91 protein-coding genes (2 of these 91 only partly in view) are annotated in these 115343 nt (G+C 65.4%); 35 read left to right on the top strand and 56 right to left on the bottom strand.

The window, feature by feature from the left end; translation table 11 throughout:
• The 3 genes from J7355_RS00735 to J7355_RS00725 form a co-directional block, all read left to right on the top strand.
• On the top strand, positions 1-1367 hold the 3' portion of the coding sequence (locus tag J7355_RS00735) for a TonB-dependent siderophore receptor (RefSeq protein ID WP_209058945.1). 775 nt of this gene lie to the left of the window's left edge; the window shows 1367 of its 2142 coding nt (coding positions 776-2142); its start codon lies off the left edge, out of view; it ends in the stop codon at positions 1365-1367.
• Positions 1368-1699: 332 nt separating this feature from the next.
• Entirely contained in the window at positions 1700-4237 is a 2538-nt protein-coding gene (locus J7355_RS00730) for a sulfite reductase flavoprotein subunit alpha (RefSeq protein WP_209058944.1), read from the top strand.
• 107 nt (positions 4238-4344) lie between these two features.
• Complete coding sequence (locus J7355_RS00725; RefSeq protein WP_209058943.1) at positions 4345-6555, top strand: TonB-dependent siderophore receptor; 2211 nt, start codon at positions 4345-4347, stop codon at positions 6553-6555.
• A 43-nt stretch (positions 6556-6598) separates the two neighbouring features.
• On the opposite strand, the gene J7355_RS00720 is transcribed toward J7355_RS00725, so the two are convergent.
• Positions 6599-7201: a GNAT family protein gene (locus tag J7355_RS00720; RefSeq protein WP_209058942.1), complete on the bottom strand. Its 603-nt coding sequence runs from the start codon at positions 7199-7201 to the stop codon at positions 6599-6601.
• Between the two features lie 118 nt (positions 7202-7319).
• Between J7355_RS00720 and J7355_RS00715 the strand changes: the two genes are divergently transcribed.
• Entirely contained in the window at positions 7320-8204 is an 885-nt protein-coding gene (locus J7355_RS00715) for a metallophosphoesterase (RefSeq protein ID WP_209058940.1), read from the top strand.
• A gap of 4 nt (positions 8205-8208) precedes the next feature.
• On the opposite strand, the gene J7355_RS00710 is transcribed toward J7355_RS00715, so the two are convergent.
• From J7355_RS00710 to J7355_RS00690, 5 genes are all read right to left on the bottom strand, one after another.
• The gene (locus tag J7355_RS00710; RefSeq protein WP_348522988.1) at positions 8209-9387 is read right to left on the bottom strand and encodes an MFS transporter; all 1179 of its coding nucleotides are present in this window, start codon (positions 9385-9387) and stop codon (positions 8209-8211) included.
• Positions 9388-9455: 68 nt separating this feature from the next.
• Positions 9456-10481, bottom strand: a complete 1026-nt coding sequence (locus J7355_RS00705) for a bile acid:sodium symporter family protein (protein WP_209058936.1) — start codon at positions 10479-10481, stop codon at positions 9456-9458.
• A 146-nt stretch (positions 10482-10627) separates the two neighbouring features.
• Positions 10628-11695 (bottom strand): NADH:flavin oxidoreductase/NADH oxidase, encoded by a 1068-nt coding sequence (locus J7355_RS00700; RefSeq protein ID WP_209058933.1) that lies wholly within the window; start codon positions 11693-11695, stop codon positions 10628-10630.
• A gap of 800 nt (positions 11696-12495) precedes the next feature.
• The gene (locus J7355_RS00695) at positions 12496-15642 is read right to left on the bottom strand and encodes an efflux RND transporter permease subunit (protein ID WP_209058930.1); all 3147 of its coding nucleotides are present in this window, start codon (positions 15640-15642) and stop codon (positions 12496-12498) included.
• A 3-nt stretch (positions 15643-15645) separates the two neighbouring features.
• Positions 15646-16875: an efflux RND transporter periplasmic adaptor subunit gene (locus J7355_RS00690; protein ID WP_209058928.1), complete on the bottom strand. Its 1230-nt coding sequence runs from the start codon at positions 16873-16875 to the stop codon at positions 15646-15648.
• Between the two features lie 190 nt (positions 16876-17065).
• Here J7355_RS00690 and J7355_RS00685 point away from each other — a divergent pair, with 190 nt between their 5' ends.
• Positions 17066-18124, top strand: coding sequence for an alpha/beta hydrolase (locus tag J7355_RS00685; protein WP_209058925.1), 1059 nt, complete (start codon positions 17066-17068; stop codon positions 18122-18124).
• Positions 18125-18463: 339 nt separating this feature from the next.
• Positions 18464-19951 carry an amidase gene (locus tag J7355_RS00680; RefSeq protein WP_209058923.1) on the top strand — a complete coding sequence of 496 codons (1488 nt, stop codon included), beginning with the start codon at positions 18464-18466 and terminating at the stop codon, positions 19949-19951.
• A gap of 21 nt (positions 19952-19972) precedes the next feature.
• On the opposite strand, the gene J7355_RS00675 is transcribed toward J7355_RS00680, so the two are convergent.
• The gene (locus tag J7355_RS00675; RefSeq protein ID WP_247739665.1) at positions 19973-20650 is read right to left on the bottom strand and encodes an arylesterase; all 678 of its coding nucleotides are present in this window, start codon (positions 20648-20650) and stop codon (positions 19973-19975) included.
• Here J7355_RS00675 and J7355_RS00670 point away from each other — a divergent pair.
• From J7355_RS00670 to J7355_RS00660, 3 genes are all read left to right on the top strand, one after another.
• Complete coding sequence (locus J7355_RS00670) at positions 20650-21330, top strand: ATP-binding cassette domain-containing protein (RefSeq protein ID WP_209058921.1); 681 nt, start codon at positions 20650-20652, stop codon at positions 21328-21330. The two genes, J7355_RS00675 and J7355_RS00670, sit on opposite strands and share 1 nt — an antisense overlap.
• Positions 21320-23839 (top strand): FtsX-like permease family protein, encoded by a 2520-nt coding sequence (locus J7355_RS00665; protein WP_209058919.1) that lies wholly within the window; start codon positions 21320-21322, stop codon positions 23837-23839. The genes J7355_RS00670 and J7355_RS00665 overlap by 11 nt, the downstream gene beginning before the upstream one ends.
• 125 nt (positions 23840-23964) lie before the next feature.
• On the top strand, positions 23965-24501 hold the full coding sequence (locus J7355_RS00660; RefSeq protein ID WP_247739664.1) for a 2,4'-dihydroxyacetophenone dioxygenase family protein: 537 nt from the start codon (positions 23965-23967) through the stop codon (positions 24499-24501).
• Between the two features lie 78 nt (positions 24502-24579).
• Here J7355_RS00660 and J7355_RS00655 read toward each other — a convergent pair whose 3' ends face one another.
• Entirely contained in the window at positions 24580-25077 is a 498-nt protein-coding gene (locus tag J7355_RS00655) for an Hsp20/alpha crystallin family protein (protein ID WP_209058917.1), read from the bottom strand.
• A gap of 169 nt (positions 25078-25246) precedes the next feature.
• Here J7355_RS00655 and J7355_RS00650 point away from each other — a divergent pair, with 169 nt between their 5' ends.
• Positions 25247-26539 (top strand): PQQ-dependent sugar dehydrogenase, encoded by a 1293-nt coding sequence (locus J7355_RS00650; protein ID WP_209058915.1) that lies wholly within the window; start codon positions 25247-25249, stop codon positions 26537-26539.
• A gap of 1045 nt (positions 26540-27584) precedes the next feature.
• On the opposite strand, the gene J7355_RS00645 is transcribed toward J7355_RS00650, so the two are convergent.
• A complete protein-coding gene (locus tag J7355_RS00645; RefSeq protein ID WP_209058913.1) occupies positions 27585-29642 on the bottom strand; it encodes a TonB-dependent receptor in 2058 nt (685 codons plus the stop codon).
• 1414 nt (positions 29643-31056) lie between these two features.
• Positions 31057-32610: an NAD(P)/FAD-dependent oxidoreductase gene (locus J7355_RS00640; RefSeq protein WP_209058911.1), complete on the bottom strand. Its 1554-nt coding sequence runs from the start codon at positions 32608-32610 to the stop codon at positions 31057-31059.
• Positions 32611-32770: 160 nt separating this feature from the next.
• On the opposite strand from J7355_RS00640, the gene fhuF reads away from it, so the two are divergent.
• From fhuF to J7355_RS00625, 3 genes are all read left to right on the top strand, one after another.
• Positions 32771-33604 (top strand): siderophore-iron reductase FhuF, encoded by an 834-nt coding sequence (fhuF, locus tag J7355_RS00635; protein WP_209058908.1) that lies wholly within the window; start codon positions 32771-32773, stop codon positions 33602-33604.
• Positions 33604-35268: a multidrug ABC transporter permease/ATP-binding protein gene (locus J7355_RS00630; protein WP_209058905.1), complete on the top strand. Its 1665-nt coding sequence runs from the start codon at positions 33604-33606 to the stop codon at positions 35266-35268. The genes fhuF and J7355_RS00630 overlap by 1 nt, the downstream gene beginning before the upstream one ends.
• 124 nt (positions 35269-35392) lie before the next feature.
• Positions 35393-37474, top strand: coding sequence for a TonB-dependent siderophore receptor (locus J7355_RS00625; RefSeq protein ID WP_209058903.1), 2082 nt, complete (start codon positions 35393-35395; stop codon positions 37472-37474).
• A 181-nt stretch (positions 37475-37655) separates the two neighbouring features.
• Here J7355_RS00625 and fhuB read toward each other — a convergent pair whose 3' ends face one another.
• From fhuB to J7355_RS00610, 3 genes are read right to left on the bottom strand one after another with little or no spacing between them, the layout of a single operon-like run.
• Complete coding sequence (gene fhuB, locus J7355_RS00620; RefSeq protein WP_209058901.1) at positions 37656-39611, bottom strand: Fe(3+)-hydroxamate ABC transporter permease FhuB; 1956 nt, start codon at positions 39609-39611, stop codon at positions 37656-37658.
• Positions 39608-40498, bottom strand: coding sequence for an ABC transporter substrate-binding protein (locus tag J7355_RS00615; RefSeq protein WP_209058899.1), 891 nt, complete (start codon positions 40496-40498; stop codon positions 39608-39610). Before J7355_RS00615 ends, fhuB begins: the two co-directional genes overlap by 4 nt.
• A 50-nt stretch (positions 40499-40548) precedes the next feature.
• Positions 40549-41316 (bottom strand): ATP-binding cassette domain-containing protein, encoded by a 768-nt coding sequence (locus J7355_RS00610; RefSeq protein WP_209058898.1) that lies wholly within the window; start codon positions 41314-41316, stop codon positions 40549-40551.
• Positions 41317-41541: 225 nt separating this feature from the next.
• On the opposite strand from J7355_RS00610, the gene J7355_RS00605 reads away from it, so the two are divergent.
• From J7355_RS00605 to J7355_RS00590, 4 genes are all read left to right on the top strand, one after another.
• Entirely contained in the window at positions 41542-41985 is a 444-nt protein-coding gene (locus tag J7355_RS00605; protein ID WP_209058897.1) for a rhodanese-like domain-containing protein, read from the top strand.
• Positions 41982-43091, top strand: a complete 1110-nt coding sequence (locus J7355_RS00600; protein ID WP_209058896.1) for an FAD-dependent oxidoreductase — start codon at positions 41982-41984, stop codon at positions 43089-43091. Before J7355_RS00605 ends, J7355_RS00600 begins: the two co-directional genes overlap by 4 nt.
• 291 nt (positions 43092-43382) lie before the next feature.
• A complete protein-coding gene (locus tag J7355_RS00595; RefSeq protein ID WP_209058894.1) occupies positions 43383-44414 on the top strand; it encodes a ketoacyl-ACP synthase III in 1032 nt (343 codons plus the stop codon).
• 257 nt (positions 44415-44671) lie between these two features.
• On the top strand, positions 44672-45235 hold the full coding sequence (locus tag J7355_RS00590) for a nuclease-related domain-containing protein (RefSeq protein WP_209058892.1): 564 nt from the start codon (positions 44672-44674) through the stop codon (positions 45233-45235).
• A gap of 90 nt (positions 45236-45325) precedes the next feature.
• Here the strand turns inward: J7355_RS00590 and J7355_RS00585 are convergent, their stop codons facing one another.
• Positions 45326-46714 carry a sigma-54 dependent transcriptional regulator gene (locus J7355_RS00585; protein WP_209058890.1) on the bottom strand — a complete coding sequence of 463 codons (1389 nt, stop codon included), beginning with the start codon at positions 46712-46714 and terminating at the stop codon, positions 45326-45328.
• Positions 46711-48135, bottom strand: coding sequence for an ATP-binding protein (locus J7355_RS00580; RefSeq protein WP_209058886.1), 1425 nt, complete (start codon positions 48133-48135; stop codon positions 46711-46713). The genes J7355_RS00585 and J7355_RS00580 overlap by 4 nt, the downstream gene beginning before the upstream one ends.
• Positions 48136-48383: 248 nt before the next feature.
• Between J7355_RS00580 and pqqA the strand changes: the two genes are divergently transcribed.
• Both pqqA and pqqE read left to right on the top strand, forming a co-directional pair.
• Positions 48384-48461 (top strand): pyrroloquinoline quinone precursor peptide PqqA, encoded by a 78-nt coding sequence (pqqA, locus tag J7355_RS17825; protein WP_209059483.1) that lies wholly within the window; start codon positions 48384-48386, stop codon positions 48459-48461.
• Between the two features lie 76 nt (positions 48462-48537).
• The gene (gene pqqE / locus J7355_RS00570) at positions 48538-49719 is read left to right on the top strand and encodes a pyrroloquinoline quinone biosynthesis protein PqqE (RefSeq protein WP_209058884.1); all 1182 of its coding nucleotides are present in this window, start codon (positions 48538-48540) and stop codon (positions 49717-49719) included.
• A gap of 57 nt (positions 49720-49776) precedes the next feature.
• Here the strand turns inward: pqqE and pqqD are convergent, their stop codons facing one another.
• From pqqD to J7355_RS00550, 4 genes are all read right to left on the bottom strand, one after another.
• The gene (gene pqqD / locus J7355_RS00565; protein WP_209058883.1) at positions 49777-50061 is read right to left on the bottom strand and encodes a pyrroloquinoline quinone biosynthesis peptide chaperone PqqD; all 285 of its coding nucleotides are present in this window, start codon (positions 50059-50061) and stop codon (positions 49777-49779) included.
• On the bottom strand, positions 50058-50804 hold the full coding sequence (pqqC, locus tag J7355_RS00560; protein WP_348522978.1) for a pyrroloquinoline-quinone synthase PqqC: 747 nt from the start codon (positions 50802-50804) through the stop codon (positions 50058-50060). Before pqqC ends, pqqD begins: the two co-directional genes overlap by 4 nt.
• A complete protein-coding gene (gene pqqB, locus J7355_RS00555) occupies positions 50801-51700 on the bottom strand; it encodes a pyrroloquinoline quinone biosynthesis protein PqqB (protein WP_348522977.1) in 900 nt (299 codons plus the stop codon). The genes pqqC and pqqB overlap by 4 nt, the downstream gene beginning before the upstream one ends.
• A gap of 98 nt (positions 51701-51798) precedes the next feature.
• Positions 51799-53766: a sigma-54-dependent Fis family transcriptional regulator gene (locus tag J7355_RS00550; RefSeq protein ID WP_209058881.1), complete on the bottom strand. Its 1968-nt coding sequence runs from the start codon at positions 53764-53766 to the stop codon at positions 51799-51801.
• Between the two features lie 371 nt (positions 53767-54137).
• Here J7355_RS00550 and J7355_RS00545 point away from each other — a divergent pair, with 371 nt between their 5' ends.
• The 5 genes from J7355_RS00545 (at position 54138) to J7355_RS00525 (ending at position 60965) form a co-directional block, all read left to right on the top strand.
• Positions 54138-55649: an aldehyde dehydrogenase family protein gene (locus J7355_RS00545; protein WP_209058880.1), complete on the top strand. Its 1512-nt coding sequence runs from the start codon at positions 54138-54140 to the stop codon at positions 55647-55649.
• A 200-nt stretch (positions 55650-55849) separates the two neighbouring features.
• Positions 55850-56488, top strand: coding sequence for a response regulator transcription factor (locus J7355_RS00540; protein WP_209058879.1), 639 nt, complete (start codon positions 55850-55852; stop codon positions 56486-56488).
• Between the two features lie 10 nt (positions 56489-56498).
• Positions 56499-57812 (top strand): sensor histidine kinase, encoded by a 1314-nt coding sequence (locus tag J7355_RS00535; protein ID WP_209058877.1) that lies wholly within the window; start codon positions 56499-56501, stop codon positions 57810-57812.
• Between the two features lie 116 nt (positions 57813-57928).
• Entirely contained in the window at positions 57929-60274 is a 2346-nt protein-coding gene (locus J7355_RS00530) for a TonB-dependent receptor (protein WP_209058875.1), read from the top strand.
• 136 nt (positions 60275-60410) lie between these two features.
• Complete coding sequence (locus J7355_RS00525; RefSeq protein ID WP_209058872.1) at positions 60411-60965, top strand: PepSY domain-containing protein; 555 nt, start codon at positions 60411-60413, stop codon at positions 60963-60965.
• Between the two features lie 209 nt (positions 60966-61174).
• Here J7355_RS00525 and pedF (J7355_RS00520) read toward each other — a convergent pair whose 3' ends face one another.
• The 7 genes from pedF (J7355_RS00520) to J7355_RS00490 form a co-directional block, all read right to left on the bottom strand.
• Positions 61175-61669, bottom strand: coding sequence for a cytochrome c-550 PedF (gene pedF, locus J7355_RS00520; protein ID WP_247739663.1), 495 nt, complete (start codon positions 61667-61669; stop codon positions 61175-61177).
• Positions 61666-62127, bottom strand: coding sequence for a hypothetical protein (locus J7355_RS00515; RefSeq protein ID WP_209058870.1), 462 nt, complete (start codon positions 62125-62127; stop codon positions 61666-61668). Before J7355_RS00515 ends, pedF (J7355_RS00520) begins: the two co-directional genes overlap by 4 nt.
• 2 nt (positions 62128-62129) lie before the next feature.
• Entirely contained in the window at positions 62130-62732 is a 603-nt protein-coding gene (locus tag J7355_RS00510; protein WP_209058867.1) for a pentapeptide repeat-containing protein, read from the bottom strand.
• Between the two features lie 103 nt (positions 62733-62835).
• A complete protein-coding gene (locus J7355_RS00505) occupies positions 62836-64716 on the bottom strand; it encodes a methanol/ethanol family PQQ-dependent dehydrogenase (RefSeq protein WP_209058865.1) in 1881 nt (626 codons plus the stop codon).
• Positions 64717-64871: 155 nt separating this feature from the next.
• Positions 64872-65540 carry a response regulator transcription factor gene (locus J7355_RS00500; protein WP_209058863.1) on the bottom strand — a complete coding sequence of 223 codons (669 nt, stop codon included), beginning with the start codon at positions 65538-65540 and terminating at the stop codon, positions 64872-64874.
• Positions 65537-67108 carry a HAMP domain-containing sensor histidine kinase gene (locus tag J7355_RS00495; protein WP_209058861.1) on the bottom strand — a complete coding sequence of 524 codons (1572 nt, stop codon included), beginning with the start codon at positions 67106-67108 and terminating at the stop codon, positions 65537-65539. Before J7355_RS00495 ends, J7355_RS00500 begins: the two co-directional genes overlap by 4 nt.
• 223 nt (positions 67109-67331) lie before the next feature.
• Positions 67332-68279 carry a LysR family transcriptional regulator gene (locus J7355_RS00490; protein ID WP_247739662.1) on the bottom strand — a complete coding sequence of 316 codons (948 nt, stop codon included), beginning with the start codon at positions 68277-68279 and terminating at the stop codon, positions 67332-67334.
• Positions 68280-68381: 102 nt separating this feature from the next.
• On the opposite strand from J7355_RS00490, the gene J7355_RS00485 reads away from it, so the two are divergent.
• A complete protein-coding gene (locus J7355_RS00485; RefSeq protein WP_209058859.1) occupies positions 68382-69452 on the top strand; it encodes an SDR family oxidoreductase in 1071 nt (356 codons plus the stop codon).
• Positions 69453-70067: 615 nt separating this feature from the next.
• Positions 70068-70508 (top strand): hypothetical protein, encoded by a 441-nt coding sequence (locus tag J7355_RS00480; RefSeq protein ID WP_209058857.1) that lies wholly within the window; start codon positions 70068-70070, stop codon positions 70506-70508.
• Positions 70509-70576: 68 nt separating this feature from the next.
• On the opposite strand, the gene J7355_RS00475 is transcribed toward J7355_RS00480, so the two are convergent.
• From J7355_RS00475 to J7355_RS00445, 7 genes are read right to left on the bottom strand one after another with little or no spacing between them, the layout of a single operon-like run.
• A complete protein-coding gene (locus J7355_RS00475; protein WP_209058855.1) occupies positions 70577-71383 on the bottom strand; it encodes an ABC transporter permease in 807 nt (268 codons plus the stop codon).
• Positions 71384-71386: 3 nt separating this feature from the next.
• Entirely contained in the window at positions 71387-72634 is a 1248-nt protein-coding gene (locus J7355_RS00470; RefSeq protein WP_247739661.1) for an amino acid ABC transporter substrate-binding protein, read from the bottom strand.
• 2 nt (positions 72635-72636) lie between these two features.
• A complete protein-coding gene (locus tag J7355_RS00465) occupies positions 72637-73635 on the bottom strand; it encodes a PQQ-dependent catabolism-associated beta-propeller protein (RefSeq protein WP_209058853.1) in 999 nt (332 codons plus the stop codon).
• Complete coding sequence (locus J7355_RS00460; RefSeq protein ID WP_209058852.1) at positions 73635-74387, bottom strand: ABC transporter ATP-binding protein; 753 nt, start codon at positions 74385-74387, stop codon at positions 73635-73637. The genes J7355_RS00465 and J7355_RS00460 overlap by 1 nt, the downstream gene beginning before the upstream one ends.
• Positions 74384-75184, bottom strand: coding sequence for an ABC transporter ATP-binding protein (locus tag J7355_RS00455; RefSeq protein WP_209058851.1), 801 nt, complete (start codon positions 75182-75184; stop codon positions 74384-74386). Before J7355_RS00455 ends, J7355_RS00460 begins: the two co-directional genes overlap by 4 nt.
• Complete coding sequence (locus J7355_RS00450) at positions 75181-75969, bottom strand: ABC transporter permease (protein ID WP_247739660.1); 789 nt, start codon at positions 75967-75969, stop codon at positions 75181-75183. Before J7355_RS00450 ends, J7355_RS00455 begins: the two co-directional genes overlap by 4 nt.
• On the bottom strand, positions 75950-76963 hold the full coding sequence (locus tag J7355_RS00445) for an ABC transporter substrate-binding protein (protein ID WP_247739659.1): 1014 nt from the start codon (positions 76961-76963) through the stop codon (positions 75950-75952). The genes J7355_RS00450 and J7355_RS00445 overlap by 20 nt, the downstream gene beginning before the upstream one ends.
• 323 nt (positions 76964-77286) lie before the next feature.
• Between J7355_RS00445 and J7355_RS00440 the strand changes: the two genes are divergently transcribed.
• The 6 genes from J7355_RS00440 (at position 77287) to J7355_RS00415 (ending at position 81659) form a co-directional block, all read left to right on the top strand.
• Entirely contained in the window at positions 77287-77640 is a 354-nt protein-coding gene (locus tag J7355_RS00440; RefSeq protein ID WP_209058850.1) for a c-type cytochrome, read from the top strand.
• On the top strand, positions 77630-78916 hold the full coding sequence (locus J7355_RS00435) for an NAD(P)/FAD-dependent oxidoreductase (RefSeq protein WP_209058849.1): 1287 nt from the start codon (positions 77630-77632) through the stop codon (positions 78914-78916). The genes J7355_RS00440 and J7355_RS00435 overlap by 11 nt, the downstream gene beginning before the upstream one ends.
• A 105-nt stretch (positions 78917-79021) precedes the next feature.
• Positions 79022-79765, top strand: coding sequence for a MotA/TolQ/ExbB proton channel family protein (locus J7355_RS00430; RefSeq protein ID WP_209058848.1), 744 nt, complete (start codon positions 79022-79024; stop codon positions 79763-79765).
• A 19-nt stretch (positions 79766-79784) separates the two neighbouring features.
• A complete protein-coding gene (locus tag J7355_RS00425; protein ID WP_209058847.1) occupies positions 79785-80381 on the top strand; it encodes a hypothetical protein in 597 nt (198 codons plus the stop codon).
• Between the two features lie 37 nt (positions 80382-80418).
• On the top strand, positions 80419-80931 hold the full coding sequence (locus tag J7355_RS00420) for a hypothetical protein (RefSeq protein WP_209058846.1): 513 nt from the start codon (positions 80419-80421) through the stop codon (positions 80929-80931).
• Positions 80932-80933: 2 nt separating this feature from the next.
• Complete coding sequence (locus J7355_RS00415) at positions 80934-81659, top strand: hypothetical protein (RefSeq protein ID WP_209058844.1); 726 nt, start codon at positions 80934-80936, stop codon at positions 81657-81659.
• Between the two features lie 45 nt (positions 81660-81704).
• Here the strand turns inward: J7355_RS00415 and J7355_RS00410 are convergent, their stop codons facing one another.
• The 8 genes from J7355_RS00410 to J7355_RS00375 all read right to left on the bottom strand — a co-directional run bounded on the left by J7355_RS00410 (position 81705) and on the right by J7355_RS00375 (position 91504).
• Positions 81705-82658 (bottom strand): quinoprotein relay system zinc metallohydrolase 1, encoded by a 954-nt coding sequence (locus J7355_RS00410; protein ID WP_209058842.1) that lies wholly within the window; start codon positions 82656-82658, stop codon positions 81705-81707.
• A complete protein-coding gene (locus J7355_RS00405; RefSeq protein ID WP_209058838.1) occupies positions 82655-83434 on the bottom strand; it encodes a quinoprotein dehydrogenase-associated SoxYZ-like carrier in 780 nt (259 codons plus the stop codon). The genes J7355_RS00410 and J7355_RS00405 overlap by 4 nt, the downstream gene beginning before the upstream one ends.
• Positions 83435-83455: 21 nt before the next feature.
• Positions 83456-84853: a cytochrome c-550 PedF gene (gene pedF, locus J7355_RS00400; protein ID WP_209058835.1), complete on the bottom strand. Its 1398-nt coding sequence runs from the start codon at positions 84851-84853 to the stop codon at positions 83456-83458.
• 41 nt (positions 84854-84894) lie between these two features.
• On the bottom strand, positions 84895-85386 hold the full coding sequence (gene pedF, locus J7355_RS00395) for a cytochrome c-550 PedF (RefSeq protein ID WP_209058834.1): 492 nt from the start codon (positions 85384-85386) through the stop codon (positions 84895-84897).
• Positions 85387-85462: 76 nt separating this feature from the next.
• The gene (locus tag J7355_RS00390) at positions 85463-87235 is read right to left on the bottom strand and encodes a PQQ-dependent methanol/ethanol family dehydrogenase (RefSeq protein ID WP_209058831.1); all 1773 of its coding nucleotides are present in this window, start codon (positions 87233-87235) and stop codon (positions 85463-85465) included.
• A gap of 284 nt (positions 87236-87519) precedes the next feature.
• Positions 87520-88512, bottom strand: coding sequence for an SHOCT domain-containing protein (locus J7355_RS00385; protein ID WP_209058829.1), 993 nt, complete (start codon positions 88510-88512; stop codon positions 87520-87522).
• A gap of 166 nt (positions 88513-88678) precedes the next feature.
• Positions 88679-89980, bottom strand: coding sequence for a porin (locus J7355_RS00380; protein ID WP_209058827.1), 1302 nt, complete (start codon positions 89978-89980; stop codon positions 88679-88681).
• Between the two features lie 339 nt (positions 89981-90319).
• Positions 90320-91504 carry a M48 family metallopeptidase gene (locus tag J7355_RS00375; protein ID WP_209058825.1) on the bottom strand — a complete coding sequence of 395 codons (1185 nt, stop codon included), beginning with the start codon at positions 91502-91504 and terminating at the stop codon, positions 90320-90322.
• 186 nt (positions 91505-91690) lie between these two features.
• Here J7355_RS00375 and gfa point away from each other — a divergent pair, with 186 nt between their 5' ends.
• Positions 91691-92257, top strand: a complete 567-nt coding sequence (gfa, locus tag J7355_RS00370) for an S-(hydroxymethyl)glutathione synthase (RefSeq protein ID WP_209058823.1) — start codon at positions 91691-91693, stop codon at positions 92255-92257.
• A gap of 185 nt (positions 92258-92442) precedes the next feature.
• On the top strand, positions 92443-93606 hold the full coding sequence (locus J7355_RS00365) for a zinc-dependent alcohol dehydrogenase (RefSeq protein WP_209058821.1): 1164 nt from the start codon (positions 92443-92445) through the stop codon (positions 93604-93606).
• Between the two features lie 88 nt (positions 93607-93694).
• Here the strand turns inward: J7355_RS00365 and J7355_RS00360 are convergent, their stop codons facing one another.
• The 13 genes from J7355_RS00360 to J7355_RS00300 form a co-directional block, all read right to left on the bottom strand.
• Entirely contained in the window at positions 93695-94552 is an 858-nt protein-coding gene (locus tag J7355_RS00360; protein WP_209058819.1) for a universal stress protein, read from the bottom strand.
• A 33-nt stretch (positions 94553-94585) separates the two neighbouring features.
• Positions 94586-96073: a SulP family inorganic anion transporter gene (locus tag J7355_RS00355; protein ID WP_209058816.1), complete on the bottom strand. Its 1488-nt coding sequence runs from the start codon at positions 96071-96073 to the stop codon at positions 94586-94588.
• A 286-nt stretch (positions 96074-96359) separates the two neighbouring features.
• On the bottom strand, positions 96360-97496 hold the full coding sequence (locus J7355_RS00350; RefSeq protein WP_209058815.1) for an acyl-CoA dehydrogenase family protein: 1137 nt from the start codon (positions 97494-97496) through the stop codon (positions 96360-96362).
• 27 nt (positions 97497-97523) lie between these two features.
• Positions 97524-98735, bottom strand: a complete 1212-nt coding sequence (locus tag J7355_RS00345) for an acyl-CoA dehydrogenase family protein (protein ID WP_209058814.1) — start codon at positions 98733-98735, stop codon at positions 97524-97526.
• Between the two features lie 145 nt (positions 98736-98880).
• Positions 98881-99819, bottom strand: a complete 939-nt coding sequence (locus J7355_RS00340) for an oxygenase MpaB family protein (RefSeq protein ID WP_209058813.1) — start codon at positions 99817-99819, stop codon at positions 98881-98883.
• Positions 99820-99887: 68 nt separating this feature from the next.
• Positions 99888-101036, bottom strand: coding sequence for a C4-dicarboxylate TRAP transporter substrate-binding protein (locus J7355_RS00335; protein ID WP_209058812.1), 1149 nt, complete (start codon positions 101034-101036; stop codon positions 99888-99890).
• A 146-nt stretch (positions 101037-101182) separates the two neighbouring features.
• Positions 101183-102736 (bottom strand): long-chain-fatty-acid--CoA ligase, encoded by a 1554-nt coding sequence (locus J7355_RS00330; RefSeq protein WP_209058811.1) that lies wholly within the window; start codon positions 102734-102736, stop codon positions 101183-101185.
• Between the two features lie 146 nt (positions 102737-102882).
• Positions 102883-104037: an acyl-CoA dehydrogenase family protein gene (locus J7355_RS00325; protein WP_209058810.1), complete on the bottom strand. Its 1155-nt coding sequence runs from the start codon at positions 104035-104037 to the stop codon at positions 102883-102885.
• Positions 104038-104121: 84 nt separating this feature from the next.
• Positions 104122-105429, bottom strand: a complete 1308-nt coding sequence (locus J7355_RS00320; RefSeq protein ID WP_209058809.1) for a TRAP transporter large permease — start codon at positions 105427-105429, stop codon at positions 104122-104124.
• Complete coding sequence (locus J7355_RS00315; protein ID WP_209058807.1) at positions 105426-105986, bottom strand: TRAP transporter small permease; 561 nt, start codon at positions 105984-105986, stop codon at positions 105426-105428. Before J7355_RS00315 ends, J7355_RS00320 begins: the two co-directional genes overlap by 4 nt.
• A gap of 3 nt (positions 105987-105989) precedes the next feature.
• Positions 105990-107654 carry a long-chain-fatty-acid--CoA ligase gene (locus J7355_RS00310; protein WP_209058806.1) on the bottom strand — a complete coding sequence of 555 codons (1665 nt, stop codon included), beginning with the start codon at positions 107652-107654 and terminating at the stop codon, positions 105990-105992.
• Between the two features lie 92 nt (positions 107655-107746).
• The gene (locus tag J7355_RS00305; protein ID WP_209058805.1) at positions 107747-108928 is read right to left on the bottom strand and encodes an acetyl-CoA C-acetyltransferase; all 1182 of its coding nucleotides are present in this window, start codon (positions 108926-108928) and stop codon (positions 107747-107749) included.
• 126 nt (positions 108929-109054) lie between these two features.
• On the bottom strand, positions 109055-109837 hold the full coding sequence (locus J7355_RS00300) for an SDR family NAD(P)-dependent oxidoreductase (RefSeq protein WP_209058804.1): 783 nt from the start codon (positions 109835-109837) through the stop codon (positions 109055-109057).
• 380 nt (positions 109838-110217) lie between these two features.
• Here J7355_RS00300 and J7355_RS00295 point away from each other — a divergent pair, with 380 nt between their 5' ends.
• Positions 110218-112947, top strand: a complete 2730-nt coding sequence (locus J7355_RS00295; protein WP_209058803.1) for a LuxR C-terminal-related transcriptional regulator — start codon at positions 110218-110220, stop codon at positions 112945-112947.
• A gap of 34 nt (positions 112948-112981) precedes the next feature.
• On the opposite strand, the gene dctP is transcribed toward J7355_RS00295, so the two are convergent.
• The gene (dctP, locus tag J7355_RS00290) at positions 112982-114142 is read right to left on the bottom strand and encodes a TRAP transporter substrate-binding protein DctP (RefSeq protein ID WP_247739658.1); all 1161 of its coding nucleotides are present in this window, start codon (positions 114140-114142) and stop codon (positions 112982-112984) included.
• A gap of 118 nt (positions 114143-114260) precedes the next feature.
• Positions 114261-115343 carry the 3' portion of a CaiB/BaiF CoA-transferase family protein gene (locus tag J7355_RS00285; RefSeq protein ID WP_209058801.1) on the bottom strand. It continues 39 nt past the right edge of the window, so the window shows 1083 of its 1122 coding nt (coding positions 40-1122); its start codon lies off the right edge, out of view; the stop codon is at positions 114261-114263.

Here is a 115343-nt window from a genome sequence, read left to right as displayed (position 1 = left end):
ACGGCGCTCTGCCGTATCAGGGCACGGTCGACCCGCTGCCCGACGGCAGCAAACTGCCGCGCGACTTCTACGACGGTGACGAGAACTTCGAAAGCTTCGACCGCAAGACGGTCCAGCTCGGCTACGAGTTCTCGCACTGGTTCAACGACAGCCTGCAATTTCGCCAGAACTTCCGTTTTCGCGACGCCGAGGTCGACTACCGCAGCGTTTATGGCGCTGGGCTGAGCGGCGACTCCACGGCGCTCAATCGTGGCACGGCTGCATCGCAGGAAAACGTCAATGGCATCCTGATCGATAATCAGATGCTGGGCTATGTCGATACCGGGCCCGTCGAGCATACGGTGCTAGCCGGCTTCGATTATCAGAATCTGGATGCCGATCGCTACTATGGTCTGGCCCGGCCAGGCGACGCGGCCGCACCGCCACCGCTGTCAATTGCCAATCCTGACCACAGCCAGTCGATTCCTGCCATTGATCGCGACCGGTTCGAGTTCGACCAGGACCAGATCGGCTTCTATGTCCAGGACCAGGCCCGGTTCGGCCGACTCACCATGCTGGCCGGCGGGCGCTACGACGTGATCGACACCACGGCCGTCGGCCCGGACGACGCGAATCGCGATACGCGCACCGACCGCGCCTTTACCGGCCGGCTCGGCGCACTGTATGCCTTCGACAACGGCATCGCGCCTTTTGTCAGCTACACCGAATCCTTTCAGTCGCCGGCCACCAGCGGTGTGCGCAACGACGTGCTCGACCCGACGGAGGGCGAACAGTACGAAGCCGGCGTGAAATATCAGCCACGCGGCGTGGATGCACTGGTCACCGTATCGGCATTCGAATTGACGCAGAGCAACGTCACCGGCGCGCTGCAGCCGGACGGTACGCGCTCGCAGACCGGCGAGGTTCAGGTTCGCGGCTTCGAGATCGACGGCAAGGCCAGTCTCGTCGGCGGGCTGGATCTGTCGCTTGCCGCCGCGTATCTGGATTCCGAAATACGCAGTGCCGAGGACGGTACCCAGGGCAACGAGTACCAGCGCACGCCCGACTACACGGCCTCGCTCTGGCTCGACTACACCCAGCCCGACGGCGCCTGGAAAGGCGCGGGCGGCGGCATCGGCGTGCGCTATGTCGGCGAACAGCAGGTCACCAACAACAACGACCTGCAGGTCCCCGACTACACGGTCGCCGACGCGGCGCTGCACTACGAGCTCGGCGGGCTGGATCCGGCCTATGCGGGTTGGCGTGTCGGGCTGAACGTACAGAACGTGTTCGACAAGAAATATGTCTCATCCTGTTCCAGCGCCGCGTTCTGCTTCTACGGCTACGGGCGGGAGACGACCGCAACCGTCAGTTATCGCTGGCAATAGTACGGCGCAGCCATGCCTTCAAGCGGCCCTGCTGGGCCGCTTTTTTATGCGCGAAACAAGCGCCATCGCACCGCCGGCACCGGTCGAGAAGCGCCCGCCTGACTGGCGGCCCTTGCAAACCGGCGTTATTTATATAAACTGAGAATCATTCGCATTCGCATCGACTCTCCGACGCGAATGCGAATGGAGGGAAACCTTCACTCTCGGTGGAATTACGCGGCCTGCGGGCCGCGTTTTTTTCCGTGACGGGTGTCGAACAGGCACCGCAGGCGCCAGCCTGCCCAGGGGGACAGAATGCGCAAGTCGTCATTGCACGCCGCACGGTGTGGCTCGTGAACTCGTTCGTGCAACGCCTGCGCGCCTTCAGCCCGATCTTCCAGCTCCACTGGTTGCTCGGCATCACCGCCGGCACCGTACTCGTGGTCATCGGCATCACCGGCGGACTGATGTCGTTCCAGCAGGACATTCTGGAATGGCTCAACGCGGAAACGGTGCAGCATCTCGAATCGGATCGCACCCGGCTGCTGCCGCAGGACATCATCACCCGCTACCGCAGCGCCCACCCGGATCACAGCGTATCCAGCCTGTACTGGCGTCAGGATCGCCCCTACCCATTTCTGCTCGGCTATCGTACACCGGAAACCACGGGTCGGCGGGGTGAACGTGCGCTGCTCGATCCGTTCACGGCCGAGCCGATGGCCATGCCGCGCGGCCAGTGGACCTTCGGGCTGATTCGCCAGATTCATCAGCGCCTGGCCGCCGGCGAAACCGGCAAGTTCATCGTCGGCGTCTCGACGATCACGCTGATCCTGTTGTCCGTGACCGGGCTGTATATCCGCTGGCAACGTCGCCCGCGCCAGGGCTGGCGCTGGCTCTGGCCGCGCGCTCTCGGCGGCAAGCTGGCCGGCGAATGGCATGCGGTTCTCGGCCTCTGGGCTCTCGTCGCCTATCTCCTGGCGTCGCTGACCGGGCTGTGGTGGTCCTTCGACTGGTATCGCGACGGCGCGAAGGCCCTGTTCGCCTCCGGCGCGCACGCCCCCCACCCCACGTTGTCCTCGCCGGTCGACACGCCGGACATGGCCCGCGTCTGGCCGAGCATCGCGCCGCAGATGGCTGATGCGCGCTCGGTGTTCATCCGCCTGCCGGACGAGCCCACGTCGCCGGTCGAAATTCACTATGTGCCGGCCGACGCGATGCACGAATACGCCGACGACGAGCTGTTCGTGCACCCAGGCTCCGGGGCCATCCTCGGCGCCGAGCGCTTCGACGATCACAGCGCCGGCGACAAGCTGCTGGCCAGCGTCTACGCGCTGCATATGGGCGCGTTCTTCGGCACGCCGGGCATCGCCCTCATGATGGTCGCCAGTTTCGCCATGCCGGTGTTCTTCGTCACTGGCTGGCTGCTCTATCTGCGCCGGCGCCGCATGAAGCGTCAGATCGCGCCCGCGCCGCGCCTGCCCGACAGCGCGCCGGCCGGCGACGACGCGCTGCTCGTGGCCTACGCCAGTCAGAGCGGTCTTGCGCAGCGTATCGCCAGCCACACCGCGCTCGCCCTGCAACAGGGTGGCGTGGCCGTGCGCATGACGCCGCTGGGCGAGCTCACGCCCGCCTGTCTCGGCGCCCATCGCCAGGCGCTGTTTGTGGTGAGCACCCACGGTGAAGGCGATGCGCCGGTCGCCGCCCGGCGTTTCGATCGTCATTTCTGCGGCACCGGCGAGCCACGGCTGGAACAGCTCGACTATGCCCTGCTCGCTCTCGGGGATACGGACTACGCCGACAGCTACTGCGCCTTCGGTCGACGCCTGGATCGCGCCCTGCGCGAACGCGGCGCCCGGGCCCTGCTCACGCCGATCGAGGTCGACAAGGCCGACGCTGCCGCGCTCGATCACTGGCACGCCGCGCTGGCCCATCAGTTCGGCGTAGCCTCGGTGAAGGCGGAACCGGCATTCGCCCGCTGGCGGCTCGCCGAACGCCGTATTCTCAACCCCGAAAGTCTGGGCGGCCCGACCGCCTGGCTGCGCCTGCACCCCGACGACAGCTCGCCTGCCGCCTGGCAGGCCGGCGATATCGTCGAGATCCGCCCGCGCCATGCCGCCACGCAGATCGAGGCCTGGCTCGCCGCGCACGAACTCGATCCGACAACGCCTGTGGTCGTCGGCGAAGCCGTCACCCCGCTCGCCGCCGCGCTTGCCGATCGCCAGCTGCCCGCGCAGCCACCCGCGGACCACGACGATCTGCAGACCTGGCTTGATGCACGGCCGACGATCGCCGCACGCGACTATTCCATCGCCAATATCGACACGGGCGACGGCGTCGAGCTGGTGGTACGTCTGGCGCGCCACGCGCACGGCACCGGACTGGCCTCTGGCTGGTTGATCGAACACGCCGCCCTCGAGACGTCGATCGACGTGCGGCTGCGCGCCAACCCCGGTTTCCGCGCCGACGACACGATAGACACCGCGCCGGCCATCTTCATCGGCAACGGCACCGGCATCGCCGGCCTGCGCAGCCATCTACAGGCGCGTATCGATAACGGCCAGCACGCCAACTGGCTGATCTTCGGCGAGCGCGAGCGCGCACGGGATTTCTATTTCGACGACGAGATCGGCGCGTGGCAGGCAAGCGGCGCGCTGGCCCACATCGATCTGGCTTTCTCGCGCGACGCCGACGACGGCCGCTACGTGCAGACCGCACTCGCCGCGCAGGCCGAGCGCCTGCGCGAATGGGTAGCGGCTGGCGCCACGATATTCGTATGCGGTAGCCACGACGGCATGGCGCCCGGCGTAACCGCCGTGCTGGTCGACGTACTCGGCGCCAAGACCGTGGAGACGCTGAACGAGGCTCAGCGCATCCGCATGGACGTCTACTGAAACGATAAAACCACACGGCCACGAAGCGTCGGCTCGAGCCTGTTACCGCTTTTAAACGCGAATGCTTCTTATTAACAAATTGAAACCGCAACCAGGGGGACCAATCCATGCACCAGCCGCGATCCGCGAATCGACGACGTTCGAGCGCCTTTGCCTTGCCGCCCACGCGAACGACGTGGTGGGTGCTGCTAACCAGCGCGCTCTGCGGCCCGGCGTTTGGCCAAGGCAATACGCCGGACACCACCACGCTCGGGCCGATCGATATTCAGGGCGACCAGGTGGAAGCCCGCGCCTGGAGCCCGGTCGAGGGCTATGTCGCCGAACGTAGCGCCACGGCCACCAAGACCGATATCCCGCTGATCGAATCGCCCCAGGCGATCACGGTGATCGGCCGCGACGAACTCGAGGATCGCGACGCCAACACGCTCACCGAGGCGGTGGAATACAGCCCCGGAATCACGGTGCTCAACCGCTTCAACAATAACGTCACCGACTCGATCGGGATCACTATCCGCGGCTTCCAGGCCTCGGACGCCACCTATCGTGACGGCACCCGGATGTTCTCGGGCCTGCCCTACGACGCGCCGATCGAGACCTACGGGCTGGAGCGTATCGAAGTGCTGCGCGGCCCGGCTTCCGTGCTCTACGGCCAGGGGCAGCCGGGCGGCATCATCAACCTGGTCACCAAGCGCCCGACCGATACGCCGCTGCACGAAGTCGGGCTCGAACTGGGCAGCTTCGGCCAGAAACAGCTCAAGGGCGATGTCAGCCAGGCACTGGACGAAAACGGACACTGGCGCTATCGCCTGACCGGGCTGGTGCAGAAGGCCGACGCGCCGATCGAATACATCGACGACGATCGCGTCTACGTGGCGCCGGCGTTGACCTGGTCGCCCAGCGAACGAACCGAGCTCACGCTGCTCGCCCATTATCAGAAGAACGAATCCGACTACCACTGGACCGGGTTCCCGCTGGAGGGCACGAAACGGGACAACGACGGCCGCCGTATCCCGCGCGACCGCTATATCGGCATCCCGGGGCTGGCCGGTTACAGTTCCGAAACCTACTCGGTGGGGTATCTGTTCGAGCAGCTTGTCGGCGACCATCTGACCTTTCGCCAGAACGTGCGCTATCGCGAGGTGGATTACGACGTGGTCGACGTATTCCGCAACTACTTCACCGCCTCGCCTTTCAATGAAGACCTCACCGTACTCGAACGTGATGCGCGTCTGCGCTTCGACGAAGGCGAAACAATCACGGCCGACAACCAGCTGGTCGCCGACGTGCGCCACGGCGCGTTCGAGCACAGCCTGCTGGCCGGCTTCGACTACAAGACGCTGGATTACCGTTCCCGCAATTCCGGTTTCGGCAACCCGACCACCGATATCCCGCCGCTGGATCTATACAACCCGGACTACACGCAGGACTTCAGCCTGCCGAGTACCTTCACCCCGAGCCGCACGCAGGCCGACCAGTACGGCCTCTACGTGCAGGACCACCTGAAATACCGCGACAAATGGGCCTTCACGCTCGGCGCCCGTCAGGACTGGGTGAACGAAGAGTCCCTCGGTGAAGACAAGAACGATCAGGACAATCTGAGCTGGCGCGCGGGCGTGGTCTATCTCGCCGACAACGGTCTGGCACCCTATGCCAGCTACAGCGAATCGTTCACGCCCCAGTACGGGACCAACGAAGTCACGGGCGCCGGCTACGACCCGATCACCGGCGAACAGTACGAGATCGGCCTGCGCTATCGCCCGGTCAGCTGGAACGCATCGTTCGAGGTCGCGGCCTTCGAAATCAGCCGCAACAACGAACTCGTGACCATGCCCAACAGCGCCGTGCCCAGCCAGATCGGCGAGACGCGTTCCCGCGGTGTGGAACTCGGCGCCCGGCTGGATATCACGCGCGGTCTGAGCGCGCTCGCGAGCTATACCTGGAACGAGGTGGATGTGATCGAGGCCGGCGGCAGTCAGGCGACCAACGGCAAGCGCGTGGTCAACCGACCGGATCATCTGGCCAAGCTATGGTTCGACTACGACTTCCAGCAACCGGCGCTGAAAGGCCTCGGCGTAGGGGCCGGCGTGCGCTACACGAGTTCGTCTTTCTCGAACGCGGACAACACCGCCCGCTACCCGTCGAGCACGCTCGTCGATGCGGCCGTACGCTACGAGTTCGACAACGTGCGGTTGCAGCTGTCGGCGAACAATGTGTTCGATGATGTGAAGGTGTACTGCACGGGTGCACAGGCGTCCTCGTTCTGCGAGTACGGCCTGCCGCGCAACGTGCTCGGCAGCATCACCTACCGCTGGGACTGATCACCAAGGCCTGCCGGCCGCCGTCCTTCGGGGCAGCGGTCGGCTATTGATCCGCCGACGCGCGTTCGAGCGCAAAATCCAGGTTTTGGCGTACCGCCGGCCATTCCTGATCGGTGATCGAGAACACCACCGTATCCCGATAGATACCGTCCGCGCTTTTCATGTGATTGCGCAGCACGCCGTCTTGCTTCGCGCCCAGGCGCGCGATCGCCGTCCGCGAGGCGCGGTTGTGCCAATGGGTACGAAACTCGATCGCGATGGCGTCGAGGGTTTCGAATGCGTGGGCCAGCATCAGCCGCTTGCACTCGCTGTTGATCGCAGTGCGCTGAAAACGCTGCGCGTACCAGGTGTAGCCGATCTCGGCGCGGCGGTTGGTTTCGTCCACATGGCAATAGCGCGTGGACCCGATCACCGTATCGCTGGCCCGGTCGCGCACCGCAAACGCCAGCCCGCCCTGTGCGCGTTCGGCGAGCGCGGTATCGATATAGTCCGCGACCGCCTCCGGCGTCGGCACGAAGGTGTACCACAGCCGCCAGAGCTCGCCGTCGGTGGCGGCCTCGGCCAGCGCATCGGCATGCTGTACCTCAAGCGGCTCGAGTACGACATGGTCTCCGGCAAGGGTCGTGGTCGTGATCCAGCGCGGCATGGGGATCCCCTTCTGCTTCGTTTCGTTGGCTTGCCGAGTCTAGCGTGACCCGCCATCCGACTACGGCCCTCGATCTTGTCGAGTTGACGCAACCCCACCCAGGCCGTAAAAAACCGCCATGCGATTCGGCGTCATCGGCGACATACATGGCTTCTGGGACGAACGCGATACCGCGTTTTTCAACCGGGCTGGCTACGACATGCTCCTGTTCGTGGGCGATTTCGCCCGCATCACGAGCGCTGTACCGGTCGCGCGCCGGCTGGCGGGACTGACCACGCCGGCCTGGGCGATCCCGGGCAATCACGACGGCGTGACCATTCCCCAGCTGCTCGCCGAGATCAAGAACCGGCCGCTCATACGCCGCCTGGGTGCGTTCGGCATGACGCGGCGGGTACGAAGCATGAAAAAGGCCATGGCGCCGGTGCGTCTGGGCGGTTATACCGCCGCACCGCTGGACGACGAGCTGGGCATCGTCGTGGCCCGCCCGCATGCCATGGGCCCGGACCGATTCTATTATCAATCCTATCTGCGAAAGACCTTCGGTATCGGCGACTTCGACGCCAGCGCGCGAAAGCTGTGTGAACTGGTCAATCGCTCGCCGCGCGACCTGATCCTGCTCGCCCACAACGGCCCGGCCGGCCTCGGCGATACGCCGACCTCGCCGTTCGGCTGCGATTTCGCCCCCGAACACGGCGACTTCGGCGATCCGGACCTGCGGGTGGCCATCGAGCACGCCCGCGCCACCGGCCACCGCGTACGCGCGGTACTCGCCGGGCATATGCACCACCGCAGCAAGCACAGCGGCGAATGGCGCGACACCGCGGCCGACGACGGCGAAACGCTCTATCTCAACTGCGCACGCGTGCCGCGCATCGAGGCCGATGGCGCCCGGCGCCACCATATCGCGCTCGAAGTCGGCGCAGACGCCGTTCGCGCCGAGACGCTGTTCGTCGACAACGACGGAAAAATCGTGTCCCGCGAGCCGATCAAGGCCCGCGCCTGAGCGCCTAGCTGCGCCGTTCGTCGCGCACCAGCCAGCGCAGTGGCAGCGCCATGCCGAGCACCGCCAGCCCGACCACCGCGTACGTACCGCCGTAGCCGAGCAGATGACCGAGCTCCAGCCCGGCGGCTGGGCCCAGCGCGCCGCCGAGATCGCTCGACCATTGATAGATCGACAGCGCCCGGCCGTGCAGATGGCGCGGCGCGATATCGCCGAGCAGCGTGATCATCGGAATGGTCAGCCCGCCGGCGCCGGCACCGATCACCAGCAGCGCCAATGCCGCGGTGGTCGCCGTGCCCGCTTGTCCGAGGCCGACCAGACCGACAGCCACGAGCGTCATCGAAGGCAGCAACAATTTCGTGCGGCTCGCGCTGCGATCCAGATAACGCCCGCAGGCCAGCGCCGTGGCCGCACGCGCGGCCATCAGCACCGCCATGAGCAGGCCTGCGCTGCCCTGTGCTTTCATGCCAAACACATAGAGCGCACGGGTATCGACCAGCACCGCGACCGTGGCCAGCAGCACGCCGGAGACAGCAAAGAACAGCAGCGCGTTGGCGGCGAAGATGATGCGTAGCGTGGGCATGGCCAGCAGTTCGCGCCAGGCCTGGCTACGAGGCGTGGTCGAATCGGCGCGGGCGGCACGGTCCGCCGGCTTGCCTGCCTGGTCCGGCAATAGAAAGACGGCGGCTATTGCTGCCACAATGCTCAGCGCGGTCGCGGTGAGAAAGGCGGCGTTGTTGGAGACCTGATCGGCCACCAGCCCGCCGAGCACCAGACCGGCCGGCAGGCCGAGACTCACCGCGGTCCGCACGCTAGCGGTCATGCCCGCCCGTCGGCGCGCCGGCGCGATCGCCATCACCGCGGCGAGCGCGCCCACCAGCAGCAGTGACGAGCCCACGCCCCAGATGACGCGCCCGGCCAGAAACCAGGCAGCCGGCTGTTCCGACACCAGGGCGATCGAGAACGCCAGCGTACCCAGCGCTTCGATAACCAGCCCGATCGCCACAGGCCAGCGTGCGCCGAAGCGATCGAGCAGGCTGCCGGTGACCGGATTGAAACCCAGCCGGGTGATGCGATTGGCCGACAGGATCAGCCCGATCATGAAGCCCGAGATGCCCAGATCGATACCGATCACGGGCAGGATCGGAAACACCGCACCGCCACCCACACCGCCCAGAAAGGCGATAGCAGCAATGCCCCAGCTACGCCGGGTCAGGCTCTGATTGTCGAGATTGATTGCGATGAGCGCGCCGTTCAGGAGCGCGACTGCGCGCCGGCCGGCGCCGCATCGGCCGCATCTAAGCGATCCCAGCCGAGGGCATAGCGGCGCGCGATCACGGCACAGACGATCAGCTGGATCTGGTGAAACACCATCAACGGCAGCACCACGCTGCCGAGCGCGCCGCCGGCGAACAGCACCTGCGCGATGGGAATGCCGCTGGCCAGACTTTTCTTGGAGCCACAGAACACCAGCACAATTTCGTCGGCACGCTCGAAGAAACGCCGTCCGAGCGCGAAGGTCACGCCGAGCACCAGCGCGAGCAGCACGCTCGAGACCACCGCGACCAGCAGCAGCGCCGAAGGCGGCGTTTCCTGCCACAGCCCTTCCACCACCGATGCGCTGAACGCGCCATAGACCACCAGCACGATCGAGCCCTGGTCGACGAACTTCACCAGTTTCGGATGGGCCGCGACCCAGGAACCGATCCAACGCCGCGCGATCTGGCCGAGCACGAACGGCAGCAGGATATGCAACAGAATATCGACGACCGCATTCAGCGAACCGCCCCCGGCCGCGGACTGGGTGGTGATCAACAAACCGGCAAGCAGCGGCGTGATGAATACGCCGAGCAGGTTGGACAGGCTCGCGCTGCACACCGCGGCCGGGATGTTGCCGCGCGCCACCGACGTGAAGGCGATCGACGACTGCACGGTCGAGGGCAGCACGCACAGAAACAGCAGACCCGCGAACAGCTCGGGCGTGAGCCAGTCGAGCAGCAGCGGCCGCGAGGCCAGGCCGATCAACGGAAACAGCACGAAAGTGGCCACCAGCACGCACAGGTGGAGCCGCCAGTTGGTCGCGCCCGCATAAATCGCCTCGCGCGAGAGCTTGGCGCCGTGCAGAAAGAACAGCAGCGCGATGGCTGCCGTCGTGACATGGCCATAGACCACCGCCGCGGTACCCGATACGGGCACCAGGCTGGCGAGAATGATGGCGCCGATGAGCGCCACGACGAATCGGTCGGGTAGAAACCGTTTGAGCCAGGCTAATCGCTTCATCGTGCAATTATAGCGGGCCGACGCGAGACCCCGCAGGCCCACGTCGCCCGCTTAGGGCCTGGCACGGTACACGACCCGCGCCGATGCGCACGCGGACCGCATACCCCGCCACGACCCGTGAGGGCCGCAGCAAACGACTCCCGCGTCTACCGGGCCGCGCGCTCGTACTGCACCGGCCAGTCACCCTGCACGCCGTGCAGTTCCCGCGCCGCGCGTAGCGGAAAATAGGGATCGCGCAGCAGTTCACGGGCCAGCAGCACGCAATCGGCCTGGCCGGAATGCACGACATGTTCGGCCTGAACCGGCTCGGTGATCATGCCGACCGCGCCGGTAGCGATGCCCACTTCGCGGCGGATACGAGCGGCGAACCCGGTCTGGTAGCCCGGGCCGACCGGGATCTTCGCGGTCGGCGTGTTGCCGCCGCCCGAGCAGTCGACCACGTCCACGCCTTCGGCCTTGAGCCAGTGCGCGAACTGCACGGACTGGTCGATATCCCAGCCGCCGTCCTCCCAGTCGGTCGACGAGATGCGCACAAACAGCGGCTTGCCCACTGGCCAGACCGCGCGTACCGCACGCACGACCTCGAGCGGGAAACGCGCCCGATTGGCCAGGCTGCCGCCGTATTCGTCGTCGCGCGTGTTCGATAGCGGCGACAGGAACTCGTGCATGAGATAGCCGTGCGCCGCATGCAGTTCGATCATGTCCATGTCGGCTGCCAGCGCGCGCTTCGCGGCGTCGGCGAAGGCGGTTACGAGCTCGGCGATTTCATCCTTGTTCAGCGCATGGGGCGTGGGCGCGTTCTCGGAAAACGGGATCGCGCTGGGCGCGACCGTCTGCCAGGCGCCCTGCTCGGCGGTCAGCGCCTTGCCGCCGCGCCAGGGCGCATCGCAGGAGGCCTTGCGCCCGGCATGGGCCAGCTGCACGCCCACCGCCGCGCCCTGAGCATGGATGAAGTCGGCATTGCGCTTGAACTCGGCGACGTGGTCATCGCTCCAGATACCCAGATCGCCCGGCGTGATACGCCCGGCCGGCGTCACCGCCGAGGCTTCCATCATCACCAGCCCGGCACCGCCGACCGCGCGGCTGCCCAGATGCACGAAGTGCCAGTCGTTGGGGAAGCCATCCTCGGCCGAGTACTGGCACATCGGAGAGACGAAGATGCGGTTGCGGAAGGTGACGTCGCCGATGGTCCAGGGCTGGAATAGATCGCTCACTTGAGGCTCCTTGAATGGTCCGGGTTCGGGGTGTTCGGACTCGGTTGCATGCAATATACATCGGCGTGGTGATGGCTGTTTTCAAGCCACTCGTTTTGCCTTGAGTCTGTCGGTGCTCACCAGTTCGTCTGACCTTTTGTTTCGCACTGCTGTGCGACTTATTTTCGTTTGCTTGTCCAAACAAAAGTAAGCAAAGAAAAAGACACCCGGATTGCGCGCCGGCGCGAAACGCGCCGGTGCACTGCGATGCTCGGTCCGAAGGGATGCGGCCAGAACTCGCGTCGCTTTGGCGACGCTCAAACAGGCTGGCCGCACCGGCGCAGTGCGCCGGACACCCTTCGGCCCTGCGCTTCTCGTCGCGCCACACGGGGCCCGAATACAGGCACGGCGAGCCTAGCCCCCGGCCTCAGATTGGCTTCTGCGTAAGGGGTTGGGATTTCGCTACGTTCCGGTCGGACTTGCCTTCGGCGTTGTCCGACGAAGATCGCTTCGCGATCTTGGCGAAGCGTCAGCGAGCCGGTCTTTGTCTGTATTCGGTCCCCTTGGGCGCAGCGCCGAGCAGTGGAGGCCGAAAGAGAAAAAGACGGCCGGATGTTTGAGTCGCGCGTAGCGCGGCGAGTTTCCGGCTGTCCTCTTTCGGCCGCAGCCGCGCAGGGCATCGGCGCAAAGCGCCGACGCAAGACAGGGTGTCCTTTTCCTTTGCTTACTTTCTTTTGGACAAGCAAAAGAAAGTGAGTCGCACAACAGTGCGAAACCCCAAGTAAAAATTCACCCGCAAAGTCGATCCAAACACTCGCGGCTTACCGCGACGGGGACAAACCCAATCGCCGCTCTCGATACTCCATAACCAACGCCAACATCGCCGGCAAGAAAGTCACCGTCGTAGCCATCGTGAACAACAACCCGAACATCACGATCGCACCGAGCCCGCGATAGAGCTCGGTGCCCGCGCCGGGCAGAAACACCAGCGGCGCGAGACCGAAGGTGGTGGTAATCGTGGTCATCAGGATCGGTCGCAACCGCACCGTGACTGCATCCTGCACCGCATCGATAGCCGCCATGCCGGCGGCCGCGTTCGCGCGCGCCCGCTCCACGATGAGAATCGGGTTGTTGACCACCGTGCCGACCAGGATCAGGAAACCGAGCATGGTGATCAGGTCGAACGGCTGCGACAGCGCGGCCAGCCCAATCGCCGGCAACAGCGCGCCCACGCCGTTGAGTAGGGCCAGGCCCACCATCCCGCCGGCGATGCCCAGCGGCACCGTGGTGAGAATGAGCAGCGGATAGCCCCAGTGCGAAAAGATGGCGACCAGCAGCAGATAACACACGCCCACGGCGACGATATAGTTGCCGGTCAGCGCACGGCGCGTCACCTCCAGCTCGTCGCTCGCGCCGGAGATATCGAGTGCAAGCGAGGCGTCGATAGCGCCCTGCTCGCGCAGATGATCGATCACGTCCCGATTGACGCGCGCCACGCCGGCTTCCAGCGGCACGGCCCGCGGCGGAATGACGCGGATAGTGACCGTACGCCGGCTGTCCAGGCGGCGGATCACGTCGGTGTCGACGGTGGGCACGACATTGGCCAGCGCGACCACCGGGAGCACGCCTTCGGACGTGGCCACCGGCAGGCGTGACACGGCATCCACCGTGTCCGGCTTGCCGGCCGCGTCATAAAGATAGATATCGACCTTGTCGTCGGAAAAGAAGTACTCGTCCACGTACGCGCCGTCGGTGAGCGCGGAGATCGTGTAGCCGATATCCTCGGCGCCCAGGCCCAGTTCGGCGATACGCGGATAATCCGGCTCGATACGCAGCAGCGGCTGCCCGAGCGTGAGCGTGGACGGTTGCGCCAGTATCTGCGGGTCGTCGAAGACTTCGTTCGCGCGATCGTAGATCGCCTCCGCCGCGGCATAGATGGTGGCCAGATCCGCCCCCGAGATATCGATATTGATCGCCCGCGTGCCGCCGTCGTTCGAGGAGATGATCGAGCCCTTGGTCGAGAACGCGCGCATGCCCGGATAGGCTTCGAAGCTGTCGTTGAACGCGGCCATCAGGGCGCCGATCTCGCGGTCGTTGACCGGCTCGGCGATCACGCGCAGTTCATTGGTGGTCACGCTCATGTTGAAGTAGGCGATGGCGGGCATTTCCGGCTGTTCGGCCGCCAGCTCGCCGTTGTCGTCCGGCATGTGGCGCGCGAAACGTTCGCGCAGCTCGCCGGCGATGTCGTTGAGTTCGGTGAGATTGGTGCCCGCCGGCGGCAGCATCGAGGAGAACGTCTTCGCCTCCTCGCCGTCCGGCAGGTATTCGGCCGGCGGCGTGAGCGCCCAGACGCCGATGCCCAGCGTGCCCGCGATCGCGGCCATCACCGCATAACGGCGCGCCCGCACCGCGATGATCCACGCACACAGCGCCAGCACGCCGCGCGAGAACGGCCCGTTGCTCGTCTCGGCGGCGCCGGAATCCTTGGGCAGGATGCGCGCGGCCGCGGTCGGCAGCACCATGATCGCAACCAGCATGGAGGTGAGGATTGCCGCCGAGATCGCGATCGAGATATCGGAAAACAGCTGGCCGGCCTTCTGGGTGATGAACAGCACCGGCGCGAACACCATCACCGTGGTCAAGGTAGACGCCAGCACCGCCGGCCAGACCTCGCGCACGCCGTCCACCGCGGCCTGCCAGCGGCTCGCCCCCGCGCTGCGCTGGCGGGCGATGTTTTCGAGCACGACGATGCTGTTGTCCAGCGTCATGCCGATCGCGAACGCGATGCCCGCCAATGAGATGACGTTGATCGTGCGCCCAAAAACGGCGAGCCCGATGAACGCGGCGATCGCACAGATCGGCACGCCGACGATGGCGATCAGCGTGGCGTAGACCGAGCGCAGGAACAAAAACATCACCAGCGCGGCCAGCACGCCGCCGATCGTCAGGTTGCGATACACGCTCGAAATCGATGCGCTGACATAGCGCACATCGTCCGAGGTCAGGCGCATGCGCATGCCGGCAGGCGCCAGAACCGTCTCGTTCAGCTCGGGCAGCAGCGCGAGCATGTCGCGCTTGATGTCGATGACGTTCGATCCGGGCTGGCGGCGCACCTGCAGATTGACCACCGGTTGATCGTTGAAGAAACCAAACTCGCGCACCTCGGCGTGATCGAGCTGGATTTGGGCTACGTCGCCGAGCGTCGTGACGGTGTCGCCGCTGCGCGCGAGCACTACGTCCGCCAGGCCCGAGACGTCCTCGAAACGCCCGACCGTGCGCACCAGATAACGGCGCTTGCCGGCATCCATATCGCCGCCGGAAACATCCTGATTGCGCGCGCGGATCGCATCGCGCACGTCGGTCATCGCAATCCCGCGCGCCGCCAGCCTGGACGGATCGACATGCACCTGAATCTGGCGCTCGGCGCCGCCGCCGACTTCGACATCGGCGACGCCGTCGACACGCTCCATGCGCCGGCGCACCTCGTCGTCGACGAAATCGCGCATGAAGGCCATGTCGAGCCCGGCCGGGTTGCCGGCCTCGGCGGCCACGTTGAAATACATGAACGAGTTCTGGGAGAACGACGCCGCCACCACTTCCGGCTCGTTGACGTCCTCGGGATAGCTGGGCACCTGCATGAGCGCGTTGGTCACGCGGATCAGCGCTTCGTTGACGTCGGTGGAGAACGGAAACTCCAGCTCCACCTCGGCCTCGCCGGTCTTGGCTTCGGCCGTCATGCGCTGCAGACCGATGATATTGGCGAGGTATTCCTCCTGTTCAATGAGGATCTCGTTCTCGACGTCCTGTGGCGTCGCGCCCGGCCAACTGGTGGTGACCGTAATCGTGCGCACGGCCAGATCGGGGATCATCTGCACCGGAATGCGCATCGCCGCCAGCACGCCGAACAGACAGATCAGCAGCACGACGATGGTCATCAACGTGCCGCGCTTGATCAGCGCTTCGAACATCGATCAGGCCCCGGGCGAGGACAGGCGCAGGGCGCGTGAGCGATCGTTCGGCGCCGAACCGCTCTCCTGGCCGCCGGCAGACGCAGCCGATCGGGCATTGCGTACCCGTACCGCCTGGTCGGCTTCGAGGCTTTCGTTGCCGCGCACCACCACGCGGTCGCCGGCAGCGAGGCCGTCGAGAATTTCCACGTCGTTGTTCGCGCTGCGTCCGAGCGTGACCTGGCGCTTGATCGCGCGCAGCGTGCCGTCGTCGTCTTCACGAACGAGCCACATGCGCGTGCCGCCGCCCGGTACGCGAACCAGCGCATCGCGCGGGGCGACCAGCACCGGCTCCGTCGTTGCAAGTTCGAGCAGCGCCTTGGCCGACATCCCCGGCGTGAGGCGGCCGGCGCTGTTGTCGACGAACACGCGTACGAGGAAACTGCGCGCCGCGGCGTCGCTCGCGCCCACGATGACGTCCACGGTGGCCTCGATCGGCTCACGCGAACCGGCTTCGGGCACCACCTGCACGGCCATGCCGGGCTCGATGAGCCCGAAGTACTGCTGGGGTGCGGAGGCATCCAGGCGCAGCGTCTGCGTGGCCACGAGCGAGACGGTCGGCGTGGTCTGGGCCACATACTCGCCGGGATCGACCAGCCGCGCACGCACCTCACCGTCGAACGGGGCGATCACGGCATGACGCTGCAGACGTTCGCGCTGGGCGGCGGCTTCCGCGCGCAGGCGCTGCACTGCGGCCGCGTTGACCGCGACCTGGGATTGCCGGGTTTCCTGCTCGCTCTGCGATACCGCGCCGCGCGCGCTCAGCCGATCGGCCTCGCGCGCGAGTCGGCGCGCCTCGGCGAGCTGGGCCTCGGCTTCGGCCACCGAGGCTTCGAGCGTGGCCAGCGTGAGCGATTCCAGCGTGCGATCCAGCTCGATGAGCGTGTCGCCGGCCTGTACGCGATCGCCGGCATCCACCGCGACCGAGGCCACCAGCCCGGCCACCCGCGGCGTGACCTCGGCATCGCGCGGCGAGGTGAGCGTGCCGTAGAGCGGCACGGTCTGCTGCCAGCGACGCGCGTCGACGGTTGCCGTATCGACCAGCGTCGGCTCCGCGGCCTGCGCCCAGCCACCGGCGAGAACGATGAGCCAGCCGGCCACGAAACGCGCAAGCCAGGCGGGCTCGCCGCCACGGCGTTTTCGTGCCGGTGCTCGCCCGGCTACGGCGCGCGGCGCCTGTATCGAATCGATCACCCTGCCCCCTTCGCGATGGCCACAGCGGCCTGCATGTTCAGCGCCGGGGCGATCCTGCCCCGATCGCCCCGAGTGCCTCAAGCTACTCATATAGAACCGCATTGGAGGCAGAAGGTTCCGGTTGCGCTGGCCGGCGGCTCGGGCATCTGGGTATGCTGGCCGCCATCGCTTCTTACCTCTCGGACCTGTCATGACGCGATCCATCAAGCTCTGGCCCCTGCTGTTGCTGGCCCTGTTGTCCGGCGCGGCGACCGCGGCCGACAACGCCGCAAACGACACCGACGTGCCCGCGCTCGGGCCGAATCTCGAGGACTACGACTATCCCTGGCCGGTCTCGCGTTTTGCCATGGACAGCCCGAACGGCAGCGTATCGATGGCTTATATGGATATCGCGCCGACCGACGAGATCGTCGATCCCCCGGTCGCCGTGCTGCTGCACGGCAAGAACTTCTGCGGCGCCTACTGGCAGGACACCGCCCGCGCGCTGTCGGAGAACGGCTATCGCGTGATCGTGCCGGATCAGGTGGGTTTCTGTAAGTCGGACAAGCCGGCCGCCTACAGCTATACCTTCCACCACCTTGCGGCCAACACACAGGCGCTGCTGGCCTCGCTGGATATCGACAACGCCACGATCATCGGCCACTCCATGGGCGGCATGCTGTCCATGCGCTATGCGCTGATGTATCCCGATACCGTCGAACAGCTGATCCTGGTCGACCCGATCGGCCTCGAGGACTGGAAGGCCAAGGGCGTGCCCTATCGCGGCATGAACGCCTGGTATGCCCGCGAGATGAAAAAGGACTACGCCGGCATCAAGGCCTACCAGCTTAAGAGCTATTACGACGGCGAGTGGAACCAGCACTATGCCGAATGGGCGAAGATGCTGGCCGGCATGTATGTGGGAAGTGACGAAGACAAGGCCACGGTCGCCTGGGCCCAGGCCGCGACCTACGACATGGTCTACACGCAGCCGGTGTTTTACGAGTTCGAGCAGTTGGATGTGCCCACCACGCTGATGATCGGCACACGCGACAAGACCGCACTCGGCACCGACCTGGTGTCCGACGAACTCGCCGCCGAACTCGGCAATTACCCCAAGCTCGCCGAAGAAGCGGTCGCGCGCATGCCGAACGCCGAACTGGTCACGTTCGAGGGCATCGGCCACCTGCCGCCCATCGAGGCCCCCGAGCGCTTCAAAAGCGCGCTTTTCAAAAGCCTTGATACGCCGTCGTCCGAAAGCGACGACTAGGGCCTGTTGCCGTTTCATGCGAGCGCCGCGTTGGAGACCGCAAATCGTGTTCTGCAAGGCGCGAGTCGCCGGTCGTGGCGTGCCACGATCAAGGCTCGCAACGCCGCAGAGCGCGATTTGCGGCCCAACCCTTCGGGACAAGGGCTGTTTTGCGGCAATCCAGCGTTCTAGCACGCTTGCGCAGAATGACTGCGCGGCGCGTGCTACGCCTTGTCTTGCCGCAAAACAGCCCTTGGCGCGGACTCGCACGAAACGGCAACAGGCCCTAGAACGCTCTCATCCTTTCATTGACCGCCCGGCCCGCACGGCCGGGCGTTTTTCGCTACAAGAGACCTGCGCATGTCCGAGATTCATCAGCTGTCCGCGACCGAACTGGCGGCGGCCATCGCCCGCGGCGAAGTCAGCAGCCGCGCTGCCCTCGATCATTTCCTCGCCCGTATCGAAGCGATCGGCAAGCCGATCAATGCTGTCATCGCAATGGATATCGATGCCGCCCGTGCCCGCGCGGATGCCGCGGACGCCGCGATCGCGGCCGGCGAGCACTGGGGCCCGCTGCACGGCGTGCCGATGACGGTGAAGGACACCTACGAAACCGCCGGCCTGCCCACGGTGGTCGGCGAGCCCAAGCTCAAGGACTATCGCAGCACCGACGACGCCGTGGCCGTCTCGCGCCTGCGCGCGGCGGGTGCCGTGATCTTCGGCAAGACCAACACGCCGCGTCTGGCCCAGGACGTCCAAACCTTCAACCCGATCTACGGCACCACCAACAATCCCTGGAACGACAAGCACACCTCGGGCGGCTCTTCCGGTGGCGCCGCCGCCGGGCTGGCCTCCGGCTTCACGCCGCTGGAACTGGGTTCGGACCTGGCCGGCTCCATCCGCACGCCGTCCAGCTGGTGCGGCGTCTACGGCCACAAGACCTCCTATGGCCTGATCCCCATGCGCGGGCATATCCCCGGCCCGCCCGGCACGCGCGGTGAGCCGGATCTGTGTGTGGCAGGCCCGATGGCCCGTCATCCTGCCGATCTCGCCCTGGCGCTGGATATTCTCGCCGGGCCGGACGCGATCGACGCCAGTGTCTGGCAGGCCCGGCTGCCCGCGCCGCGACCCACGACTCTGGCCGACTTCAAGGTGGCCGTGCTGTTCGATCACGCCTTCTGCCCGATTTCGAAAGCGGTCAAGACACTACTGGAAGACGCAGTCGAAGCAGTCCGCCGGGCCGGCGCCGATGTAAGCAAGATCGAAGACCTGCCGGGCGGCTTCGAGAAGAGCTACGAGACCTACGACCGCCTGCTCAACGGCCTGGTCGGCGCCTCGATACCGGACAAGATCTACAACAAGGCCAAACGCGGCGCGAAGTTCATGGGCCTGATGGGCAAGACGGACGCCGGCACCATGGGCGGCTTTGCCGAACGCGCCACTGCCAGCCATCGCGACTGGGCCAAGGCCGACGAGGCCCGCCACAAGCTGCGTCAGCAATGGCACACGCTGTTCGCCGATTACGACGTGCTGCTGATGCCGAGCGTCTGCGTGCCGGCGATTCCCCACAATCAGGACGGCACCGTGCTGTCGCGCGAGATCGACGTGGACGGCATTGCCCACGGCTACACCAACCTGTTTCGCTGGATCGCCCCGGCGACGGTCGCCGGCCTGCCGGCGACCAGCGCCCCGGTCGGGCTGACAGACGAGGGCCTGCCCGTCGGTCTGCAGATCGTGGCCGACTATGGCCAGGATCTGACCACCATCGCCTTTGCCCAGCATCTGGCAGCCGCGGGCGTCGAGGCGCCAGCTTGCCCTTATGCCAGCCGCGATGTCGCCGCTGGCTAGGCGCGATACGCCCGGCGGCGCCTACGGCGCGGCCGGCACGTCGAGATCGGCGCTGAGCAACGGCGCGAGTTCGGGCCATATTTCATCCAGCATCGCCGGCTGGGCGTCGGCGTTGGGGTGCACGCCGTCGTCCTGGAAATTGGAGCGGTCGGTGGCGATCGGGGCGAGGAAGAACGGCACGAAGGCAACGTCGGTTTCCTCGGCCAAACTGACGAAGGCCTGATGGAAATCCTCGGCGTAGCGCTTGCCGTAGTTGGACGGAATACGCATGCCCAGCAGCAGCACCTCGGCGCCGGATTCTCGGCTGGCGTCGATCATGGCCGCGAGGTTGGTCTTCATCTTCGCGATCGGCAGCGCACGCAGGCCGTCGTTGGCGCCGAGTTCGAGAATCACCACGTCCGGCTCGTGGCGCGCAAGCGCGGCATCCAGGCGCCCGCGCCCGCCGGCGCTGGTTTCACCGGATACACTTGCGTTGACGACCTTCACGTCGGCATCGCTGGCTTCGAGCCGTTCGCGCAGCAGAGCGACCCAGCCCTCGCCGCGCGCCAGGCCGTACCCGGCGCTCAGGCTGTCGCCGAAAACCAGTACGCTGCCCTGCGCGTAGGCAAGACTGCTGCTCGCAAACAATACGGCCGCCGTCATCACGACGACCATCCGGCGCAAGGGCGCCCTTACTCCAGAGAACAAGACTCGGCTCAATGTCATCTCCTGCATTAGAAGCGGTCGATCTGTCGAAGACGATCGCCAGCGGCGAACGCGCGCTCACTATCCTCGACAGTATCGGATTGTCGCTGAACACGGGCGACAGTCTGTCGATCGTGGGTACGTCCGGCTCGGGCAAATCGACGCTGCTCGCGCTGCTGGCCGGCCTCGACGTGCCCACCCGCGGCACGCTCAAGCTGCTCGGCCGTGACTTGACCACGCTCGACGAGGACGCCCGCGCGGCCTGGCGTACCGGCCAGGTGGGCTTCGTGTTCCAGTCCTTCCAGCTGCTGGCCGGCCTGTCTGCGCTGGACAACGTCACCCTGCCGCTGGAGCTGGCCGGCACCGATCTCGCCGAAGCGCGCGATATCGCACACGCGCTGCTCGCCCAGGTCGGCCTCGCCGATCGCCTGCGCCATACGCCGCGCCAGCTCTCCGGCGGCGAGCAGCAGCGCGTGGCGCTGGCCCGAGCCTTCGCCTGCCGGCCCCGGATTCTGTTCGCGGACGAGCCGACCGGCAATCTGGATGGCAAGACCGGCGCGGCCGTGATCGACCAGCTGTTCGCGCTCAATGCCGAACAGGGCACCACGTTGGTTCTGGTCACCCACGACGAACATCTGGCCGCGCGCTGTGCAAGCCGCTGCCGGCTGGCCGACGGACAGCTGCATGACGGCTGAGCGCATCTCGGCCTTTCGTCTGGCCTGGCGCCAGCTCGGACGCAGCCGCCGCGACGGCGCGGGCTGGATTCTGTTGATCGCGCTCGTGGTGGCGGTCGCGGCCGTCGGTGCGGTGAGTCAGATGACCGATCGCGTGCGCTCGGCGATGGTGCGCCAGGGCGCAGCCACGATCGCGGCCGATCTCAAGCTCGAGTTGCGTGCGCCGCTCGACGACGAACGCTCGACCCGGCTCGACGCCGCCGGCGTGCAGCACCACAGCCTGACCGTGTTTCCCAGCGTGGTCAGCCGTGAAGAGGAGATCACGCTGGTCTCGGTGAAGGCGGTCGGCGACGGCTATCCGATGCGCGGCACGCTCACGTTGCGGCGTGGCCCGCCCGGCAGCCCGACAGAAACGGTCCGTCACGCTCCGGAGCCCGGCACCGCCTGGGTCGCCCAACGCATCCTCGATGCCCAGCAGCTGGACGTCGGCGACGAGCTGTCGCTCGGCGACACGCAGCTGACCATCGCCGCCGTGTTGGCCGTCGAGCCCGACCGTGGCAGCGGTTTTGCCAATATCGCGCCGCGCGTGCTCATCCGCCAGGCGGACGTGGCCGCGACCGGCCTGCTCGGCCCGGGCAGCCGCGCCTCCTATGCCGAACTCATCGCCGGGCCGCCGGAAGCGATCACCACGTTGCGCGCCGATCTGGAACCGACGCTGGCCGCCGGCGAGCGGCTGCAGACGCCGGCCGAGTCCAACCGGGCCCTGTCGCGTGCGCTGGAACGCGCCGACGTGTTTCTCGACCTGGCCGCGCTGGTCGCCGTGGTGCTGGCGGGCGTGGCGATCGCGCTGACTGCGCGCCAGCATGCCGAATCCCGTCTCGACGAGATCGCTCTGCTCAAGACGTTGGGTGCGGCACGCGGGCTGATCGCCCGACTGCTGGCCTGGCAGCTGGCGTTCGTCGGCGCGATCGGCATCGGGCTGGGCCTGGGCGTCGCTGCCGTCACGCAACTGGGCATATCACGGCTGATTGCGCGCGCCTTCGAGATCGAACTGCCGGCCACGTCCTGGCTGGCCCTGTGGCCGGCAGCGGCCACCGGCGCGATCCTGTTGGCCGGTTTCGCCTGGCCGGCGCTCGCCCAGGCCCGCGCCACGCCGCCGGCGCGCGTGCTGGCCCGCTCGTTGGCCGAGCACGGGAGTCGCGCGCGCCTGATCTATGCCGCCGCGCTGGTCAGCGTGGTCGCGCTGGCGGCGGCCGCAACACGCGACCTCACGCTCACGGCCTGGGTGGTCGCGGCCACGGTCGGCGGCACGGCCCTGCTCTGGGGCGCGGCGTTGCTGATGCTCGCCGGCGTCGAGCGTGTCCGCCAGCGGCTGGGTCATCGCGCCGGGCCCGGGCTGCGGCTTGGGCTGGCGGCCCTGTCGCGACGGCGCAATGCCAGCGCGCTGCAGATCGTGGCCTTCGGCATCGGCCTGACCATGCTGTTCATGCTGGTGATCGTGCGCGGCGACCTGCTGGCCGGCTGGCAGGCCGATATCGCTGCCGATGCGCCGAACCGCTTCCTGATCAACATCACGCGTCAACAGCAGCCGCAGGTGGCTGATCGGCTGGAGGCGGCCGGGCTGGAAGCGGATTTCTACCCGCTGGTACGCGGTCGTCTGACCGCGGTCGACGGCACCGCGATCGCCGACGATGCCGAACTGGCGGAACAGGCCGGCGAGCTGACCCGGCGCGAACTGAACCTGTCGTGGATCGAGAATCTCAAGGCCGACAACCGCATCGTCGCCGGCCAGTGGTTCGACGCCGCGGACACCGGCCAGCCGAAGATGTCGATCGACACCTCGGTGGCCGAGCGGCTCGACGTGGATGTGGGCGACAGCCTGACGTTCGACATCACCGGCACGCCGATCACGGCCACCATCGAGAGCATCCGCGAGATCGACTGGTCCAGCCTGCAGGCAAACTTCTACGTGCTGTTTTCGCCCGGCGTGCTGGACGAGTTCGCGGCGACCTACATCACCAGCCTGTATGTGCCCGACGATGCCCACGGCACGATTGCCGCGCTGGTGCGTGAGTTCTCCAATATCAGCGTGATCGATATCGCGGCGATTCTGGACCAGCTCACCACCCTGATCGAACGCCTGAGCGTGGCGATCGAGCTGGTCTTCGGTTTTACCCTGGCCGCCGGGCTGGTGGTGCTGCTGGCTGCCATGCAGGCCAGCCGCGCCGAACGCCTGCGCGAGGCCGCCCTGCTGCGCGCGCTCGGCGCGCGTTCGCGCTGGCTGCGCCAGGCCACGATCGCCGAATGCCTGCTGATCGGCCTGTGTGCGGCACTCATGGCCGCGGTTATCGCGCAGGCCACGTCCATCGTGCTGGCCGTCTGGGTGTTCGATCTCGGCTATGCCTGGCGGCCGCATCTCTGGCTGATCGCGATCGGCGTCGCGACTGCGGTGATTGCGGTTTCCGGGCTGTTATCGCTACGCGACGTGCTGCGCCAGCCAGCATGGACGAGTCTGCGCGCGGCCGATTGAGCGCCTGTCTGCCGCGGCCCCGCAAGCGGTTGGGCAGCGCAGGAAATGCGGTTTTGCCTCGCGCCCCAGGCTGGGGCCAGACTCGTGCCACGAGTCCAATCAAGAACAAACACAGGAGAAACCGCATGTCCGCGCATGCCGATGCCGACGAATTCTGGCGCGATATCAAACCGATACCCGACAGCTTCAAGCCTGACACCCTGCCCGAGGTGCATATCGCCAATGCGCCGACCGACGACGAGCGCTATTACGTGCCGTTCAACGAAACCGTCTCGTCCCGGCCGCTGTGGATTTCGCCGTCATCGAACCGCTGGTGCGACGTGCTCATGGCCAAGGGCGCCGGGCTGGTGAACCGCCACTACCACCCGAACGAAGTGTTCGCCTACACGATCTCCGGCAAATGGGGTTATCTGGAGCACGACTGGATTGCCACCGCGGGCGACTTCGTCTACGAAACCCCGGGCGAAGGTCATACCCTCGTCGCCTACGAACACGAAGACCCGATGAAGGTGTTCTTCGTGGTGAAAGGACCGCTGATCTGGCTCGACGAGAACGGCGAGTCGGACGGCTATTTCGACGTGCACGACTATATCGCCCTGTGCCGCGAGCACTATGACCGTGTCGGCATCGGCGCGGCGCATGTGGACACGCTGTTTCGCTAGACGCCGCGGCCACGCCGAGCAGGCATAAAAAAGCGGGGCCCGAATGAGCCCCGCTGTCGTCGTCACCACCGAAGCGAATCAGGCCGATACGGCCTCTTGGCGATTATCGACCGCCGGCGCTGTTGGCTCGCCGCTCTGGACCGTGATCCGGCGCGGCTCGGTACTGGCCTTCTTGTTGATGGTCAGGCGCAGCACACCGTGCTCCGCACGGGCTTCGATGTTGTCCTCGTCGGCCGTCTCCGGCAGCGAGAAGCGACGCACGAATGCCCCGAAGCGCCGTTCGCGATAACGAGCCTGGCCGTTGTCCTCAGCCGTTTCCTCGTTGCGCTCGCCCTTGAGGGTAAGCACCCCCTTGTCGAGCGTGACTTCGATGGCCTGCGGATCGACACCGGGAATCTCGGCCTCGATCTGGTAGGCGTCGCCGGTTTCGCGAATATCCACGTTCGGCGTCCATGCGCCGCCGGACAGTGCCGGAAAGGCATTGCTGTCTTGTACGAACATGCGATTGATCTCGTCGTTGAACTGCGCGAGCAGGCTGCTCGGCGCGAATCGGTTTTGATAACGCTGAATGGTCATGATCTTCCCTCCTGAATTTTTCGCCCCGAATCAACGGGCTGCGTTGCTACGAAAAGGAAGATAGGGCTTGCCGGTAACGATTCAATAGTTGCTTGATCGTTTTTTAATGGCGCTTTGCCCGCCCGTGGCGGTAACTGCTATAACCGGTACACGCACTCAAGAAAACACGATGGAAAAACCGATGCGAAAGCTCTCGCTTCACGCGTTCTGCGCCACGACCCTGGCCGCCACCGGTCTGTTCGCGGGCGGCAGTGCCAGCGCGGCCCAAGGCTGCGACACCGCCGGGCTCGATCTGCCCGAGGGGTTTTGTGCCACGGCCTTCTCCTCCGATGCGGGCGCGCCACGTCATCTGGCGGTCGCCGACAACGGCGCGGTATACGTGAACCTCGCCAACGATGTCGACGGCCACGGCCTCATGGCACTGCGCGACACCGACAATGATGGCGTCGCCGACAAGCGCAAGACCTTCGGCGAAGGCGGCGGCACCGGGCTGGCGATCCGCGACGGCTGGCTGTATGCGGCGACCGTCACCGATATCTACCGTTACCAGCTTGGCGACAATCTCGTCCCCGAGGGCGAACCCGAGCACATCGTCACCGGTCTGCCGCAGCAGACATCGCACGCCGCGCGGGGGCTCGCCATCAGTGACGACGGCATGCTGTTCGTGAACAACGGCGCGCCGTCCAATGCCTGCCAGGAAAGCGATCGCTCGCCCGGCTCCAAGGGCCAGGACCCCTGTCCGCTGCTCGATAACCACGGCGGCATCTGGCAGTTCTCGGCGACCGAAACCGGACAGCAGTTCCAGCCCGAAACCGAATACGCCACCGGCCTGCGCAACATGTTCGCGCTCGACTGGCACGACGGCCAGCTCTACGGCGCGCAGCATGGTCGCGACCAGCTGTATTCCAACTGGCCGGACACCTTCACCCAGAAGCAGAGCGCGCACCTGCCGGCCGAAGAGCTTTTCGCGATCGACGAGGGCGACCACTTCGGCTGGCCGTTCTGCTACTACGACCCGGAAATGGGCAAGAAGGTACTGGGCCCGGAGTATGACGGTGACGGCAAGAAGGTCGGCCGCTGCGGCGATTACGAGCAGCCCATCGCCGCCTACCCCGCCCACTGGGCGCCGATGGACGTGCTCTTCTACGACGGCGACGGCCTGGGGAGCGCGTACAACGGCGGCGCCTTCATCGCCTTCCACGGCTCCTGGAATCGCGCGCCCAGCCCGCAGGCCGGTTATCGCGTGATCTACCAGCCGTTCGAGAACGGCAAGGCCAGCGGCGAATACGAGGACTTCGCCGGGGCACAGGGCTTTCAGGGCAGCGAGGAAATCAAGTCGCCCGGCAGCGCCGAGCATCGACCCGCCGGACTCGCCCAGGGCAGCGATGGCGCGTTGTATATCAGCGACGATGCCGGGGGCACGATCTTTCGCGTGACCCGCGAGCGTGGTGGCAACGGCTGATCAACGACTGCACTGATTCGTCGCGCTGCGGCGAATCAAGGCACCGGAAAAGCCGGCACATTCCGTGTCGGCTTTTTTGTGTTCGTTACACAGGGCTGGGCCAAAGACGCAAACGTCCAATCATGATTTCCCCACGCCCGCACGAGGGCCTGGAGCCACTCGAGCCTGGCCGTTGATTCAGTGCCAAATGAGTTGGCGCGGAGTTTTTTGGTCCGCTCACGAGTTCGTCGACCCTTTTGTTTCGCACTGCTGTGCGACTCACTTTCTTTTGCTTGTCCAAAAGAAAGTAAGCAAAGGAAAAGGACACCCGAACACAGCGCCGGCGCAAAGCGCCGGTTCACTCCGACACGCAGCGGCGACGGGATGCGGCCAGAACTCGCGTCGCTTTGGCGACGCTCAAACAGGCTGGCCGCACCGGCGCAGTGCGCCGGACACCCGTCGCCACTCCGTGTCTCCGTCGCTGTGCAACGGGCCTGAATACAGACGCGGCGGCCCGACGGTCGCCGTTGGAAAGGCTGCCGAGTAGAAGTTGGATCCCGAGGCTGCGTTCCAGTCGGACTCGCCTTCAGCGTTGTCCGACGAAGATCGCTTTGCGATCTTGGCGAAGCGTTAGCGAGCCGGTCTTTGTCTGTATTCGGTCCCCTTGGGCGTAGCGCCGAGCAGCGCGGGCCGCAAGCGGCCACGTCAATAGACCAGGGACGGCCGGATGTCTAAGCGCAGCGAGTTTCCGGCCGTCCCGCTTGCGGACCGCGATGGGAGGGCATCGGCGCGGAGCGCCGACGCAAGACAGGGTGCCTTTTGTTTTGGTTACTTTTATTTGGGCAAGCAAATAAAAGTGACTCGCACAACAGTGCGAAACTCCAAGCGAAAATCCACCCCAACGTTGATTCAAACCCACAACAACAAGCACAACCGTGATCGCGAGCAGCAAGCGGTTCCGGCCGACCACTCCAAGAGGTCGACCACGACGTAATCCGCAATCCGTCAACGAAAAACGCCCCGGCAAACCGGGGCGTTTCCAACATCGGCGCCAGCAAATGGCGTACTAGAACTTCACGTTCACACCCGCCGTCACCGTACGCCCCGGCTGCGCCACACGCAGGAACGACGTACTGCGCACGATCTCGTCGTCGAGCAGATTGTCGCCACGCAGATAGACGAGCGTATCGACATCATCCAGGCCAGCGAGCCGATAACCGACAAACGCGGTGAGATCGGTGAATCCGGCGGTCTCGTCCTCAAGCGGGCCTTCGCGATTCTGCCGGCTGGCGCGGATCGCTTCGATCGTGCCCAGCCACGTGTCGCTGTCGTAGTCGAGCCCCACGCCGTAGCGTCCCGGCGTGATGCGAGGCAGATTCGTGTCGTTGTCGAGTTCGGCGCGAACATAATCGCCCAGCACGTGGGCCGTAAGGCGGTGTGCGCCTTCGATCAGATCGTAGGCCACCTCCGCTTCGCCGCCGTAGAAGGTGGCGTCGGCGGCGGCATAGTCGATAAGCAGGAACTCGCCGTCGGTATCGAACTCGCCTTCCTCGTTCACCCGATCGGCGATCCCGTCGGCATTCGGCGTGCCGGTGCCGTCGGCGTCCAGCCCGGCATCGACCGAACGCTGGTAGATATAGTCGTCGTAGCGGGTATAGAACAGGCTGGTGTCGAAGCGCAGCCGGCCGTTGATCCGGCTCAGGCCCAGGTCGAAGCTATTGGCGACCTCTTCACCGAAGCGTTCGTTGCCGCGTTCATAGGTGAGCGTAGCCTCGTGCGGGCCGAAGCTGTATAGCTCTTCGGTGGCCGGAGCACGCTCGTAGCGACCGGCCGTCGCGGTGAGCACATAGTGATCGCCGATCGTGCGCTTGGCGCCTAGCGATACGCTGATGGGCGTGTGGTCGGTGTCCGTACGATCTTCGCTGGTGTCCTGTTCCTGGTACTCCACGCGCAGACCGCCCTGCACCGTCCAGTTCTCGCCGATTGGACGCTGTTCCACCCAGAACGCCGCGAGCGACTGGGTATCGGTCGCCGGGACGAAGGATTCCTCTTCGCCGTAGGCTTCGAACTCGCGATCGAGACCCTGTATGCCGAAAACGCCGGTAAAACCCGCGATCGGCGCGTGCTCGGCGGCAATACGGAACTCGGTTTCCTGGTTGTCGAAGAAAGCTTCCGGCGTTTCCTCGCCCTCGGTATGCAGGTAATCGGTATAGGCGCCCGAAAACTCGAGCCGCGCGATGCCGGGCGCGACGTCGTAGACCTCGCCCTTGAGATCGTAGCGATCCTGGGTCAGACGGATCCGCGCCTCTTCGCCGGGAATGCCATATTCACGGCCGAAATGACTGACCGCGCCACCGACATAGCCCCAGTCGCCCGAATACGAACTGCCCACGCTGTAGGTATCGGTATCGGTCGCGCTGTTGTCGATACGCCGATCGTCATCGGCCTGATAGCTGTCGGTCAGGCGCTTCATGCCCTGCACGTTGAGGGAAAAACCGCCGATACCGCCGGTCACGTCCAGACGTTGCAGGCGCTGGCCCAGCGTACTGTCGCCGCGCTCCAGCGTGGCCTCACCGGTGACGCCGTCGGGCGCGGTCGTGGGGATACGATCCGTCACCACGTTGACCACGCCACCGATCGCCCCGGACCCGTAAAGCAGCGTGGACGGGCCCTTGAGCACCTCCACCTGGCGCGCGGAATAGGGGTCGATGCTGACCGCATGATCCTGGCTTAGCGTCGACACGTCGGCCGAGCCCAGCCCGTTTTCCTGTACCCGAACGCGCGCGCCGGACTGACCGCGAATCACCGGCCGGCCCACGCCCTGGCCAAAGTCGGCCGAGCTGATGCCGGGCGTATCCGCCAGCGTTACGCCCAGGCTCTGGCCGCGTTTGCGCGCCAGTTCGGGCCCGGCAACAACGGTCGCCGGCTCGATGGCCTGGCTGGGATCCTGCGCGTCGAACGCCAGGGCCTCGACCGAGATCGGCGCAAGCAGGCCGGTTTCAGCGGCGCTGTCGTTATCGGTCTTGTCGTTGCCTCGATCCTGGGCCAGAGCGGTGTGACCAAGGCCGAGCAGGCAGGCGCCGGCGACCGGCACCACGAATCGTCTATAGCTTGAGTGCGCCATGAGTGAATGTTCTCGTCTGAAAAAGCGGAATCGCGTGGCGGCGATACCGCAGCGGCGGTATCGAAGACCGCGGTACACAACTGGGTTTTACTTGCGTATCAGACGAGAACGGGAGGCGGGCCTCGGCTGGGCGGCGCCATGCGGCAGTCGGGATGACCAGGGAACGATCGCCCGTAGGCGGCCGGTTCGCGCGCGCCAGTGATCACGGCCAGGTCTAGGGCTTCGCGCGGCGGCGCGCTGCCGAAGTGCCCGTGGCCGCAGCTGGGGCAGGCATGGTCGGCGTGCGCCGCGGCAACCGGGTGATCGAACGCATGGACGAGCGTCAGCGCCTGGCCGCATAGCAACACGGCCACCAAAAGCGCAGTGCGTGACGTGTTGTTCCCCATGCCCCAATCGGTTTTTCAGTTCACTGGCGTGAACGACGATCCAATATATTACGTTATAAAATAACTATCAATAGATGCTGCGTGCCGTTCGGGCATGTCGTTGTCGGGCGTGGGCATATCCTTCGCCTGACGTTGTTGCGCAGAGCCGAGAAACGCATGCCGAGAGTCTGCGTGTTCTGACTCAATGGCAGCGATTCGGTCGGTTTGGCATTTCGCATGCCCGCGCCAAATGGGCAGTGCGACAAGCGGATGGAAGCCCTAGAGCATGATCGCTGCTCGAAGTCGCGCGCTTTGAATCAACGTTGGGGTGGATTTTTGCTTGGGGTTTCGCACTGTTGTGCGAGTGACTTTTATTTGCTTGTCCAAATAAAAGTCACCAAAACAAAAGACACCCTGTCTTGCGTCGGCCCTTCGCGCCGATGCCCTGCGCGGCTCCGGCCGAAAGAGGACAGCCGGAAACTCGCCGCGCTACGCGCGACTCAGACATCCGGCTGTCTTATCCGCTTGCGGCCTCCACTGCTCGGCGCTGCGCCCAAGGGACCAATACAAACGAAGACCGGCTCGCTGACGCTTCGCCAAGATCGCAAAGCGACCTTTGTCGGACGATGCCGAAGGCGAGTCCGAGGAAGCGCGGTCCACTGACGACTGTCGGCTCAGCAGGTTAGTAAGGCTCGTCTTGGCTTGTGTATTCAGGCCCGTTGCACAGCGATGGAGACACGGAGTGGCGACGGGTGTCCGGCGCACTGCGCCGGTGCGGCCAGCCTGTTTGAGCGTCGCCAAAGCGACGCGAGCCTAGTTAATTGACCAGGGCCGCATCCCGTCGCCGCTGCTTGTCGGAGTGAACCGGCGCGAAGCGCCGGCGCTGCGCCCGGGTGTCTTTTTTCTTTGCTTACTTTCTTTTGGACAAGCAAAAGAAAGTGAGTCGTGCAGCAGCGCGAAATTGAAGGTCAGACAACCTCGTGAGCGAAACCAAACTCGAAGCTCCGAACCTCACACCAATAAGCACCGACCCCGGACGCCGCCAGATACTAAGCCGCCTTGCGCACCCCCGCCGCACGGGACGCCACCTGCCTCACTTCCTCGTACTCCCCGGCCTTGAACCGCATCAGCCGCAGCCGGTACTCCCAGTTGAAGCCCGGATAGAGCGTCGTGTTCTTGCCGGAATCCGTCAGATACCAGCTGTTACAGCCAGAAGTCCACGAGGTGTATTTCATCCGCCACTGGATACCGCGGTTGAACTTGTCCTGCACCGACTTCTTGACGTCGATGAAGCGCAGCTTCTTCTTCGCGATATGGTCGATCGCCTGCAGCGTGTAATCCATCTGCTGTTCGGTGAAGGCCAGGACCGACGTATGGCTCGGGCCGGTGTTCGGGCCCATCAGAAAGAACAGGTTGGGAAAGCCGGACACGGTCACGCCCTTGTAGGCTTCGGCGCCGTCGTCCCAGGCCGTATCGAGATCGAGACCGCCCCGGCCGGTTACCGGGAACGGCGCGGCCTTGCTCGGCACCTTGAAGCCGGTGGCACAGACGATGGCGTCGACCTCGATCGTTCGGCCGTCCTTTGTGACGATGGCGTTTTCGGTGATGCGCGCCGGGCCGTCGGCGATCAGCTCGACGTTGTCGCGCTGCAGCGCCGGATACCAGTCGTTCGAGATCAGGATGCGCTTGCAGCCGATCTTGTAGTCGGGCGTCACCCGCTCGCGCAGTGCCGCGCTCTTCACCTGTTTGCGAATGTGCGACTTGGCCATCTTCTCGGCCACACGCTTGAGCGGGCCAAAATCCGAAATCACGAACGGCGCGAAGAGTTCGTTGATCCAGTAGATCTTGAGGCGGCGCCGATGCAGCTTGTGCGGCGCGTCGCGGTATTCGGCCTGCTTTTCCTCGGGAATGGGCCGATCCGGTTTGGGCATGATCCAGCTCGGCGTGCGCTGGAAGACCGTAAGCTGGTCGGCCTGTTTCGCGACCTCGGGCACCACCTGAATCGCGCTCGCGCCGGAACCGATCACCGCGACGCGCTTGCCGGCCAGGTCGTAGTCGTCATCCCACTTCGCGGTGTGCATGAGCTTGCCGGCGAAATCGTCCAGGCCATCGATAGGGGGCCACGCCGGGTCCGCCAGCGCGCCGACCGCCGAGATCACGACATTGGCTGTCAGCATCTGCCCGTCGGCCGTGTGCACATGCCATATCCCCGCCTCCTCGTCGAAATCGGAGCCGACGATGGTGGTATCGAAGCGCACGTGCTCGCGCAGCCTGTACTTGTCGGTACACCGCTTGATGTAGTCGAGAATTTCCGGCTGCTGGCCGAAGCTGCGCGACCAGGTCGCGCTCTGCTCGAAGGAAAACGAGTACAGATGCGAGTGCACGTCACAGGCCGCGCCCGGATAGTGGTTATCGCGCCAGGTGCCGCCGACCTCGCTGCCGCGCTCTAGAATCGTGAAGTTGTCCACGCCGGCCTCCTTGAGCCGGATCGCCATGCCCAGGCCGGAGAAACCCGCACCGACAATGGCGATATGCATGTCGGTATCGATCTTCGGATGACTCGACAGCGGGTTGAAACGGGATACGAGTTCGGAAACGGCCATGGGGCACTCCGTGGCATCGGGGATGGGGGCAGGCAGCGCCTGCGAGAGTGAAAATAGCAATTTCCGCTGTTTCTGACAAGGCGCAATGTCAGATTTGGGATACGACGCTGGCGGCACGGTAATGCCGTTGGCTGGCCAGTGATCGGGCTGGCGGGTTACCGTGCCTGATAATCATTCCCATCCGGACCACGGCCCGCCTTCCAGCGCCCCGGCCGCCCGGACCACGCCAACCGGCCCGGCTGCGATGTTCGCTCGCCATTTTCACGATCATCTCGAGAGTTTCGACGACGCGCTCGTTGCACAGGCGCCACACGAGGCGCGCATGACGCCCGGCGCCGACGTGCTCGACGCGGAGGCGTTCGCCGAACGCCTTGCGGCGTTCAAGACGGATCGCGGCTGTCACGACGATCGCGCCGCGGCGTCGCAGTGGTCGAAATGGTTCTTCAGCCGCCTGATCATCCCGACCACGGTGGCCCAGCTCGCGACCGATCAACGGCTGACCTGCGCCTGGTCCGATCTGGCTGTTGCCTGGCATGCCGATGCCACGCCCCGTTGCTTCGTGGTGAAAGCGCCGTATTTCAAAGCCGGCGACGGCGCCGACCTGTCCGCCCTCATCGATGCCCTGCTCTGCCCGTTCGTCGAGGCGTTGACGCGCTACTGCCGGCTGTCGGCGCGGGTGTTCTGGAGCAACGCCGCGATGTACTACGACTGGGTGGTGGGCGAGCTGGCACGCCAGGGCCGGATTCCAGCCGACCGCGTGGCGCTGGCGGCTGCCCTGCTGGATGCGCCCACGCGGCCGGACGGCGGCTTCAACCCTTTCGACCGCGCCCACCGCATCTGCAAGCCCGGTGCGCTCGACGGCAACGACGAGCCGATCGTGCGCTGCCGGCGGCTGTGCTGCATGCGCGATCTGGACTCGAAATGGGGGCTGTGCGCCAATTGTCCCCGGGTCGTGCATTACGACGCGGCCACGCCTGCCGCGGTCGGCCGCTGATGGCCCTGCTTCGTCTGATCCTGCGCGACTATCGCGCTGCGTTCATCGGCGTACTCGTGGCCAGCGTCGCAAGCGCTGCGCTGGGCATCGGCGTGATCGCGTTCATCAATCAGCGCCTGATCGAGACCACGGCCAACCCGCTGGCGGCGATGCCGCAGTTCTTCGGCCTGATTCTGCTCCTGCTCGCCGTGTCGCTCGTCGCCCAGCTCGGGCTGACCGTGCTCGGCCATCAGTTCGTGTTCGACCTGCGATCGCGGCTGGTCAAGCGGATCATGGATACCGATATCGAGCGTATCGACGCGCTTGGCAGCGCGCCGCTGCTGGCCAGCCTGTCGGCGGATATCCGCAACGTGACCATCGCCTTCGTGCGCCTGCCGGAACTGGTACAGGGCACGATCCTGACGCTTGCCAGCATCGGCTATCTCGCCTGGCTGTCACCACAGATCCTGGTGATCACCGCCGCATGGATCGGCCTGACCATGGCGGTGGGCGCCTGGCTGGTGCAGCGGGTCTATTACCATCTGCGCCATGTCCGCGACGCCGAGGATGCGCTCCAGCAGGATTACGAAACCGTGATCGGCGGCCGCAAGGAACTGGGCCTGAACCGCGACCGCGCACGGCAGCTGTTCGATTCGGTCTATACCGAGAACGCGCGCCGCTATCGTCATCACATCATTCGCTCGGACACCTTCCATCTGTCGGCGAACAACTGGGCGAACATCATGATGCTCGGCGCCATCGGCGTGGTGTTCTTCCTCGCCAACGGCCTGGGCTGGGCCAGCACCTCGGTGGCGGCCACCTACGCGCTCACGATCCTGTTTCTGCGCACGCCCATGATCCAGGCGATCGGCGCCCTGCCGACGCTCATCAACGCCCAGGTCGCCTTCGACAAGCTCGCCACGCTCACGCTGGCCGACTACGAGCCCCGCTTCGATACGCCCGCGCCGATCAAGCGCGAGTGGAAGACCATCGAGCTACGCGATGTGACCTTTGCCTACGGCCATGCCGAAGGCGACAGCGGCTTCGGCATCGGCCCGATCAACCTCACCCTGCGCCGCGGCGAACTGGTCTTTCTGATCGGCGGCAACGGCAGCGGCAAGACCACCCTGGCGCGGCTGCTGACCGGCCTGTACCGCCCGGTCTCCGGCGAGATCTGTATCGACGATGTGCCGGTGCGGGCCAGCGATCGCGCCGCCTATCGACGCCTGTTCACGGCCGTGTTCACCGATTTCCATCTGTTCGACCGGCTGCTCAGCGTCGACGGGGCACCGGCAAGCCAGCCGTTCATCGACGACTGGCGCGCACGGCTCGGCCTGACCGACAAGCTCGATCTCGACGGCGCGCGGATTCGCGATACCCGCCTCTCCCAGGGGCAGCGCAAGCGTGTCGCGCTCATGCTCGCGCTTGCGGAGTCCCGCGACGTCCTGCTGCTCGACGAATGGGCCGCCGACCAAGACCCGCAGTTCCGGCGGGTGTTCTATCGCGACCTGCTGCCCGCCTTTCGCGAGCGCGGCCATACCGTGTTCGCGATCAGTCATGACGACAGCTATTTCGAACATGCCGATCGGCTGCTGGAAATGCGCGACGGCCGGCTGCATGAACTCACGGGCGCAATGCGCGAGCGCGCCAGCCGGGATGCCATAGCCCAGCTGCACGACGGCTGACGGCACACCCCCGGCACGACGCGGCAGTTGCGCGCTCGTAATGAGAATTATTATCATCCGATTTGGGGGCTGGGTCGACCATGTGACGGCCGGCGAACAACGCATTCTCTGGGGGCCGCACATCATGTCCAAGGCATCTTTCACCGGGATCCAGCCGCTTCGGCTGCATCGTCATTGTTTCGTGCTCGGTATCGCGACGGCTGCTGCGCCGCTGGTCGGTCTGGCGCAGGACACGGCATCGTCCGAAGGGGTGCTTGCCCCGCTGGTCATTGCCGAAACCGCGCTGAAGGTCGAGGCCCCGCTGGCCGAAACACCGCGCCCGGTCTCCGTGGTCGACGAGCAGGAGCTCGAGGAGCGCAACGTCCAGAGTCTGGACGAGGCGTTTCGCTACCGCGCCGGCGTGCTGTCCGGCCACTACGGGGCCGACAACAACACCGACTGGTTCAAGATCCGCGGCTTCGATCAATCGACCTACCAGGACGGCCTGCGCATCTATCGCGAGGGTTTCTACCAGTGGCTGCCCGAGCCCTACGGCCTGGAACGCGTCGAGGTCTTCAAGGGGCCGTCGTCCATCCTCTACGGCGAGGCGCCGCCCGGCGGCCTGATCAACGCGGTGAGCAAACGCCCGACGCGCGAGGCGCGCGGCCGTGTCGATTTCGGCATCGGCACGCGCGGCTATCACCGCATCGGCATCGATACATCCGGCCCGGTGAACGAATCCGAGCGGGTGCAGTACCGTCTCGTCGGGCTCTACAAGTCGCGCGACGGCGATCTCGACTATACCGAGAACGACCGCGTCTACGTTGCGCCGAGCATGAACATCGATTTCTCCGACGACACGTCGCTCACGTTGCTTGCCAGCCTCCAGCACGACGACGGGATCCCCACCAACCCGTTCAAACTGCCCTACGGCACCGTTCAGGACACGCCTTTCGGCAAGGTGGACCCGCAGACCAACTACAGCGAACCCGGCTACGACCGCGACCGCCGCACGCAGAGCGCGCTCGGCTACGAGTTGGAGCATGCGGTCAACGACACCTGGACGTTCGAACAGAACCTGCGCTACAGCCATCTCGATCTCGACCTGCGCAGCAGCTACGTGCTCGCGCGCTCCGGCGAGCGCGAGGGTTCGCGGGGCCTGACGCTGCGTGACGGCACCACCGAAAGCTGGACCGTGGACAACCGCTTCGTCGGCCGCTGGGCCACCCGGCGCACCGAAAACACGCTGCTCATCGGCCTCGATTATCAGGATCTGCAGATCCGCGGCGAGGAGGCCGACCTGTTCTCCTTCGGCGCGCCGATCGACCTGTTCGATCCGCAGTACGGCAACTTCGATCCGGTGCCCGAAAGCGCGCGCATCGACCGCGCTATCGATACCCGCCAGACCGGGCTTTATATCCAGAACCAGTTTCGTCTCGACGATCGCTGGGTGCTGCTCGGCGGGGTGCGCTACGACGACGCCAAGACCGACAACGTGAACCGCACCACCGGCGTCACCCAGCGTTCGGACGACGACGAATTCTCGTTTTCCGGCGGCCTGATGTATCTCGCCGACAACGGGCTGTCGCCGTATCTGAGCTACACGGAGTCCTTCGATCCGCTCGGCCGCAACACGGCCGAGGGCGAGCTCTACGAGCCGCGCGAGGGCCAGCAGTGGGAAGCCGGGCTCAAATACGCGCCCGACGGCTGGGACGGCTACGCCACGCTCGCCGTTTTCGATCTCGAGGAGAGCAACACCCTCATCACGTCGCCGGCCGGTTTTCAGACCCAGGCTGGTACCCGCGAATCACAAGGCGTGGAACTCGAGACCGTTGGCTATCTCACCGACAGCCTGCAGGCTACCGCCACTTACTCGTATACCAGTGCGCGGGTCGATCAATCCGTCGAGCAGCGCAACCTGCGCGCCGCACTCATTCCGCGTCATCAGGCTTCGCTGTGGCTCGACTATGCTTTCGCCGGTGACGTCGCCGAGGGGCTTACGCTCGGCGGCGGCGGACGTTACGTGGGCGAAAGCGTGGACGGCGACATCACCGTGCCCGACTACACCGTGTTCGACGCCGCCGTCAGCTACGACGTATCGCCGCAATGGCGTGCCCAGGTCAACGTGACCAATGTGTTCGACAAGGAATACGTGGCCAGCTGCGACTACTGGTGCTACTACGGCGAATCGCGCGGCGTGCTCGGCAATCTGAGCTATCGCTGGTAAGCAACACCCGGATGCCCCGCGGCTGCAACAGCCGCGGGGCATCGGCACACCTGCCGCTGCCCGACGCCCTCGCGCGAGTCGACCTGAGAGCCGGATAGCCCGTGCGCCACGACGTCCACGCGGCACTGTCCCACGCCGGGTGATCGCCACACGTCATGGCGACCGGCGTTGCGGGATCGTGTCACATGCGCCGCAGCCGCCACATGAAATAGCTGCCGCCGATCAGGGTCGCGACCAGACCCGCCGGAATCTCGCTCGGGAACAGCACCACGCGGCCGGCCCAGTCCGCCAGAATCATCAATAGCGCCCCGATGACGACCGCGCCCGCCAGTTGTTCGCGGGCCCGCGTAAGCCCCAGCAGCCGCGCCATATGTGGCGCGAGCAGCCCCACGAAACTCAGCGGCCCCACCACCAGCGTCGCGCCCGCGGTGAGCACCGCCACCACAGCCAGCAACAACAGTCGGCTGAAGGTCACGTTCACCCCCAGGGCGCGTGCCGTGGGCACACCCAGCGGCAACAGGTCGAGCCAGGCGGCAAGCGGGCGCGTCGCCAGCAGCAGAACCGCGGCAAGTGCGGTGACGGTCAGCGCCAGCGGCATATCGACGTAGTAGGTCGTGCCCGACATCCAGGCCAGCAGCTGCTGGGTGCGCGGGTCGCTGCCGGCGAGCACGATCTTGGAGATCGCGTCGAACAGGAACAGCACGCTGATGCCGGTGAGCAGCACGCGCTCGGGCTCGAAGTCACTGCGCGCATTGAGTACGACCAGCAGCGCCAGCGTCGCGAAGGCGCCGAAAATGCCCGCGCCGAGCATGACCGACGTACCGGCCGCCGGCCATAGCAGAATCACCGCGAGCACGCCCATGGCGGTACCGGCACTGATGCCGAGCACTTCGGGGCTGGCCATGGGATTGCCCGACACGCGCTGAATGATGGTGCCCGCCAGCGACAACATCAGCCCCGCGGCGCCGGCCGCGAGCACGCGCGGCAGACGCCAGGCGCCGGTTTCGGCCCAGGGCAGCTGCAACGGCCACGTCCAGCCGTCGGCACCGCGGCCGACGAGCAGCGCAATCACCACCATGGCAGCCGCCGCGACCACGAGGGCCAAAAGCAACCGCGACGGCGCCCGCAGGCGCACGGTCGGCGCTTCGGCCATGGTCTGCGGCACCGGCCGGCGCATGTTGAGCCGCGGAATCAACCACAGTAGCAGCGGCGCGCCGAGCGCGGCCGTGGTGGCGCCGGTGGGAATCAGCGCGGCGGAATCGTGGGTGGTCAGCTGCAGCACCTGATCGGTCACCGCGAGCAGCAGCGCACCGAGCACCGGCGCCCAGACCAGCCGCGCCTTGAGCGTACGCGCGCCGGCCAGACGCACGATGGACGGCGCGGCCAGGCCGACGAAACCGATCACGCCCAGCTCCACCACCACGACGGAGGCAACGAACACGGCCACGCCCAGCGCGCCGGCGCGCAGATACTGCAGCGACACGCCGAGATTCTTCGCGTTCACATCATCGAGATCGAGCAGCGCGAGCGCCCGCGAGAGCGCGGTGGCGGCCAACGCGCCGATCGCCAGCCGCGGCAGCAGGTAGAACACGCCGTCCCAGTTGTTCTGGGCCAGCGAACCGGCGCCCCAGATCATCATCCCGCGCAGCGCTTCCTGATTGAACAGCAGCAGCACGACCACCAGCGCGCCGAGATAGAGATTGACAACCAGCCCCGCGAGCACGACGACCGTGGGCGCCAGCGCGCGTCGCCAGGCGAGCGCGAACACAAGCCCCATGGCGGCCGCGCCGCCGACAAAACCCACCACGCCACGCACATGCAGCAACAGCCAGGGCGCGAAAAGCGTGGCCAGCAACAACGCCAGATGCACGCCGCTGACCACGCCGAGCGTCGTCGGTGCCGCCAGCGGGTTGCGCAACGTCTGTTGCATGAGTACGCCCGCCAGCGCGAGCCCGGCACCGCCCAACAGCGATGCCACGAGCCGGGGCAGCCAGTTGTAGCGCAGCAGTATGCCGGTCAGAGAATCGCCGGGCGCCGCCAACATGCCCAGGCCACCCGGCATGATCGTGGCCAGCGCCCACACACAGGCCACGCCGAGCACGACAAGAAACAGGCTGCACAGACGCGTGGGCGTCACGGCGCACTCTCCGGCGTCTCGGTTTCGCCCGCCGTCTCGCGGCCATCATAGGCCGCGGCGAGTCCGCGCGCGAAACGCGTCGCCGAGGGTAGCCCGCCAAAGCTCCAGACCGCGGGCAGATCGAGGATCGGCCGGTCGCGCACGGCGGGCAGGCTCTGCCAGAGCACGCTGCTGGCGATCTCCTCGGCCACGCCGACCGGCATGGGATCGAGCACGGCCATGCGGGCATTCTCGATCGCCGCGAGGCGCTCGATCGGCACCAACGCAAAGCCCCAGAAATTGGTCTGTTCCTGCCACGCGTTGGCGACGCCCATGCGGGTCATGACGTTGCCAATGAGGCTGTTGTCGCCGAACACGCGCACATGACGGGCATCGATGAACTGGATGACGAGCAGCGGCTCGGGATCGGCAGGCAGGCGTCTGGCCGCCGCCTCGATGTCGGCCCGGGTCGTTTCGATCAGCTGCTCGGCGGCGGCCTCGCGGTGCACCAGCCGGGCGAGCTTGCGGGTGGACTCGACGGTGTTATCCCAGGCCGAGCCCTCGTGGTAGTAGACATCGATACTTTCGACCGACGCGACCTGGGCAAGGCGCGTGCGCGAGTTCGCGTACATCGGCGTGATCGTGATCGCGTCGAGATCCAGCTGCGACAGCAGTTCCATGTTCGGCTGTACGCGCAGGCCGAGTTCGCGTACCGAATCCGGCACGGCCGGGCCGCCGACCCAGTCGCCATACGAGGCGATCTGCGCCATGGCAACCGGCGCCGCGCCGATCGCGATCAGCGTCTGGGCCTGGCCCCAGTCGATGGCAGCGACGCGCGGCGTGGGCTGCGCGTTCGCCACGCCCAGGCCGCCCGAAACAAACAGGGCCAGCCCCACGAGCCAGCCCACAAGACACGAGCGCCTCGCGCCCGCGAAGCGTCGCGCGCGTACGGCCCGCGTCACTGGACGACGGCGATCGGGTGATTGTCGGCAGGATGCGGCATCACGCTCATGCGGATGCCGTAGATCGCTTCCAGGGTGGCATCGCGCATGAGTTCGCTCGGCGCCCCCTGTGCGAGCAGCCGGCCGTCGCGTAGCGCCACGAGGTGGTCGCAGTAACGCGAGACCATGTTCACGTCGTGCAGCACGATGATCACGCCCAGCCCGAGCGAACCGGCCAGTTCGCGGATCAACGCCAGCGTATCGACCTGATGGGCGATATCCAGCGCCGACAGCGGCTCGTCGAGCAGCAGAAAGCGGCTGCCCTGGGCCAGCAGCATGGCGATCCAGACGCGTTGCTTCTCGCCGCCGGAGAGCGTGTCGACCATGCGGTCGCTCATGCTGGCGGTATGGGTGAGATCGAGCGCGCGTTCGACCTGGCGCTTGTCCTCGCGCGACATCCGCCCGAGCAGCCCGTGCCAGGGGTAGCGGCCGAAAGCCACGAGTTCCCGCACCGTCAGGCTGGACGCGCTGGGCAGATGCTGCGGCAGGTAGGCCACCTCGCGCGCGAACTCGCGATGCCCCCAGCGATCGATGGAACGCCCGTTGAGACAGATCTCGCCGCAACTGGCGCACTGCTGGCGCGCCATCAGCTTGAGCAGGGTGGATTTGCCGGAGCCGTTGTGTCCGATCAAGCCATAGACCAGACCCTGCTTGAAGCACAGGTCGGTGGCTTCGAGCAGGCAACGGCCATTGACCTCGAAGCGGGCGGCATTGAGTTCGAACATGACCTTCTCCGCGGCGTTCGCGGTCGGCGCGCGGCCGCGCGTGATTCGGCAAAGACAGCTGGAGAATAAGCTAAATACGAATGCTTATCAAAAAGGAGGCGCGCCGCCTTACCGCCGCGCAAAAGCCCGCGAAGCGCGCCGCCCGGGCGCCGGCGCACATGCTCGCGAGCCTTGCGTCGGGGGCTTAAGCTGATCGCTATCGCCTCAACCAAGGAACGACCGGTCATGTCGATTCTGCAGAAACTGCGCGCCTGGCTCGGCTTTTCCGAACAGCGCGAGGCCGCACCTCCGCCCGACCACCCTGCACCGCAGGCCACGGCCGAGAAACGCCCGACACCGGTGGGCGTCATCGCGCTCGAACAGGCCTATGCGGCCTATCAGGACGGCGCGCGCTTCATCGACGTGCGTGAGCCCGATGAATGGGCGAACGGCCATATTGCGGGCGCCGTACATCACCCGGTGGGCGGTCTCGAACAGCAGGCAGAGATCACCGTCACGCGTGACACGCCGGTCGTCACCTACTGCGCCGCGGGCGCACGGGCGGCGCGCGCCGCGTCGGCCCTGGCCGCCAACGGCTACACCGACGTTCAGGCCTTGCAGAGCGGTTATGCGGACTGGGCTGCGGCCGGTTACCCGGTCGAACGCCCGGGTAACGACACCGCGCCGTGACCACCACTCGGCGGGCCCTGCTGGTCGGCGCGGGCCATGCGCATCTGCACGTTGCCGCACACGCCGACCGGCTGGCGCGCGCCGGGCTCGACGTCAGCCTGATCGACCCGGGCACGTTCTGGTACTCGGGCCGCGCGACCGGCATGCTCGGCGGGCAGTTCACCGCGGCGCAGGACCAGATCGATCCGCGTGAGGTCATCGAACGCGCAGGCGGGCGATTCATCGCCGGGCGTGTCGAGCACATCGATCGCGCGGCACGACAAGTTCGGCTGGACGACGGACGGCACTGCGACTACGACTGGCTATCCGTCAACGTTGGCAGTGGTGTTCGTCAGCATGCGATCGCCGGCTGCGCAGACGACACGAGCTGCTGGCCGGTCAAGCCGATCGCGCAGCTCGACCGCCTGCACCGGACACTCAAGCACGCCTACGACGCCGGCGAAACGCCCGCGGTGGTCGTCGTCGGCGGCGGCGCCACCGGCTGCGAGATCGCGGCCAATATCGCCGCACTCGCCCGACGCGCGTCGCGCCCGTCGACCGTCACCCTGCTGCAGGCGCACGACCGCCTCGCCCCGGCCCTGCCCGCCGGCGCCAGCCGCCGTCTTGCCCACTGCCTGCAGGCCATGGGCATCACGCTGAAATTCAACACGCGGGCCGTCGAGCGCCACGGCGCGACCCTCACGCTCGACAGCGATGTGTCGATCGCAGCGGATCACGTGGTGCTCGCCACCGGGCTGGCCGCGCCCCCCTGGCTCGGTGGGCTGGGCCTGCGTTTCGATGACGGCGTGGTCGTCGACGACACGCTGCGCAGCGTCGACGACCCGCGCCTGTTCGCGGTCGGCGACTGTGCTCGCAGCGACACGCACGACCGACCGCGTCTGGGCGTATTCGGGGTGCGCCAGGCGCCGGTACTGCTGGCCAATCTGGAAGCCGTCGCGACCGGCGCACCGCTGCAGCGCTACACGCCGCAATCGAAATGGTTGTCGATCCTGGATCTCGGCGACGGCACCGGGCTGGCGACCCGTGGCAAGCACTGGTGGCACGGGCGCACGAGCGCGTGGCTCAAGCACTGGCTGGACCGCCGCTTTATCGACAGCTATCGCTGACATTCGGGCGCATTTTGCGCGCACGGCTACGCCCGACCGGCACGTGCTGCGCTGCGCCATCGCCGCGCGGCGTTTACGGCCAAACGCAGGCATGCTTGCGCCTCGCGGCGCGTGCCCGTCCCCGGGCGCAGCATACGCACGGCGATACACGTTGACGCGCACCGTACGGACGCCGATATTGAACGTTTTACCCACCGGCGCCTGCGCTATGCATAGACTGGGCACTGCCGCTGTGATCGGGAGAAACACGTTGCAACGCCGAGACCGCATTCATCTTCGAGGCACGCGCTGATGAGCGCCGTGATCGAGGCCATCGAGTACATGCTGCCGGCGCGCACCGAATCGATCGAGGAGATCGCGGCGCGCTTTCCGAACTGGCCGCTGGAAAAGATCGCGGAAAAGACCGGCATCCGGGCCCGCCATGTCGCCTCCGACGAGGAATGCGCTTCGGACTTCGGCGTGATTGCGGCGCGCGATTTGATCGAGCGCACCGGCACGGACCCCGCCGAGATCGATTACCTGATCTTCTGCACCCAGAGCCCCGACTACCTGGCGCCGACCACCGCCTGCCTGGTGCAGGAACGGCTCGGCCTGCCCACCCATATCGGCGCGCTGGATATCAATCTCGGGTGTTCCGGCTATATCTATGCGCTCGGCGTGGCCAAGGCGCTGATCGAAACCGGCCAATCGCAGAAATTGCTGCTCGTCACCGCCGACACCTACAGCAAGTTCGTCAATCCCGGCGACAAGAGTGTGCGCGCGCTGTTCGGCGATGCCGCGGCGGCCACGCTCATGAGCGCGCGCGAGGGCGCGCCGAGCATCGGCCCTTTCGTCTACGGCACCGACGGCCGCGGCGCACAGGATCTCATCGTGCCCAACAGCGGCCTGCGCAATCGCGCGGCCGAGCTGCCGGTCGAGGAATACACCGACCGCCACGGCAACACGCGCAGCGATCACAACATCTACATGAACGGTCGTGCGGTGATCGAATTCACCCTGCGCGAAGTGCCCAAGGCCATCGACGCTTTGTGCACGAAGGCCGGCGTCGGTCTCGACGAGATCGACGCCGTGGTTCCCCACCAGGCCAGTGCCACGGTGCTCGAAGGCATCCGCAAGAAACTCGATCTGCCGCGCGAGCGTTTCGTGGTGTGCATGGAGGACATCGGCAACACCGTGTCCTGCAGTGTGCCGATCGCCATGAAACGCGCCATCGGCAACGGCCAGATCAAGCCGGGCGCCCTGCTCCTGCTGGTCGGCTTCGGCGTGGGCCTGTCGTGGGGCGCGACGCTCGTGCGTCTGCCGACGGATTTCGCCATCGACTGAGCGGTCGGCCTGCGGGCGCGTCGCGGCCGAACGCCGCCGCCCGCCACGCCAACCTGAAACGCGCTATTCGAGCGCCGTAAGGGCTCCCACCCGGGGCTTTTTTTCGCCTCGCGCGCGACAATCGGGGCGGCACCGCCCACTGCCACGAAAATTTAATCTTCCAGGCTATTCAGAAGCGCGCCCGCGCGCCGTAAAATAGGGGCCATACAGCCACTCGGCGGTCGCCGAGCGTCGTTCATCAGCCTTAAGTAGTTGCCGTGAAAGCGCTGATTTCGTTCGGTTTGACCCTTCACCGTGGTTACGCGGCCGTACACGCGCGCCTGTCGCGCATGCGCACCCTGTTCGCCTGGTGGTGGATGCTGCGCTCGCGCGATTACATCGTGCTGCGCGACCTGGTCGTCAGCGCGCCCGGCACCGTGATTCATATCGGCCTGCTCGTCGTGAGCACGCGCGGCGTGTTCGTGGTCAAGACCCTCGATTCAAACGACGTGAACGGCTCGGTGCCGGCAAACGGGTTCGAACGCGGTCAACCGGTCGTGGCTTGCTACGACGACCCCATGCATGATTGCGAGGAGCACGCCCGTCAGATCGCGCACGTGATCGAGGAAAGCGCGAGTTTCGTCAGCCCTGTTCTCGTGCTGCCCGATCCCGCACCGCTGCCCGTCGACCGGCCTGCGCATCTCGTGAGCGGCCGCGGCGTGGTCGACTATATTCGCAGTTTCCGGGTGGAGGTCTTTTCCAGCCGCCGCACCCGACAGATCGTGTCACAACTTTCGGCGTGCGCACCGAGCACAACGCGGCTGGCCGCACGCGCTGCGTAAACCGGGCCGCACAAGGGCGCGGATTTCCCGCGCGCCCAGGCGCTCGGCCGGCATGATCGACGCCCGCCGGCCGTACACTCGGCCACCCACTCAGCCACCATCCAGACCGTATTTTTCCAGTCGATAACGCAACGCGCCGCGGCTGAGGCCCAGCCGGCGCGCGGCCTCGGAAATGTTCTGGCGGGTCTCCGCGAGGGTGCGCTCGATGAGCTCACGTTCGTTGTCCGCCAGGGTCGCACCCGGGGCTGCGGCAGCCGTCGGCCCGCTCGCGATCGCTGCCCGGGAAACGCCACCGCGCGGTGGCGGCAGCTGCAGATGCGCCGCCTCCACCACATCGTCGGCATGCACGAGCACCGCACGTTCGATCACGTGACGCAGCTCGCGCACGTTTCCGGGCCAGTCGTGTACACGCAGCGCCGCCCGCGCATCGGCCGCAAGTTCCGGCGCCGCCCGGCCATGACGCGCGGCGGTCCGCGTCACGAAGTGCTCCGCCAGCGCGATCACATCCTCACCGCGCTCACGCAGGGGCGGCAGATGCAACGTAAGCACGTTGAGGCGATAGTAGAGATCCTGTCGAAATTCGCCGGTCTGCATGAGCGTGGCGAGATCGCGATTGGTCGCCGCAACGAACCAGGCCGCAATGTCGCGCTCGGTGTCGCTGCCGATCTCGCGCACGGTGCGGGATTCCAGCGCCGTGAGCAGCTTGGCCTGCAGCCCCATGGGCAGTTCGCCGATTTCGTTGAGAAAAGCCGTGCCACGCCCGGCCGCCGCCAGCAGACCGCGACGCGCGCGATGCGCGTTGGTGAAGGCGCCCTTCTCGTGGCCGAACAGTTCGGCCTCGATGAGATCACGCGGCAAGGCAGCACAATCGACCTGCACGAACTCGGCTTCGGCACGAGCCGAGCGACCGTGCAGCACACGCGCAATGCGGTCCTTGCCGGTGCCGGTCTCGCCGGTGATCAGCACGTTAGGCGGCGCATCGCTTGTCGCGAGCGCGGCAATGCGTTCGAGCTGGGCGGCGACGGCACGCATGGCTGGGCTGTCGCCGATCAGGGCGTTGTCTTCGGTGCCTGTTGCCGCGCGGCTCGTATCGGCAGCGCGCGTGGCGGGCGTCTCGCGAGCCAGCGCGTCGGCAGCGATACGATGCAGCGCGTCGAGATCGAGCGGCTTCTTGAGGAAATCGACCGCGCCGAGCCGCATGGCGGCGATGGCATCGTCGAGTTCGCCGAAGGCGGTCATGACGATGGCCGGAATGTCCGCGATATCCGCGCGCAGCCATTCGAGAAAATCCAGACCGTAGCCATCCGGCAGCCGCAGATCGAGCACCGCCAGATCGGGCCGGCGACGACGCGCGGCGAGCTTGGCGTTGGCCAGGGTCTCGCAGACGGCCACGGTATAGCCGTCGCGGCGCAGGCGCCGATCCAGCGCGCGCGCCAGCGCGCCTTCGTCTTCCAGCAACAAGATATGCGGCGCGCTCATGCGTGTTCGCCCCCGGGCAGCCGGACGCGCACGCGGGTGCCGCCACCCGGCGCGCTGTCGTAGTTCAATTCGCCATCGTGGGCGTGAATGACCTTGTAGGCAAAGGGAATGCCCAGCCCGGTACCGCGGCGCTTGGTGGTCGGCAGCGGTGCGCTTGCCTGCGGGTCGGGCACGACCGCCATGCCCGGGCCCGCATCGCAGATGGTCAGCGTCGCGCGATCGTGATCGACGCGGGTGGCGACCTGCAGAGACGCGCCCGGCGGCGATGCCTCGAGCGCGTTGGCAAGCAGGCCGTGCAACGCCTGTTCCAGTAGCGGCGCGTCGACGTCGACATACGCCGGTGCGCGATTACGATCGAGCGTGATGTCGGCCGCCGCGAGCCGGCCGCCCAATGCCGCGATCGCGCCGTCGACGATATCGTCCAGCGCATGGCGTTCACGCTTGAGATCGAGCGGGTGCAGGTAGGACAGCAGCGCATTCAGCCAGCGCTCGAGCCGGTCGGCGGCGTCCATGATATCGGCGCCCGTCTCCTCGATCTCGTCGGCCGGCGCCTGGCGATCGAGCATCTGGGCGTTGGCACGGATGCCGGCCAGCGGATTGCGGATGTTGTGGGCGATCACCGGCACCAGCGCGCCGAGCGCAGCCTGGCGTTCGCGTTCGATGAGCGCGCGGCGCTTGTGTTCGAGCTCGGCGGCCATCGCGTTGAGGGTGTCGGCCAGCTGGCGCACTTCGGCCACGCCGGTATTCGGCAGACGATGGCTCAGGCGACCGCTGGCGAGTTCGGCGGTACCCGCAACCAGACGTTCGAGCGGCTGGAGGAAACCCCGGGCGAAGCGCCGATTGAGCCAGATCGCCAGGGCCACGCCCAGTATGAGCGGCAGCCAGGCCAGCCACGGCGCGAGCCGGTTCCACAGCCCGAGCCGTTCGGCGAGTTCATCGCGCTGGATCGCGACCTGACGGGTGAGCCGATTGTAGGCCGCCTCGAAATCCTCGGTCTGCCAGGTGCCGGTGGCGGCCGCGCTGGCGTCGCTGTCGGGCGTCGTGACGATACGGTTCATCGCCGCGAGAATCAGCCCGTACGCGGTTTCCATACGCGCGATGCTGGCCTGCTCGGCCGGCGTATCGGCGTACTCGCGCATGCGATAGAAATGCTCGTCGATACGATAGAGGCGCTGCCAGTAGTCGTCGCGCGGCGCGCCGTCGCGTACGGCATCCACCGCCTTGATCTGGCGATAGAGATCGCCTCGTACCGCCTGCGCCTCGACCAGCAGCCCATTGAAGCGCAGCGACGCCTGATAACCCGCCTGCCAGAAACTCGCCCACAGGCCACCCAGCCCGGCGGCGACCGCCAGCACCAGGATCAACGCCAGCTGATAGCGGCGAATCAGGCGCTTGAGCGAATCGGCAGGACGTATCCACATGCGACGAGTCTAGATTGCGGGGCGACGGCCTGTCTCGCCGGCAGAAATGTGGCCACTATTGGCCATCGAAGCTGGCCACTATTCGCCACTGTGTGGCCAGTTGGCCAGCCCGACTCGCAATCACGGATCAAGAGCGCCGGTTTTCTTTCGTGATCAGGGCGTTGCAGCGGCCCCTGGCGCCGCCCACGGCTGGCATGGTCGATGCATCATCCTGATGTGCCTATTCACAATAACGACAGGAGATCGCCATGAAACAGTGGACCACACCCAAGGCCCATGACCTGCGTCTGGGTTTTGAAATCACGATGTACGTCAACAACCGCTAACAGCGATTGTGTAACGTGCGGAAGGGGGCTTTTCAGCCCCCTTTCTATTGCGCGACATCTCGCAGAACGCGTTCCCATGGCTACCGATACCGTACCGCTGCCCACCCGTCACGACGGTGAGACGCCGGCGCGCCCGCTCTGGCTGCTCGCCGAGCTGACCTATGCCTGCCCGTTGCAGTGCCCGTATTGCAGCAACCCCACCGAAATGGCACGGATCGGCCGCGAGATCGATACCGAGGCCTGGAAGAAGGTGTTGCGCCAAGCGCGCGCGATGGGCGCCGCCCAGCTGGGCCTGTCCGGCGGCGAGCCGCTGGTTCGACGCGACCTGGAAGAGATCGTGGCCGAAGGCCGTCGGCTGGGCTACTACAGCAACTTGATCACCTCCGGCATCGGCATGGACGATGCTCGCGTGGCGGCACTCGCCGAAGCCGGGCTGGACCATATCCAGATCAGTTTTCAGGCCAGCAACGCCGAGATGAACAATTTTCTCGGCGGTACCGACAGCTTCGAAAAGAAGAAGGACATGGCCCGCGCGATCAAGCGCCACGGCTACCCGATGGTGCTCAACATCGTGCTGCACCGAAAGAACATCGACGATATCGAAGAGATCATCGCGATGGCCGAGGCGCTGGATGCCGATTATGTGGAACTGGCCAACACTCAGTATTACGGCTGGGCCTGGCACAACCGCGAGGCGCTCATGCCCACGCGCGAGCAGCTCGCCCACGCGGAACGGGTGACCACGGCATATCGCCAGAAGAACGAGAACAACGGCAGCGCGATGAAGCTCTATTTCGTCGTACCCGACTACTACGAAGACCGCCCCAAGGCCTGCATGAGCGGCTGGGGCGATATCTTTCTCACCATCGCCCCCGACGGTGTCGCCCTGCCCTGCCACGCCGCCCGGCAGCTGCCCGGCCTCGAGTTCCCGAACGTGGTCGATCACGACATCGACTGGATCTGGGGCGAATCCCCGGCGTTCAATCATTTCCGTGGCTACGAATGGATGGCCGAGCCCTGTCGCAGCTGTTCGGAAAAGACCAAGGACTTCGGCGGCTGCCGCTGCCAGGCCTATATGCTCACCGGCGACATGTATGCCGCCGACCCGGTCTGTGCCAAGTCACCCGAGCATCATCTGGTGACCGATGCCGTCGCACGCGCCAACGACCGGCCGCTCGAAGGGCCGGCCGCCCAGCCGATCGTGTTTCGCAACCCGAAGAATTCCAAGCGCCTGCACGCCGAGCGTCACGAAAGCTGACGCTGGCCCTGGCCCGACAAGGGATTCAGCCGCGCCCGACGCAGCGGGCGCGTCGGCTCAAGAGAACTGCACCCAGCCCTGAGACGCCGCCAGGCGCAGGAATTCATGCACATCGCTGGTCACCTCGGCCCCCTCGAACGCCGCCGACAATTCATCGCAGATGGCTTGCACCGGTTTCTCACCGTCGCAGCGCTGCAGAATCTCTGCCGCGCTGGGGTTGAGGGTGATCATGCCTTCCGGGTAGAGCAGCACATGGCAGTCCTGAGCCGGCTCGAACTGCATGCGGTGGCCACGCGCGATCCGTGGCACGGCGTCGGCTTCTATCGTGTCCGGCGCGCTCATCGGCTTGCCTCCGGGCAGCTGTGATACGGCGGCCGGTCCTCGACATAGGCCATCCACATGGCGTCGAGCATGGTCCAGAGCACGTCGAGCTTGAACTGCAGGATCGACAACGCGCGTTCCTGTTCGGCGCGCGTGGTGAAATGGTCCAGCGTCACGCGCAGTCCGTGCTCCACGTCGCGCCGCGCTTCCGACAGACGCTTGCGGAAATAGCTCAGCCCCGAATCGTCGATCCAAGGGTAGTGATCCGGCCAGCCGGTCAACCGCTGCTGATGAATTTCCGGCGCGAACAGCTCGGTCAGCGACGAACAGGCGGCTTCCTGCCAGGTGGACCGGCGGGCGAAGTTCACATAGGCATCGACCGCAAACCGCACGCCGGGCAACACGTCGTCGAGCGAGGCGACCCGGTCGCGATCCAGACCACAGGCTCCGGCGAGCGCCAGCCAGGCTTCGATACCGCCGACCTCGCCTTCCGCACCGTCGTGGTCGAGGATACGCTGCACCCACAGCCGCCGGGCCTCGGGATCGGGGCAATTCGCGAGCACGTTGGCATCCTTGATCGGGATGCTCACCTGATAGTAATAGCGGTTGATCACCCAGCCGCGGATCTGCTCGGGCGTGCAACGGCCCTCGTGCATCATCCGGTGATAGGGGTGATGAATGTGATACCGCGCACCCAGCGCGCGCAGCCGGGCTTCGAACTCGTCGCGCGACCAAGGTTGGCGCTGGTCGATGGCGGCACTCACAGTTGAATCTCCATGCCGTCGTAGGCCACTTCCACGCCCGCGTTTTCGACCGTCGCACGCTCGGGGGAATTCGGATCGAGAATCGGATTGGTGTTGTTGATATGGATGAGCACCCGACGCGTGGAGGGAAAATCCGCGAGCCAGGCCAGCATGCCGTTCTCGCCCGACTGCGGCAGATGGCCCATCTCGGCGGCCGGTTTCACGCCCACGCCCTGGTCGATCATTTCGGTTTCGGTGTAGAAGGTGCCGTCGACCAGCAGGCAGTCGGATTCGCGCGCGATCGCGGCAATGGCCTCGTCCGGCGCGCCGAGCCCCGGCGCATAGAACAGCGTGCCGCCGGTGGCATCGTCGGTGACGATCAGGCCGATGTTGTCGCCCGGATGCGGATTGCCGCGGTGCGGTGAATACGGCGGCGCGGCCGAGGACAGCTCAACCGCCTTGAACGACAACCTGGGCACCCCGTCGATCGTGAACGACGACGCCGCGGTATCGATCTCGTGCCAGTCCACGCCGCAATAGTGTTCGAGCACGTTGAATAGCGGCAGGCCGGTGGTGAGGTCTTCATAGACCGGGCGGGTCGACCAGATCGGCAGCGTATCGCCTTCGCGCAGGATGATCAGGCCCGTGGCGTGATCGATCTGACTGTCCATGAGCAGGATCGCGCCAATGCCGGTACCCCGCTTGCCCGGCGCCGGGCGCAGGGCAGGAAAATCCAGCACCTGCTGGCGCACGTCGGGCGAGGCGTTGACCAGAAGCCAGTGCTGGTAATCGGCGCTGACCGCGATCGACGACTGGGTCCGCGCGGTCGCACGCGTGCTGCCTTCATGCAGCTGGTGGTTCAGCCCGACGTTGGTATTCCACTGCGGAAAACCGCCGCCGGCGGCGGATCCGAGCACGCGTACATACATCGCTTTCGTCCTTGCGCATCCATGGGTCTGATCCGGCTCTCAAGGCAGGAGTCGTGCCAGACGCGCATGCCGATCGCGATTGCGGATCAGCGCTCGCGCGAGGGCGGAATCTCGTGCTTTTTCATTTTTCGATACAACGTGTTGCGGCTCATCGAAAGCTGCGACGCGGTATTGGTGATGTTCCAGCGATTCTCGTCCAGTGCCGACAGCAGTGCGGCACGTTCGGCGCAGTCCAGCGGGTTCGCACTCGCCGCCTCGCTGTTGCAGCTGCCGCCACCGGCGTCGGCGCGGCTCGTTTCTGCATGGTCGGTGATTTCGGCCGGCAGATCCGCAAGGCGGATGACCGAGTCCTCGCACAGCGCAAGCGCGGTACGCATGACGTTGCGCATCTGCCGAATATTGCCGGGCCAGTGGTAGCGCACGAGCGCGGCCAACGCGTCTTCGGCGACCTTGATGGCGACCTCGCCGTCATGCTCGAACGCGACCACGCTGCGCAGCAGGCTATGCAGATCGGCACGCTCGCGCACGGCCGGCAGCGTCAGCGTAATGCCGTTGAGCCGGTAGTACAGGTCCTTGCGAAACCCGCCGGATTCGACCAGATCGGCGAGCTCGGCATGGGTGGCCGAGATCACGTTCAGGTCCACCGGGATCGGCGTTTCACTGCCCAGCGGCACGACTTCGCGTTCTTCGAGCACACGCAACAGCCGCGTCTGGAGTTCGACCGGCATGTCGCCGATCTCGTCGAGAAACAGCGTGCCGCCGGACGACTGGAGAATCTTGCCGCGCATGCCGTCGCGCCGCGCGCCGGTGAACGCGCCGGGCTTGTAGCCGAACAGCTCGGACTCGATCAGCGTTTCGGGAATCGCGGCACAGTTGACGGCCACGAACGGCGACGCCGAGCGGCGGCTCACGCCGTGGATCGCGCGGGCGAAAACCTCCTTGCCGGTGCCGGTCTCGCCGCGCAGCATGATCTGGACCTGGCGATCGACCACACGCCGCGCGCAGCGCACATTTTCGGCCATGCGCGGGTCCGAACCCTGCAGGTCGGCGAAACCGCGCGTCTGGTGACGACGCGAGGCGCTGATGCGCAGTGCGGCGTCGTCGTTGTGGGCCACCGTCACGCGCTGGCTGCGGCTCACTTCCGCCGGCGCTCGGGCACGCGCGTAGTAGCGCCGGCCGCGCCGGTGCTCGTGCAGCGGCCAGACCGCCTGCGTTCTGTCGCCGGCGCGCTCGGCAAGCGTCGCCGCGTCCATGTCGAAAATCTCGTCTACCGCACGCCCGGTCAGATCCTCGCGACGATCGCAGCCCAGCTGCAGCGCCGCGCTGTCGTCGGCGGCCACGATATGGCCGCGTTCGTCCACGGCGATCATGCCGTCGTGAATGAGGCTGACGAATTCGGGGCGGCTATGGAAACGCAACACCAGGTTGTCGCTGTTGGCGTTGAGAAAGATGCACTTCTCGATCAGCCGTGCCGACATGCTCACCAGCGCCACGGTGTGGGTCTGGCCGGCCCGCGTGCCTTCGCACTGCACGGACGAGGCGTCGAGCACGGCCAGCAGGTTGCCCTGGGCGTTGCGGATCGGGGCTGCCGAGCAGCTCAGGGACGTGTTGCGATTGGCGAAATGGTCGGCACAGTGAATGGTCACTGGCCGATGTTCGACGATGCAGGTCCCGATACCGTTGGTGCCCTGCCGGAACTCGCTCCAGTCGGCGCCGTCCCAGAGGCCGGCTGCGCGAAAGCTGGTGCGCAAGGCCTGCTCCACCCGGTTATAGAGAATCACGCCGTGGGCGTCGGTGAGCAGCAGCGCGTAGCCCGAACCCGCGATCTGGGCGGCGAGATTCTCCATCTCGGCGCGCGCGATCGACACGACCTCGCCCAGTTCGTCGCGGTGCTCGCTGAGCTTGCTGCGCGAGACGACGTCGAGTTCGATACGGGCCGGATCGAGCCCATAATCACGGATGCACCGATCCCACGAGCCCGCCACGAGGTCCGGCGTATTCGGCCGGGCGCGGGCGAACGTCGCAGACGGTCGCTGCGTCGATGGATTGATCATCTGCTCTCCTCCGTGAAGTCCGGCCGGGCCGGGCTTCTTAATTACTCTTTTGTCTGCGTCTTTAAACGGTCTTGAACGCCGCGCAGTCCTGCTTTGCTTTTAGCAGTTTTGACGACGCCGCACAACTCGCCCTCATCGAGGTGTCGCAGCGTGCAACATCGCTGTCCCAGATGCGTGACAGTCTGTGTGCCGACATGCCTGCGAGCGCGTGCAAACGCCGCGTTTACGGCGTTTTTGCGCGTGGCCTGAATCTTGCGATTCTCGAAGCAGGCGCGCAGGCGTCCGCACGACGGACGGCGAGCGCTCGCAACGCAAGCCGCGACGACATTCGGTCGTCGGGTGAATACAAAAATGACCGGAGGAGTAAAAAGATGTGTGCTGTAGCAGCTTCTGAAGTATCGCTCGAACCGAGCGTCCAGCAATTTATCGATAGTCCGCGCAAGATGCTCATCGGCGGCCAGTGGGTCGCTGCCGAGTCCGGCGAGACGTTCGATGTCTACAACCCGTCCAACGACCAGGTGATCGCGCGGGCGCAGTCGGCCTCGAAGGTCGACGTGGACAAGGCCGTGAAGGCCGCCCGCAAGGCTTTCGACGACGGCCCGTGGACGAAGATGGCGCCGGCCGAGCGCCAGCAGATCGTCTGGAAGATCGGCGATCTGATCATGCATTACCAGGAAGAGCTGGCGCAGCTCGAATCCCTGGACAACGGCAAGCCGATTTCCGTCGCCCGTGCCGCGGACGTGCCGCTGGCCGCGGAGATGTTCCGCTACATGGCCGGCTGGGCGACCAAGCTCAACGGCCAGATGATCACCCCGACCGTGCCCTATGCGCCGGGCGCGGAATGGCATGCCTATACCCGGCGCGAGCCGGTCGGCGTCTGCGGCCAGATCATTCCCTGGAACTTCCCGCTGCTGATGGCGGCCTGGAAGCTGGCCCCGGCCTTGGCCACCGGCAACACCATCGTGATGAAGCTGGCCGAAGAAACCCCGCTGTCGGGTCTGAAGCTGGCCGAGATCATGCAGGAAGCCGGCGTGCCGGACGGCGTGGTCAACATCATTACCGGCTTCGGCGAAGAGGCCGGCGCGCCGATCGCGGCACATCCGGATGTCGACAAGATCGCCTTCACCGGTTCCACCGAGGTCGGGCGTCTGATCGTCGATGCCGCCAAGGGCAACCTCAAGAAGGTATCGCTGGAGCTGGGCGGCAAGTCGCCGAACATCATTCTGGACGACGCCGATCTCGAGAAGGCGATTCCGGGTGCGGCGAACGCCATCTTCTTCAACCACGGCCAGTGCTGTGCGGCGGGCTCGCGTCTGTTCGTGCACGAAAAAATCTACGACCAGGTCGTGGAAGGCGTGGCCGATTTCGCCCGCAACATCAAGCTGGGCCCGGGCCTGGATCCGGAAACGCAGATGGGTCCGCTGGTCTCGCGCACCCAGCTCGAGCGCGTCACCGGCTTCCTGGACTCCGGCAAGAGCCAGGGCGCGACGGCCGCGGCCGGCGGCGAACGCGGCGATGGCGAAGGCTACTTCGTGAAGCCGACGGTGCTCACCGACGTCTCGGACGACATGAAAGTCGTACAGGAGGAGATCTTCGGGCCGGTCGTGACCGCAACCAAGTTCTCCGATGTCGACGCCGATCTGGTGCGTCGTGCCAACGACACGGTGTTCGGCCTGGCCTCGGGTGTGTGGACGCAGGATATCGGCCGCGCCCACAAACTGGCCTCGAAGCTGCGTGCCGGTACGGTGTGGGTGAACTGCTACAACATCTTCGATGCGGCGCTGCCGTTCGGCGGCTACAAGCAGTCGGGCTGGGGCCGCGAGATGGGTGAGCAGGTGCTCAACAACTACACCGAGTGCAAGGCCGTGACGGTCGCTCTCTAAGGGGTTGTTCCAACATCCTTGTCTCCCCCAAGGATGCCCCGAGCCGGCTGCGCCCTCTGGCAGCCGGCTTTTCTTTTGCCCGCTGCATGCTTACGGCCGCAGCGGATACGCTATCTTGTAGCCAAGGCGCGGACCACACGCGCCGTGCGCGAAAGGCGCAATAACCCGGCATGCGATCCGGGCGAGGGAGGAGAACAGCAATGACGAGTCAATCCATCCGGGTCCTGCTGGTCGACGATCATGCCGTCGTGCGTGCGGGCTACGGGCGACTGCTCAAGATGGCCGGTGATATCGAAGTCGTGGGCGAGGCCGACAGCGGCGAACGCGCCTATGCCCTGTGCCGCGAGCAGGCGTTCGACGTGATCGTCATGGATCTGTCGCTGCCGGGCATGAGCGGAATCGAGGCCACGCGGCGCATCTGCAGCCGCAACCCCGGCACGCGCATCCTGGTGTTTTCGGTACACGAGGAAGAGATCTTCGTGCGCCGCGCGCTGGCTGCGGGCGCGACCGGCTATATCGGCAAACGCGCGGTCGCCGACGTGTTGATCGACGCCGTGCGCCAGGTCGCGCGCGGCAAGCGCTATATCGGCGCGGCGCTCGTCGACGAGGAAGCGGCGCCGTTCGAGGCCGAAAATCCCCTGTCGCGCCTGTCGTCGCGCGAATTCGAGATCTTTCGGCTGCTGGCCTCCGGGGCCAGCGTCAACGCGATCGCCGAGGAACTGTTTCTCAGCCCCAAGACCGTCGCCAACCATGCGTCGCGCCTGCGCGCCAAGCTGGGCCTCGGCGGCACCGCCGACCTGACCCGGCTGGCGATTCGTACCGGCGTCGTCGGGCTCTAGTTACAAGCCGTTGGCCGGTTCGCGTTTCAAACCCCGACTGCGGCTGCGCCAGCGGTTGATGCTCGCGGTCACGCTGCTGCTTGCCGTGATCCTGATGGCAGCCGGCTGGCTGGTGATCCACAACGCACAACGCGCGATCGCCGAGGAAATGGAATCCAGCGTGACGCTGGCCAGCGATCTGGTGGAAACCAGCATCCGCAGCGACGGCGAAGCGCTCGCGGCCGCGCAACGGCTGGCCGCGATCGGCCATCTGCGCCACCTGTGTCTGTCGCTGGTGTCCGCCGGCGACAACAGCAACGAGTGTCCGGCGGGTGACGGCGCCGACGCTCCCGCCTGGTTTGCGGCGATGACACGCCCCGACGCCCTGCCCGATCGTCGTATCAGCGTGTCCGCGCACGAGGCGATCGTGATCCTGGCGGACCCGGACGACGAGATCGCCGAAGCCTGGCAGGACACGCGCGGGCTTCTTGCCCTGCTGCTGGTGTTCTACGGCGCCACCATCGTGATCGTCTACCGCCTACTCGGCCGCGCCATCGTGCCTGTCCAGCGCATTGATGCTGCGCTCGCGCGTATCGAGCACGGCGACTACGCCATTCGCCTGCCGACCTTCGTGCTGCCCGAATTCGACGGCATTGCCGCGCAGTTCAACCACATGGCCGAAACGCTCGCCGCGGCCCGCAGCGAGAACCAGCGCCTGCGCGACCATTCGCTACGTATCCAGGAAGACGAACGCCGCAGCCTCGCGCGCGAACTGCACGACGAGCTCGGCCAGAGCCTGACCGCCATTCGGGCCGATGCAGCCGGCATTCTGGCGCGTCGGGAAAAGCTGCCTGACGGCGTGCCCGAATCCGCTGAGGCCATTGCACAGGTCGCCGCAGGGATCTACGACCAGACCCGTCTGATGATGCGTCGGCTGCGTCCACCGGGCCTCGACGAGCTGGGCCTCGATGCCGCCATCGAGGAACACGTCGCCGGCTGGCAACGCAGCCATGCCGATATCGAACTGGTCTACGACGGCGACGAGGCGCTCTCAGACGTCCCCGCCCCCGTGGCCATCCATGTATTCCGGCTCGTGCAGGAAGCGCTGACCAATGCGCTGCGTCACGGTCAGCCGCGGCGTATCGACGTGGCTCTGGGCGCGCGGGCGAATCGTCTCCGCGTGACGGTAAGCGACAACGGTCGCGGCTTCGACCCGGCGGCACGCCGGCCCGGCCTCGGCCTGTCGGGCATGGCGGAACGTATCGAACTGCTCGCCGGGCAGCTGCAAATCGACAGCCGGCCCGGCCACGGCACGCGTATTCACGCCGATATCCCGCTGGCCTGACGCACACCGGCCATAGCGGACCACGCGATTCGAAATATTGGGAAGATTTCCCATTGAGCCGGCCTGCAGGCCGGGCAAGACTCGACGGTGGTGCGAGATAAAAACAAGGGGGAGACATGCACTTCAGAAAAGGGCTGTGCCTGGCGCTCGGCGCAACATCGACCATGGCAGCCACGAACATCCACGCCCAGTCACTCGAGCTCGGCGGTATCGACGTCATCGGCGCGACGCCGTTTGCCGGCAGCGAGGTCGACGCCGATCGCTATCCGGCCAATGTCCAGCATGCGGATTCCGACGAGGTGGAACGCGCCGAGACGCTCAACCTCAACCAGTACATGCAGCAGGAACTGGGCAGCGTCCACGTCAACGACGCGGTCAATAACCCGTTCCAACCGGACCTCAACTATCGCGGCTATACCGCCTCACCGCTGCTCGGCCTGCCGCAGGGGCTGTCCATCTATCAGGACGGCGTGCGCATCAACGAGCCGTTCGGCGATACGGTCAACTGGGACCTGATCCCGCAGGTGGCCATCGACTCGATCGATCTCATTCCGGGTTCCAACCCGCTGTTCGGCCAGAACACGCTCGGCGGCGCGCTGTCGGTCAAGACCAAGACCGGCTTCACCTACCAGGGCGCAGAGGCAGAGGTCTTTGGCGGCGACTTCGGCCGCTTCGGCGGCCATGTCCAGGCCGGCGGCAACAACGGCACCGACGCCTGGTACTTCGCCGCCCAGGGCGTGTCCGAAGATGGCTGGCGTGATTTCTCCGATTCCGATGTGGCGCAGCTGTTCACCCAGTTCTCCACCATTACCGACAACGGCACGCTGGATTTCTCCATCACCGCGGCCGACAACAGCCTGCGCGGCAACGGCGCGATTCCGGCCGAACTGGCCCGCGCCGAAGGCCGCGATTCGATCTTCACCTACCCGGACGAAACCAACCCGGAAATGGTGATGTTCAACCTGCGCGGCACGCGCGACTACAGCGACGACTTCACCCTCGCCTGGGGCGCCTACTACCGGCGCAACGAGATCAACACTTTCAACGGTGACGGCTCCGAATTCGAGGACTGCGAAGACGGCGGCAACGCCGGCCTGCTTTGCGAAGAAGCCGAAGACGGCGGCGAAGAGGAAGTGGTTTTCGACGCCGACGGCAACCCGGTGCTCGCCAGCGACGATGTGATTGGCGGCACCGAAAACACCTCGGAAACCAAGGAAAACGGCTTCGGCCTCAACCTCCAGGGTCGCCAGCTGGGCGTGCTCGGCGGCGAGCTGATCGTGGGCACCAGCCTCGACTACGCCAGCAGCGACTTCTACCAGCAGACCGAACTGGCCAGCCTCACCGACGAGCGCGGCACGGTCGGCAGCGGCATTGTCTCCGGCGAATCGCTGACCGGCGTATCCGCCCACAACAGCACCGCCAGCCTGTTCTTTCTGCAGCGTGTGCCGATTACCGAAACGCTCGAAGGCACGCTAGCCGGGCGCTACAACCGTACCGCTATCTCGCTGCACGACACCTCGCCCGAGGTGGAATTCGGCGACGACGATGACGACGACACCAGCCTCTCCGGCGACCACGAGTTCAAGCGCCTGAATCTTGCCGGCGGCCTCACCTGGCAGATGACGGACAACCTGACCACCTTCGGCAGCATTTCGCAGTCCTCGCGGGCGCCGACCCCGGTCGAGCTGACCTGCGCGAACCCGGACGAGCCCTGCCGGCTGCCCAACGGCTTCGTGGACGATCCGCCCCTGGAGCAGGTCGTGACCACGACCTACGAACTCGGCCTGCGCGGCGGCAACGACAACCTGCGGTGGCATGCCGCGGTGTTTCGTTCCGACAACCAGGACGACATCCTCTTCATCTCCGCGGAATCGCGCTTCGAGGGATATTTCGACAACGTTGGCGACACTCGTCGCCAGGGCGTGGAGCTGGGCCTCGACTGGGCGTTCGCCGAGCGCTGGCGTCTGTCGGCGAACTACACCTATATCAACGCCGAATTCCGCGATCCGTTCATCACCAACTCGCCGAATCACCCGCTGGCCGACGAGGACGCCGCCCCGGGTGACGACCCGACCCAGCAGGTTGAATCGGGTGATCGCATCCCGCTGATTCCGGAGCATCTGTTCAACGTCGGTATCGATTGGGCGCCCACCAGCCGTCTGCGCGTCGGCATGGACGTGGTCGGCAACGGCGACCAGATCTATCGCGGCGACGAATCGAACACCGACAGCGAAAAGATCGACGGCTATGCCATCGTCAACGCCAACGCGGCGTTCAAGATCACCGATCGGATCACGACCTTCGTGCGGGTGAACAACCTGCTCGATTCCGACTACGAGACCTTCGGCCTCTACGGCGAAGCCGACGAAGTGCTCGAAGGCGATCGCTACGAGGACGCCAGCCGCTTCATCGGCCCCGGCGCGCCGCGCGGCATCTGGGGCGGCATACGCGTGGAACTCTAGCGCGCCGCTGTACTTGAAATTCGTCAGTCTCCTCCGCAGGTGACCGGTCAGCGAAACCTCTCCCTTGACTCTCGCTGGCCGGCCACCTGTTTTTTTTGCATGCTGGAGACGACATCCATTGCTAGGAGACTCGATAATGCGCTCACCGATCTACCTGCTTGCCGCATTGCCGGTCAGCCTCGTCGCCACCGTTGCGCTGGCCGGGCAGGCCCACGGCACCGTACCGCTTGAAACCTGCCTGCAGTCGGCGAAGAGCGTCCGGCAGGGGGATATCGTGAAGGTCGAATACCTGAGCGTCAGCCCGGCCGGCGCGCCGACCTACGAGATCGAGATCCGCGACGATTCCGACAAGGAATGGGAGCTGATGTGCAACGCCCGGACCGGCGACATCTACGAGCTCGAGACCGAAGCCGAATCCGCCGACGACGAGGCCTTTGCCCGAACCGCCAAGGTCAGCGAGGCGGACGCGATCAAGACCGCGCAGGACCGTTTCGGCGGCGACGTGGTCGAAGTCGAGTACGAGATCGAATCCGACGGCTCCCCGAGCTATGAGATCGACCTGGCCCAGGACGGCCAGGACACCGAGTTCAAGGTCGAGGTCGACGCGGTGTCCGGCGAGATCATCGAACTCTCGGTCGAGCAGTGGCAGATCGGCCAGGAGCCGGACGAAAAAACGGCTGCTGCAAACTGATCTCCACCCGCTAACGGCGGCCCGAGTCGGGCCGCCGTACGGGCGGTATGCGCCTGCCGTGCGCTCCATTCGGCTTGTTATACGGCCCATGGCAGGCGATGATCGGCCCGGGTACAACGGCCTACAGCTCATAACGTCTGCGCGCGGCTCATGTCGGCCCTGAAAACCTCGAGGCGGTTGGCAGCCCCGCGCTATGGCGGTCGTCTATCTTATTGTCCGCCTTTGTCCTGGGAATACAGCGTCTCGAGGCTCTTGCCCTCGAGCTCGTAGTGACGCTTGTCCAGATAGGACAGAATAGCCCACATGGCTTCCTGGCTGAGCGTGTCTTCGAACGCGGGCATGTAGGTCACGCCGTTTCGATGCACACCCTTGCGCACGCGACCGATGAAATAGTCGTCGTAGTTCGTGCCCAGTTCGCGCAGATCCGGTGCGATCCCGCCAGACTGTGCCTCCAGGCCGTGACAGCGCGCGCAGTTGGCGTTGTACGCCGAACTACCGATATCGATCGCTTCTTTGTTGCCGCGATAGGGATTGCTGGAACGCCATTCGCCGTCCGGCAAGTCCTTTAAACCCTTGGTGTCCACGGGTTGCGGCGCGACGTCGCCGTGCGCGTACACCGGCGCCATGCCATAAAACGTGCCGGCGGCCATTACGGCGATGCCCAGAGCCAACGAAAGCGGACGGATTCGGTGGGATTCGATCATGGTTTTGTTTTTCCTTGCTGTGCTTGCGTGTCAGGCTCGGCCAGCGGACGGATCCATATTTTCCAGGCGCCAGTGGCCTTGACCTCGATATAGAAACGCCCGTGACGTCGCACGGCCACCTCGCCTTCGCCCGGCCCCGCGCTGTAGGACTTCACCAGTTCGCCGCTGTCGGCATCGAAGACATAGATCACGAAGATCACGTCCTCGTTGTGAAAGCCCAGGCGAAACCCGGCCGCACTGTCGAAAGCCGGCGTGCGTTCGCGACCGGTCCCGGCGAAATCGAAACTCAGGTATCGCTCGGCGGCCGCGTCGTAACAGGCCAGGCGGGCGCTGTCGGCACGCTGCAGACCACAGGCGCGCAGGGCAGCGAGGCCTTTTTCGCCGAGTACACTCTGCGCGCCGTGGGCCGCATCGGCCACGGCCACAACCGCAAGCAGCGCGCATACGGCCAGGCGCATTCTCACCAATCGAACGGACAGGCCTTGCAGCCTTCCATGTAGGTGTGCTGAAAGATGGCGTAGGGATAGCGCGCGCCGGTCAGGTCGGCGTTTTCCAGGTTCGCCAACGAGAGCTTGGCCTCCTGGAGATTGGCGTTGACGAGCTTGGCGTTGGGTAGCTGGGTCTTGCTCATCCAGGCCATTTCCAGATTGGCGGCAGTGAGATCCGCATTGGCCATCTTGGCGGCCGACAGGCGCGCGAAGTTCAGATCGGCGCCGCGCAGGTCCGCGCCTTCGAGCGTGGCGCCCTGCAGGAACGTGGCGACCAATCGCGCTGCTTGCATGTCGGCGCCGGACAGATCGGCACCGCGCAGATCCGCATGGTGCATGTCGGCTCGCGCGAGCTTTGCGCCGCGCAGGTTGGCACCGTGCAGATCGGCGTTACCGAGATTGGCGTGACGCAGATCGGCGCCCTCGCAGTTGGTGTTCGGGGCGATAGTGCAACCGTTGATCACGCGGGGTTGCGTGTCCGCCTGCTCGCTGTCCGATGACGACGTATCGTTGGCCGCCTGGGCCGCGCCGGCCACCAGCACGAGTACGGCGGCCAGGGCCGTTGACTTGTGCATGGGTGAAAACCTCCAAAAAAGCGGATCCGGGGCCACCCATCGTCCAAGGCAGGAGACAATGGGAGAAAACGGCGACCCCGGACCCGTGCACGTCACCGGTGGGCTAGCCTTCCTGGGCCCAGTCCGGAATCTTGAAAGCGATGAAGGAACCGCCCTGGCTGACCGGCTTGGTCAGATCGGCAAGGTCGCCACCCCACAGCGGCACGGCGCCGCCGTAGCCGGTCGCGATGCCCACATACTGTTCGCCGTCCTGCTCCCAGGTGATCGGCACCCCGACCACGCCGGAACCGGTGTTGTAGCGCCAGAGCTCTTCGCCGGTTTCGGCATTGAAGGCCTTGAAGTAGCCATCGCTGGTGCCGGTAAACACGAGGTTGCCCGCGGTGGCCATGGTCCCGGCCCAGAGCGGCAGCTCCTCGTTATGTTTCCAGACGATCTCGCCGGTGGCCGGGTCCATGGCCCGCAGGGTGCCGACGTGGTCGTCGTACATCTTGTGAATACGAAAACCCTGACCGAGATAGGCCGCACCCTTCTTGTACTGGACGTTCTCGGTCCAGTAATCCTCGGTCCAGTTGTTGGCCGGGATATAGAACAGGCCGGTATCCGGGCTGTAGGACATCGGGTTCCAGTTCTTGCCCCCCAGGAACGGGGGCGACACCTGAATGGATTCGCCGCGATCTTCGCCTTCCTTGATCTGCGGCGGGCGCTGGCCTTCAACCTCGTTGGGCTTGCCGGTCTCGAGGTTGTAACCGTCGGTCCAGGTGATGTTGTCGACGAACGGATAGGCCGCGAGCAGCGCCGTGGGCTTGTTGATCTCGCCGCCACGCTCGGCCAACTTCTGCGTGTCGGTCAGGAAGAAGTAGCCGTTGCGGTCGGCGTGGGCGCCCGCCTGCATCGTCTTGCCGTCCTTCTCGAAGTCGAAAAGGATGATCTCGTTGTTGCCCGAGAAATCCCAGGCGTCATTCGGCGTGTGCTGGTAGAAGCCCACCAGTTCACCGGTGCTCGGCTCCACATAGGCCTGACCGGAGGTGTAGAGGCTTTCGTAATCGCGCGGATTGCCGGATTCACCGGTGCGCGCCCAGGTGTTCCACGGTGCCGGGTTGCCCGCACCGATGATGATGGTGTTGGTGCTCACGTCGAACGACGCGCTCTGCCAGGGCGCCCCGCCGCCGTGGCTCCAGGCCTCGGCCTTGCCGGTATCGTTGTAATCGCCATCCGGCCAGGACGGTGCCTCGGGGTCGCCCGTGGGGGTGCTTTGCTCACCGCCCTTGCGGCCGACATGGCCCTCGACCAACGGGCGCATCCACAGCTCTTCGCCGGTATCCGGATTGCGGGCATAGAGCTTGCCCAGCGCACCGAACTCGTCGCCCGAGTTACCGTGGATGAGCATGATCTTGCCGGTCTTCTGATCCTTGATGATGGTCGGCGCGCCGGTCATCGTGTAGCCCGCCTTGTGGTCGTCGAAGTTCTCGTTCCAGACCACTTCGCCGGAGTCCTTGTTGAGCGCGACGAGGTTCGCGTCGAGCGTGCCGAAGAACAGCTTGTCGCCGTAGATCGCGGGCCCGCGGTTGACCACGTCGCAACACGGGCGAATGTCATCGGGCAGGCGGTGGCTGTAGTCCCAGATTTTTTCGCCGGTGGCCGAATCCAGCGCGAACATGCGGGAATACGACGCGGTGAGATAGATCTTGCCGTCGAACACGACCGGCTGGGTTTCCTGGCCGCGCTGCTTCTCGTCGCCAAAGGAGAACTGCCACGCCGGGCGCAGGCGCTCGACGTTGTCGGCGTTGATGTGATCCATCGGCGAAAAGCGCTGCGCCTTGGGGCCGAAGCCGTACATGAGCACGTTTTCCGGGGTTTCGGCATCGTTGACGATGTCGTCCCAGGTCACTTCCTTGGCATAGGCCGGCGAGGCGGCGATCGCCATGCCGAGTGCGATGGCACCGACCGCGCCACGCCGTCGATCCAGTAGATGGGCAAAAGACATGTATAGACTCCTCGTTTCGCTTCGCGGCGCTTTGTGCGCCCCGACGCCGCTTGTTCGATTTCGCTGTTGCGACGTACGGCCAAGCTAGCCCGTCGACCATGAGAACGGCCTGAAAGGCGCCTGAGAGTCTTCTCAGAAAGTCTACGTCTTAAGTCTTAAGTCGTAAGCCGATACCCGGCCCCACGCACCGTCTGGATATACGGGCCACCGGCGGCGCCACGCAGTTTGCGGCGCAGATAGCCGATGTACACATCGATGGTGTTTTCCGTGACCTCGGCATCGGCCCCCCATACCCGCTCGAGCAGGCGGGCGCGAGAGAGCACGTTCGGGGCATCGCGCATCAGGCACTGCAGCAGCGCAAACTCGCGCGCGCTGAGATCCAGCGTCTCATCGGCGAGGCACGCCTGGCGCGTGCCCGGGTCGAGACACAGCGCGTCGAATCGCAATCGCGTATCGGCCGTAGCGCGCGCCCGTCGACTCAGCGCATTGATACGCGCGATGAGCTCCTCGAAGGCAAACGGCTTGGTGAGATAATCGTCGGCGCCGGCGTTGAGCCCCGCCACGCGATCGTCGACCTGCTCGCGCGCCGTGAGCATCAGAACCGGCATGTCGTGACCGGCAGCGCGGATACGCCGACACAGCGTGAAGCCATCGATATCCGGCAGGCGCACGTCGAGAAGCATCAAGTCGAATTCGAAACGCTCGATATACGCCAGCGCGTCACTGCCGCAGGGCACCGGCGTGGGAGTGAACCCTTCGGCAGCGAGCCCACGTTCAAGTATGCGCGCAACCCGCGCGTCGTCTTCGACGATGAGAAGATTCATCCCGCGGCGCGCCGTGCTTCGTACAGGGGCAACGACACCCGCACCCGCGTACCGCTGCCGTGATCGGCATCGGTGATCTCGATGCGCCCACCGTGAGCCTGGATGACCCGTCGCGCGATCGCCAGCCCCAGCCCCATACCGCCGCGCTGGCTCGGATCGCCCTGAAAGAAGTCATCGAACACGCGGTTGCGAATCGCCTGCGGAATACCCGGCCCACGGTCGACAACGCTGACGTGATACATGCCCGCTGCGGGACTGGCGTCCAGCGTCACGGTCACGCTACTGCCCGCGGGTGCGTGCTTGATCGCGTTGTCAACGAGGGTGAGAAACGTCTGCTGAAGCCGCTGGGCATCGCCGCGAAAATCGCTGCGCACGACATTATCGACGAATAGCACCGCAACCGAGCGCGGTATGCCGAGCGCGCGTCCGGCGGATGCCGTACGTGCCAACAGTGACACGAGGTCGATATGTTCGCGCACGAACAGGAGCTCGCGCGTCTGCGATCGCGCGAGTTCAACCAGGTCGTTGATACTGTTTTCCAGGTCGCCGGCGAGCGCCACGATATGACGTAGCGATTCGCGCTGGCCGCCGGCGTCGTTCGGCTGGCGCAGCGACACTTCAGCCTCGCCTCGCAGCGCGGTGAGCGGCGTGCGCAGTTCGTGCGAGATTTCGCTGAAAAATTGTTCCCGGTTGCTGTCGATCGCCTGCAGCTGGCGGTTCTTCTGCTCGAGTTCGGCCGTACGATGCGCGACCCGCGCCTCGAGTTCGTGCTGTAGCACCTCCAGTCGCGAACGGCTGCGTCTGAGGCGAGCCGCCATACGGTTGAACATGACCGCGAGCAGGCCGAGATCGTCACGCGCGTTGCCTTCGAAGCGATAGGCCAGATCACCGCCACCGATCGCGGACGCGCCGGCCATGAGTGCCCGCAGGCGACGGCGCATGGTCCGCGCGAGCAACAGGCTCATCAGTCCCGCCACGCCCAGCGCGGCCAGCGGGATGCCTATGACCAGCACGCCGATCTGTCGGCCGGTCCGCGCAATGGCCGCTGTCGTCTGCTCCACTTCGGCGCGCTCGTCGGCAATCGCTTCCTGTATCAATACCTCGATCTCCGTACGCGTGACCCAAAGCGGCTCGCGGCGAGTGAGAAGCGCCTGCTCTCCGCGCGCCACAAGTGCCCGGATACGCGCTATTCGCGCCCGTTCCGCCCGCGCTTCCTGCGCACTGGCCGGCGCATCCAGCATCTGCGACTCGCGCGCCACGCTCGACGACCAGCGATCGAGAATCCGGGTGACTTCTCTTTCGCCCGCGGCGACATCGCCCGGCGGCGCAGAGCGTTCGACGAGATCCAGATAGCGATCGATGGCGCCCGATACACCGGCGAGAATCTCGAGCTGCTGATGGGTCATCGTGCCGCGTTGCACCAGCCATTCAGCGCGTGACCAGCCGTTGACCAGAACGATTGCAGCCACCACCAGCGAGACCATGTTGATGGCGAGTGCCGCGACCATGAGCGTGGACAGGCCGATTGCCGCCGCGCCGTTTTTCCGCCGGTTTATGCGCCACCTCATACGCCCATAGAACTATCCGAAATCCGGCCGTAGTCAATGAGGCAATCTTCCCGGTCTCAAATTACCGGCCAGCTGAGGTCGATACCCCCTTTCTTTCCACAGCGATCACGCCTGCGATCGAATACCGATGAGTCCGATCCGCATCGCATCCCGCGATGCGCGACGCCGCCGTGCTGCCTTTCCAAACAACGACCTGCCGCGCGGCAACGGCGCAGCGGTCGTGCTACTCGGTGGCTTGCGGCGTGCGCTCCCATACGGGCGGCGTTCCGACCGTCTCCAGGACATAATCGACAAAGACCTGAACCTTGCGCGGCCCCAGCCGCGGGGCGGCATAGAGCATGGAAATCGACCGTTGTTCCGGGGCGACCTCCCACTGCCAGTCATCAAGAATCGGCACGAGACTGCGGTCTCGGAGTTCCCGATCGATCAGCCAGGTCGGAAACAGCACGATGCCCTGCCCCAGCACAGCGGCGTAGCGCAGACTGGGCGCATCGTCGCTATAAAGCGAGCCGTCGATATCGAGGCGCTGGAAGTCGTCGGCTTCGCGGCTGCGCCAATACCAGCGTTGGCGACCGTACTCGCCCTGGTATCGCAAACAGTCGTGCTGCAGCAGCGCCTGTGGCGTTTCGGGCCGGCCCGAACGGCGCAGATATGCAGGTGCGGCCGCCAGGACATAGCGCATCGGCGCGAGCTTTCGAGCGACCAGACTGGAATCCGCAAGCGGGCCGACCCTGAACGTCACGTCGCTGGCGCTGCGCACCGGGTCGACGAACTGGTCGGTGAGCCGCAATTCGGTCTGGATATGCGGATAACGCTGCGAGAAGCCATGTATGAGCGGCACCACCTGGCGCTCGCCGAAAGCCACAGGCGCGTTGATGGTGAGCACGCCCGTCGGTTCGTTGTGAGCGGCGAACACGGCTTCGGTCGCCGCGTCCAGTTCGGCAAGCAACGGGCGCACCGTTTCGATATAACGCGCGCCGGCTTCGGTCAGCGCGACCGCGCGGGTATGGCGATGAAACAGCGCCTGACCCACGCTGCGTTCGAGCGCCGCGATCTGTCGAGAGACCGACGACACCGCGCGATGGCTGCGATGCGCGGCGGCCGTGAAACCGCCCGTATCCACCACCAATCGAAAGGTCCGGAGTGCGTTGAGGTCGATATTGCGATTCATGCAATAAATATTTGCGAAGTTTCCGATTGTTGCAAGTGCTGCCGTGCGGACAATCCCCTGGCGTGAATACCAACAGGCGGATCGCCGCCAAGGATCGATTTCATGCAGAAAGGCAACGCACTCGTCGTCGGCGCGACCGGCATCACCGGCGGCAACCTCGCACAATATCTGGTCGCCAGCGGATGGACGGTCTACGGGCTGTCGCGCCGCGCGACCCGTAGCGGCGGCGTCATACCGGTTGCCACGGATCTACTCGACGCAGACGCCACGAACACAGCCCTCAGCGGTCTGCCCATCACCCACGTGTTCTATTGCACGTGGACCCAGCGCGACAGTGAGAAAGACAACGTCGACGCCAACGGGGCGATGATGAACAACCTGTTTGCCGCGCTGGACCCCGAGCGGCTCGCGCACGTGTCGCTGGTGACGGGCACCAAGCAATATCTCGGGTCGTTCGAGGCTTACGGGAGCGGCCGCGTCGAGACACCGTTTCGCGAATCCGCCGAACGCGTGCCCGGCCCCAACTTCTACTACACGCTCGAGGACATAATGCGCGATGTCGCCGAGCGCTACGGCATTGCCTGGAACGTTCACCGACCGCATACGGTGATCGGCTACGCGCCCGGCAACATCATGAACATGGGCACCACGCTCGCGGTGTACGCCACCATCTGCCGGGAAACCGGGCGGGCTTTCACGTTTCCGGGTTCACAAGAGCAGTGGAACTATCTCACCGACCTGACCGATGCGCTCCTGCTCGCCCGCCAGATGGAATGGGCCGCGCTCGCGCCGGGCGCAGCGAACGAAGCCTTCAATACCGTTAACGGCGACACATTTCGCTGGCGGCGCATGTGGCAAGAGATCGCGGCGTATTTCGGCCTTGAGGCCGCCGAATGCCCGAGCACGCCGCAGCCTCTGGATACGCAGATGGCCGGCATCGAGGACACCTGGCGCGAGATTGCCGAACGCTACGACCTGGCCGAGCCGGACGTCACCGCGCTCGCGTCCTGGTGGCACACCGACGGGGACCTGGGCCGAACCCAAGAATGCGTGAACGACGTGAACAAGAGCCGAAACTTCGGCTTCCACGCGCATCGCGAAACGCGAGCCGCGTTCTTCGACCTGTTCGACCGGCTCGCAGCGGAGCGGATCATCCCGCCGGTTCGAACCTAGGTTGGTCATACAGGCAAGGCGAGCGCGCTCGCCTTGCCTGGCTCCGGTTGCATCCGGCGCCAGTCCGCGCGCCTTTGCGCAAGGGCGGCAGTGCCCGTCGCCGCGCTTGACTCGCTCGGCTCGGCGAATCGCGACGGGCTGGCTGTGGCGTCTGCAGGCGAGGCCCCAGAATCGGACCGTCCAGTACTGCCGGTAGAAACCAAGACCGCGAGCGGCGCCGTTCCCACGGTTTGCGCCACGCCCCATTCGTTCAATTGACCCGCGCCGTTTCGTGAAACACAGTTCCGCCGTGAGTCGGTAGGTCCGCAAACCATTACGCCGATGATCATTCGCCCGAGGCTTTCAATGAAGGCCTCGGGCGTTTACGCGGGCAAGCGCCTCGTCCCCGCCTGCCCGACGCCGCCTATCCGGCCACCGCGTCGACGGTTTTTCGACCCGCACTCGCCCGCGCCGGCGAATCGCAGCGCACGGTGTCGAAACCGACAACATACCGCGGCGTCGCCACGCTTTTTCATCAGGAGCCATCCGGGCGAAGCGCCGGGATATTGAACCGGCCCGAGTATACTGCGCCGGCTTTATCGCGGGTGCTCGGTACGCGCCCCGGTGGCTTCATTCATGCCTCGCGAAGACGGTCGGGCGCCACGACGGGCAGCGTCGAAAAAAAGCAATAAAACCGCTTTACTCTGCAGCGGCACGGCCGATAGCCATGCGTCTTCAAAACCTTTTCACTTTCGAGGTTTCACAATGGATATGGCAGAACTACGATCGGCGGCCGACAAACGGCTGGCCAGCCTTCGCGAATACGACGGGGTGCTCGCGCTCAACGGCGTGATCTGTCTTGGCTTGGCCACCGCAATGCTGTTCGGCGAACCGGCGGGCGGTCTGCTGTTCGGCGCGCTTGCGCTTATTTCTTTTATTGCGCGCCGCCGGCTGCGGCGTTTCGGGCGCGCGCTTGAAATCGAAATCGCCGGGTTCGGTACGTCCTGCGAAACGGCCGCCCAGGCGTTGGGCGATCGTATTCGCATGAGCTTCTGGCGAATCGTCGCGGCGAAATAGACTGCGGGGCGCCGCCGCGCGGTGGCGCCATCCCCCACACGGGGCCGGCGCCTGCGCGCCCCGTACGCCTAGCCCTTGCGCCGCACCAGGCCGCGCTGCGGGTCATAGCCCCAGACGGCCGCCGCGAAGAAGACGATCAGCGTTCCGGCAACCACCGCCAACGCGACACCGTTGATCTGGCCGTACATCGCGAACCGCACCAGTTCCACGCCGTGTGTGAACGGGTTGATCCGCGACAGCTGGTAGATGACGGTCGCGCCCGATTCCTCGAGTTTCCAGAGCGGATAAAGCGCCGGGGATAGAAAGAACATAGGGAAGATCACGAAGTTCATGGTGCCGGCGAAATTCTCCAGCTGCTTGATATAGACCGAGAGCAGCAGGCCCAGCGCGCCGAGCATCAGCCCGGTGAGAATCAGGGCCGGCAGCACCGTAAGCAGCCCCGGCCACCAGGGCAAATCGACACCGAACAAAGCACAGACGACGAGAAAGGCATAGGCCTGCAGCACGGACAGAAACGTCCCCGCGAGCAGCTTGCAGGCCAGCAGCACGGAACGCGGCAAGGGCGCGGTGAGCAGCAGCCGCATGAGCCCCATCTCGCGGTCGTAGACCATGGCCAGCGACGACTGCATGCCGTTGAACAGCAACACCATGCCCAGCAGGCCGGGCACGACATAGACCTGATACTCGATATAGCTGTCGTAGGGCGGCAGCACCGAGATGCCGAACACGTTCTTGAAGCCGGCCGCGAAGATCAGCAGCCACAGGCTCGGGCGAACCACCGCAGAGGCCAGCCGCCCGCGCTGATGCATGAACTTGACGGTCTCGCGCGAGGAGACCGCGGTCAGCGCCTGGAGCACGTGGGCGATGCGAGCCATGAATCAGGAACCTTTCTTTTCGTTGGCGAGCCTGCAGGCAGACTCGCGCGGGTCGAAACCGAGGGTGTCGAGATAGTTGTCCGGATGCAGAAAGCCGTCCAGCGGCGCACGCGCGACCACCCAGTTGCCGGTGCCGAGCAGCATGGGCTGGCGCAGCTGGCCGTCCCAGTCGCGAAAGCCCATGCGATAACCCTTGAAGCCGTCGAGATTGATCTCGTCGCCGCGCACGTAAGTCGCGAGCTTGGCGTAATCGGTGCTCTCAGTGCGCTGGACGGCCTCGACGATGGATTTCACCGCCACCCAGGCGGCCCAGTCGTAGCCGGTCATGTGGCGGTCGGCTTTCTTCTCCAGCCGGTTGTTGAGCTGGCGTGCGCCATGGCGTACCCAGGCCCAGTGCCAGGCCTGCGCTACGAGACCGGCACTGCCGACCACCGGCCGCGGTTTCTGGATCGCGAAGTTGGCGTTGCGGGCGAATTCACTTTGCGTATCGGCGATATAGACCGCGTCGTAATCGACACCCGAGGTCAGCAGCTTGGGGTTGTTCCTGTCGCGCTCGCGCGGGTTGTTGCCGAGCACGAAATCGCGCGTGCCCACGATATTTAGGCCAAAGCGCTTAGCCGAACGCTGAAAGGACTTGGCCACCACCTTGTCCGCGCGCTCCGGCCCGACCAGCAAGAGCACGTCGTCCCACTGGCGCGACACCAGATATTGCGCCAGCGCGTCGTTGCGCATGGCATCCGACGGGATCGTATGCAGCAGGTTTGCCTGGCAGTGCGCACCGCGCAGACGGTCGTCGTGGGCGGCGACGTTGAACAGCGTCAGATCATCGCCGGCGAACTCTTCCGCCACGCGTGACACCGTTCCGGCGGGCAGATCGAGCAGGATGAAACGCGTGCCCGCATCGCGCATCGCGCGCACTGTTTCCAGCACTTCTCGGGTGTTGGCCACCAGCTTTTCGTTCAGGCCGAACTTCACGCCGGCCGCCATACCCGGGAAACGCGCCTCGTCGATGGCCACACGCGCGCCGTCGATGGGCCGGCCCCAGGGTTCGCCCTGGTATTCGCGCTCGATACGCGCCTCGGAATAGCGCGGGTCGTCGTTCCAGCCGATATAACCGAAATCGAAGGCCTCGAGGTCCTGCTGCGCCGTGGCAATCCCCGGCAGCGCGAGCGCTGCCGCGCCGGCGAGCAGACACAGCAGCACGCTCCGCCGCAGCGACCCGGCCATCGATCGAAGATCACGACGCGCCATGGTCACTCAGCGGCCGTGTCGATGACCACGCTATGCGGCACGCGCCCGGCTGCGATCGAGCGCAGCGTCTTGCGCTGGGCAATATCGACGATCGACATATCGTCGGACAGACCGTTGGTCACGTACAGCTGCTTGCCGTCGCGGCTCTGGGCAATGCCCCAGGCGCGATCGCCGACCAGCACGTAATCCTCGACCTCGTGCGACTTCACGTTCACGAAGGCCACGTGGTTGGCGCGCCCGAGCGTCACATAGGCGTGACTGCCATCGTCTGACAGCTTGATGCCGACCGGCGTGACATCTTCCGGACGAAAGCCCTTGGGGTTGAACTCGATCGTGTCGCTGACCTCGTTGGTCTGCGTATCGATAAGAGAAACCGAGCCGGACAGCTCGTTGGTCACCCACAGCGTGTTGCCGTCTTCGGACAGGGCGAAACGCCGCGGACGGTTGCCGACCACGATATTCGCCTCGATCTCGTGGCTGTCGAGATTGACCACGTGCACCATGTTCGCCACCTCGGACGTCACATAGGCGGTCTTGCCGTCGGGGGTGACGAGCACGCCCTCGGGTTCCTGGCCGACGTCGATTTTCGTGACGGCCTTCTTGCCCGCAATGTCGTAGATGCTGAACTGGGCATCGTCCTCGTTGGAAATGAACAGATGCTTGCCGTCCGGGCCGATGGCGAAGATCTCCGGGTCGTCGATATCGGTGAGCCGGTCGGTGACCTTGCCTTCGGCAACGTCGATCACGTCGATGGAGTCCTCGTCGCCGCAGGCCACATAAAGCTTCGTGTGATCGGGCGAGAACGCCAGCCAGCGCGGACGCTCGGAGACTTCGATGGTATCGACCTTTTCCAGGCTTTTGCCGTCGAAGACGGTAACGACGTCGTCGTCCTCGCTGGAGACATAGATATTGCCGGTGCCGGCCGCAAGCAATGCGGGGCTGGCAGCGAGCAGTGCAGCGGCTACGGCGAGCCGGCCTTGCTTGTATGGATTGAAGCGCATTACACGGTCTCCTCTTTTTTCTTGGGCGCCTCGCCGGTGAGTTCGAGAAAAGCCTCACCCAGCGAAGTCGTATTCGTCTGTTCGCACAGCGCGCGCGGCGTATCCACGGCGATGCGCTGGCCCTTGTGCAGCACGATCACGCGGTGCGCGCGTTCAGCCTCGTCGACCAGATGGGTCGCCCACAGCACGCCCATGCCCCGATCGGCACACAGCTTGTGGACATAGTCGACGAGCAGCTCGCGCGAGCCGGGATCGAGACCCACGGTGGGTTCGTCCATGAGCAGCAGCGCCGGCTCGTGCAGCAGCGCACGGGCCAGCTCGATCTTGCGCCGGTTGCCGCCGGACAAGGCACGCGCGGCGTCTTTCGCCCGCTCGGCCTGACCGATACGGGCCAGTTCGTCGTCGATCCGGGCTTTCGCTTTTGCGCCCATACCGTGCAGGCGGGCATGAAATTTCAGGTTGGCCACCACGCTCAGGTCGAGATCGAGCGTGGGCTGCTGGAACACCACGCCGAGCTTGGCCAGCGCCGCGCGCGAGTCGCGGCGCATGTCGTGGCCGGCCACCTCGATCGCGCCGGCGTCGGGCACGAACAGACCGGTCAGCAGCTGGAACAGCGTGCTTTTGCCGGCGCCGTTCGGCCCCAGCAGGGCCACGAACTCGCCCTGCTCGACCGCAAGCGACAGCGCATCGAGCGCCTTCAGCGATCCATAGGATTTGGTGACCGCGTCCACCTTGAGGGCGGCTTCGCTCATGCGTTGTCCTCGTCGTCTTCGGTCGTATCGCGGGCATCGTCGAGTATGCCGGAGAGCAGCTGCGGATAGCGGGCCAGCAGTGCCTGTTGGGCATGGGCCACCTCCGCACTTTCCAGATCCTTGCCACGCGCGCCCTCGACCGGATGATCGAGCATGACACGTGCGGGTGTGTCGCCCAGAAACAGCACGCGGTCGGCCAGCGCCAGCGCTTCGCGCAGGTCGTGGGTGACGAACAGCACCAGCGGGCGCTGGCGTTCACACAGGCGCAATAACGATCGACGCAGGCGGTTACCGGTCGGCATATCCAGCGACACGAACGGCTCGTCCATCAGCAGCAGCTGCGGCTCGACGACGAAGGCACGGGCGAGTGCGACCCGCCGCTGCATGCCGCCGGACAGATGATTGGGCCAGAACGCGGTCGCATCGCCCAGCCCCACTTCCTCGAGCAGGCGAACGGCATTCGACGGGTAGTTCGCATCACGGGCCATGCGTTCGGCCTCGGCAAGACGAACGTTGTCGAGCGCGCTCAGCCACGGCATGAGCCGCGGCTCCTGGAACATCATGCCCATATGCGCGGGCGATTCGCCGCGATTGCTCAACGACTCGCCGTTCCAGGTGATCTCGCCGTCGTAGTCCTCGTCCAGGCCGGCCACCAGTGACAGCAACGTGCTCTTGCCGGCACCGGAGGGCCCGACCAGGGCGATGAACTCCCCTGGCGCGGCCTCGATCGTGCATTCGCCGAGCACGGCCTTGCCGTCAAAGCGCTTCTCGCGGACATGAATACGCAGGCCGTTCATGTGCGCCACCGCGTCAGTCGGTTTTCCAGCGGGCGCATCACCACGGCCTCGACCAGCAGCACCACCCCGGCAAAAGCCAGCGTATAGGCCAGAATGCTGGTGATATCGAAGAACTGATAGAACAGGTGCAGCTGAAAACCCACGCCGTTGCTGCGCCCGAGCAGTTCCACCACCAGCACGATCTTCCAGATCAGCGCCAGGCCGCTGCGCGCCGCCCCCATGAGATAGGGGTAGAGCTGGGGCAGAAACACGCGCCGCAGGGTCACGACCTTGGGCACGCGATAGGCCTGGGCCACGGCCAGCAGTTTCGGGTCCACAGCGCGGGCGCCCTCGCGCACCATCACCACCACGGTCGGAATCTTGTTGAGGGCGACCGCGAGCACCGCGGCCACGTCGTTCAGGCCGAACCACAGATAGCAGAGGATGATGGTGACCAGTGCCGGAATATTGAGCCCCAGCACCAGCGCGCCGTCGAAAACCATGTCCAGCTGCTTGTAGCGACCCATGACGATACCGATGGCGGTGCCGATCGCCATCGCCATCAGAAAGGCCACCGCCACGCGCGCAAGCGTGATCACCAGGTGATACGGCAACTCGCCCGAGAGCGTGTGCGCAATCAGGCTGTTGAGCACCGCCAGCGGGCCCGGCAGCACGTCGCTGTTCGCAATCGCGGCCACGACCTGCCACAGCAGGACCAGACCGACCAGCGAGGCAGCGCGTAACAGAACCTGTTGCCATTTCATGCGAGACCACGCCAGCGTCGATTCATGGCTGGCGATATCCATCCCAGAATACGTCTGCAGACAGTTGCTTCACCCCGCCGGTAAGCTTGCCGTCGCTTTCCTTCGCCAGCAGATCGAACAGCTGGCCGGCAGCCGCGATTTCGGGTGCGCCGTAGTGATCGATGATGCCGGCGCGATAGCCTTCGCGAATCGCGGCGAAAACCGCTTCGCTCTCGGGTTTGACCATTGGTTCGAGCGGCGCCCAAGCCTCGTCGGATTCGGCCAGCAGGCGCTTGGCGTCACGGCTGGCCTCGAAGAAACGCTGCAGGTCTTCGCGGTGTTCGTCCGCCCAGTCTTCGGCGAATACCCAGCCGAGCAGCGGCGGCACGGTATCGATACCCAGGCCTTCGAGCATTTCCTGCACGCTCACCAGCGGCTTCATGCCCAGCGCGGAAAGCCGTGCGTTGTAATGCCAGAAATTAATCGCGGCCGGAATATCGCCTTCGAGCATCAGGCGGTTGACCATGGGCGGCGCCGCGAAGGTGGCATCGACGCTGCGTTCCAGATTCATGCCTTCGGTCTTCTGCGCCCAGGCACGCAGCAGCAGCCAGGTCTTGTCTACCGGCCCGCCGGCGATACCGAGCTTGCGGCCGTCGAGATCGCCGATCGTCGATACGCCCGAAGCCGGATTGACCATCACCGCGCCCACGGCCAGCGAATACGGTGCGAACTGGTAGTTGCGGTTCTCGGCACGCTGGCGCGCTGCCCAGAGCCAGTCGGAGACGATCAGATCCACACGATCGCCTTGCAGGGCGACCGCCAGGGCGTTCTCGGAGGCCAGCGGTACGACCTCGATCGCCACATCGTGCTTCTCGGCGAGACCGTTGCGCTGGATGGTATCCAGCTCCCAGCTGACGGTACCGAACTTGAGCACGCCGATACGCAGCGGCGTGTCGGCGTTGGCCGGCTCGTCGGACGAACAGCCAGCCAGCAGGAGGACGAAAATCATCGTCCACGCAAGCCAGCGGCGTGTTGCGACACGCTCGGGTGTAGTCATTGGATCTCCTGCCTGTGCCACGGCCCGGACCGTCTCGGCACAATCGCTTGTAGTCGGCATTCGTACGCCGACCGTCTTATTGATATTGAAGCCGCCGACACGCCGATGCATGTGGCCGCAGTCACGGGATATGCCCCCGTTAATTGAGACTAAATTGCCCGCTAAAGGTTCACCAGCGCAAGCCCGAGGTTGGTCGTAGACGGCCGGTCGGCAACCCACGCACAACAGCCCGGGAGGCTCTGAGCACGGGCATGCCTGCAAAGCGCAGCATCTGCACGTCAGCCGACTTGCCCGCCCTCCGGCGTCGGCGTAGCTTGTGGACCATGAGATATCGCGCAATCGGTGTGGCGACAACGCTGGTCACGACCGGCCTCGCCCTGGGCCTCGCTTTTGGCGCGACGTCGGGATTGGTCCATGCCGCGGCACCCACCGGCGCGGACCTCGCCGGCGCCTGTACCGGCTGCCACGGCCCGGACGGCCGGTCGCAGGGCGCCGTCCCCTCGCTGGCCGGGCTGCAACCGCAGACGTTTATCGAACGCATGCACGCGTTCCGGAACGGCGAAGGTACGATCATGAACCGCATCGCGCCCGCCTACGACGATGCCCAGATCGCGGCGCTTGCCGAATACTTCGCGGCGCGCGACAGCGCCGAGGACGAACACCGCCATGCACCGTAGCGATCGGCGCCGGGTTCTGCGCGGGCTGGCGGGTGCGGCGGCGCTCGGCACGCTCGGCCTGCCGGTACGTGGCCGAAGCGTTACCCCGCCCCAGGTGGTGATTGCCGGCGGCGGCTTTGCCGGTGCCACCTGTGCGCTGGCCCTGCGCGCCTTCGCGCCCGATGTGCGCATCACACTCGTCGACCGCCAATCGCGGTTCGTGACCGGGCCGTTCTGCAACACGGTGGTGGCGGGCATGAACCCGATGTCGGCCATCACCCAAGACCACGAAGGCCTGAGTGCGGCGGGCATAAAGGTTGTGCATGCCGATATCGAGGGCGTCGATCCCCACGCCCATCGCATACATCTGACCGACGGGCGCCGTATCGACGGCGACCGACTGGTGATCGCGCCGGGTATCGACTTCGACTGGCAGGCCATCGACGGCTACGGCCCGCAGCATGTCGATCGGATTCCCCATGCCTGGCCCGGCGGCGAAACCCAGCTGCGTACCCTGCGCGATCAGCTGCGCGCCATGCCGGACGACGGCCGCGTGGTGATCTCGGTGCCGGACAATCCCTATCGCTGCCCGCCCGGCCCCTACGAGCGTGCAAGCCTGATCGCGCATTTCCTGTCGCAACACAAGCCGAACGCGCAAGTACTGCTGCTCGACGCCAAGGATCATTTTTCCAAGGAACCGCTGTTTCGCACCGGCTGGGGCGCACGATACGGCGAGCGCGTGCAGTGGCGCGGCGGCCGGCGCGACGGTGCGCGCGTGGTCGAGGTGGACGCGAAAAGCCGGCGCGTACGCACCACGGGCGGCGACGAGTACCGCGCCGATGTGCTCAACATCATACCGCCGCAGCGTGCCGGCCGGCTGGCCCACGATGCCGGGCTCACCGACGCCGCCGGCTGGGTGACGGTCGCACCGCACGATTTCTCGGTACCGGATCACGAAGGGGTGCACGTGATTGGCGATGCAACGCATGCCGAGCCGATGCCCAAATCCGCCTATGCCGCGAACATGCAGGCCAAGATCTGTGCCCATGCGATTGCGCGCGAACTGGCCGGCGAACCGGTCGCGGATACACGCATGATCAACGCCTGCTACAGCCTGATCGCGCCGGATTACGGTATTAGCGTGACCGAGGTCTACACGCTCAACGGCGACACGATTGCCGCGATCCAGAACGCCGGCGGCATCTCTGAACTGGCTGCCCACGCGCCGACGCGCGAGGCCGAAGCCGACTATGCGCGTTCGTGGTACCACAACATCGTGCGAGACAGCTTCGGCTGATTTGCGCATTATTGATGATCGCGACCGACGAGAAGTCGCGACATGAGAAACAAGAAGAAGAACAACGCGGGCGCCCCGACGGCACCGCGGTGCGGAGGACAACTCATGGCGGTATCGCTGACCCGCTTCAAGGCGGCCCAACCGGGCGCGGCCTCGGGGCACACGTTCCAGCAGTGGCTGATCATCACCGGCGTGCTCGTGTTCGCGGTGTGGGTCGCGCAGCAGTACAACGTCGTGACGACCCTGCTCAACGGCGACGTGACCCGTGTGAGCCTGCTCATCAGTCTCATTTTCGTTGTGACCTGGGGGTACTGCGGGATTCGCAGCGCCTGGATCTCGCGCGAGACCGCGCGCTTCGAAACGATTGCGACCGGCGTGGACGACGGCCAGACGCTCGCTCTGGCCCGCAACGGCCAGCTGGCGGTGGGCGGACAGGCGCAGCCGGACAGCGCGGCCGGCGCCTATCTCGCCTCGCTGCTGCATTTCTATTCGCACCGCGGCGCCGAGCCGCCGGACACACTCGTCGACGTGCTGGGCGAGCGCCTGTCGGGCGCACACGAGCTGGGCTGGTTCATCTGCGGCGCGCTGATCAAGCTCGGCCTGCTGGGTACCGTGATCGGCTTCATCGTGATGCTGGCGACCGTGGACAGCGCACAGTCCTTCGACGTCGCCGCGATTCAACAGCTGCTGGTCGGCATGAGTCAGGGCATGCGTGTGGCGCTCTACACCACGCTCGTAGGCCTGACCACGAGCATGATCCTGAGCCTGCACTACCTGCTGCTCGATCGCGCCGCAGACCGCCTGCAGGCGCGTATCGTGATCTTCGCCCAGCGCCAGCGTCTCGGCTGATACTGGGCGCCGCTCGCGCATGGCCTTTCGCCGCAAACGCCGCCAGAGCGACAGCGATCCGTTCACGGATCTGTTGTTCAACGCGCTGCTGGGCTTCACCTTCATGTTCCTGATCGCGGTGTTCTTCTTGAACCCGCCGGCAAAGACCGGCGAGATTCCGGCCAAGGCGGAATACATCATCACCGCGACCTGGGAGTCGGGCCGCCCGGACGACGTCGACCTGTGGGTGGAAGGCCCGGGTGGCGACAAGGTCTGGTATCTGAACCCGGAAGCCGGGCTGATGAATCTCGACCGCGACGACCGCGGCCTGATCAATGACGAGATGATCGTCGACGGCGCCCGCATCACCAACGAACTCAATCAGGAGATCGTCACCATCCGCGGGCGGGCGCCGGGCGAATACATCGTGAATCTGCAGTACTACGCCTCTGAGACGGGCCGCCCGATAACGGCCGACGTTACGGTCAGCCGCGTGAATCCGCGCCTGCAGATCGTTTTCAAGGACCAGATCGCGCTCGACTACCCCGGCGAGGAGCACACCGCCGTGCGCTTCACGGTGAATCCGGACGGCGCGGTCACCAACGTCAACACGCTCGAAAAGTCGATCGTGCGATGACGCATCACAAGAACAGACGACACAGCGAGGACAGGCGATGACACAGACCCTCTGGTTGCTCGGCGGCGCTTACGTGGCGCTCGGCGTGCTGGTGCTCGCGCTCAATATCCGCAGCGGCTGGCCGCTGTGGGTGCGTCTGGGCTGCATCGTGCTGGTGAGCGCGCTGTATTTCGTCACCTGGCATTCGCTGCAGGATCTGCGCGGCTGGCCGGCGCGCATGACGCTGCCGCACCATTTCCTGCTCAACGCCTCATCGGTGATCGAACCCGACGACACCCAGGGCGCGCCCGGCCGAATCTATCTCTGGGTGACGCCGATCGTCGACGACGAGCCCACCGGCGTACCGCGTGCCTTCACCCTGCCCTACGATCGCGGCATGCATACCAAGCTGCAGCGTGCCCGCGATGCGATGCGTAACGGGGAACTCCAGATGGGCACGGCCAGCCGCAGCGACGGCGATCGGGTGGACACCGAGGCCGGCACCTTCGCGCCCGATCACCAGAACATCGAGCTGCGCGAGTTGCCCGAACCCAGCCTGCCGGAGAAATGACCGTGTATCGCTTTCTCATGCCCGGCCTGCCTCTGGCGCTCGCGCTTGCCGCACTCGGCGGTTGTGACGCCCAGCCGGACGCGCAATCCCTTTATCCGCTCGAACCGGGCCTGCGCTGGCAGTACAGCGTGGAGACCCGGCGCAAGGGCAGCGAGCCGGTACGCAGCACCCGCATCATGGAAAACGTCGAGCGCAGCTATTTCGCCGGCGAGGACGATGTCGCCATCCGCCGCAACGAGAACGGGGCGCGCTATTACGTGGCGCAGCGCGACGACGGCTATTACCGGGTGGCGATGAAATCGGTCGCGCGGCACACGCCGATCATGGATCAGCCGCCCACCAAGATACTGCCGCTGCCGGCCGAGGTCGGCGCGACCTGGCGGGAGCCGGCCCATGCCTATCTGCTCGACCGAGCCACGACGTTCATCAGCGAACACGCACCGGAAAACACCATCACGCTGGAGTACCGGATCGAGTCCGATGACGTGACCGTCATCGTGCCCGCCGGACGCTTCGACGACTGCCTGCTGGTGGTCGGGGCGGTGACTTTTCATCTCGGCTCCGGGGTGGGCTTTGCCCCGTCGGATGTACCCATCGAGCAGCGCGAATGGTACTGCCCGGGCGTAGGGCTCGCCCGGCTGGAACGTGACGAACGGCTGACCAGCGAGAAACGTTTCATCACCGGGGGGCATATCACCATGAAGCTCACGCGCGCACCGGGGCACTGACGCCCTGGCCTACTCGTCAGGGCCCCGTGGCCCGGTAGCGGCTGTCTAGGGCGTGTCGTCGCCTTCCAGAGCGGCCCGCTCGATCGCCGGGTACAGATGCGACACCGAGCGCCGGTATTCGCCCGGCTCGACGGCCAGTGCGGCCCAGCGGTCGGGCAACGGCATGAACATGACCTCGGCGGCGCTGGCGCCCCGGGCCGCCGCCTGTTCGAACCCCTGGACCAGCCAGGTCAGGTAATCGGCCGTCTGGGCCAGTGCCTCGCCACCCTCCACGACCGGACCATGACCGGGCACCAGCGTCTTGAAGTCGCGTTGCTGCGTCGCAGCCAGGGTTTCATGCCAGGCCGCGATGTCGGCGTTCGGTGTGGTCGGCGCACGACCGTGAAAGGCGATATCGCCGGCAAACAGCACGCCCGTACTGTGATCGAAGACCATCAGATCGCCCGCGGTGTGACCGCGGGCCGCGATCAGTTCCAGCTCGTGGGCGCCGAACGCGACACGATGCTCGGTATCGGCCTTGGCCGTCGGCACGACGGCCGTGGTGCCACGCATGGCCGAGCCCACGAGATTGTAGAGATTGCTCGCGAGGTCCGTCCCGATCTCGCGTATCGCCTCGGTGGTCTGTGGGAGTGCCGCGATCGGCACGTCCTCGAACGCATTGCTGCCGAGAAAATGATCCGGATGCGCGTGGGTGATATAGACCTGGACTACGGGCTGATCGGTGACATCCGCTATCGCGGCGCGCATGGCTTCACCGTAAAGCCGCGACGGGCCCGTATCGATGACCACCACACCGTCGTCGGTGACGATGAAACCGGTGTTGGAAATTGCGCCGTGATTCTCGAAGCTGAAGTTTTCCTGCGCCCCCAGCAGGACGTAGGTGTTCGCCGCGACCTGCCTCGGCGCCAGATCGTAGTAGTCAGCCTGGCCCATCGCACCGGCGCTTGCCAGCAGCCCCAGCACGAGGGCCAGCCCGTGCCGCATCCGAAACCGGCTCATGATCCGGACGGCGCCACGGATGCCTCGAAGCGGTTGCCGTTGTTGTCGCGCCCGGCCAGCGTGAGCGGGCCGCGGACGTCGAGATCAAGGGTGATGACCGGGTTTTCGGAGACGGGTTCGTACGGCTCGACCCGGGCCAGAGTCTCGCCATCGGCATCGCGAATGGCCACTTCGGTGATGAAGAACTCCGGAATGCCGGCCGCCAGCCCCGTATCCATGGGATGCACGACCCGGAACTTGAGCCGCGACTCGCCGTTCGCACGCGGCCAGACGCGGGCCTCCGTCTCGCCCAGCCGCGTCTCCCATATCGGGTTGGCGCTGGCCACGCTGGGCGCAGTGCAGCCGCCGCCCTGGGCATCCACCCAGGTTCCGCCGACATGCCAGGTGCCGTCGGCGGTACGCATCGCCGCGCGAATCGGCGTGGCCTGCTGCACCTTGAAGCTGAAGCCGATCGAGGGCCGGGCCTTGATCGGGTAATAATCGAGCACTTTCGTGATCGGGCTCATGTCGGCGAACACGAGCACCTGTTCGACGCCCTCGAGCTCGGGCGCGCTCACCTGCACCGGCGTATTGAGAGAGTCTTCCGCGTAGTCGGGTGCAATCACCTGCACACGCTCGTCGAACACGACCGGCGCATCCCGAAAATACTTGCGCGCCATGTAGCGCCACTGGGAGGAAGCCAGCGGGTCGTCCGGCACCGCGGCGGCCGCGACGACCGCGGACTGGACCAGCAACGCGGCGAACACCACGCCCGCGATCAAAGACAATGCTCGCATTACGATTTCCGCCCCGCCGCGCTAGGCGTGCGTCGCCTCGGCGCTGTCGACATCATCGGTCTTCAGCGGCGGCCGCCATTCGACGCCGTAGTTTTCGAAGATGGCTTCGATAGTGCCATCGTCGCGCATCTGCTGCATGGCCTCGCTTATGGCCTCGGCGAGTTCCGGGTTGCTGGCCTTGATCGCGACGCCCACATCCCAGTTGGTCTGGTACATGCCGCCGAGTTCCACGGTGCGCAGGGTGACGTTCTTCTCCTGCAGCATCCGGGCTGCGCCGGCGAGTTCGCCCACCGGCGCCATCACTGCGGCCACCTCGCCCGCATTGAGCGCCTGCATGGCTTGCGGCACCGAGTTGAAGTGCACGACATCGTTGCGCAGCTGACCGCGATAGGCGGAGGTGAGGAAGTAGTCGCCCAGGGTGTCCAGCCCCACGCCGATCGGCTTGCCCCTGAGCGCGAGCGGGCTTTCGACATCGCCGCCCAGGCGTTCGGCATCGTAGGCAAAGCCCATGGTCTCGTTGTAGTACGCCGCGATGAACGACGCCTGGTCGTTCTCCTGCTGGAATTCGGGCGCCATGCCGACATGCAGCATGGCATCGGCCGTGCCGCCGCCCATGTAATGCCCTTTCCAGACCTGGTTGCGAATATCGTCGCCCATGGTCTCGTCGGCGATGAAGGTTCGCAGGTTGAAACCCACGTCCAGGCGCTCGGCAAGCGCCCTGCCGATTTCGACGTCGATACCGGTGAATGCGCCATCGTCGGGCTTGTAGGACCAGGGCGGAAACTTGTCGTAGACCGCGACTTCGATGCTGCCGCTCTCGCGGATCTGCTCGAGCCGATCGGGCATGTCGTCGTCGGCGACGCGGCGTGCACGGGCGGCTTCGTTGCCGCGCGCGACCGCTGGCGTTGCGGCCGCTGCCGGCGCCGGGTTGGCGGCGGCCTCGTCGGCGGGCTCGCCCTGATCCCACTGTTCGTACAGCTCGTCGAGATTCTTGTCCTTGTATTCGTAATGGCGCCGATCGACATAGGACCGAATGGCCCACATCGTCTGCTGGTCGAGCACGCCCTCGAAGGCCGGCATGTAGGTCATGCCGTTGCGCTGCACGCCATTGCGCACATGGTTGATGAAGTATTCGTCGTACTCGGGTCCGAGCTCGCGCAGATCCGGGGCGATACCGCCGGAGATCATGTCGATACCGTGGCAGCGGGCGCAGTTGCCGTCGTAGGCGGCCTTGCCCAATTCCATCGCCTTTTTCGAGCCGCGGTACGGGTTTTCGTCGAGCCAGTTGCCGTCCTCGATCTCCGGCAACGCGCTGGTATCGACGTTACCGGCCTCGCCGCCGGCCGCGGCGTAGGCGTTTGGCGCGATCAGAACGCCCGCCGCCAGCACCGCAGCGGCCATGCGCGCAATTGTTGTCATCATCCTCTCCTCCTGCGATCTCGCCTGCGCGAGCTCCTGGCTCAGCTGCCGTCTTCGGCCTGTTCATAGAGCTTTGCGAGATCCTTGTCGTTATATTCGTAGTGGCGTTTGTCGATATACGAACGAATCGCCCACATGGCTTCCTGGCTGAGCGTGCCTTCGAAAGCGGGCATGTAGGTCATGCCATTGCGCTGCACCCCGCCACGCACCTTGCCGATGAAATAGTCGTCGTATTCCGGCCCGAGCTCACGCAGGTCCGGCGCAATGCCGCCGGAGACGGCGTCCAGGCCGTGGCAGCGGGCGCAGTTCTGACCATAGGCCGAGCTGCCGATCTCGATCGCCTGCTTGTTGCCGCGATACGGGTTCTCGTCGAGCCATTCGCCTTCCGGTAGCGCCTTGAGGCCCTCGGTATCCACGGCCTGGGGAACGACGTCACCGTGCGCGAACGCCGTTCCGGAAACGGTCGGCAGCACACATGCCAGGGCCGTTGCGATGGCGATGGCGCTGCCCGAAAAATATGAAGTGCGGTTCATTGTCTTGTGCGGTCCTGTAGAGAAAACGGCGGGGCCGGGACCGGCCCCGCCGCAGCGGCCTTGTATCGGGCCTTGCTTACTTGCTGGCCAGTGCGTCCGGAATCTTGAAGACCCAGACACTGCCACCCTGGTTGAGGAACTTGACGCGCTTGGCGACTTCACCGCCCCACAACGGCACGGCGCCACCCCAGCCCGAGGTCACGGCCACGTACTGGCTGCCGTCCTGCATCCAGGTGATCGGCTGACCCACCACGCCGGAGCCGGTCTGGAACTTCCACAGTTCCTCGCCCGTACGGGCGTCGACCGCCTTCAGGAAGCCTTCCGGCGTCCCGTAGAACACGAGGTTGCCGGCGGTGGTCATCGTGCCGCTCCACAGCGGCGCGTTGTTCTTGGCTTCCCACTTGATCTCGCCGGTCATCGGGTCGACCGCGCGGACCGCGCCGATATAGTCGTCGTACAGCGGCTGGATGTTGAAACCGGCACCCAGGTAGGCCGCACCGGCCTTGTAGGTGATCGGCTCGTTCCAGATATCCATGCCCCATTCGTTTGTGGGCACGTAGAACAGCCCCGTGTTCGGGTTGTAGGACATCGGCATCCAGTTCTTCGCCCCAAGGAAAGAGGGGGTTACGAACACGGAGTCGCCCTTCTTGCCGTCGGTCTTGGACGGATCGCCCGGACGGTTGCCGGTTTCGACCGGCTTGCCGGTCTTCATGTCGATCTTCTCGGCCCAGTTGACCTTGGACACGAACGGCTTGGCCTGCTTGAGCTTGCCGTTGGTGCGATCGAGGACATAGAAGAAGCCGTTGCGATCGGCCGAGGCGCAGTACTTGCCGCCTTCTGCGTCGAACGGCACGCACATGTTCACGCCGTCATAGTCCCAGGCGTCGTGCGGGGTCTTCTGATAGTGCCAGGAGATCTTGCCGGTCTCGGGCTTGATCGCGATGATCGACGACGAGAACAGGTTGTCGCCCGGACGAGTATGCGCATTCCACGGCGCCGGGTTGCCGGCCCCGAAGTAGATCAGGTTGGTGTCCGGATCATAGGTGCCGCCCAGCCAGGTCGCTGCGCCACCCTGCTTGTACATGTCGCCCGGCCAGGTCGCATTGCGCGTGCCGCTGATGCCGTTCTCGGACTTCTTGCCGTCCTTCCAGACGTAGCCCATGTTGCCTTCGACAGTGGGCCGACTCCAGATCATTTCGCCGGTCTTGGCGTCGCGGGCCTCCACGCGCCCCAGCACGCCGAACTCGCCGCCTGACACGCCGGTAACCACCATGTCGTTCACGATCAGCGGCGCGGCGGTATAGGAATAACCTTCCTTGTAGTCGGCGATCTTCTCGCTCCAGACCACGTCGCCGGTTTCCTGGTCGAGCGCGACCAGCTTGGCGTCGAGCGTGCCGAAGATGAACAGGTTGTCGTAGAGCGCGCCGCCACGATTGACCACGTCGCAACACGGCATGATGCCTTCCGGCAGACGCTGCTCGTACTGCCAGATTTCTTCGCCGGTCTTGACGTCGATCGCCCAGGCTCGCGAGTAGGAGCCGGTGACGAACATCTTGCCGTCGTAGATGAGCGGCTGGGATTCCTGGCCGCGCTGCTTCTCGCCACCGAAGGAGAACGACCACGCCGGATACAGATGCTTAACGTTCTCGGTGTTGAGTTCCTTCAACGGGCTGTAGCGCTGGGTCTGGGTGCCCATGCCGTTGTGCAGCACGTTGTCGGTGGATTGCTGGTCGTTCTTGATATCGTCCCAGCTGACGCCGGCCGCGGTCGCGGCGCCCGAGCTCAACAGCGCCAGTGCGCCGAGGCCCAGCAGCCCGCTTCGCCATCCGCGTGCGGTAATGGTTTTCATCGTCTCCTCCTGCCTTGGATTTCTTATTCGCCCCCAAGCCTCTCCTGTGGGCTTGAAAGCGACGGTCGCAAGAAGGATGCCAGCGCTCGAACGGCCGCCACGAACCACGACTGACGACGCTAGAGCGGTAATAGCTATCTGTTTTTATTAAACTTATACCGGACAGATAGAAAATGATCGCGCAAAATAAAAGGCGATGAGGCTGTATTGCCTCACCGCCTTTTCGCGATCACCGTCGATGTGTCACGAACTCATGACAGAGTGTCACACCGACTGTCGGCTGGTCACGGCAGCTGACTGAGCAGTTCGTCCTTCTTGGACTGATAGTCCTGCTCACTGATCAGGTTCTTCTCGCGCAGCCGCTTGAGCTGGGTGAGTCGATCCTCGATGCGCGTCCAGCCCTGGGCCGCGCCGGCACCCGAGACGCCTGCCGCCATGCTCGACGACGCGCGTGCCGCCGCATCGGGCGCCGGCGAAGCAGACGCATCAGCGGCCGGCGAAGCCGGCGCCTGTTCAGCTGTCGCCGGTGCAGGCCCGCCGGTTGCGGCGCTGCCTGCGGCCGGGCCGTACTGCAACGGCTTGGCCGAGCTGCTGGCGCTGGATTCGATCACGCGCGGGGCCGCCTGGCGTGCCGCCTCGATGGCCTGCGCGGTAGCACTCATCTCGATCCAGTCGCGGCGACCCTCGTGCCACTGCCAGGCCTCGCTGGCCACCAGCCGCTCGCCGCCAACACGGGCGGGCTCGGCGCGCGTGCCGTACTTGAACTTGTTGATCGAAAGATCGCGAAACTCGCTGAACGCCTGGTCGAACTCGCCGAAAATCAGGTTGAGGGTGTCGCCCTGATAGAACGCGCGGCCGGACGTCGCGTAACGCGAGCTTCCGGAGAACAGGCCGTTCTGTGCGCGCCGATAGATCACGAACGCGACATCCTGCTGCGGGCTCGCTCGGACCATGGCCTTGGAGATCGCCGCGCCGAGGCCCTCCAGACGCGAGGGCGAGGACAGCGTGGCGGCCGAAGCGTCATCTTCTGCGCGTACCCGCAGCGACATCAGCAGCGCCGCGAGCTGTGCCGGTTCAAAAGCGGCCGGATGGTCGTTGCGCCGGGTCGCGCCGTTATCCTGCGGCACGAGCTGGACCAGCATCTCCTCGGTATTCACGACGTTCACATAGGCGGGCGGCGCCCCGTCGCCGGCCGAACGCGGGGCCGCCGGCAGGCCGCTACAGCCGGCCGTTATGGCAGCCACCGCCAGCGCACCGAGCACTCGTTGATATCGCATCGCTCCTCCCTGTCTCGCAATTTATTCGGCGTTTATTGTCGGGTCATAACCCGTCATGAATACTATGCCGGCCGGCACAGGCCGTCACCCGCCGGCCAACAAAAAGGCCGGACAGTCCGCACTGCCCGGCCCTGCACGTATCCGTAATGATTACGGATGGGCCCGCCTAGAAGGCGAAGAAGGCACCAACGTTGACGTTGTTGGCGTCGTACTCGTCGTCCTGATGGTTCTGCGATTCCGCATAGGAATACTCGGCCGTGAGCGTCAGGTTCGGCGTCAGGCTGTAGTAGTAGCCTGCCGTGACCTTCTGGTTGGACTCGAACAGATCCGGGACATTGGTCTCGTCGAAGTCAGTCTGGTCGAGATAGGAGACACCATAGTTCAAGCCGAACTTGTTCTTGCCGGCCGTATACGTGACCTGCGCCAGACCACCGTAGGAATCACGCTTGTCACCCTGCCCGTCGAACGAGTCGAACAGATAAGCTACAGAGCCCAGGCCTTCGGTGTAGTAACCCGAGATCAGGAAATCGATCGCGCCGAGATTCTGCTTGTAGTTCAGATCCACACCGTAGACGCGCTCGTCGTCGACAATCTGGGTGCCGGCGTCGATCACGCCATCGCCATCGGTATCTACATCATTGCCATCGACCTCAAGCGTTACCGCGTTCAAGGACACGAACGCCCCGTCCCATTCATAACGCAACTGGCCATGGAAGCCGGGCAGGCTTTCACCGACGCCTACCGTTGAGGGCGAGCTCAATGAATCGATCGTCTGGAACACGCCGGCCGTGGCGGTGAAACCACCCATGTCCGGCGTGGTGTAGTTAATCTGGCTGAGCGTGTCGGTATAGATGTAGCCGAAGCCGATCGAGCCGAGCGTGGTGTTGCCCGGGGAGCCGACCGCGAGGGTGCCCACGCCGACCGCCGGGATGGTCATGTCGTTGATGATGGCGTCGTAACCGAAAAGGCCGAAGTCGCGACCCGCCTTGACGGTACCGAAGTCGGCGTTGCCGAACTTCAGGAACACCTGACGGATATCGAGACTGGTCGAACCCAAGCCAACATTATTGCCGGGCGCGAGGTTCGGCGATCCGCCGCCGCCCCCGGCGTCATCGTTGGTCACGATGCCAGGATAAAGACCGAAGGTGCCGGAGATGTCCCAGCCGTTCTGCTGCGTTGCGGCGGTGAAAACCAGCGCCGCCGGCAGCAGACCGGTACGCACCGAGGACACGTCGTCGTCGATCGGGCCGTTGATGTTGCAGGCCCCGACGACAGTGCCTGCGATGGCCCCGCCGAAGCTGATCGGCGCACCGGTGTCGCAGGACGAATAGACATAGTTCGCGTTGACGTTGCCGTTGACCGAGAAGGTCCAGTCCCCGGCTTCCATGTCGATGGCCTGTGCTGCAGGCATCGCGCCGATCAACGCCATGGATCCCGCCGCTGAAAGCGCCAGTTTTCTCAAACGCATGGGTATCTCCCCTCATTGTTTGTCGTTATTATTCGGCTGTTCCGCAGGCTCGGCGCGTCTCTTGTATGCGAGACGTCGACACGCCCCTGGCGGGCACCGCCGCGTACTGCCGACGTTCGCACGAGCGCCGGCTTGCCGTTTAAAATTGCAAACGCTATGCCATAGCGGCTTTTGTCGATAAAACCGCGATAAATCGGGAAATAATCCGGGGTCGGATGGCCCCGCTGTAACGGAAAAGAATCAGCCGCGTGGCGTTTGTGCGAGACAGCGTGCCGCTTTCGATACAGTCAGTTTCAGGGTGCAGCATGGGCACCGACAGCCTGCAGCAAAATCAGTCTTCTAACGCAATTGCTGCAGGCGGCGCGCTCCGGGCGGATGGGTTGCGAAAACGGCGGCATACCAACGGTCCATGGTCGGCGCGTTCAAGTTGTTGGCCAGCAGTTTCTCCAGCGCCGACACCAGCGCAGCACGTTCGGCGTGGTGGGCCGCATACGCGTCCGCCTCGTATTCATAGCGACGCCGGACGGCCGACTGCCAGGGTCGTAGCGGCCAGGCGAACGCGGGCAGCAGCACATACGCGGCCACGCCCAAAAACACCGGCGAGCCAGCCACGCCCAGGCCGGCAGCCAGTGCCCCCAGGCCAAGGTATCCGGCCAGTAACAGCGCCGCCTGGGCGCCATAGAAACGTTGCAGATGACCACAACGATAATGACCGAGCTCGTGGGCCATCACCGCTTCCAGCTCGGCCGGCGACAGATGTGCGATCAAGGTGTCGAACAGCACGACGCGCTTGCTCCGGCCGAGGCCGGTGAAATAGGCGTTGGCCATCTGGGAACGACGGGAACTGTCCACCACGAGCACGTCATCGAGGCGGGAGCCACAACGCTGCATCATCGCCTCGAGACGCGTGCGCAACTCGCCAGCCTCGAGCGGCTTGAAACGCTGAAACAGCGGATCGATGAGGTTCGGGCGCGCCCAGAACAGGATCGCCACGCCCGCGATCATCAGCAGACCACTCGCCGGCCATGCAAGGACGAACGGCCATACCGCGAACGGCCAGAGCACCCAGGCAGCCGCGAGGACTGCGATCACGCCATTGAGAACGAGCCGGCGCACACTGTCGCCGGCCAGCGTGACCGGTCCGCTTCGCGACATGCCACAGGCGCGCTCGACAAACCACCAGCGTGCCCAGGGCAGGATTTCCCGTAACAGCTGATCCACCAGCGCGAAGCTCACGACGAACCCGAGCACGCCGGCCGCGCCGCCCGTCGCCAGCACGGAATGCAACGCCACGAGTGCGCCGCCGCCCAGCCAGAGCCCGACACGCGCCACGCTCTCGAGGGAACCCAGCCACTGAAACAACGCGCGCCGCTGACCGTAGACAGTTTGTCGCGTATTGGACGCGCCTGACCGGCGGCGGGCGAGATGCTGCCATTGGCGCAGGCACGGCACGGCCTCGAAGATGAGCCCCAGGAGGAGCCAGCCGGCCACGATGCCGGTCAACGTCACGCTTTCCATCGTCATGACCCCATGTCTTTTGCAAACGCTGCGACATGGCCGCCACGCGGCGCGACGCATCCCGATGCAATCCCAAGGTCATATTTGACGTGTCCCACTAGCGGCGTAGTGTTGATTGCAGACCGGCGATCAGCCCGGTTGCCGAATCGACGTCCGAAAAAAGACAAACCCAGAGCAAAGCGAGGAGAACGCATGAGCATCACGATACATCCCTCCGTGGACAAGGGCATGACGCCGGCCGCCGACAACTTCTCCGGCGGCACCCTGCGCTGCAAATGCAGCAGCAACCCGGTCGAGGTCAGCGTATCGTCCCAGTGCGCGCACAACCATGTCTGCGGCTGCACCATGTGCTGGAAACCGGAAGGCGCGATGTTTGCGCAGATCGCCGTGGTGCCGCGCGACAGCGTGAAGGTCACCCAGAATGAGGACCGGCTCAAGGTCGTGAACGAATCGGCGGCCATCAAGCGTCATGCCTGCAGCGAATGCGGCGCCCACATGTACGGCCGTATCGAGGACAGCAACCACCCCTTCCACGGGCTGGATTTCATCCATACCGAACTCTCCGACGAGGACGGCTGGGAGCCGCCGCAGTTCGCCGCCTTCGTGTCGTCGATCATCGAGTCCGGCACCAACCCCGACAAGATGGGCGAGATTCGCCGCCATCTGCACGACCAGGGCCTGGAACCCTACGACTGCCTGTCGCCAACCCTGATGGACGTGATCGCGACCCACACCGCGAAACAGAAAGGCGTCCTCTAGCGCGAACGTTCCGAACCCGGCCGGGCACCCTGCTCGGCCGGGTATCACGCCACATGCAGAAGCCGGCGCGCCTTCGCCGCAAAGGTCTTTTGCCGCTCTAGTCTTCAGGGTTATTCCGCATTTCCCTGCACATGCCGGGTGGGCATGGTGCTCGTAGGAAACCATCCGAATACTGCGAGCACTTCATGAAAGCATTGACCTGGCACGGCACCCACGACGTGCGTGTCGACAACGTCGACGATCCCACCATCCAGCAGGATCGCGACGCCATCATCAAGATCACCGCCACCGCAATCTGCGGTTCGGACCTGCATCTGTACAACGGCCTGATGGCCGGCATGCAGGAAGGCGACGTGCTCGGCCACGAGTTCATGGGCGAGGTCGTGGAAACCGGCTCGGCCGTGAACAACCTCAAGAAGGGCGATCGCGTGGTGGTGCCGTTCACCATCTCCTGCGGCAGCTGCTTCTTCTGCAACAAGCATCTGTACTCGCTGTGCGACGAGTCCAACCCGAACGCCGACCAGGCCGCCGAACTCATGGGCCATTCGCCGGCCGCGCTGTTCGGTTATTCGCATCTGCTCGGCGGCATTCCGGGCGGCCAGGCCGAATACGTGCGCGTGCCCTATGCCGACGTCGGCCCGATCAAGGTCGAATCCGACCTGCGTGACGATCAGCTGCTGTTCCTGTCCGACATCTATCCGACCGGCTATCAGGCTGTCGACCAGTGCGACATGGAAGCCGGCGACACGGTTGCCATCTGGGGCTGCGGCCCGGTCGGCCAGTTCGCCATTCGCAGCGCCTGGATGATGGGCGCGGGCCGCGTGATCGCGATCGATCGCGTGCCGGAACGCCTGAAGCTGGCCAACGAAAAAGCCGGCGCCGAAGTGATCAACTTCGAGAAGGAAAACGTCTACGAAAAACTCATGGAGATGACCGGCGGGCGCGGCCCGGATTGCGGCATCGACTGTGTCGGCGCCGAGGCGCACGGCCAGGGCGATCCGGAATACGAGCGTCGCAGTGCCGATTCCAGCGAAGACAACCACCCGCATGCGGTCAACGAGATGATCATGTCCGTGCGCAAGGGTGGCCGGCTGTCGCTGCCCGGCGTGTATACCGACAAGGTGGACGGCTTTGCCATCAACGCGCTGATGAACAAGTCGCTGTCGGTCAAGGGCGGCCAGACCCATATGCAGGGTTATCTCAAGCCGCTGCTCAACACCGTCGAGCAGGGCCTGATCGATCCGTCCTTCATCATCACCCATCGGCACAAGCTGACTGAGGCCCCCGAGGCCTACGCCAACTTCAATGCCAAGCAGGATGGCTGCATCAAGGTGGTGATGACGCCGTAATCGGGGCGCCAAGCCAAACGTCGGTGTGAACGGCCGATAAAAAAGGGGGCGAGAAATCGCCCCCTTTTTCATGCGTGCGCTACCGACCCTAGCGCAGGATCAGCACCGGCATGCCGGCGCGCCGGATCATCTCGGTGGTGGTGCTGCCCACCAACAGGTGGCGAATCCGCGAATGGCCATAGGCGCCCATGACCAGCATGTCGATGGCGTGCGACTGCTTGTAGGCGCGCAGGCTGGATTCCACCTCGCCTTCCAGAATCGCGATGGTCACGCTGGCACAGACGCCTTCCAGCGCGGCCTTAGCCTCGTCGAGCTTCTTGCGACAGTCAGCGCTCGCCTCGCCGACAAACACTAGATGGCATTCCACACCGTCGAACAGCGGGCTGTTGGCGATGCGTTCGATCATCGCCCGTGCCGTGCGACTGCCGTCGAAGGACACGACGATCCGTTGCGGCGCGGTGAAGTCCGGCGGTGTGATCAGGATCGGGCAATGCAGCGAGCGGATCACTCGCTCGAGATTCGAACCCAGATGTTCGTGCGCGGTGTCGGCCGTCTCGCCGCGCTTGCCGAGCACAAGCAATCGAGTCTGAGGCTCCATTTCTACAAGCGTTTCGGCAAGCGCGCCGTGGCGCTGGCGTGACATGGCGTTGGCCACGCCGTCGGCCGCGGCGCGTTCGCAGGCGGCATCCAGCATCAGCCGGCCCTGTTCGCGGTCTATACGCGCGCGCTGTTCGTCGAGCTGGGCGAGTTCGGCCAGCAGATGCTCGCGCGAACCCAGGCCGATCTGGCCGCTGACGTCGGATTCCGCCGCCCGGCCGGCCTTGTCGATGACGTGCACGAAGGTCAGGCCGATATCCAGGCGCAGGCTCGCCCAGGCGGCCGCGTCGCATACCGCCTGCGAATAGGCCGAACCGTCGATACAGGCGGTGACATGGCGCTCGCTCATGAAATCTCCTCGATCTGTCGTTCTGTCTTGTTTCTAGTGGCCGCCGAGCAGCTTCTCGGCATCCGGCTTGTCGTGCACGGCGATACGATCGACCAGCGTCGCGCTGGCCTCGTTGAGGCCCACGATATCGACCTCGGCGCCTTCACGCCGGAATTTCAGCACCACCTTGTCGAGCGCACCCACTGCGGTGATGTCCCAGAAGTGGGCCCGGCGCAGGTCGATCCGCACATGATCCAGCGCTTCCTTGAAATCGAAGCCGGCCACGAATTTCTCGGCCGAGGTGAAGAACACCTGGCCGACCACTTCGTATTCGCGCCCGCGCCCGTCAGTGCTTTCCGTACTGCCGATATAGAGCAGCCGGCCGACCTTATTGGCAAAGAACAGCGACGACAGCAGCACGCCGACGAACACGCCGATGGCGAGATTGTGGGTGGCGACCACCACCACGACCACCGTGACCATCACGATATTCGTGCTCAAGGGATGCTTGCGCATATCGCGCAGCGACTCCCAGCTGAAGGTGCCGATCGAGACCATGATCATCACCGCCACCAGCGCGGCCATGGGAATACGCGACACCCAGTCGGACAGGAACACCACCATGATCAGCAGCACCACGCCCGCACAGAGCGTGGAAAGCCGCGTACGCCCGCCGGATTTGATGTTGATCACCGACTGGCCAATCATGCCGCAACCCGCCATGCCGCCAAGCAGGCCGGCGCTGAGGTTGGCGATGCCCTGGCCGCGGCATTCGCGGTTCTTGTCGCTGTTGGTGTCGGTCAGGTCATCGACAATAGTCGCCGTCATCATCGATTCCATCAGGCCGACCACGGTCAGCATGATCGAATACGGCAGGATGATCTTCAGCGTTTCCAGATTCAGCGGCACTTCCGGCCACAGGAATACCGGCAGCGTATCCGGCAGTTCGCCCATGTCGCCGACCGTGTTGATGCTCAGCCCCGACGCCATATAGACGCCCGTGAGCACCAGAATGCAGATCAGCGGCGAGGGCAGCATGCGCCCGATCACCGGCACATAGGGAAACAGATAGATGATGCCGAGCCCCGCCGCCGTCATGGCATAGACATGCCAGGTCACGTCGGTGAGCTCGGGCAGCTGGGCCATGAAGATCAGGATCGCCAATGCGTTGACGAAGCCGGTGACCACGGATCGGGATACGAAGCGCATTAACTCGCCCAGGCGCAGCACACCGGCGAATATCTGCAGCACGCCGGTGAGCAGGGTCGCGGCGAGCAGGTACTGCAGCCCATGTTCGGCTACCAGCGTGGTCATCAACAGCGCCATGGCGCCGGTGGCGGCCGAGATCATGCCCGGTCGCCCGCCTGCGAAGGCAATCACCACGCAGATACAGAAGGAGGCATAGAGCCCCACCTTCGGGTCCACCCCGGCGATGATCGAGAAGGCGATCGCCTCCGGAATCAGTGCCAGGGCCACCACCGTACCGGCGAGCACGTCGGCGCGGATGTTGGAAAACCAGGTCTGTCGTATCGATTGGATCATCGTCTCTCGTGCCTGCTGAACGATACGCCGCCACGCGAGCCGGCCTGGCCCGCGCAGCGAACGTGTCGATGGCGCCTGTTACATCAGACACCGGAGTAGTCGTTTCGGAGAGCAAGCGCCGGGCCAGAACCCGCGGGGATCGCGGCATGGCGGTCGCGAATGCGACAGGCGCGGCTGCGCTCGGTTGCGTTCCGGCCTGCCGTGCGACACCGCCTGTGCCGAGGCCGGCCTTTCGAGCGCGCGGATACTAACAGAACGAACGCCCGGGCGCCCGGGCGAACCGCCCTCAGGCAGCCGTGGCTCGCCAGTAGCGCTTGAGATGGGTGTCAACGCCGCCGAACAGCAGCGACAGTGCGGTCAGGCGCTTGAAGTAGTGGCCGACATCGAGTTCGTCGGTCATGCCGATGCCGCCATGCAGCTGAATCGCCTGCTGACCGATATATCGCGCCGACTGGCTGATGCCCGCCTTGAGCAGGGCCGCAGCCGGCGCGGGCATTGTCGCCTGACCGCCGTGCTCGGCGACCGTCTGTTCGAACAGGTTCTCGGCGTTGGTCAACGCGATATACATATCGACCATCCGATGCTGGAGCACCTGAAAACCCGCGATCGGCATGCCGAACTGCTTGCGCGTCTGGGTATAGGCGATGGTCTTGTCGAGCAGCGTCTCCATCGCCCCGATCGCTTCTGCCGCCAGCATGAGACAGCCGGCGTCGATGGCCCGCCCCAAAAGCACACCGCCCTCGCCGTCGTTATTCAAGCGCTGTTCCGGCGTCACGGCAACGGCGTCGAAATACACTCGGCCCGCGCGATGGCCGTCCACGGTCGCAAACCCTTCGACCGTGACGCCCGGCGTGTCCACGGCCACGACGAACAGCTCGATACCGTCGTCGTCGACCGCGTTCCCGGCGCTGCGTGCCGAGACGACCACATGCGTGGCCTGCGGCGCGTTCAGCACGGTGATCTTTTCGCCGTCGATCTGCCAGCCCTCGGCCGTTGGCTGGGCACGCGTTTCGACATAAGCCGGATTGCCGCGCGAGCGCGTTTCTTCCCAGGCCAATACCGGCAGGATCTCGCCGGCGATCAGGCCCGGCAGCAGCGACGCTTTTAGGTCGGTATTCGCGCTGTTCGCAATGGCCTGCCCGGCCAGCCCGACCACGCCGAGATAGGGCTCGACCACGAGCGCGCGGCCGAAGCGCCGCATCAACCCGAGCGTGTCGGTGACGGTGCCGCCGAGCCCGCCGTCGTCTTCGGCAAAGGGGATGCCGAGCCAGCCGAGTTCGGCGAACTGTTGCCAGTGATCCGGCGCGTATCCGGACACGGATTCGACCTGCGCCCGGCGCGCATCGAAGCTGTAGTGGTCGCGCAGAAACTTGTCGACGCTGTCGTCGAGCATGGCGCGCATTTCGGCAGAAAGTGATGACATGGTCCGTTCCCGCAGAGCGTGCCGCGCTCAGGGCGCGAGCAGGGTCTTGGCGATGATGTTGCGCTGGATTTCGCTGCTGCCGCCAAAGATGGTGGCCGCGCGGTTGTTGAGATATTTCGGCATCGCCGTGAGCGTGTCGGGCGAGCCGATAGGCGGCGTGTCGCTGCCTACGACCAGCGCTTCGATCTGCAGGGTGAGCGTCGGCGTGCCGACCGTGTCGATGGCCAGTTCGTTGATGCGCTGCAGCGTCTCCATCGCGGTGATCTTGATCATCGAACTCATCGGCCCGGATTCGGGCGAGCCCTTGTCGAGTGCTGCGAACTTCACCTCGGTGGCATCGACCATCGCCACGTCCAGGGCGAGCTGTGAAAAACGCTGCTGGAAGACCGGGTCGTCGGCGAGCACGCCACCGAAGCCGTCGCCGGTTTCAACCGCGATGCGGCGAATGAAGGCCAGTTCCTGACGAAAATGGGCCGCGAACGAGGAGCTGCCGCCGCGTTCGTGCTCGAGCAGGTATTTGGCCACGCTCCAGCCGTCGTTCTCTTCGCCCAGGCAGCTATCCAGCGGCACCTCGACGTCGTCGAAGAACACGTCGCACTGCTCGGGCAGCCCGTCCAGGCCAATGATGGGGCGAATCGTCAGCCCGGGCCGGTCAAGATCGTCGAGCAGAAAGAAGCTGATGCCCTGCTGCGGCTTGCCACCGGCCTCGGTGCGTACCAGCAGGAACATGCGATCGGCGTGGTGGGCATAGGTGGTCCAGGTCTTGCTGCCGTTGATCACGTAGTGATCGCCGCGGCGCTCGGCCCGGCAGCTCAGGCTGGCGAGGTCCGACCCCGCGTTCGGCTCCGAATAGCCCTGGGTCCAGAAATGCTCGCCCGACAGAATGCCGGGCAGATGGGCGGCCTTCTGCGCCTCGGTGCCGAAACGCATGATCGCCGGGCCGACCATGGACAGCCCCTGCGGCAGCAGCGGCGGCACCCGGGCCGCGCGGCATTCCTCCTCGAAGGCTTTCTGCTGCGCGACCGACCAACCCGGCCCACCGTGTTCGCGCGGCCATGACGGCGCGGACCAGCCCTGCGCGTGCAGCAGACGATGCCAGCGCATGGTCGGCGCAAACGGCGGGAAGAAACTCGTGGTCTTGCGCCCGGCCTCGCGGATCTCGTCGTCGGCGGCGCGTTCGATGAAATCACGCACGTCACGGCGAAAATCGGTGAGGTCCGGGTTGTCTGATTCGGTCATCGCCAATACTCCGCGGCAGGCCCGGCAAGCGAGACAGCGCACACCGCCCTGTCCGGCCAACGCGCCGAAAACAGCGGCGCGGCTGGTTCCGCAGTGTGGCGCGGTCCCAAGCCGTGTTCATCGTCGAACCCGACGATTCGGCGGTTCAGCGCGCCTCGTCCGTCGCCGATGACTCGCTGGCGGTCCTGGCTCGTCGACTGACGCGCTCGGTGAGATTGACCGGCTGCATGTCTTCTATGGAATAGCCCGACGGATAGGTTCGCTGGCGGCGCTTGACGGTTTCGCCGGGATAATCGCCGAACGCGAACACACGATTGAACAGCCCGACCACGCGCAGCACCGTCTCCACCGCACGCCGGCGCCAGGCGGGTGGTCGCTTGTAGCCGACCGCATCGAGAAACTGCGCGGGCATGAGGCAGGCAACGATCGGTTTGACGGCGGGCCGCATGAACGCGGGCAGCCAGTTCTCCATGATGCGTACCGTGGCGTCGCTGACCCGTGCACTGCTGTCAGCGTAGACAAAGTTCTTGTCTTCGTAGCGTTGAATGAACGCATCGAATGCCGCTTTCGTTTCGGGTATGGCGGCGAGATTCATCCGCCGGCCGATCTCGAACCAGAAATTGAACCAGGCCTGTTTTTCGTGTGCCGTCATTCGGCGGCGGCCGTGCCGATCGGTCCAGCGGAACGGAAACTCGATGAACGACCAGAGCACGAACAGAAACTCGTCGTTGTGAATGCGGTAATGCGCGTGGGTGCGGTTCATGCGCTCGATCGCGCGGCGCCCGACGTCGCCGTCCCAGCCGGATTCTATGAAATGGCCGATCAACAGCGCCGTGTCGTCGTAGCGCTTCTGGCCGTGCTTTTCGAATTCGGCGGTGCGATCCAGAAGCTTCGAGACCGGTTCGCTGCCGTAGGTGTAGAACAGCGCGACTTCCAGTGCGCGGTTGATGTCCCAGGAGAACTCGTAGCTGCCCATCAGGTGCACGATGCGCTGGACATCGCGCTGCGCATCCAGCGCTGCGATTTCGCGCCGCACGTCGGGGTTGTGACACACACCCCATTTTCTCGCATAAACGGTTTGCATAGCGTCGCCACCCGGTGATCGTCCGCCCGCCGCGGCACGCGCCGCACTGCGGGCGGACACCACCCGAATCAAAGGCCGTAGCTGCTCACATCGACCTTGGAATAGATCTCGTTCCAGTAGAGTTCGGCCAGATCGTCGGCGTTGTCGACATCGGCCACCCGGTCGACCCACTTCGAGAGGATGCCGCGGAAGGTCTCGACCATTTCGCTGGAGCGCTCGATGCCATGCCGCTTGGCGTAGTTGTCGGCGATGGTCTGGGCGTCCTTCTCGATGAACACTTGAGTCGCTTCGCGCAGGCTCGCATCGGCGGCGTGAACCGCGATGCCTTCATCCGGCGCATTCTCCAGTTCCTTCGTGGCGCCGGCCTGATAGTCCCAGCTGATTTCGGCGCCGAGTACGGCCGAGGCATGCAGCAGATCCTTGCGCTGTTTCTCGCTCAGGCTCTGCCAGACTTCACGGTTGACGTTGTTCACACCGGTGCCGCCAAACACGCCGCCCGGCACATCCGGCGTCACGTGCGCCACCACTTCCGAGAGCTTGAAGATATCCAGATCCACGCTGGAGCTGATCGAGCAGTCGAGTACGCCCTGGTTGAGCGCTTCATAGGCGTCGCTCACCGAAATGGTCACCGGCGTCGCGCCCACCGCTTCGGCCCAGCGGGCCCACTGCGCGCCGGCGCTGCGCACGCGCTTGCCGCGAATACCGGACTGGCTCACGACCTTGTCGTTGCACAACAGCATGTAGGGCGCGCTCGCCGAGGCGCCGGTGAATACCTGGTTCTGGGCGGCGAATTCCTGCACGCACTCCGGGCAATCCTGGAAGATGAATTCGGACATCGCGCCGACATAGGCCAGCCCCGCCTTGCTCGGCTCGACATCGTCGAGCTCCAGCAACATGGTCAGCTCCGACACCAGGTTGGTATTCGGAAACTCGGCCGGAAAATAGGAGAACAGAACGAAGCCGGAATCGGCCATGCCGTCGCGAATGCCGGGCGCGGCCTCGCTGAAGCTCAGCAGCGACATCGAATAGACCTTCGCCTTGAGATCGCCATCGGAAATCCTCTCGAGCGCGCTGGCGTATTTCATCGCCGCATCGGAACCGATCGAATTCGGCGGATAACCCGTCGCGTAGGAAATGCTGCGCGCCTGGGCAGGCAGGGCAACCGTGAGCGCAACAAGCGCGAGCGAAGCGGCACACGTGGACAGGAATCGGTTCATGTCATCTCCTGGATCGCAGCGGCGACAGCCGAACCGCGGTTGTTATCGTGTTTGTCGAAACGGCCTTTGGGCTCATGGTCATCGTTGCTGCTCGCGACCCCGCGATCATCGTCTGTTCGGACGATTTGACCCGAACCCGTCGGCGGCTAGCCGATCCGCCGGCCCTTGTCGGCCCAGTAGGGTTCCTTGAGCTTGTACTTGAGGATCTTGCCGGCGCCGGACAGCGGCAGTTCGTCGACGAAATCGAAGCTGCGCGGGCATTTGTAATTGGCGATCCATTCCTTGCAATGGGCCACGATCGCCTGCTCGTCGGCGCTTTCGCCCTCCTTGAACACGACCACGGCATGCACGCGCTCGCCCCAGGTCTCGTCGGGCACGCCGATCACGGCGCACTGGGCGATCGCCGGCAGGCGCAGCAGCGCGTCCTCGACCTCCACCGAGAACACGTTCTCGCCGCCGGTCACCACCATGTCCTTGATGCGGTCGACCAGAAACACATAGCCGTCCGCGTCCAGATAGCCGGCGTCGCCGGTGTGCATCCAGCCGCCGCGCAGCGCGTCTTCGGTCTGCTCGGGCTTATTCCAGTAGCCCTGCATGACCATCGGCCCGCGCACGGTGATCTCGCCCACCTCGCCGTGGGCGACCTCCGCGTCGAGCGGATCGACGATCCGGATTTCGGCCATATGCGAGGGAATGCCCGCGGCAGACAGCTTGTCCGCGTAGGCGGGATCGGTATGGCACCAGGTCGGCAGAAACGCCACCACCGGTGAGAGCTCGGTCATGCCGTAGAGCTGCAGGAATTCGGCCTTCGGCAGCTTGTCCAGCGCCAGCCGCAGCAGGCTGTTGTCGATCGGCGAAGCGCCGTAGAGCATCGTATGCAACGACGACAGATCGAACTCGTTGAAGCGGGGATGATTGAGGACGGCGCGCAGCATGGTCGGCACCAGAAAGGTTTCGCCGACCTGTTCGCGCGCAATGCCTTCGAGCACGGCCAACGGGTCGAAGCCGGGCAGCACGATCTGGGTGCCCTGACGCAACGCGACCTGCAGAATCAGCCCGATACCCGCGACATGAAAGAACGGCGCGGAATGCAGGGCCACGACGCGATCGCGCCGGCAGTCGGGCAGGATCGCGCCGAGCGAACAGCTGTAGAGGTTGGCGTGGCTGAGCATCACGCCCTTGGGGGCGCCGGTGGTGCCGCCGGTATAGAGAATGGCCGCAAGATCGTCGTCGCCGCGCATCGCGTCCTCGACCGGCGTCGCCTCAGCCATGAGTTCGCGATAATCGAGCACGCCTTCCGGGCAGTCGTTCTCGCCGATGTAGACGATCGTGTGTACCGCGTCAGACTGCGCGCGAATCGGTTCGATCATCGACAGGAAGGCATCGTCGACGAGCAGGATGCCTGTACCGCAGTCGTCCAGTGAATAGACGGCCTCGCGCGCGCTCCAGCGGATGTTAACGGTGTTGAACACGCCGCCGCCCCAGAGGGCCGCGAAGATGAACTCGATATAGCGATCCGAGTTCAGCGCCAGGATGCCGACGCGATCCCCCGTACCCATGCCCAGGTTCTGGAGCACGCCGGCGAGACGCGCGACACGCTCGACATGCGCTGCAAAGCTGTGACGACGCTCGCCGAATACAACGGCTTCGGCGTCCGGGCGCTCGCGTTTGGCCTTGTGCAGCGGTTGGGTCAGATACATGGTGCGCTCCTCCAGAAAACCCCTGTCGGCGGGTCGTATCGCCGGGCAGGCCGTCGAATTTTTCTATTTGCGAGTATTGTTCAGAGTGCCTCGGGTTTGATCGTCGGAACCGACTAGTTTGATGGCGCGTGCGCGCGACGCGCCGGCTATAACGATCGCGAAATCACTTCCTTCATGATTTCGTTGGTGCCGCCATAGATACGCTGCACACGCGCATCGATATACATGCGCCCGATCATGTATTCGTTGGTATAGCCGTAGCCGCCGAACAGCTGCAGGCACTCGTCGATCACGCGGTTCTGAAGGTCGGTGGTCCACATCTTGGCCATGGACGCACCCACGGTATCCAGCTTTTCGTCCAGCAGGTCCTGAATACAGCGATCCAGATAGGTGCGAGCGACGCGCGCCTGGGTGGCGATCTCGGCCAGCTTGAACTTGCTGTTCTGGAAATCGAACACCGACTGGCCGAAGGCGCGGCGCTCCTTGGTGTAGTCGATCGTGGCCGCCAGCGCGCCCTCGATCGCGCCGACCGCATTGACGGAAATGATCAGCCGCTCGTAGGGCAGATCGCCCATGAGCTGGTAGAAGCCCTTGCCCTCTTCGCCGCCGAGCAGCTGGTCGCGGTGCAGCTCGACCTCGTCGAAAAACAGCTCGGAGGTGTCCTGGGCCTTCATGCCGATCTTGTCGAGCACGCGGCCCACGCGGTAGCCGTCGAGCCCTTCGGTTTCCGCAATCAGGATCGACGTGCCCTTGGCGCCGGCCGAGGGATCGGTCTTGCAGACCACGAGCACCAGCCCGGCGAGATAGCCGTTGGATATCCAGGTCTTGGCGCCCGATAGCCGGTAGTGATCGCCGTCGGCGACCGCGCGCGAGCGGATCGCCTGCAGATCGGAACCAGCATCCGGTTCGCTCATCGCGATCGCGCCGACCAGCTCGCCACGCGCCATGCGCGGCAGGTAGCGCTCGCGCTGTTCGGCGGTGCCGTGGTTGAGCAGATAGTGGGCCACGATGCTGTGCACGCCGGTGTTCATGCCGGTGAGCCCGCGCCGCGCCATTTCCTCGAGAAAGACGGCTTCGTGGCGGAAATCGCCGCCCGCGCCGCCATATTCCTCGGGAATATCGGAACAGAGCAGGTTCAGCTCGCCGGCACGGCGCCAGATCTCGTGGCCGACATGGCCGCGCTTGCGCGCGGCCTCGTCCGCGGGCGCCATCTCGGTATCGAGAAAACGCGTGACCATGTCGCGAAACAGCTCGATTTCCTCGTCTGCCCAGGGGCATTCATAGGGTTGGCTCTGACGCATGGCGTACCTCGTTGTTCAAGTTTGTCGTGTAGCCGCGCGGATCGGGCCGTTTAAATCGGCAGACGTCCCGCGCGCCGACGCGGCTCAATCGAAATGGGTGGGCAGGAACAGGATGATGTCCGGCACCGTCATCAGCAGCGCGAGCACCACCAGGTCCATGATCAGGAACCAGAAGATGCCGCGGAAGATGGCGCTGGTCGATACCAGGTCGTTGACCACGCTCTTGATCACGAACACGTTCATCCCGACCGGCGGCGTGATCATGCCGATCTCCAGCATCTTGGTGAGCACCACGCCGAACCAGAGCAGGCTCAGGCCCGCCGCGTCGATGATCGGCAGCACGATCGGCAGCGTCAGCAGCATGGCGCCGATCGGCTCCAGAAACATGCCCAGCAGCAGATAGACGGCGACCAGGCCCAGCATCAGCATGAGCGTGCTGGTGTCGCTGCCGATCATCAGCTCGGACAGATAATCACCCGCGCCGGACAGGGTAAGAAAACGCGTGAGCAAACTCGCGCCAATCGCGATGATCAGCAGCGCGCCGGTAGTCAGCAGCGTTTCGAGTATGGCGTTGCGAAACCGCTGCCAGTTCAGCGCGCCCTTGAGCAGCGCCACCACGCAGGACAGAAACGCACCCACCGCCCCGGCCTCGGTGGCGGTGAACACACCCCCGAACAGGCCGCCGAAGATGCCGATCATGATCAGCAGCACCGGCCAAGTGTCCTTGAGCGCGTCGATCTTGTCGGCCAGCGGCACGTCCTCGCGCACGTCGGGTGCCAGCGCGGGGTTGAGTTTCACCCGCACCATGACGACGACGACATAGCCGATCGCCGTGATCACGCCGGCGCTGATGCCGCCCAGAAACAGGCCGGCGATCGAGACCTGCGCGATCACGCCGTAGAGAATCATGATGATCGAGGGCGGTATCAGCGCGCCGATGGTGCCGGCGACCGCGACGGTACCGGTGGCCAGCCCCGGGTTGTAGCCGTGGCGCACCATTTCCGGCACCGCGATGCGCCCCATCGCGGCCGAACAGGCCACCGAGGAGCCGGACACCGCCGCGAAACCGGCCGAGCCGAAGATCGAGGCCACGGCCAGCCCGCCCGGCACCCCGGACAGCCAGATGCGCGCAGCACGGAACAACCCCTGCGTGAGCTGGGCGTGAAAACACACGAACCCCAGCAGCAGGAACATGGGCACCGAGCTGAGCACCCAGTTGGCTGCGAAATGATAGGGAATAAGGCCCACCGAACCCCAGGCCACGCCCCAGCCCACGAGATACCAAAGCCCGCCGAAGGACACGCCGATCAACGCCACGCCGATCGGCACCCGCAGCGCGATCAGCGTAAACAGGATGCCCAGCCCGGCCAGGCCTATCTGGACATCGCTCATCGATCCGTCTCCGGCGGGTAGAGCGCGGATGTGGCTCCGGGCGACGCGCGTTCGCTGTCGAGCCCGCTGCGCAGGCCGAACAGATAGACAACGAACTGATAGACCAGCACCACCGTCATCAGACCCAGCCCGACCGGCAGGACGAAATAGCTGGGCCAGACCGGAATGCTGGTATTGCCCTGCACCACCGACGCAGCGATGCCGTATTTCGACAGCGCGACTTCCCAGCTGCGTACCGCGACCAGCGCGAATACCGCGGCCGACAGAAGCAGTGTCCAGCCTTCCAGATGCCGCTTGATCACGGACGGCAAGCGATCGGTCACGACCTCCACGCTGATATGGGCATTCTTCTGCGCCGCGAAGGCCAGCGGCACGAAGGCCGCGACGATCATGTAGTAGTGCGAAACGACGGTGATCGTGCCCGGAATTGGCGTGCCGAAGATGAAGCGCCCGGCCACGTCGGCCGTGACGTGCAGCATCATCAGCGCGATCGCCAGACCGCCGAGGATGGTCATGGCATCGGTCAGGCGCGACAGCCAGCGGCCGAGGCTATGCATGGCCTACACCACCTTGCCCGGCCGATGCCCGCCGAACTGTTCGCGCAGTTTCGTCTTCAGCAGCTTGCCGGTGGCGGTATGCGGCAGCTCGTCGACGAAGACGATGTCGTCCGGCAGCCACCACTTCGCCACGCGGCTTTGCAGATGCGTCATGAGTTCGTCGGCGGTGATCGCCACGCCGGGCTTGGCGACGACGATCATCAGCGGTCGCTCCTGCCATTTCTCGTCGGCGATGGCGATCACGGCCGCCTCGGCCACGCCGGGGTGCGAGAACGCGGCGCCTTCGAGATCCTGCGACGATATCCACTCGCCGCCGGACTTGATCACATCCTTGGAGCGATCGACGAGCTGCAGATAGCCGTCGCGGTCAATGGTGGCGATATCCCCGGTGGGAAAATAGCCTTCGTCGTCGAGGACGTCGTCATCGCGGCCGTAGTAACCGCTGGCGATCCACGGCCCGCGGATAAACAGGTGCCCGGCGTGCTGGCCGTCGTGCGCAAGCGCTCGGCCCTCGTCGTCGACCAGCTTGAGCTCGACGCCCCAGATACCCCGCCCCTGCTTGATCTTGACCGTTTCGCGCGCTTCGGCGTCCAGCGCGTCGTGTTTCGGCAGCCAGCGGTTGGCCACACCCAGCGGGCTGGTTTCGGTCATGCCCCAGCCCTGCACGACCTCGACGCCGAATTCGTCTTCCAGGCGCCGGATCATCGCGCGCGGCGGCGCACTGCCGCCGATGCCGATGGTGTCCAGGCACAGTGCATCGGCCGACAGATCGGCATGATCGGCATGATCGGCATGATCGGCATGATCGTCGAAATACTGGAACAGCATCAGCCAGACCGTCGGTACCGCCTGCGAAAAGGTCACACGCTCGTCGCGCATCAGGCGGTAGATATTCTCGCCGTCCAGCCGGGGGCCGGGCAGCACCACCTTGGCCCCGGCGATTGCTGCGGCATAGGGCATGCCCCAGGCATTGGCATGAAACATCGGCACCACGAGCAACAGCACCGAGCGGGCGGCCACGCCGAAACTGTCCGGCGCCATCGCGATCAGCGAATGCAGCACCGTCGAGCGATGCGAATAGAGCACGCCCTTGGGGTTGCCGGTGGTGCCCGAGGTGTAGCACAGACTCGAGGCCGTGCGTTCGTCGAAGGTGGGCCAGTCGTAGTCGGCTGACTGCGAATCGATCAGCTCGTCGTAGCAGAGCGCATCGACGCCCTCGATCGCCGGCATGTGCGCACGATCGGTAAGCACGATGAAATGCTCGACGTGCTTCAACCGCGGCGCGAGTTCGGCAACCAGCGGCGCGAAATCGAGATCGAAAAACAGCACCTTGTCCTCGGCGTGATCGAGGATGTACTCGATCTGCTCGACAAACAGCCGCGGGTTGACCGTATGCAGCACCGCGCCGCTGCCGGACACGCCGAAATACAGCGCCATGTGGCGATCGGTGTTCCAGGCCAGCGTCGCAACACGGTCGCCTTCGACAACGCCGAGTTCGCCCATGAGATTGGCCACCTGCTTGGAGCGGTCGCGCAGCGCCCGATAGGTCGTGCGCCGTATCGGGCCCTCGACGCTGCGCGTCACGATCTCGGTGTCGCCATGAAACTGCGCTGCGTGCTCGATGAGCGAGGAAATCAGCAGCGGACGGTCCTGCATCAGCCCCAGCATGCGGGTCTCCTGTTGCGCGGCGCGTGGATAGTCAATTCGGCGCGGGCCCTGTAACCGTTCGACCCGGTGTCGCTCATCCGGAGTGGCTCGATCTAGAGCCGCTCGACGATCGTCACGTTGGCCAAGCCGCCGCCCTCACACATGGTCTGCAGGCCGTAGCGGCCATCGCGCTGCTTGAGCGCGTGCACCAGCGTGGTCATGAGCTTGGTGCCGGAGCCACCCAGCGGATGGCCCAGGGCGATCGCGCCGCCGTTGACGTTGAGCCGTTCCGGATCGGCGTCGAGCGTGCGCATCCAGGCCAGTGGCACCGGCGCGAAGGCTTCGTTGACCTCGTAGATATCGATATCGTCCACCGACAGGCCGACCTTCTTGAGCGCGCGCTCGGTGGCCGGGATCGGCGCCTCGAGCATGATGACCGGGTCGTGGCCCATCACGCTCAGGTGGTGAATACGCGCCAGCGGCTGCACGCCCAGTTGTTTCAGGCCGCGCTCGTTGACGACCATCACGCCGCTGGCGCCATCGCAGATCTGGCTGGCATTGGCCGCGGTTATGCGCCCGCCTTCCTGCAGCAGCTTCACGCCGCTGATGCCCTCGAGCGACGCATCGAAACGGATGCCTTCGTCCACGGTATGCATGGCGTCGCCGCCGTTGCCGTCGTAATCGCGTACGGGCACCGGCAGAATCTCGTCGTCGAAGTGTCCGCCCTCGGTGGCACGGATGGCTTTCCGGTGGCTTTCCAGCGAAAAGGCATCGAGCTCGTCCTTCGACAACTCGTATTTCTTCGCCATCATCTCCGCGCCCGCGAACTGGGTGAAGTCATCCACGTCGGGATAGCGCTCGCGCATGGCCGGGCCGAAATAGTGGCCCATGCCCTGCTTGGCCGGCAGCGCGACCGAGGCGCCCATGGGCACGCGGCTCATCGATTCCACACCGGCGGCGATGACAATGTCCTGGGTGCCGGACATCACCGCCTGTGCGGCGAAATGGATCGCCTGCTGCGACGAACCGCACTGGCGATCCACCGACGTGCCCGGCACCGACTCCGGCAGCCTGGACGACAGCACCGCGTTGCGCGCGATATTGAGCGCCTGCTCGCCGACCTGGCCGACGCAGCCCATGATCACGTCGTCGACCAGGGCCGGATCGGCATCGGTGCGGTCGAGCAGCGCATCCAGCACCTGGCCGGACAGATCGGCCGGGTGCCAGCCGGACAGGCGCCCACCGCGGCGGCCGCCGGCGGTTCGGGTCGCGGCAACGATATAGGCTTCACTCATGGGATTTCCTCGCCGGGGCGCACCGCGGCACGCGTCGTGATTGCTGAATTCGGTGCCGGTTCATCGTCGGTCGCCGGCCAGCCGGCCTGCGTCGTCCGAAGCGACGATTTTGGTTCCGGCGTCGTGTTAACGCGGGGCCATGCGGATGGCGCCGTCCAGGCGGATGCTTTCGCCGTTCATGTAACCGTTCTCGATCAGCGCCTCGACCAGCGCCGCGAACTCGTCCGGCGCGCCCAGGCGCTTGGGAAACGGCACCGAGGCGGCCAGCGCGTCCTTGACCTGATCCGGCAGGCCGGCCATCAGCGGCGTTTCGAAGATGCCCGGCATGATGGTGTTGATGCGGATGCCCTCGCCCATCAGGTCGCGCGCGATCGGCAGCGTCATGCCGACCAGGCCGGCCTTGGACGCCGCATAGGCCGCCTGGCCCATCTGCCCGTCCTGGGCCGCGACCGAGGCGGTGTTGATCATGGCCCCGCGTTCGCCGTCCACGCCCGGCTCGAGCGCCAGCATGCCTTGGGCCGATTTGGCGTTGCAGCGGAACGAACCGATCAGGTTGATCTGCAGCACCTTCTCGAACTCCGCGACCGGAAAATGCTTGGCCTCGCCGGTCTTCTTGTCGCGGCTGGCGGTCTTGAAGGCGTTGCCGATACCGGCGCAGTTGATCAGCAGACGTTCCTGGCCAATCGCCGCGCGCGCCTTCTCGAAGCCGGCATCCACCGATTCCTCCGAGGTCACATCGACCTGACAGAAGATGCCGCCCAATTCGTCGGCCAGCGGCTCGCCCGCGTCCTTGTTGAGATCAAACAACGCAACGCGCACGCCCTGCGCGGCCAGCCGGCGTGCGACCGCGGCACCCAGCCCGGAGGCACCGCCGGTGATCACGGCACTTACGGAGGAATCGAGTTTCATGGCACATCCTTGCTCGAAGACACTAACCGGTCGCGAACAACGCCAGGCGGCGCGACGCGTCGTATGGCCCGAGTCTTTCGAAAGCGCGGCTTGCGGCGCATCGTCGAAAGCGACGAAATGCCGGCCACGCCCCGTCGATGCCCGCCGCGCGACGAATCCGCACCAGCGCCTGGCGGCCAGCTTCGCGAGCGCACACCACTGCATTGCGCAGGCGTTGACCCTGGGCCGGATCGGGGTAAAGGTAGCAATGGGCGAACAACCGTTCAGGGCTCTGTCCACGACGCGCAAGACGTCGATTCTGGGCCCCGCCACCCGGCAGCCACCCGCGGGCAGACCGGGCGACGAACAAGCGGCCGCATCCGCCTTCGGAAGGAGACAACATGATCACGTCCAACCGTGGCCGCCCGACGGCAGGCGCGCTGACCAGCAAGCTCAACCCGCCCACCGTGCACGCGGCACAGCTGCTGCGCGGCGAGATCAGCGCGACCCTGCAGGCCGATAGCGCCGTGAAAATGGTCCTGTTTCAGGGTCCGGCGGGCTTCGGCAAGTCCACGCTCATGGCCCAGTGCCTGGAACAGCTGGCCGCCGACGGCACGCGCACCGCCTGGCTCACGCTCGATGAGGCCGACAACGATATCCAGCGTTTCCTGCCCTGCCTGGAAGCGGCCATCGCCAATCTCCTGCCGGTCGCGGCCTGCGAACCGGCACCGGGCGACAACCGAAGCTCGGCGGGCGATACGGCCCTGAACCTGATCGCCGGGCTCGCCGATCACGATGACCGCTTCGTGCTGTTCCTCGACGATTTCGAGCGTATCCAAGAGCCCACGGTGCTCGGGCTGGTACGCGAGATCATCGACCATCTGCCGCCCAACTGCCGGCTGGTGATCGGCTCGCGCTCGCTGCCGGACCTGCGCCTGGCGCGCCTGCGCACCCGCGGCCAGCTCGTCGAGATCGACAGCAAGCGCCTGCGTTTTTCGCGCACCGAAACCGAGCGATTTTTAAACGATCACCGCGGGTTGGCGCTGGGCGCCGACGAGATCGCGGAGATTCATGCCAAGACCGAAGGCTGGGTGGCCGCGCTCTGGCTGGCTTCGCTGGCACTGGAGAAACATCCCGCGCCGGGCGAGTTCATCGCCCGCTTTTCCGGCGAACACCGCGCGGTCGCCGACTATCTGGCCGAGGACGTTCTCGCCCAGCAGCCGCAGCGGGTGCGCAAGTTCCTGCTGCGTACCAGCATCCTGCGTTATCTGAGCGTGCCGCTGTGCAACGCGCTACTGCCCGATGCCGACAGCGCGTCGCTGATCGACCTGCTCAATGAGGCCAACGTGTTCCTCGTGCCGATCGAGAGCGAGGAACGCCTTTACCGCTACCACAGCCTGTTCTCGGACTTTCTGCGTCATCGCTTGGCCGAGGAATGCCCGGACGAGATCGCGCCGCTGCATCGCGCGGCCTCGGCCTGGTTCGAGACCCAGCACCGGCCGGTGCCGGCAATCGACCACGCGCTGGAAGGTGGCGATTTCGACCGTGCGCTTACACTCATGTCGCAACACGCCGAGCCTCTGCTCGCGCAGGGGCGCATGCGCCTGCTCGGGCGCTGGTTCGACAGCATTCCGCCGGCCGACCTTGCCGCCTGGCCGCTGCTGCAGGCGATTCATGTCTGGGCGCTGTGCTTCAGCTGCAGCCCGCATACGGCGATGGAAAAACTCGAACAGACCGGCCTCGAACAGTCCACGGACCCGCGTATCAGGCCCCACGCGCTGGCCCTGCGGCCGTCGATTCTGGCGATCATGGACGACTTCGAGCAGGTCTATGCCATCGGCAGCAAGACCCTCGACGCCTTGCCCGCCGGCGAACCCTTCGCCGAAACCACACTGGTGAACACGCTCGCCAACGCCTATTCCGTGATGGGCGAACACCAGCGCGCGCGGACGTTGCTGGACGGCGCCCGCGATGTGCAGGGCGTGCACGAGAGCGCCTTCAACGCCATGTTCTCGGAATCCGTCGAGGGCATCATCGACTTGCAGGAAGGCCGACAGCGCCAGGCCGCGGCGCGCTTTCGCCTGGCCGCGCGCATCACCCGGCCGCGCTCGGCGTTCTCGCCCATCGGCACCAACGGCAACGCCTGGGCCGGCGTGCTGCATGCCTTCGCCGTCTACGAGGCCAACGATCTGGAAACCGCCACCCAGCTGCTCAACGTCTATGCCCCGCTGGCGCGCCATATCGGCCTGCCCGATCACATGATCCTGGCCGACGTGATGCTCGCGCGGATCGCCTTCATCGAGGGCGACGTCGACAAGGCACTGCAGACGCTGACAGTGCTCGAACGCACCGGCCACAATCGCCAGCTGCCGCGTGTGGTCGCCACCAGCCGCCTGCATCGCGCCCAGCTCATGCTGCTGCAGGGCGATGAATACGCCGCGCGTACCGAGATCGATCGCGCCAGCGACGCGGCCACCTGGGATCGACTGCGTCATCTGCGCCTGCTCGCCAACGATATCGACAACGACCGCATCGGCCGTCTTCGCTGGGAGGCGTTCGTCGGCGACGCCGCGTTCGCGCTGCGTGAGCTGGCGGCATTCATCACCGAATCGCAGGCCCAGACGCGCTATCGGCGCCTGTTCAAGCTGCGGCTGCTGCAGGCGGTGGCCCAACAGCGCGACGGCGACCTGCCAACGGCACTGAGCACGCTGGAAAATGCCTTGAAGGACGGTTGCCGTGAAGGCTATATGCGGCTGGTGCTCGACGAGGGACCGCGGGTCGGCGCGCTGGTGGTACGGCTGCAATCCGACACGCTGGAACGCAAGCTCGACCGACGCGAGCCGCTGTTCGCGGAATATCTGCAGGCGCTGCTGCAGGCGTTCGGGCCGCGAGTGTTCAACGAATATCCGGTTGAGGACGACCCCAACGCCACCCTGCTGGAGCCGCTCACGCGCAAGGAGATTCGCGTGCTCAAGCTGCTCGCCGAGGGCAATTCGAACAGTGCGATGGCCGAAAAGCTGTTCGTCTCCGACAGCACCATCCGCACCCATCTGCGCAATATCAACGGCAAGCTCAACGCCAGCAACCGCACCGAGGCGGTGGCCATTGCGCGCAAGGTGGGCGTGGTCTGACGCCGCGCCGCTGCAACGGCGCGGCGTCAGCGCGCTATTGCATCCCGTAGCTGGAGACGTCGACCTTGGAAAAGATCTCGTCCCAGTAGAGCTGCTCCAGCGCGTCCAGGCTGTCGACGTCCCCCACGCGCTTCACCCATTTCTCGAGCAGGTCGTGGAAAGTGGCGAGCAAGGCCTCGCCGCGCTCGACGCCGTGGTTCTCGCGGTAGTACGTCACGATCGTGTCCAGATCCTGTTCGGCGAAGGCCGCGCTGGCCTGCTCGAGCGAGGCCGCGGCTTCGTGGCGGGCCGCGCCCTCTTCCTCGGCGGCAGCGAGTGCGTCCTTTTCTTTTTCCAGATAGCCATAAGGCACCGCCGCGGACAGACGCGCGCCGGCGCGCAGCATGGCGCGGCGCTGGTCGTCCGTGAGTTCGCGCCACACGTCGCCGTTGACGCTCGCCGCACTGGCCGCGGCATAGACGCCGCCCGGTACCGCCATGGTGATATCGGTCACCGCTTCGGTCAGGCGCAGGTTCACCAGTTCCGGCGCCGAGGAGATGGTGCAGTCGAGCACGCCCTGGCTGAGTGCTTCCAGCAGGTCGTTGATCGTCATCGACACCGGCGTGGCACCGAAATGCTTCGACCAGCGCGACCAGTGCGAGCCGGCAACGCGCAGGCGCTTGCCGGCGAGCTGGGCCTCGTTGGTCACGGGTTTATTGCAGAGCAGACCGTAGTCGGAGCTCGCCGCATTGCCGGTATAAACCTGGTTCTGGGCCGCATATTCGTCCAGGCACTCGGGGCAGTTGAAGAAGGTGAATTCCGCCATCGCGGCGTTGAACGCCAGCGCGCCCTTGCCCTGAAGTTGGGCCTCGTCGAACTGGGTGAGCTGCATCGACGACTCGTTGACCAAGTTGGTATGCGGATACATCGACGGGAAATAGACCGTGAGCAGATAACCCACATCGGCGATGCCGTCGCGCACGCCGTCGGAGGTTTCGGAAGCGTCCAGCAACGACAGCGCATAAACCTTCATCGACAGCGTGTCGTCGGAATAGTCCGGCAGCGCCTCGGCATAGTCCATCGCGGCCTGCGCGGCGACCGATCCGGGCGGAAAACCCGTGGCATAGCGCAGGGTGCGGGCTTCGGCCGTGGCGGCCAGCATCAGGCCGATACAAGCCACCAGCATTCCCGCTTTCGAAACGATTCTGTTACCCATCCCGCTCCCCTTTTCGATTATGAACGCGCGCGGCAGGCCTGCCACGCGCCCTATCGATACTAGGCAGGCGGCGACACGTTGTTGTCGTCGATAGCGACGATTTGCGGGCTGCGGATTGCTAGTCGCGCAATGCGTCGAGCTGCCGCACGTCCACACCCCAGCTGGAGAGCAATTCGTGCGTATCGCGCGCGGTTTTATCTGCCGCGCCGGGCGTAGCGGCCGGCGTGCGGGAAAAACGTGGTGCCGGTGCGGGCTGCAGCACACCGTCCACTTCAACGAACGCTTCGCGCTCGCGGTTGTGCGGATGCGCGGGCGCCTCGTCCCAATCCAGCACCGGGGCGACACAGGCATCGCTGCCCTCGAGAATCTCGCACCACTGGTCGCGCGTTCGGGTTTTGATCAGCTCGGCCAGACGCTGCTTGAGATCCGGCCAGGCCGCCGGATCGTTCTGGCGCTCGAAGGCCGGATCGTCGATGCCGCACCGGTCCAACAGTTCAGCATAGAACTGCGGCTCGATCGCGCCGACCGCGAGGAACTTGCCGTCGGCACAGGTATAGCTGTCGTAGAAATGGGCGCCGCCGTCGAGCAGGTTGGCGCCGCGCGCATTGGTCCACTGCCCGGCCGCCTTCATGCCGTACATCATCGACGACAGCAGCGCCGCACCGTCGGTCATCGCGGCATCCACGACCTGGCCTTCACCCGAGCGCCGGCTCTCGAACACCGCGGCGAGAATGCCGAAGGCGAGCATCATCGCGCCGCCGCCGAAATCGCCGACATAGTTGAGCGGAGGCGGCGGTGGTCCGTCGGCGCGACCGACGCCGTGCAAGGCGCCGCTCAAGGCGATGTAGTTGATGTCGTGCCCGGCCGCGTGGGCGAGCGGGCCGTACTGGCCCCAGCCGGTCATGCGGCCATAGATCAGGCCCGGACGCCGGGCTAGACACACATCCGGGCCCAGCCCCATGCGTTCCATGACGCCGGGACGAAAACCCTCGATGAGCACGTCCGCCTGTTCGATCATGGCCAGCACGGCGTCCGCGGCATCCGGCTGTTTCATGTCGAGCGCGACACGATGGCGGCCACGGGCGAGCACATCGAAACGATCCCGAGCCGGGTCGAACGCGCCGGGTCGCTCGATGCGCACGACTTCGGCGCCCATGTCGGCGAACATCATGGCGCAGAACGGGCCCGGGCCGAGCCCGGC

The sequence above is a fragment of the Endozoicomonas sp. G2_2 genome (assembly GCF_017744135.1).
Classification (GTDB): domain Bacteria; phylum Pseudomonadota; class Gammaproteobacteria; order Nevskiales; family Salinisphaeraceae; genus Salinisphaera.
Note: the sequence above shows the minus strand (reverse complement) of the source record. Positions and strands in the feature narration are given on the sequence as shown.

Excerpts from the sequence above, each read along its gene's own strand:
- J7355_RS00330 (WP_209058811.1), bottom strand. The coding sequence starts at position 102,736 with ATGTATCTGACCCAACCGCTGCACAAGGCCAAACGCGAGCGCCCGGAC.
- J7355_RS00435 (WP_209058849.1), top strand. The coding sequence starts at position 77,630 with ATGCACCGTAGCGATCGGCGCCGGGTTCTGCGCGGGCTGGCGGGTGCG.
- J7355_RS00325 (WP_209058810.1), bottom strand. The coding sequence starts at position 104,037 with ATGCGTCAGAGCCAACCCTATGAATGCCCCTGGGCAGACGAGGAAATC.
- J7355_RS00385 (WP_209058829.1), bottom strand. The coding sequence starts at position 88,512 with ATGCGATATCAACGAGTGCTCGGTGCGCTGGCGGTGGCTGCCATAACG.
- J7355_RS00310 (WP_209058806.1), bottom strand. The coding sequence starts at position 107,654 with ATGCTGGGGCTGATGCAGGACCGTCCGCTGCTGATTTCCTCGCTCATC.
- J7355_RS00705 (WP_209058936.1), bottom strand. The coding sequence starts at position 10,481 with ATGAAGCGATTAGCCTGGCTCAAACGGTTTCTACCCGACCGATTCGTC.
- gfa (WP_209058823.1), top strand. The coding sequence starts at position 91,691 with ATGAGCATCACGATACATCCCTCCGTGGACAAGGGCATGACGCCGGCC.
- J7355_RS00375 (WP_209058825.1), bottom strand. The coding sequence starts at position 91,504 with ATGACGATGGAAAGCGTGACGTTGACCGGCATCGTGGCCGGCTGGCTC.
- J7355_RS00455 (WP_209058851.1), bottom strand. The coding sequence starts at position 75,184 with ATGAACGGCCTGCGTATTCATGTCCGCGAGAAGCGCTTTGACGGCAAG.
- J7355_RS00655 (WP_209058917.1), bottom strand. The coding sequence starts at position 25,077 with ATGACCATTCAGCGTTATCAAAACCGATTCGCGCCGAGCAGCCTGCTC.
- J7355_RS00300 (WP_209058804.1), bottom strand. The coding sequence starts at position 109,837 with ATGAAACTCGATTCCTCCGTAAGTGCCGTGATCACCGGCGGTGCCTCC.
- J7355_RS00645 (WP_209058913.1), bottom strand. The coding sequence starts at position 29,642 with ATGGCGCACTCAAGCTATAGACGATTCGTGGTGCCGGTCGCCGGCGCC.
- J7355_RS00335 (WP_209058812.1), bottom strand. The coding sequence starts at position 101,036 with ATGAACCGATTCCTGTCCACGTGTGCCGCTTCGCTCGCGCTTGTTGCG.
- J7355_RS00440 (WP_209058850.1), top strand. The coding sequence starts at position 77,287 with ATGAGATATCGCGCAATCGGTGTGGCGACAACGCTGGTCACGACCGGC.
- pedF (WP_209058834.1), bottom strand. The coding sequence starts at position 85,386 with ATGAACCGCACTTCATATTTTTCGGGCAGCGCCATCGCCATCGCAACG.
- J7355_RS00640 (WP_209058911.1), bottom strand. The coding sequence starts at position 32,610 with ATGGCCGTTTCCGAACTCGTATCCCGTTTCAACCCGCTGTCGAGTCAT.
- J7355_RS00580 (WP_209058886.1), bottom strand. The coding sequence starts at position 48,135 with ATGTGGATACGTCCTGCCGATTCGCTCAAGCGCCTGATTCGCCGCTAT.
- J7355_RS00610 (WP_209058898.1), bottom strand. The coding sequence starts at position 41,316 with ATGTTCGAACTCAATGCCGCCCGCTTCGAGGTCAATGGCCGTTGCCTG.
- J7355_RS00720 (WP_209058942.1), bottom strand. The coding sequence starts at position 7,201 with ATGCCGCGCTGGATCACGACCACGACCCTTGCCGGAGACCATGTCGTA.
- J7355_RS00470 (WP_247739661.1), bottom strand. The coding sequence starts at position 72,634 with ATGGCGCGTCGTGATCTTCGATCGATGGCCGGGTCGCTGCGGCGGAGC.
- J7355_RS00430 (WP_209058848.1), top strand. The coding sequence starts at position 79,022 with ATGGCGGTATCGCTGACCCGCTTCAAGGCGGCCCAACCGGGCGCGGCC.
- J7355_RS00500 (WP_209058863.1), bottom strand. The coding sequence starts at position 65,540 with ATGAATCTTCTCATCGTCGAAGACGACGCGCGGGTTGCGCGCATACTT.
- pqqA (WP_209059483.1), top strand. The coding sequence starts at position 48,384 with ATGAAACAGTGGACCACACCCAAGGCCCATGACCTGCGTCTGGGTTTT.
- J7355_RS00585 (WP_209058890.1), bottom strand. The coding sequence starts at position 46,714 with ATGAGCGCGCCGCATATCTTGTTGCTGGAAGACGAAGGCGCGCTGGCG.
- J7355_RS00665 (WP_209058919.1), top strand. The coding sequence starts at position 21,320 with ATGACGGCTGAGCGCATCTCGGCCTTTCGTCTGGCCTGGCGCCAGCTC.
- dctP (WP_247739658.1), bottom strand. The coding sequence starts at position 114,142 with ATGGGTAACAGAATCGTTTCGAAAGCGGGAATGCTGGTGGCTTGTATC.
- J7355_RS00315 (WP_209058807.1), bottom strand. The coding sequence starts at position 105,986 with ATGCATAGCCTCGGCCGCTGGCTGTCGCGCCTGACCGATGCCATGACC.
- J7355_RS00685 (WP_209058925.1), top strand. The coding sequence starts at position 17,066 with ATGACGCGATCCATCAAGCTCTGGCCCCTGCTGTTGCTGGCCCTGTTG.
- J7355_RS00345 (WP_209058814.1), bottom strand. The coding sequence starts at position 98,735 with ATGACCGAATCAGACAACCCGGACCTCACCGATTTTCGCCGTGACGTG.
- J7355_RS00540 (WP_209058879.1), top strand. The coding sequence starts at position 55,850 with ATGACGAGTCAATCCATCCGGGTCCTGCTGGTCGACGATCATGCCGTC.
- J7355_RS00510 (WP_209058867.1), bottom strand. The coding sequence starts at position 62,732 with ATGCACAAGTCAACGGCCCTGGCCGCCGTACTCGTGCTGGTGGCCGGC.
- J7355_RS00350 (WP_209058815.1), bottom strand. The coding sequence starts at position 97,496 with ATGTCATCACTTTCTGCCGAAATGCGCGCCATGCTCGACGACAGCGTC.
- J7355_RS00380 (WP_209058827.1), bottom strand. The coding sequence starts at position 89,980 with ATGCGTTTGAGAAAACTGGCGCTTTCAGCGGCGGGATCCATGGCGTTG.
- J7355_RS00550 (WP_209058881.1), bottom strand. The coding sequence starts at position 53,766 with ATGATCAATCCATCGACGCAGCGACCGTCTGCGACGTTCGCCCGCGCC.
- J7355_RS00680 (WP_209058923.1), top strand. The coding sequence starts at position 18,464 with ATGTCCGAGATTCATCAGCTGTCCGCGACCGAACTGGCGGCGGCCATC.
- J7355_RS00390 (WP_209058831.1), bottom strand. The coding sequence starts at position 87,235 with ATGAAAACCATTACCGCACGCGGATGGCGAAGCGGGCTGCTGGGCCTC.
- J7355_RS00420 (WP_209058846.1), top strand. The coding sequence starts at position 80,419 with ATGACACAGACCCTCTGGTTGCTCGGCGGCGCTTACGTGGCGCTCGGC.
- J7355_RS00465 (WP_209058853.1), bottom strand. The coding sequence starts at position 73,635 with ATGCGCTTCAATCCATACAAGCAAGGCCGGCTCGCCGTAGCCGCTGCA.
- J7355_RS00490 (WP_247739662.1), bottom strand. The coding sequence starts at position 68,279 with ATGAATCGCAATATCGACCTCAACGCACTCCGGACCTTTCGATTGGTG.
- J7355_RS00595 (WP_209058894.1), top strand. The coding sequence starts at position 43,383 with ATGAGCGCCGTGATCGAGGCCATCGAGTACATGCTGCCGGCGCGCACC.
- J7355_RS00725 (WP_209058943.1), top strand. The coding sequence starts at position 4,345 with ATGCACCAGCCGCGATCCGCGAATCGACGACGTTCGAGCGCCTTTGCC.
- pqqD (WP_209058883.1), bottom strand. The coding sequence starts at position 50,061 with ATGAGCGCGCCGGACACGATAGAAGCCGACGCCGTGCCACGGATCGCG.
- J7355_RS00660 (WP_247739664.1), top strand. The coding sequence starts at position 23,965 with ATGTCCGCGCATGCCGATGCCGACGAATTCTGGCGCGATATCAAACCG.
- pedF (WP_247739663.1), bottom strand. The coding sequence starts at position 61,669 with ATGATCGAATCCCACCGAATCCGTCCGCTTTCGTTGGCTCTGGGCATC.
- J7355_RS00650 (WP_209058915.1), top strand. The coding sequence starts at position 25,247 with ATGGAAAAACCGATGCGAAAGCTCTCGCTTCACGCGTTCTGCGCCACG.
- J7355_RS00695 (WP_209058930.1), bottom strand. The coding sequence starts at position 15,642 with ATGTTCGAAGCGCTGATCAAGCGCGGCACGTTGATGACCATCGTCGTG.
- J7355_RS00445 (WP_247739659.1), bottom strand. The coding sequence starts at position 76,963 with ATGACTACACCCGAGCGTGTCGCAACACGCCGCTGGCTTGCGTGGACG.
- J7355_RS00515 (WP_209058870.1), bottom strand. The coding sequence starts at position 62,127 with ATGCGCCTGGCCGTATGCGCGCTGCTTGCGGTTGTGGCCGTGGCCGAT.
- J7355_RS00410 (WP_209058842.1), bottom strand. The coding sequence starts at position 82,658 with ATGAGCCGGTTTCGGATGCGGCACGGGCTGGCCCTCGTGCTGGGGCTG.
- pedF (WP_209058835.1), bottom strand. The coding sequence starts at position 84,853 with ATGACAACAATTGCGCGCATGGCCGCTGCGGTGCTGGCGGCGGGCGTT.
- J7355_RS00295 (WP_209058803.1), top strand. The coding sequence starts at position 110,218 with ATGATCACGTCCAACCGTGGCCGCCCGACGGCAGGCGCGCTGACCAGC.
- J7355_RS00425 (WP_209058847.1), top strand. The coding sequence starts at position 79,785 with ATGGCCTTTCGCCGCAAACGCCGCCAGAGCGACAGCGATCCGTTCACG.
- J7355_RS00355 (WP_209058816.1), bottom strand. The coding sequence starts at position 96,073 with ATGATCCAATCGATACGACAGACCTGGTTTTCCAACATCCGCGCCGAC.
- J7355_RS00715 (WP_209058940.1), top strand. The coding sequence starts at position 7,320 with ATGCGATTCGGCGTCATCGGCGACATACATGGCTTCTGGGACGAACGC.
- J7355_RS00460 (WP_209058852.1), bottom strand. The coding sequence starts at position 74,387 with ATGAGCGAAGCCGCCCTCAAGGTGGACGCGGTCACCAAATCCTATGGA.
- J7355_RS00360 (WP_209058819.1), bottom strand. The coding sequence starts at position 94,552 with ATGAGCGAGCGCCATGTCACCGCCTGTATCGACGGTTCGGCCTATTCG.
- J7355_RS00530 (WP_209058875.1), top strand. The coding sequence starts at position 57,929 with ATGCACTTCAGAAAAGGGCTGTGCCTGGCGCTCGGCGCAACATCGACC.
- J7355_RS00365 (WP_209058821.1), top strand. The coding sequence starts at position 92,443 with ATGAAAGCATTGACCTGGCACGGCACCCACGACGTGCGTGTCGACAAC.
- J7355_RS00340 (WP_209058813.1), bottom strand. The coding sequence starts at position 99,819 with ATGCAAACCGTTTATGCGAGAAAATGGGGTGTGTGTCACAACCCCGAC.
- J7355_RS00305 (WP_209058805.1), bottom strand. The coding sequence starts at position 108,928 with ATGAGTGAAGCCTATATCGTTGCCGCGACCCGAACCGCCGGCGGCCGC.
- J7355_RS00450 (WP_247739660.1), bottom strand. The coding sequence starts at position 75,969 with ATGGATATCGCCAGCCATGAATCGACGCTGGCGTGGTCTCGCATGAAA.
- J7355_RS00480 (WP_209058857.1), top strand. The coding sequence starts at position 70,068 with ATGCCTCGCGAAGACGGTCGGGCGCCACGACGGGCAGCGTCGAAAAAA.
- pqqE (WP_209058884.1), top strand. The coding sequence starts at position 48,538 with ATGGCTACCGATACCGTACCGCTGCCCACCCGTCACGACGGTGAGACG.
- J7355_RS00630 (WP_209058905.1), top strand. The coding sequence starts at position 33,604 with ATGGCCCTGCTTCGTCTGATCCTGCGCGACTATCGCGCTGCGTTCATC.
- J7355_RS00525 (WP_209058872.1), top strand. The coding sequence starts at position 60,411 with ATGCGCTCACCGATCTACCTGCTTGCCGCATTGCCGGTCAGCCTCGTC.
- J7355_RS00485 (WP_209058859.1), top strand. The coding sequence starts at position 68,382 with ATGCAGAAAGGCAACGCACTCGTCGTCGGCGCGACCGGCATCACCGGC.
- J7355_RS00320 (WP_209058809.1), bottom strand. The coding sequence starts at position 105,429 with ATGAGCGATGTCCAGATAGGCCTGGCCGGGCTGGGCATCCTGTTTACG.
- J7355_RS00625 (WP_209058903.1), top strand. The coding sequence starts at position 35,393 with ATGTCCAAGGCATCTTTCACCGGGATCCAGCCGCTTCGGCTGCATCGT.
- J7355_RS00545 (WP_209058880.1), top strand. The coding sequence starts at position 54,138 with ATGTGTGCTGTAGCAGCTTCTGAAGTATCGCTCGAACCGAGCGTCCAG.
- J7355_RS00670 (WP_209058921.1), top strand. The coding sequence starts at position 20,650 with ATGTCATCTCCTGCATTAGAAGCGGTCGATCTGTCGAAGACGATCGCC.
- J7355_RS00405 (WP_209058838.1), bottom strand. The coding sequence starts at position 83,434 with ATGCGAGCATTGTCTTTGATCGCGGGCGTGGTGTTCGCCGCGTTGCTG.
- J7355_RS00495 (WP_209058861.1), bottom strand. The coding sequence starts at position 67,108 with ATGAGGTGGCGCATAAACCGGCGGAAAAACGGCGCGGCGGCAATCGGC.
- J7355_RS00475 (WP_209058855.1), bottom strand. The coding sequence starts at position 71,383 with ATGGCTCGCATCGCCCACGTGCTCCAGGCGCTGACCGCGGTCTCCTCG.
- J7355_RS00505 (WP_209058865.1), bottom strand. The coding sequence starts at position 64,716 with ATGTCTTTTGCCCATCTACTGGATCGACGGCGTGGCGCGGTCGGTGCC.
- J7355_RS00605 (WP_209058897.1), top strand. The coding sequence starts at position 41,542 with ATGTCGATTCTGCAGAAACTGCGCGCCTGGCTCGGCTTTTCCGAACAG.